Below are 106,301 nucleotides of genomic sequence, written 5' to 3'. Positions count from 1 at the left end.
TGGTGGGGCGTGAGTGACTCGAACACTCGACCTACGGATTAAGAGTCCGCTGCTCTACCAACTGAGCTAACGCCCCGATGCTACCGGGAATAAAAAAGGCTGCACGGCGTAGCAGCCTTTTTCAGAATTCGTTTGGTGGGGCGTGAGTGACTCGAACACTCGACCTACGGATTAAGAGTCCGCTGCTCTACCAACTGAGCTAACGCCCCAACGAGACCGAGATAATATCGGCTCTTCCGTAAGGGGTCAACCCTTAATGGTGAAAATCCGCAAAAACGACTCACGTCAGCAGGGGCGCCAGTTCGAACGCCAGCACGGCGAGCACCGCGCCGACGACAACGAGTAGCGAGCGCCAGCACATGCGAACGGCCCCTTTGCAGGGCATGGCGCCGACAGCGATCGCACCGAATGCCGCGATCGCAAACATGCTCATGAGTTCTGCATTGGAAAGGTGGGGCATGACCATGGTTGATCTCCCTGCCGCTATTGCGCGAGTCGAATCGTGCTTCAAGTATAGAAAACGGCCCCGTCCAAGCAAAGCGGCGCGGCAACCGGGATTTCCCCAGTGGCCGCGCCGCGCGTTGTTGCGTTGCGATCTGTCTGAAACGTTCGATTCACGCGATCCGGACGTCGCAAACGATCATCAACGTTATTCCGGCAGATCGAGAATCAGCACGATCGTCCATGCGTCTTCGCCCTCATGGTGGTACTGACGCTCCACCACGATAAACGGTTGCTTCTTGTCGCCTTGGCCGAGGAACAGCACGTCGCCTTCGGCCGGCATGCATTCGATCGGCGGCAGCGCGAGAGGGGTGCCCTTGGGGACGAGCTTTTCGGCCTTCTTCGCTGCGCGTTCGGTCCACTCGATATCGAATTCGATCTGACTCACCGGATGATCCTGTCTATGCAAAATGAAACGGCTGCATGGTAGCACGCAGCTTGCGCGACTCAAGAAAAAGGCCCGCGCCTTGGACAGGGCGCGGGCGAAGGTCCCATGCGCTCACGGGAGCGCATGGCGACAGGAGAGGCGCCCGTTGGGAAACCGTCGGTGCCCGCCCGACCAGAGGGGAAGTGTTCTGGACGAGCGGGCGTGCCGGTTGCCCGGTCAGGCTCAGGCGCGTGCCTGTCGGCGGGACAATGCGAGGTGACGCAACACAGGCTGGCGATGCCGTCCTGCCTGTGTGCGTCACGTCATGCTGCCGGGGTACGGCAACACGACGAGGGACGGCGCGTGCGGCGCGGCTCGGAGGGGGGGGCTGAGAGCCGCGACCGACGCTGTCGATTGAGCGCTGCGGCGTGCCGCGATGCTCAGCGAGGGCTTAAGGCTTACGGATTCGAGTACTTCATTTCGCCGTTCTGGCGTGCGCGCACGAGATCGTCGTAGACCTGGGCGCGCGTCTTGCCCGGCGCTTGATTGGGCTGCATTGTGGCGAGCACGGGATACTCGTAATCGTTCTGCGGAATCAGGCCCTTCGCGCGTGCATCGACCAGTTCTTGGCGCACCTGCTCGCGCGAGACCTGCGAGGTTTGCGACACCCATGCGAATTGCGAACCCTCGGGATAGGCGTCGCTGCTCTGACCCGCCTGTGCGAAGGCGGCACCTGCGGCGGTGGTCATCACGACCGACATCAAGGCTGAGGCGATGTGCTTGCGATTCATGATGTTGACTCCTGTCTTTCTCAGTTGCGGGGGCGCGCAATGCATCGGTACCGGTGTTCGCTTTCGTAGGCTTCGGTATGCGTTGTGTGCGACCGTTGAAGACAGTCTAAGCGTCTGGCTATCACGGAAAAACGGCAATTGAGGGAATAAATACTTCCGGGAATCGCAACAATGCGCGACGTGCGTCCAAAAAAAACGCCACCCGCAGGTGGCGATGACGACGTAGCGGTGAATGCGGGTGTTGCGTTCAGCGCGTCGCGATGACGACGGCGGCGCCGGCCATCACCGTGCCGGTCGCGCGATTCAGACGTCGCACGGCGCGCGCCGAACTGAGCAGTCGGCGGGCGCGTGCAGCGAGCGCGATGTAACTGCCGAACACGAGCGCGAGAACGCTCAGCGTAACGCCCACGATTTCGAGGTAGCCGAGCGCTGTTACCCGTTGCAGATCGAGCAGGTTGGGCAGCAGGGCGAAGTAGAACACGACGACCTTCGGGTTGCCCATGGTGACCGACAGTCCCCCGAGAAACAGACGCCACGATTTCTCGCGCGGCGCGGCGGCCATCGGTTCCGCGGGCGCGGTGACCGGTGCGTGCCACATCTTCCAGGCGAGGTAGAGCAAGTAGGCGGCGCCGGCGTACTTGATCGCGAGAAACACGCCCGAGAAGGTATGGGCCAGCGCGGCGACGCCCAGCACGGCAAGCGTCAGCCACACGACGTCGCCGATCGCCACGCCTGTGGTGAACGCGATGGCGCCCTGCGTGCCGCGTCCGAGTACGCGCGCCACAATGGCCGCGATGCCCGGCCCGGGCGTGCCGGCACCGACGAACAGGGCGAGGGCGAACGTAAGTAAAGGGGTCCACTCCATCTCAGTGCTTCCTCGCGTTGAAGACGTTCAGCGTTGTCTGGAAAAGTGTCGACCCGCGCGCCTTGACGGGTGCTCCTGTGCGCTCATTCGCACGCAGGAATGCCCACTCAGGCGCCGAGCCAAGGCAGTCCGCGAAAGCACCAGCCGCTCATCGTCTTCCGATGGCCGACATTGTCCTTGTCGCCCTCGAAGCCTTCGAGAATGTCGAACGACTGCGTGTAACCGGCTTCATAGGCGACCTTGGCGGCGGCCTTCGAGCGGGCGGCGCTGCGACACAGAAATAATAGCGGCGTGGTTTTGTCGGGCGTCTGGGAAGCGAGTTGCTCCAGGAAGTGTTCGTTGGGCACGCCTCCCGGATAACGAACCCATTCGACGTTGGCGTATTGACCATCGGGTACCTGCGGGCGGCCGACCCAGTCGAGTTCGGCGCGCGTACGCACGTCGATCAGGCGAACGTTGGCATCGGCGCCAAGCAGTGCCAGGGCTTCGTCCGGCGTCACGGCGCCCGCGTAGGCGAGCTGAGCGCTCGCGCGGCGTTGAGAGGCTTGCTCGAGAATGGCTTTGGCGCTTGTCATAGGGCTGTGATCTCGTTGGACGATGATTGTGCTTTATTCTAGCGTGCCCTTCGCACGCGAGGCGCTTTACGTGTTGCGTGGCATCGAGATCGGCCGGCGCGCAGCCGGTGGTCGGCCGCGCGAGATGGCGGTGCAGCACGACGCACAACTTCGGTTCGCGCCGATCGGCCGCTGGCACCGAAAAAGTGCATAATCCGGAAATGCACCAATGAGGTGATGTTTTGGTGCGCATTGCACCGAAACGGGGAATTTGGGCCCGTGAGCGGGGATTCGAGGCTGGACGCACCAGAATAGAATATTCGCTTAGAAATCAGAGGGCGAGGGTCAGGGAGGGCTGGTTGGTGAATCGTTGGCACGCTTCCTGCTTATTACTGGCGAATCCGAACACGGAGTTCGTTAAGACGGTACGGCGACGCGGGCGATAAGCGCCAGCAGCGCCAGATTGAATCTTTCGGGAGATAGCATGAGCAAATCTGTGGCAGATGTGATGAATCTGGTTAAGGAAGAAGACGTCAAGTTCGTCGACTTCCGCTTTACCGATACGCGCGGCAAGGAACAACACGTCTCGGTGCCGGTGTCGCACTTCGACGCTGACAAGTTCGAGAGCGGCCACGCTTTCGACGGTTCGTCGATTGCTGGCTGGAAGGGCATCGAAGCCTCGGACATGCTGCTCGTGCCGGACGCGAACACTGCCTACATCGACCCGTTCTATGAAGAAAACACGCTGGTGCTGACCTGCGACGTGATCGAGCCGGCCGATGGCAAGGGCTACGACCGCGATCCGCGTTCCATCGCCAAGCGCGCTGAAGCGTACCTGAAGAGCACGGGCCTGGGCGACACCGCCTTCTTCGGTCCGGAGCCGGAATTCTTCATTTTCGACTCGGTGCAGTGGAGCACGGACATGTCGGGCTCGTTCGTCCGCGTGAATTCGGAAGAAGCCCCGTGGTCGTCGGCGAAGGACTTTGAAGGCGGCAACACCGGCCACCGTCCGGGCGTGAAGGGCGGTTACTTCCCGGTTGCACCGGTCGATTCGTTCCAGGACATGCGCTCGGAAATGTGCCTGTTGCTCGAGCAACTGGGCGTGCCAGTCGAAGTGCACCACCACGAAGTGGCGGGTCAGGGCCAGAACGAAATCGGCACGAAGTTCTCGACGCTGGTCGAGCGCGCCGACTGGACGCAGATTCTGAAGTACGTGGTGCACAACGTGGCACACAGCTACGGCAAGACGGCAACGTTCATGCCGAAGCCGATCGTGGGCGACAACGGCTCGGGCATGCACATCCACCAGTCGGTCTGGAAGGATGGTCAGAACCTGTTCGCCGGTAACGGCTACGGCGGTCTGTCGGAGTTCGCGCTGTATTACATCGGCGGCATCATCAAGCACGCACGTGCCCTGAACGCGATCACGAACCCGTCGACCAACTCGTACAAGCGTCTGGTGCCGCACTTCGAAGCGCCGGTGAAGCTGGCCTACTCGGCCCGTAACCGTTCGGCCTCGATCCGCATTCCGTACGTTGCCAACCCGAAGGGCCGCCGCATCGAAGCGCGCTTCCCGGATCCGATGGCCAACCCGTACCTGGCCTTCTCGGCCATGCTGATGGCCGGTCTGGATGGCGTGCAGAACAAGATCCACCCGGGCGAAGCTGCCGACAAGAACCTGTACGACCTGCCGCCGGAAGAAGACGCAAAGATCCCGACCGTGTGCTCGAGCCTCGAACAGGCGCTGGAATACCTGAACGAAGACCGCGAGTTCCTGACCCGTGGTGGCGTGTTCACGGATGGCATGCTCGATTCGTACATCGCATTGAAGACGGACGAAGCGCGTCGTATCGCCATGACCACGCACCCGCTCGAGTTCGAACTGTACTACTCGCTGTAATTGAAGCGCTGCGCAGGGAATGCGCCGGCATGACGGAACGCCAGCGGCCGACCGTCATGCTCGACAGGCAAGGGGGATGGCCGCGGCCGTCCCCCTTTTTTATCCGCAGCGCGCATTCGCTACGTAGCCAGCCATGAACCTCTCGCCTCGATCCTTAATGAACAGTGTCCGTGCCGGTGGAAAAGGGCAGACGAAGCGCGCCGACCACGCCGCTGCCGCGGAAGATCCCCATGCCGCCGATATGACCCCCGACGCTGCCGGCCATACGACTGTGTTGCCGCCGGGCGTCGATGCGTGGGAAGCCAAGCTCGCGGCGACGGGCGTGTTGCCCGGTCTCGAAGCGTTGCCGACCGTCTTGCTGGTGCTTGAGAAGCAATCGCTGCGTGTCGTGTTTGCCAACCCGGCCGCCGAGGCGCTGCTCGCGCTTTCGCGCCGTTCGCTGTCGCAAATGACGTGGAACGACGTCTTCGCGAATGGCGAGGTGCTCGCGTCGACGATGGCCGATCTCATCGCCAACCGCTTTCAGACGACGCGCCTCGATTTGGTGCTCGAGCGCACCGCGCAGGAGCCTCTGCACACGCATGCGATTGTTGCCGCCCCTGAGTCCGCCCCTGATTTCGTGATCGTCGAGCTGATCGAGAACGAACAGAAGATCAAGAACGAGCGTGAAGAACGCATCATCGATCAGGCGCTGATGAACAAACAGCTCATCCGCAATCTGGCCCACGAAATCAAGAACCCGCTGGGCGGGATTCGCGGCGCGGCGCAGTTGCTGGAATTCGAACTGGACCAGCGTGAGCTGCGTGAGTACACGCAGGTCATCATCAAGGAGTCCGACAGACTTCAGACGCTGGTCGACCGCCTGCTCGAGCCGCACCGTCATCCGTTCATTGCCACCGACGTCAACATCCACGAGGTGTGCGAGCGTGTGCGGTCGGTGGTGCTCGCCGAGTTTCCGCAGGGGCTGTCGATCGAGCGCGACTACGATGTGAGCCTGCCCGACTTTCGCGGCGACAAGGAACAACTCATTCAAGCCCTGCTCAACATTGTGCGCAATGGTGCCGAAGCGCTGCGCGGGCAGATTGCGCGGGGCGATGCGCGCATCGTCTTGCGCACGCGCGTGGCGCGAAAGATCACGATTGCCAAACGTTTGCACAAGCTGGCATTGGAATTGCATGTGATCGACAACGGGCCAGGCATTCCCGCCGACATTCGTGACCGCATTTTCTATCCGCTCGTCTCCGGGCGCGAAGGGGGAAGCGGTCTGGGACTCACATTGGCGCAGTCGTTCGTGCAGCGCCACGAGGGTCTGATCGAATGCGAAAGCCGGCCCGGACGGACGGATTTCCGAATCCTGCTGCCCCTGGGCTGAAGCGGCCCTCACGCCGTCGGCCGTAGCACCTGCGGCCGGGCATAGACGTTACACGGTGAACAATGAAGCCGATCTGGATAGTAGACGACGACCAATCGATTCGATGGGTGCTCGAAAAGGCGCTCTCGCGAGCCAATCTGCCGGTGCGCAGCTTTACCGGTCCGCGCGAAGCCAGCGCAGCACTCGAACACGACTCGCCGCAGGTGCTGGTCTCGGACATCCGCATGGCGGGCGGCTCCGGGCTCGAACTGCTGCAGACGGTCAAACAACGATATCCCGGACTGCCGGTCATCATCATGACGGCGTTCTCGGATCTGGACAGCGCCGTCGCGGCCTTTCAGGGCGGCGCGTTCGAATATCTCGCCAAGCCGTTCGACGTCGATCGTGCGGTCGAGCTGATTCTGCGCGCGGTCGAGGAAAGCCTGCGCGAGGCGACGGACGACGAGCGCATTACCGAAGAGCCGGAAATTCTCGGGCAGGCGAGCGCCATGCAAGACGTGTTCCGAGCGATCGGTCGCCTCTCGCATTCGAGCGCCACGGTGCTTATCACCGGCGAATCGGGCTCCGGCAAGGAACTGGTTGCGCGGGCATTGCACCGCCACTCGCCGCGCGCCGGCGGGCCGTTCATCGCGCTCAACACGGCGGCAATTCCAAAGGATCTGCTGGAATCCGAACTGTTTGGTCATGAGCGCGGGGCGTTCACCGGTGCGCAGGCCACGCGACGCGGGCGCTTCGAGCAGGCCGAGAGCGGCACGCTGTTCCTCGACGAAATCGGCGACATGCCACTCGATCTGCAAACGCGTTTGCTGCGTGTGCTGTCAGACGGTAATTACTACCGGGTGGGCGGCCATAGTCCGATCAAGGCGAATGTCCGTGTGATCGCGGCCACGCACCAGAATCTGGAAGATCGTGTACGGCAGGGACTGTTCCGCGAGGATCTGTATCACCGACTGAACGTGATTCGCTTGCGTCTGCCGTCATTGCGCGAGCGCAATGAAGATATCCCGCTGCTGGTGCGTCACTTCTTGCAGAAGAGCGCGCGCGACCTGGGTGTCGAGACGAAACGCATCAGCGAGGCCGCGCTGGCGCACCTGACGCGCTTTCCGTTCCCGGGCAACGTGCGTCAACTGGAAAACCTGAGCAACTGGCTGACGGTCATGGCCCCGGCGCAGACGGTGGAGATCAAGGATCTGCCGCCGGAGTTCCAGACGCTGGCCGCGGCGCCGGGGGCGGGAGTGACCGCGTCGGCAAACCTGCCTGCCTATGCCGCCGCGACGACTCAGGCGGCGACGGGCGCCACCGCCCCGGTGCCGGCCATCGCCGGTTACGGCGGCGTAGACGCGGGGGCGTCGGCTGTCGGCGCGATCGCGGGCGTGGGCGGTGCCGCTGCGGTCGCGGGCAATGTCGGCGCAATGGGAGACGGCACCGGTGCAGACAGCTGGGAGCCCCTTTTGCGTCGCGAGGTGGCGCGGCTGCTTCGTTCGGCGTCGCCCGACGTGATGGATCAATTGACGCGCCGGTTCGAGACGGCGTTGATCAACGAGGCGCTCGACTTCACGCGCGGACGCAAAGTCGAGGCGGCGAGCCGCCTTGGCATTGGCCGGAACACCATCACGCGCAAGATCCAGGAACTCGGACTGGAAACCTGACGCCAATCACGGTAGGCTCCCTGGTTTGACGATTCGGCCACAAGGGAGCTTTACCATGGCAAGACGCATCCTGTTGACGGGGGCCACCGGGCAGGTGGGCTGGGAGCTGGCACGCAGCCTGCAGGGCTTGGGTGACGTGCACGCCCCCGGGCGCAACGAGATGGACCTGCTCGACACCGACAGCGTGGTGCGCACCCTGCGCGACTTTTCGCCCGATCTGATTGTCAATCCGGCGGCCTATACGGCGGTCGATCGTGCCGAGACGGACGAGGCCGCCGCGTATCAGGTGAACGCGGTCGTGCCCGGCATCATGGCCGAAGCGGCCAAGCGCACCGGCGCGCTCGTCGTTCATTTTTCCACCGACTACGTCTTCGACGGTACGTCTTCCACGCCGTATCGCGAGGACGAACCCACCAATCCACAGAACGCGTACGGCCGCACCAAGCTGGCCGGCGAAGCGGCCATCGCCGCGAGCGGTGCGCATCATCTGGTGCTGCGCACGAGCTGGGTGTACGGTGCGCGCGGCGCGAACTTCCTGCTCACCGTTCAACGACTTGCCCGCGAGCGCGACGAATTGCGGATCGTGGCCGACCAGCACGGTGCGCCGACGTGGTGCCGCACGATTGCCGAACTGACGTCGCAGGTGTTGGTGCAAGGGTTTGGCGGCAATGGGGCCGACGCCGACTTCTGGCGCGAGCATGGCGGCTTGTACCACCTGACGGCCGCCGGGCAGACGACCTGGCACGGGTTCACCGAAGCGATTCTCGATCTGAGCGCAGCGGAGAAGCGTCCGAACGTTGTGGCGATTCCGACTTCTGCTTATCCATTGCCGGCCAAGCGTCCGGCGTATTCGGTCCTCGACAACGACAAGCTCGCACGGACTTTCGGCGTTCGCGCGCCCGACTGGCGGGCGGCGCTGTCGCTCTGCCTCGGCTGACGCGACAGTCCTGCCTGACGGTCCTGCGCACCAAATCAGAATTTCCTCGGCGCGCAGGACCACACGCCTTCGGCAACATGGTGCTTTTTTGCGCGCGCCCATGAGTGCGCGCCAAGGAGCGACGCATGAGGCCGGTTCAGAGCGGGATATCGGGCGGGGCCCAAACATCCGTCGTTAGCCGCCCGATCGAGGGCGGAATCGCAGGCGAGCGCGCATTGTCGTCTTCCGAGCTGGCGGCACGCAGTGCCCCGCCGCCCGAGGGGCTGCGCCACGCGGTGTTGCGTGCCAACGCGGACGAGCGTCGCGTGATTTCGCTGCAAGTGGCCTGGCTGGCACACAGGCTCGCCGGGAACATCGATGCCATGGATCGATTCGCGAGCGATGCGGCCCCGCATGGCATGGCGAGCGCCGCGGGCGTCGACTTGCCATTCAACAAGAGTGCGCTGCGGCAGGCATGGCGCACCCGCTTCTCGCATCTGCTCGACGGTACGCGGGTCGGTGCGGTGGCACGCGATCTGGTGAAGTGGTGCGCGGTACCCGATGGTCAGGCGTCGGTCGTCCCCCGATGGCACTGGCTGTCGTCGACCGATGATGCGTCTTCCGATGTGCAGGCCTGCGCACGTTTGCCCATGCATGAATGGCCAGTTGCCGTACTGAGTGTCGCGCTAACGCTGTCGGATCTGCGCAATGCTGTGCTGCCTGATCTGTCGATGCCGAACGGCGACTTGCGCGGGGTGATCGCGCCGGGTGCTCAGTTTGGCGGCGGACAGTTCAGTGGGGCATGGTGGACCGGGGCATCGTTGGCGAACGCGGGGTTTGGGTATTCGAACCAGATCAACGCCGACTTCGAAGGGGCCGATTTGCGAGGGGCCTGCTTTCATGCGGCGGACGTGAGTGGCGCGCGGCTCGTGGCGGCCGATCTTCGATGCGCCAAGTTTCGGCACACGGTGATGCGTGGCACGGACCTGAGCGCAGCGCGATGCCAGGGACAGCACTTTGCGCAGGGGCGTCTCGATGGCGCCTCGTTCCATCGGACCAAATTGCAGGATGCGTGTTTTACCGGGGGCACCGCGCATGGTGCCAAATGGGTTGGCGCCAAGGCCAAACGCTCGCGGTGGACTTCGGTGGCCATGCGCGACGGGCAAGCCATCGGTGCCGATCTGCGGAGCGCCGAATTCCGCCAATGCGAATTCCCGGGGTGGGACGCGCGCGGGGCAAAGCTCAATGGCGCGTCCTTCGAGGCCTGCGATTTGCGCCACGCCCGGTTCTGCGGCGCGAGTCTGAAGCATGTGCGCATCGGGGCCGGCTGCCATCTGGCCGGCACGCAGTGGCAGGGCGCCCGCGTTCGTCTGGACGCTGCGTGGCTGCGTCACCTGACCCCGTCCGAACTCGAAGACGTCGTGCAATCGTTGATCACGTTTCCGCTCGATCAGCCCGCGGCGCGCGCGAGCGTCTTCATGCAATTGCTGGTCGCGCTCGCCCGCCCGCTCGGCCTCCTGGACAAGGGAGGCGAGAGGGCGCCTCGGCTTGAGCGGCTGCCCGAGTTCGTGCAGCGCAGCGACTGGCTCGGCCGTTTGCTGGTGTCGGGCATTGAGGTGGGAGGCATTGGCGAGCATGACGGCTTTGCCGAACTGCGTGCGCAATGGCTCGAGCGCACCGTTCACGAACTGGTGGACGAGCGGTGGTTACGGCCACGGGCGGAATGGGGCACGGCGTCGCTCATGACGGCGTTGCACCGGCGCTGCAGCAACGCGTCGTCGCAGGCCGTATGGCCGCTGGCCGGGGCAATGTGCCAAACCCTCTACTGGGCCGGGGAAGGAGTGGATGGTATTGGCGGCACGCGTGCACAGGCGCTGCGGTCCGCGTGGTTCGAGGCGCTGCCGCCGCAGGTGCACGTGGCGCTTTCGGCGGATGGTGTCGATGCGTTCGATGCGTCGTACGTCGTGCTGATTGGGGCAGACGGTGGGGTCGCGGCGCGTCTGCCAAGACACCTGCTGGCGAGTGTTCTGGGGGCGGGCACGGGTCATCCGGCGACGGAGGGCGAGGGGGGCCGCGCCGTTGACACGCTGCCGGGCTGGCGATGGCTCGGTACGCGGGTCGTCGCGCGCGATGCGGCGTCGCCCGACGATTTTGTCCCAGGCAGCATGGCGCAACTTCAGGGGCTGCTCAGGGCGTTCGGCTTTCTTGCCGGGCTTTGGCCAGTGGAGCGTCCGCTCGACCCCTTCGTCCGGCTTGTCGGACGTTGGTTTGGCATGGGCGGAGCGAGCCGCGCCGATGCGGCATGTCACGGGGCGTGGGATCCGCGGCACTCGGCCGTCAGCACGGCGACAATGCCGGCCGTGCCGGCGCCATTGAGTACGTCCGACCGACTCGACGCCGTGGTCAGTTCGTCAAGCTCACCGAACCATGTACGGTTGCGGCGGGCAGGGCATGCCGATATCGAAGATGTTTTCCGCGAGATTCCCTTCGTCATGCCCACCGGCGAGCCGCCGTTGAGCGTCGGCATGGCGCGGCACGTTCGATGGGTGTCTGTCGTGGCCGGATTGAGTTGGCTGGCGACTCAACCGGAACGGCACCGACCGTGGTCGATCGAGAAAGGCGCCTCGGGGGCGCCGACAAGCGAAGGGGGGCCGGCGGATGAGATGCGGGCTTATCGCGACTATGCGCTCGCGGCCCTGAACGAAACCCTGCGAGGAGACGTCGCGTCGCGTAACTTGCCGCAAGCGCTGGCGCTGTGCGAATGTCTGGCCGGCGAGACGAGTTCGGTGGAACGACTGGCAGAGCGGCTGGCCGACTGGCTGACATGCCCGGACATCGCACAACTGCCGCGGCTGGCGCAGGCGTGCCGTCAAACGCTGCCTTGGTTCTGGGCGATCCGTCTACCGCTCCAGGCGGCAGCGATTCGTCGGTGGACGCTTTCAGGGGAGGGCAATGGCGGTGCGCCCGTCGGGATCGAAGGGGATTAATCAGGAATGAGCCGGTTTTTGCCCGATGTTTCACCGTCAGGGCATGGCGTCTTTCGTGGTAAAACGTGCTTGCACGCCAAACGTCTCCTTTCGCGGTGACGCTTTTCGGACGGCCGGACGAGTCATGTGCCGGCCGTTGGCGACTTTTGTTGGGTGTTGGCTGCGGATGCCATTGCGAAGCGGGAGTGCCCAAACGGCGGCCCCGTGCGCTGGGATGCGGGAAGGTCAACGCCCTGTTTTCAGGCAATCAAGGGTTTCATACTCTCCCAGGCATCATGGACTCGACTGGTATCGCGTCAGGCTATCCGGGGTTCGTGGCAGTGAATCGTCGCGAGCTTGACGCCCACGTTCCGCTCTCCTGGCCATTGTTCGACGCCGATGGCACACCGCTGCTGGCGGCGGGCGAGCGTTTGCCGTCCGAGGCCGATCTCGACTGGCTCTTCACCACGTTCGCGCCGCACCGGCCGCTTCCCGAGGGGGCGACAACGGGCGAGGCGGCGGGGCGCACGGAGGCCGCAAATTCCGCATCGCCGCTGGGCACGGGCGCGTCGGCGGTATACCTGCAGGGGTTGCCGGTGCCGTTGCCGGTCGGCGCGTGGATACAGGTGCGTGTCTCGCCGGACGCCGAGCACCCGCGCGTACGCGCTCGTCTGATCGGCCGCGCCCCCAACGGTATGTTGATCATCACGCCGCCCGCTTCGGGCGACACGCGTCGACCGGTGACGGCGGGCGACCGGCTGGCGCTCTGGACATTTCCGGGCGACAACCTGTACGAATTCAATTGCGATGTACACAGCGTGCATCAGGGGCCGTTCGACTATGTGGTGCTTTCGCGTCCTTCGCAGGTGCGTGAGACGCCCGTGCGTCGTACACCTCGCGTCGATACGCGGTTGGTGGCGCGACTGTCGCCATTGGACGAGACGTCGCGTGTCTCGTTCACCCGCATGCTTGCCGACCCGCAGGACACACCTGAGTGGCTCGTACTGGTGCGCGATATCAGCGCCGATGGCGCGGGAATCGTGGTGAAGGCGCCGCTGCCGGAAGGCTGTCATCTCGTCGCGTTGCAGTTCCGTGTGCCGATCGGTGCCGATGTCGTCGCGATTCTCGGTATGGCAGCGGTTCGCAGCGCGGAAGGTCCGCGGGTCGATGGGACGTGGGCCTATGGCCTGGAGTTCACGCAGATGGATACGCGAAACAAGGCGGCGATTCGCTGTTTTGTCTATGAGTCGCGCCTGACGGATCCGCGCAGCGGCCAATGATCCGCAAAGCCTTCGATGGAAAAAACGGCCCCTTAATCAGGTGCCGTTCGCAGGGTGTGGGCGTAGAGCGCGGAGCGCAGTGCCCAGGACGTGTCAGGACGCGCGTCAGTCCTTGAAGGTGGCAATGACAGGGGTGTGATCCGACGGCTGTTCCCAGGTTCGGGGTACGCGGTCGATCTCACACCCGGTGCAGCGCTCAGCCAATGCGGAAGAGACGAGAATGTGGTCGATGCGTAGCCCCGCGTTGCGTCGGAACGCGCCCATGCGATAGTCCCACCAGCTGAACGTCTTCTCGGGCTGATCGAACATGCGGAACGTATCGCGCAGCCCGAGTCCTTGCAGACGTGCGAACGCCTGGCGCTCCTGCGGCGACACCAGATTCTGACCTTCCCATTTCGCGGGATCGTGTACGTCGCGGTCTTCGGGGGCGATGTTGTAGTCACCTAGCAGCGCGAGTCGCGGGTGGCGCTCCAATTCGTCGGAGAGCCAGTGAGTGAGTGCGTCGAGCCAGTTCAGCTTGTAGACGAACTTGTCCGAATCGACGGCCTGTCCGTTCGGGAAGTAACCGCAGACCACACGCACGCCACCGATGGTCGCGGTAATCAGCCGTTGCTGCTCGTCGGCAAAATTCGGCAGGTTCTTGACCAGATCGGTCGCCTCTCCCACTTTCGCGTGGTTGACGAGCATTGCGACGCCGTTATACGTCTTCTGGCCGGTGAAGTGCGATGTGTAACCGAGCGCAGCGATCTCGGTAATCGGGAAGTTCTCGTCGGTCAGCTTCAGTTCCTGAAGGCACAGAACGTCGACCGGGTTGCTGCGCAGCCAGTCCTGCACATGACCGAGACGAACCTTGAGCGAATTGACGTTCCAGGTGGCGAGTTGCATGAATGTCCTTCAGTGTTGTTCGGCAGGCTCAGGCCTTGGAAGCCGGTTTGTCGCTGGCATCGCCGGCGGGCAACTGCGGCACCGACACGAAATCGTCGAGCGAGAGGCCCTTTTCCTTGAGCAGCGCCTCCAGCACTGGTTGCAGACGGCCGAGACTCTCTTGCACGGCTTCGCGCACCGTGTCGACCACCACCTGCGTGCTCCGCTCGATCTCGATGTTGACGCGTGTGCCGGCGAGCTTGTCTTCGAACGTCGTCATGCGGCGCGTCTCGGGAATCAGCCACACTTCGAACCAGCCTTCCTGTCGATTGACCTCCGAGACCGTCAGGCTCGCGCCGTTGATCGCGATATATCCCTTCGCGAAGACATACTTGCGGAACGCTTCGGGAATCGCAATGCGCAGAACGCGATTCGTGTCAGACGTGCGCACGCTGAGAATGTCAGTCGAGAAGTCGATATGGCCCGAGAGTGGATGACCACCGATTTCGGCGCCATCCTTGGCGGCGCGCTCGACGTTGACCCGTGCGCCCGAGCCGAAGCCGCCGAGCGTCGTGACGTTCAGGCTCTGCAGAATCACGTCGAACGACGCGCTGGTGGGCGAGAGCAATTGCGTGACCGTCAGGCAAACGCCGTCGACCGAGACGCTGGCCCCCAGGGTAAGGTCTTCGCAGAAGCCGTCGGGGAACGCCAGCTCGAGGGTGCGCATGCCGTCGCGATCGTCGATGGACGAGAGCGTCGCCGTGCCTTGAACAATTCCGGTAAACATCGTGATGTCGGTAACTAGAGTCGTGGGTTGCTATGTCGCAGTATTCTACTGCCTTGCGCCGGTATGCCGCACGCCGTGCGACGTGCTACGATGCCGCCTTTTCACGGGATCGACATGAGTTTTGAAGGTTGCCTGCCGGCGGAGGACTTTTACTATTGGGCGGAGACGTCGCCCGCGCCGGACGGGCAATTCCACGGAGTGGTGCATTTCACCGGCTGGCGCGACGTGGACGACGTCATCGAAACGCTGGACCCGCCGCTGACCCACACCACGCCTGACGCCTATCGCTGGGCGAACGACGCGCTCGAAGCCGCTCATGCGATGGCGAAGACGCTGGCCGCCGACGGCAGCCTCGGCATCGATCTCTGAACCCCTGAATTTCACCCGGCCTGCCTGAGGGGCAAGGCCACCACGGACCGCATCATGACACAGACCAAATTTGAAATTCAGAAGCGCAAGGGCCTGAAGATCGACGCCAGCGTGCGTCGCGGCCCGCAAGGCGGCAAGCAGGTCGGCGCGCAAAACAAGCGCAATGCCGCCGGCAGCAAGCTGCTGGGCGCGTTGCTCGGCACCGCTTCGGAAGACGCGACGGCCGTCGACGCCGCCGGCACGACCAGCAACGACGCGACAAAGCAGGGCGCGGACAAGGCCTGAGCGCGTCGAGTGCGCGGCTGACGCGACGACGCCACGTCCACCGCGTCAACCTGCTGGACAATCAAACGTCCCCCCGACGCCCACTTCGGGCGAGCGCTTCGGCCCGTCCGCGGGTCAAGGAACGATCGCCAGGAACAGGAAGGCGGCGAACAGCACCAGATGGACGGCGCCGTGCAGCACGGTTGTGCGTCCGGTGCCGAGCGTGATCACGCCAACGAGCAGCGTCACGGCAAGCAGCACGGTCTCCTTCGGCGCAAGCCCCAATTCGATGTGCTGATCGAGCACGAGCGAGACGGCCGCCACGGTCGGAATCGTCAGCCCGATACTCGCCAGCGCTGAACCGAGCGCCAGATTCAGACTCGTCTGCAGCTTGTTTGCACGTGCGGCGCGCAAGGCCGCCAGTCCTTCCGGCAACAATACCAGCGCGGCAATCACGATACCGACGACCGCTTTCGGCGCGCCGGCGTCGGCGACCGCTTGTTCGACGGCGGGAGAAAGCTTTTTCGCCAGGCCGACCACGGCCAGCAACGCCACGACCAGCAGCCCCAGGCTCAGCACGGCCGTGCGGCTCGACGGCGGCGCCACATGCACTTCCTCACTCGGCGCTTTGGACAGGAAGTAATCGCGATGGCTCACCGTCTGCACGAATACGAACACCATGTACAGCACCAGCGAAATCATGCCCTCGAAGGCCAGTTGCGACGCCGTGAGTCCCGGGCCCAGTACCGAGCTCGTGTAGTTCGGCAGCACCAGTGTGAGCACCGACAGCGCGCACAGCACCGCGAGCGCGGCACTCGCGCCTTCGACATGAAAGCCCTGCGTGTGATGACGCACGCCGCCGAAGAGCAGGCACAGCCCGACGATCCCGGTCGAGACGATCATGATGGCCGCGAAGACCGTGTCGCGTGCCAATCCCGCCTTGTCCGGTCCTCCCGAGAGCATCACCGAGACGATCAGGGCCACTTCGATGATGGTGACGGCCACGGCCAGCACCAGAGTGCCGAACGGCTCGCCGACCTTGTGGGCGACCGTTTCGGCGTGGTGCACGGCGGAGAATACGGCGCCGGCCAGGGCGGCGGCACACACCGCCAGCGAGGCGCCGTAAGGTAGGAGCCCGGCGAGGCCGAGCACGACAAGGGCCACGATCGGCGTGTACATGGTCCAGTGGCTCAGCATGGCGGTCTTTGAGGAGGACATCGTCGGAGACTCCAGAATTCGGGGAACGGATAGGGCGCGAGGGACAACAGATCCAGCGACGGCGGGAACCTTGCCTCGGTGAGAACGTCGGGGCGGCGAGCCATGGTCTCAGAAAAGTGACACCCCGACAACAGACGCCATTGACACGCCACGTTGCGAGCCTCGCCGTCATTGACGCGTTGGGGGCGACCGGCGTAGTGTCTCGTGCATTCGTCTTACCACCAAGCTGTCGACGGGTAACCGTGTTGCTCACTTCTGTCGCGGCACAAGGAGAACTGTTTTGAAACTGCTGCGTTTCGGCCCGAAGGGGCAGGAAAAGCCGGGCCTGCTCGATGGCGACGGCAATGTGCGAGACCTCTCCGGAGTGCTGGCCGACATTACGCCCGAGACGTTGAGTCCGCAGGGGCTGGCGGCATTGCGCGCGCTGGATCCGGCGACGTTGCCGGTGGTGAAATCGCCGGGGCGTTTGGGCGTGCCGTTCTCGGGGTTGGGCAAGTTCCTGGCCGTCGGCCTGAACTACAGCGACCACGCGGCGGAAGCGGGTTTGGACGCGCCGTCCGAGCCGGTGCTCTTCACCAAGTGGGAGAACTGCCTGAACGGCCCGAACGACGCCGTGGTGCTGCCCAAGAACGCCGTCAAGGGCGATTGGGAGGTCGAGCTGGGCTTCGTGATCGGCAAGACGGCACGCTATGTGCCGCTGGAGAACGCGCTCGACTACGTAGCGGGCTATTGCCTCGTGAACGACGTCTCCGAGCGCGAGTTCCAGATCGAGCGCGGCGGTACGTGGGACAAGGGCAAGGGTTTCGACACGTTCGGTCCGGTCGGACCGTGGCTCGTGACGACCGACGAGATTCGCGATCCGCAACAACTGGGCCTGTGGCTCGACGTGAACGGTGTACGCCGTCAGACGGGCCACACGTCGAAGATGATCTTCAGCGTGGCGTATCTCGTGCATTACATGAGCCAGTTCGCCACGCTCAAGCCAGGCGATCTCGTCACGACCGGCACGCCGCCAGGCGTCGGCCTGGGGCAGAAGCCGCCGGTGTTCCTCAAGCCGGGCGACGTGATGCACCTGGGCATCGATGGCCTGGGCGAACAGACGCAGGAAGTGCACGCCTACGACACGCGCTGGCTCGACTGAGCGCGTGGCGGATGGCCTTCCTGTCTATCGCTCAGGGTGACGGATGTCCGGCGTTCGACCCGGAAAATTCTGTCTTGGCATAGTCCGTCGGCGCAAAGTCATGCGTGGCATGGGCTGTGCGGTTCGCTTCGCGCGCGATTGCTGGCACACTTGTCCCATTCGTCTGCACATGTCCGCGCCACTTGCGCGCGGACGCAACTATCGAGAGACCAATGGAACGATGTCCGTGGAGCGATGGCTTCGAGCAGTATCGTCAGTATCACGACGAAGAGTGGGGGGTGCCGCTGCGAGATTCGCGCGCGTTGTTCGAGCTGTTGATGCTCGAAGGCGCGCAGGCGGGACTCTCCTGGTCCACCATCCTTAAGAAGCGCGACAACTACCGACTGGCGTTCGATCGCTTCGATCCGGTGCGGATTGCGGCGTTCGGGCCAGAGGACGAGGCTCGCTTGCTGGCGGATGCCGGGATCGTGCGCAACCGTCTCAAGATCGCCGGCGTGATCAAGGGGGCGAGGGCCTATCTGGCGATGGAGGCCGCGGGTACGCGTTTTAGCGACTTTGTCTGGCAGTTTGTCGGCGGCGAACCGTTGCAGAATCGCTGGACAGCGCTTGGCGAGGTGCCGGCGAGCACCGCCGTCTCCGATGCGATGAGCAAGGCGTTGAAGAAGGCGGGATTTACCTTCGTAGGCTCAACGATCTGCTATTCGTTCATGCAGGCGGCGGGTCTGGTGAACGATCATCTTGTCGCCTGTCCGCGTCACAAGGCAGTGAAAGCGAAGGCGTTGGCGTCGAATCAAAGCGCCATCGTGCAAGTCCGGAAACGCCGTGTGGGCGCGTCGTCGGCTACAATCGCGCCTGACGAATCAGGATCTGCCTAATGTTCAGCTACCGCCACGCCTTTCACGCCGGCAATCACGCCGACGTACTGAAACACTTTATCGCCGTTGAATGCATCGATTACATGCGCCAGAAGGACGTGGCGTTCTGGTACATCGACACGCATGCCGGCGCAGGCGGTTACGCGCTCGATGGCAAATGGGCCGACAAGACCGGTGAGTTCGAGACCGGTATCGGCCGTCTCTGGACGCGTGACGATCTGCCGCCGCCGCTCGCGGACTACGTCACGTTGGTGCGCGAATTCAATCCGGACGGCAAGCTGCGCTATTACCCGGGCTCGCCGTTCTTTGCCCTGCAACTGCTTGGGGATCGCGATCGGCTGCGTTTGTTCGAGATGCATCCGACCGAGCAGGACGTGCTTCGCGAAAACTTCGAGGCGCAGGGTCGGGAAGTGGCGCGTCGTACGATGATTTTTGGTGCCGACGGGTTTGCGGGGCTCAAGACGATTCTGCCGCCGGCGTCGCGCCGGGCGTTCACGCTGATCGATCCGTCGTACGAAGACAAGCGCGATTACACGCGTGCAACGCAGACCGTGCAGGAGGGCCTCGACCGCTTTCCGACGGGCATGTATGCCGTGTGGTATCCGCTGGTGCAGCGTCGTGAGGCAGCGCAGTTGCCGGAGCGCATGAAGCGGCTCACGATCAACGGGCAGCCGATCAAGAACTGGGTGAATGCGTCGCTGACCGTGTGCAATCCGGTGCCGGGCGGTATGGGCCTGCACGGTAGCGGCATGTTCATCGTGAATCCGCCGTACATGCTGCAGGACACCCTCAAGACGACGTTGCCGTATCTCGTCAAGACGCTCGGCCAGGACAAGGGCGCGCAATTCATGCTCGAAGGCCGGCAGAGCTGACACGTCCGACCCGAGAGGGTCGGTTCACCGCTATCGTCGCATCCGACGCCGCCTCCGACGTGGCCGCCAACGTCAACGCGTGGCCCTCATTTGCCGGAGGCGGGCACTTCGTACGGTAGCGACAACAGTTCTTCCGGCGCGAGATAGCGCCATTCGCCCAGTGCGAGATTGCCCATCGGCAGACCGCCGATGGCGATTCTGACCAACCCCTCCACCCGATTGCCTGCGGCGGCGACCATCCGTTTGACCTGATGGTATTTGCCTTGCGTGATCGTCATGGCGATCTCGTGAGACGAGGCACGCATGACATCCGTTGCGGCGAGAGGCTCCGATTCGTCGCGCAGCAATACGCCGTCGCGCAAGGCCTGCAACATGTCATCGGTGACTGGATGCTTGGTCGTGGCCACATACCGCTTGGGCACGTGGCGACGCGGCGACATCATGGCATGCAGGAAAGGGCCGTCGTCGGAGAGCAGCAGCATGCCAGTCGTATCCTGGTCGAGGCGACCGGCCGGCTGCACGCCGCGCACGGCCATCGGCAAGGGGAGTAGCGAATGCACGCCTTCGTGATGCGTCGGACTCGTGGAACACTCATAGCCTTGCGGCTTGTTGAGCAGCACGTAGACGTGTTCGCGATATTCCCACGGCTCGCCGTCGAGCGTGAAATGCAGACCTCGCGGGTCCAGCGACTCGCGCGGATTGTCGTGCACCACGCCGTTGATGGCAAAAGCACCGGTGAAGATGAGCTTGCGGCACATCTTGCGACTGCCGAAGCCCTGCGATTGCAGTAAACGATCTAGCTCGATGATGCGTTCTCCGTCCAGGCATGCATGAAAAAAGCCGATGATCTTTCGATCATCGGCTTTCTTAAAATTTTTGGTGCCCAGAAGAGGACTCGAACCTCCACGGTGTTACCCGCTAGTACCTGAAACTAGTGCGTCTACCAATTCCGCCATCTGGGCTTCGTCAGCTCGCTTACTGCTAGCTCGCTACGAAGAAGCAAGATTATGCCGAGAGGCTCACATGCTGTCAAGCGGTTTGCGGCAAAAATTGATAGGCCACGGTCGCCGGCCTACCCAATCGGGTGCACCGCCACGTTACGCGGCGCGGCCCATATGCTCCGACCGAATCATGTCGATCAAATGGCGCAAACCCGGCAGCGTTTGACGTCGGCTCGGGTAATACATCGACAACGGCGGCCCGTCGACGGCCCAGTCCATCAACACGGCTTCGAGCGTGCCGTTGGACAGTGCCTGCGACACGTTTCGCTCCAACACGTAGGCCAACCCCAGGCCGCCCGTTGCCGCCGCAATCACGCCGTCGCTCTCGTTGATGCTCAGCGCCCCCGGTACATCAAGTTCGATCGCCGTCGGCCCGTTGCCCAGCTCCCACTTATAGAGCGTGTTGTCGCCCAAGCGCATCCGGATGCAATTGTGCGACATCAGATCCTGCGGCACCTTTGGTCGACCCTGTCGCGCGAGGTAGGCGGGCGACCCAACCACGATCCACTTCAGCGTGGGCGTGAGCGGTGTCGCGATCATGTCGCCCGGCACCGTATCGCCATACCGCATGCCGGCATCGAAACCTTCCGCCACGATGTCGAGCATCCGGTCGTCTACTGTGACATCCAATTCGATGTCCGGATACGCCGCCACGAATCGCGGCAGAATCGGATCCAGCAGCAACCGCGCCGCATCGCGCGGCACGTTCAGTCGCAAACGCCCGGCCGGCGACGCGCGGTATCGGTCCAATGCATCAATGGCCGATGCAATCTGCTCGAGGCCCTGTTCCAACTCCTTCGCCAGTGCGGCACCCGCGGCCGTCGGCGACACGGAGCGACTCGTGCGGTTCAGCAACTTCACGCCCAGGCGCGCTTCCAGATTGCGCATCGCGTGACTCAGGGCCGAGGTCGTTACACCCAGTTCGGTGGCGGCCTCCCGAAAACTCTGCCGGCGGCAGATCGTGACAAAGACGTTCAAATCGGCAAGCTCACCGCGAGTGAAGGCAGGCATGTCATTCCCAACAAGTATCAAGCAACCGAAACCGAATACGCGCAGCACGCGCGGCACGCCCAACACGTTAAGTGGTCGTTGAGCAATATTCAATTTTTTATGAGGCAAATTCTACCGATTTCGCTCGGCGTCTGCGCAGAGCATCTGTGGCGTGACGCGCGCGACACCCATTGCGAATCGCGTGCGCGGTCACGGACATCGGGCCCGCTCCCCGGTCGATCGGCGTCGATGGTTGGCAGTGCGCTGTACTGGCGTCGACGGTCGGGGAGGGAGGGGGGGGCGGTGGGCAAGCGCGCATGAAAAAAGCCGATGATCTTTCGATCATCGGCTTTCTTGAATTTTTGGTGCCCAGAAGAGGACTCGAACCTCCACGGTGTTACCCGCTAGTACCTGAAACTAGTGCGTCTACCAATTCCGCCATCTGGGCCTCGACAGCTCGCTGACTGCTTGCTTGCTGCGAAGAAGTGAGATTATGCGTATGCCGTGCGGCACTGTCAACACTTGAGCGGAATAATTTTTCTTTTTTCTCACCCGCCTGCAAGCCCACGCTCAAATTCCGCATAGGTGGCAGTTTTCGCGAGGTTTGCCGTATGATTGTCCCTGACTGTGCGACCCCGCGTTTTCGCGCAACGCACAACACCACGGACCGTCGGGCGCCAGATGCGCCCCTCGGCCGGACTCAACCGGCACAGCAACGCTACCGACCTTTGAGCAAATATCCCTATCCGATTCCGAGCCGCGAAGAAATCCTCGGTGTCCTGCGCACCGCCGATGCCGCGCTGTCCGCCAACGATATCGCCGAAGCCCTGGCGATCAAAAAGCAGGAGCGCGAAGGCTTCTTCAAGCGCCTCGCCGCCATGGAGCGCGATGACCAGATTCGCCTCGACCGCCGCGGCTACTATCAACTGACCCACCCCTCGAACTTCATCGCCGGCCGTGTCATCGGTCACCGCGACGGCTACGGCTTCGCCGTGCGCGACGAGGGCGGCGACGACCTCTTCCTTCCCAGCGAAGAGATGAAGAAGGTCATGCACAACGACCGCGTCCTTCTGCGCGTTGCCGGCTACGATCGCCGAGGCCGTCCGGAAGGGCATATCGTCGAAGTGGTGAGCCGTGCCAACACGCACGTTATCGGTCGCCTGCTCAACGAAAACGGCGTGATGGTCGTCGCCCCGGAAGACAAGCGCATCGGCCATGACATCCTGATCCCGCCGCGCGCCCAGGGCAAGGCCAAGGTCGGCCAGGTCGTGTCCGTCGAACTCACCGATTACCCCAGCCGCTATAGCCAGCCCATCGGCCGCGTCTCGGAAGTCCTTGGCGACATCGACGACCCCGGCATGGAAATCGAAATCGCCGTGCGCAAGTACGGCGTGCCCCACCAGTTCTCCGCCGAAGCGCTCGCCGCCGCCGGGGCGCTGCCCGATGAAGTGCGTGCGCCTGATCTGCGTCACCGCATCGATCTGCGCGACGTGCCGCTCGTCACCATCGACGGAGAAGATGCGCGCGACTTCGACGATGCCGTGTACTGCGAGCCGGCCAAGGTCGGCCGCAGCGATGGCTTCCGCCTGATCGTCGCCATTGCCGACGTCTCGCATTATGTGACTCCCGGCGGCCCCCTCGACGCGGACGCCCTGACGCGCAGCACATCGGTCTACTTCCCGCGACGCGTCATTCCGATGCTGCCGGAAAAGCTCTCAAACGGCTTGTGCTCGCTCAATCCCGACGTGGATCGCTGTGTCCTCGTGTGCGACGCCCTCGTCGCCCCGAACGGCGAAGTCAAGGCCTATCAGTTCTATCCGGCCGTGATCCACTCGGCCGCACGCCTGACCTATACCGAAGTGGCCGCTGTTCTCGGCAACACCAAAGGCCCCGAAGCCCAACGCCGCGCTGCGCTGCTGCCGCATCTGCAGAACCTGTACGAGCTGTACAAAGTGCTCGCGAAAGCGCGCAAGACGCGTGGGGCCATTGAATTCGATTCGACCGAGACGTATATCGTCTGCAACGCGCAAGGCAAGATCGAACAGATCCTGCCGCGCACGCGCAACGATGCTCACCGTCTCATCGAGGAATGCATGCTCACGGCCAACGTGTGCGCCGCCGACCTGCTCAAGCGTCACAAGCAGGCGGGCCTGTACCGGATTCACGCCGGTCCGTCGGGCGAACGACTCCAGGTGCTGCGCACGTTCCTCAAGACGCTTGGGCTGTCGCTCGGCGGTGGCGACGAGCCTGCAACGTCCGATTACGCGGACCTGATGACGCAGATCGAGTCGCGCCCCGACGCACCCATGCTCCAGACGATGCTCCTGCGCTCGATGCAGCAGGCCGTCTACAGTCCGGACAACATCGGCCACTTCGGTCTGGCGTATCCCGCCTACGCGCACTTCACCAGCCCGATTCGCCGCTACCCGGACCTGCTCACGCACCGTGCCATCAAGGCGATTCTGGCGGGCAAGAAGTACGAGCCAGAAGTCCCGCCGGGTGTGGAAATGACGACCGGCCTGTCGCCGCACGCGCGCAAGCTTCAGAAGGCTGACGACTCCGCCGCCGGGAAAGCCAAGAAGGCCGCAGGCACCAAGAAGCACGATGCCATATGGGACGAGCTGGGCCTGCATTGCTCGGCGAATGAGCGGCGCGCCGACGAAGCCTCGCGCGACGTCGAAGCGTGGCTCAAGTGCTACTTCATGCGCGACAAGCTCGGCGAGGAATACGGCGGCACGGTCAGCGCCGTCACCTCGTTCGGCATCTTCGTGCAGCTCGACGATCTCTTTATCGAAGGCCTCGTGCATGTCACGGAGCTGGGAAGCGATTACTTCCAGTTCGACGAAGTGCGACACGAACTGCGCGGCGAACGCACCGGCATCCGCTATCGATTGACCGACCGCGTTCGCGTGCAGGTGAGCCGTGTGGACCTGGACGCGCGCAAGATCGACTTCCGTCTCGTACGCGAGGTCAACGCTCGCACGCTGGCGAAACCGTCGGGTCGCGCCGAGCGCGGCGGCGCACCGGTACCGGCCCCCGCCGCCGGTGCACCCGGACTGGCCGGTTCGGCGGGTTCGCCGGGTTCTGCCGCTGCGCGGCCGGGCATCCGCCAGATGCCCAAGGGCGGCGCGTTGCTCAACGGCGTGCAACTGGCCCCGGCAGGCAAGCATCCCGCCAAGCCGAAGCCCGTGAAAGTGAATGTCGCGAGAGGAGAGCGAGGGGCGACGTCGCCCGCCAAGCCCGGTGGCGGCAAGGCGCCGGCCAAGCGTTCGGGAGGTCCGGCGAAAAAACCGCGTCGTTGATTCGCGCAGCGCGGCGGAGGGTTTGCAGTAAGATGGGCGCCTTGTGCCGGCGGTGACCGGCAACAGGGGTCCGCGATGGATTGCGGCGGCGGTGGCCCATGCGGGCTCCGCCGCCGTCGTGCTTTGTGCGGCGCCCGTTGTCGGCGGCCGTGCCGGCACACGCTATTTTGAGGATGGGAAATGAGTCAATTGAAACTGCTGTTCGGCTTTCATGCCGTGACGGCGCGTCTGCGCCACGATGCCGGTAGCGTCGAAGAGATTTACTACGATCCGAGCCGGCGCGATCGCCGCATGACGGACTTCCTGAAGCACGTGGAGTCGCTCAAGGGCGCCCCGGGCGTGAAGATCAAGGTCATTCAGGCCGACGGCAAGCGCCTGGACGGCATGGCCGGTTCGTCGCGCCATCAAGGCGTGGTCGCGCGTGCTCAGGAAGTGTCGCTGGCGCTGAACCTCGACGAATTGCTCGACGGCATCTCCGGACCACCGCTGCTGCTGGTGCTCGACGGCGTGACCGATCCGCATAACCTCGGCGCGTGCCTGCGTGTCGCCGACGGGGCCGGGGCGCACGCGGTGATCGCACCGAAAGACCGCGCCGTCGGCCTGAATGCGACCGCCGCCAAGGTGGCCAGCGGTGCGGCGGAAACCGTGCCTTACATCATGGTGACGAACCTCTCGCGCACGCTTCGGGAATTGCAGGAGCGTGGTATCTGGGTGGTCGGCACCTCCGACGACGCCCCTGCCGACATCTACCGCACCAAGCTCACCGGGCCGATGGCGATTGTCATGGGTGCGGAAGGCGAGGGCATGCGCCGACTGGTGCGCGAGCACTGCGACGAGCTGATGAGTATTCCGATGGCGGGCGGCTGCGAAAGCCTGAACGTCTCGGTAGCGAGCGCCGTCTGCCTGTACGAAGCGGTACGCCAGCGCGCAGTGGCGGCCAAAGGCGCGAAGTGACAAACGTGAAGTGAGCGACTTCACGCCGAGGGGATGACGTCAAGGACGTGAGGTCAGCGGCGCGAAGCCCAGCCAACGACGCCCGGCGCAAGATTGCCGGGCACGTCGCGGGGTTCGTTTAGCGTGCCGCGTCGATCAGCGCTTCGAGCTTGATCGCATCGGCGGCAAACGCGCGGATCCCTTCCGCGAGTTTTTCGGTCGCCATGGCATCGTCGTTCAGCGCAAAGCGGAACGATGGCTCATCCGTTTTCACGCGATCGATGTTTGCGGCGCGGGCGTCCTTCGCGTCGAGCTGGCGATGGACTTCGCTCTGTGTCGTGCGGAGTTGTTCGAGCAGGGCGGGGCTGATCGTCAGCAGATCGCAGCCTGCCAATGCCAGGATCTGCCCGGTCGAGCGGAAGCTCGCGCCCATGACTTCCGTGTCATGGCCGAAGTGCTTGTAATAGCGATAGATGGCGGCCACCGAGCGCACGCCCGGATCGTTTTCTCCCGCGTTGTCCGCCTCGACCCAGTTCGCACCCGCCGACTTCTTGTACCAATCGTAGATCCGGCCGACAAACGGGGAAATCAGCCGGGCGCCAGCCTCGGCGCAGGCCGCCGCTTGCACCAGCGAAAACAGCAGCGTCATGTTGCAGCGAATTCCGTCGCGCTCGAGAATCTCGGCTGCACGAATGCCTTCCCACGTCGAAGCAATCTTGATGAGCACGCGGTCGCGCTCGATGCCTTGCGCCTCATACATGGCGATGAGCTTGCGCGCACGGACCACCGTGCCGGCCGTGTCGAACGACAGTCGCGCGTCCACTTCCGTCGACACACGGCCCGGCACGATGTCCAGAATTTCCCGCCCGAAGGCAATCAGCAGGCGGTCGATGATCTCCGCGGTGGATTCCGCGCGGTGTTCACTGACGATGCGGGTGAGCATCGGGCGGTAGGCGTCCTTCTGGACGGCACCGAGAATCAGCGACGGGTTGGTCGTGGCGTCTTGCGGCTTGTAGGCGTCCATCGCCTGGAAGTCGCCGGTGTCGGCGACAACGATCGTATGGCGTTTGAGCTGGTCGAGCTGATTCATGAGAGCGGCCTTGCGAGAAATGCACTGCGTGACATGAAGTCCGGGATGCGACCGGGCGATGAAAAACGGCGCGGCCCGCCTGACTCCGGTAAACTTCCGACTTTACCAAACTTTGCCGGAAATCCCCATGACCCAGGACGAACTCAAGCGCTTGGTCGGCCAGGCAGCCGCCGACTATGTGAACCAGCACGTGCCCGAGGGCAGCGTGATCGGCGTGGGCACCGGGTCCACCGCGAACTGCTTCATCGACGCGCTCGCCGCTCACAAGGGCCGCTATCGCGGTGCCGTCTCCAGTTCCGAGGCCAGCACCGAGCGTCTGCGCAAACATGGCATTGAAGTCTTCGACCTCAACCAGATCGACAGCCTGCCCGTTTATGTTGACGGTGCCGACGAGATCAACGCGCTTGGCCACATGATCAAGGGCGGTGGCGGGGCGCTTACGCGCGAGAAGATCGTCGCCTCGGTGGCGAAGGAATTCGTGTGCGTCGTCGACGCGTCCAAGGAAGTTGCCGTGCTTGGCGTCTTTCCGCTGCCGGTCGAAGTGATCCCGATGGCGCAGGCGAGCGTTGCCCGGGCGCTGGCGGCACTGGGTGGCAAGCCGCAGGCGCGGGTGCGTGCCGACGGTAGCCCGTACATGACCGACAACGGGTGTGCGATTCTCGACGTCCACGGTTTGCAGATCCTCGACCCGGTGGCGTTCGAGACGCAGGTCAACCAGATTCCGGGCGTCGTGACCGTAGGGCTCTTCGCACAGCGCGGCGCGGACATCACGCTCATGGGTACGCCGCAAGGCGTGCGCACGCTCGACTACCAAAACTGATCCCGGGAGGGCAGGATGGCTGGATCGCGTCGTCTTCCCGAAACCTGGTTCCGCCGTGGCCTGTGGCTGATCGCCGTATTGTTTGCGGCGTTCCTCATTGGCCTGGGCGGGCTCGTCGTCGACAAATTGCCGGGCGTAGCGCCTGCGCCGACGCTCGACTCGTTCGTTGATCGCGGGCAGGCGGCGAGTGCGGACGCCGCCATCAAGCAGGCGCAGACCCAGCTCGAAGATATCGAGAGCCGGTTGGAGACGGCGCGTTTGCAGCTCAAGGCGCGGAGTACGGCGTATCGCAGTGCGCGAGAGTCGTTCAACGATTGGGTGGCTACGCGCACGGCGACGGCGCAGGCCAGTCAGGATATGGAACTGGTTGCGCGCACGCAGGCGCTCGACGCGTTGAAGGCGGCGCAGCGCGATGTGCAGACGCAAGTCGATGCCCTGGAGGCAAAACAGCTGGATGCTCAGCGCGCGGTGCAGTCGGCGCGCACGGTGCGTTATGCGCTGAACACGGCGGCGGGAGAAAAGCTTGCGGCGATCCAGCGCGCGCAGGATTTGAAGGTGTTTGGCATTCGGCTGGCGCTCACGCTGCCGTTACTGGTGGTGGCGGGATGGTTCTTTGTGCGTCAGCGCAAGAGCACGTGGTGGCCATTCGTGTGGGGCTTCATCTTCTTCGCGCTGTTTGCGTTCTTCGTAGAGTTGGTGCCGTATTTGCCGGACTATGGTGGATACGTACGGTATCTGGTTGGCATCGTGCTCACGGTGATGATTGGTCGTTACGCCATCGTGTCGTTGCAGCGATATCTGGCGAGGCAGAGGGCGGAGGAGCAGTTGCCGGACGAAGAGCGTCGCAAGACGTTGTCGTACGATTTGGCGCAGGCGCGGTTGGCGAAGTCGGTGTGTCCGGGGTGTGAGCGTCCGGTGAAACTGGACGATCCGAATCGCGACTACTGCGTGCACTGTGGCATTTGCCTATTCGACCAATGTAGTGAGTGCGACGCGCGCAAAAACGCGTTCGCGCATTTCTGCCATCACTGCGGAGCGGGTTCGACGGGCAAGAAGGCGGCCGTGGGTGGCACGACGCCTGCCTGACCATCGCATCCAGCAGATTCCAATCGAGACAAAAAGGGCCTACGACCCGAACGCCTGCCTGTTTCCCGCCGCCGGTGGCATGGCGCCATAGGGCGTATGCGGGGACGGATCGGGGCCCCTTTCTGCAGCGAGTTGGGTTTATGTCTGAGCGGCGGAAAGGGGCCCCGATCCGTCGGGGGGGAGGTGTTTACTCAGAGGGCGGCGGCACATAGCCTTGAGCGACATCGGCGCCGTCCCCGAAGAAATACTTTTCGGTTTGCTTGGCGAGGTATTGGCGGGCGCGCGGATCGGCCATATTCAGGCGGTTCTCGTTGATCAGCATGGTTTGTTGCTTGAGCCATCCGGCCCAGGCTTCTTTCGAGACGCTTTCCCAGAGGCGTTTGCCAAGTTCGCCGGGCATGGGGGGGAAATCGAGACCTTCGGCTTCTTTGCCGAGTTTGACGCATTGAATCATGCGAGCCATGGGGAACTCCTTCGTGATCTGATTGGGGCGTGAATGAATGTTGGGCGCATGAGTCGGTCCCCGAGAGGGGAATCGACGTGCGACGAAAAAGAGTGCAGCGGCCGAGAGCGGTAGATGGGGGCAGGGGCGGGAGACACAAGGGGGGGGCTTGGGTGTGCGCTGCCTGCCTGACCTTCGTTACAGCTTCTTGATGAGCACGAGCGAGCGGCGTTGCCAGTTATACAGGCGGCGGCGGTCGGCGGGAAGGTCGTCGACGCCGGCCTTGACGAAGCCGCGCTTGAGGAACCAGTGCTCGGTGCGCGTGGTGAGGACGAACAGGCGATCCAGACCGCGGGCACGGGCGCGTTGCTCGACGTGTTTGAGCAGGCGTTCGCCGTCCCCGGAGCCTTGAGCTTCCGGGTCGACGGTCAGGCAGGCCATCTCGCCGATGCGTTCCATCGGATACGAATAGAGTGCCGCGCAGCCGAACAGGCGCCCATCGTGCTCGATGACCGAGAAATGATCGATGTCACGCTCCAGCTGGTTGCGACCGCGTCGCACCAGCGTGCCGTCTGCCTCCAGCGGTTCGATGAGCTGCAGAATGCCGCCGACGTCGTCGATCGTCGCTTCGCGCAGGCTCTCCAGGTTCTCATACGAGATCATGGTGCCCACGCCATCGTGCGAGAACAGTTCGAGCAGCATGCTGCCGTCGAGCGCGAAGGGCACGATGTGGGCGCGGCCGACACCCGCCCGGCAGGCGCGCGTCGCGTACTTGAGATAGAACGCCGAATCCCGGTCGAGCGTGCCTTGCGACTGCAGGCGCTGGGCGTCTTCGAGTGTCAGTTCGTGCTGCAACTCGTTATACTCGTTGATAACGCCGGGCGTTTCCGTGATGAAAATCAGCTTGTCGGCACGCAGCGCGATGGCCGCCGACGACGCCACATCTTCCATCGTCAGATTGAACGACTGACCGGTCGGCGAGAAGCCCAGCGGGGAAAGCAGCACGATCTTGCCGCTCGCCAACGACAGGCGAATCGACTCGGCATCGACCTTGCGGACCACGCCGGTGTGCTGGAAATCCACGCCGTCCACGATGCCCACCGGGCGCCCCGTGACGAAGTTGCCCGACACGACGCTGATGCGCGCATTGCCCATCGGCGTGTTCGGCAGCCCCTGGCTGATCGACGCTTCGATGTCCAGCCGCAGTTCCCCGGCCGCTTCCTTCACCGCTTCGAGCGCGGCCGCGTCGGTAATGCGCAACTGCTGGGCGAAGTGCGACTCGATATGTCGCAGGCGCATCTGCTCCTCGACCTGCGGTCGCGAGCCGTGCACCAGCACGATATGCATGCCCATCGCGCACAGCAGCGCGACATCCTGAATCAGGGTGTCGAGCCCGCCGGCCGCGACGAGTTCGCCACCGAAGGCGACCACGAAGGTCTTGTCGCGGAACGCATGGATATAAGGGGCGACCGATCGCAACCAGTCCACGAACTGGGCTTGGTGGGCGGTCTCTTCGTCTTGTAGGGCGGGGTCGGGTTCGGTCAGCATGAGTGTACGTGCGCAAACATCCGCAGATTATATAATGCGCGCCCATGGCAAGTGATGAACGAAATCGACAATCTCCGCCCCCGAAGCCGAAAGTGATGGCTCCGGGGCATACGCGCGCCCAACCCACGGTCACCGCGTCGACCCAAAAGCCCGCCAGACCGCCCAAACCCGCGAGCGCGGCACAGGCCGGCAGCCCGAACTCGGCAGGGGGGCGCCGCACCACGCCGGCCGAGCGCGCCGCGCGCGACGCCGAACGCCTCGCGGCGCGCCAGGCCTCCGCCAATCCGCTTCCCGACATCGTCTTTCCCGAGGCGCTGCCCGTCTCCGGCCGTCGCGAAGAAATTGCACGCGCCATCGCCGGCCATCAGGTCGTCATCGTGAGCGGCGAGACCGGCTCGGGCAAGACCACTCAGCTCCCCAAAATCTGCCTCGCGCTCGGGCGCGGGCTCGGCGCGGGCGGCACCGGCCTGATCGGCCACACCCAACCGCGCCGGATCGCCGCGTCGGCCACCGCGCGCCGCATTGCCGACGAACTGAACACCCCGCTTGGCGACATCGTCGGCTTCAAGGTGCGTTTCAACGACACCTTGTCCCATGGCGCGTCCGTCAAACTGATGACCGACGGTATTCTGCTCGCCGAGACGCAGACCGATCCGCTGTTGCGCGCGTACGACACCCTCATCATTGACGAGGCGCACGAGCGCAGCCTGAACATCGACTTTCTGCTCGGCTACCTCAAGCAGTTGCTGCCGCGTCGCCCCGACCTGAAAGTGATCATCACATCGGCCACCATCGACGCCGATCGCTTCGCCCGCCATTTCGGCACGGGCGAGGGCGACCACCTGCGCCCTGCGCCGGTCATCGAAGTGAGCGGGCGCCTGTACCCCGTGGAAGTGCGCTACCGGCCGATTCAGGACGATGCGCGCATCGCGAACGCGCTGGGGCGCGAAGGCAGCCGCGCCACCGCGCGCGACCGCGAGCGGGACCTGATGGACGGGATCGTCGACGCCGTCGACGAACTCTGCCGCGAAGGCGCCGGCGACGTGCTCGTCTTCCTGCCCGGCGAGCGCGAAATCCGCGAGGCGGCCGAGTCGCTGCGCAAGCATCATCCGCCGCACACCGAAATTCTGCCGCTCTTCGCGCGCCTCTCGGGCCCCGAGCAGGAGCGCGTGTTCAAACCGTCCAATGCGCGCCGTATCGTGCTGGCCACCAACGTGGCGGAAACCTCGCTCACGGTGCCCGGTGTTCGCTACGTGGTCGATGCCGGCACCGCGCGCGTCAAGCGATACTCGTACCGCAACAAGGTTGAACAACTGCAGATCGAGCCGATCTCGCAGGCCGCCGCCAACCAGCGCGCCGGTCGCTGCGGTCGCGTGGCCGACGGCGTGTGTATTCGCCTGTACGACGAAGCCGACTTCCAGGCGCGCGTGCGCTTCACGGACCCGGAAATCCTGCGCTCGTCGCTCGCCGCCGTGATTCTGCGCATGCAGTCGCTGCGGCTCGCCAAGGTCGAGGAATTCCCGTTCATCGAACCGCCGCCCGGCCGCGCCGTCGCCGACGGCTATCAACTGTTGGGCGAACTCGGTGCGGTCGACGACACCAACCAGCTCACCCCGCTTGGGCGCGAACTGGCGCGTCTGCCGCTCGATCCCCGCGTGGGCCGCATGATTCTGGCGGCGCGCGACCAGCAGTCGCTGCGCGAAGTCCTCATCATCGCGAGTGCGCTGGCCGTGCAGGATCCGCGTGACCGCCCCCTCGAAGCGCAGGACGCCGCCGACAACGCCCATCGCAAGTTCGCCGACGAACGCTCCGAATTCCTCTCGTGGCTCAAGATCTGGCAGTGGTTCGAAGAGGCCATCGCGCACAAGAAGTCGAACCGTCTGCTCGGACAGGCCTGCCGCGACAACTTCCTGTCGCAATTGCGCCTGCGCGAATGGCGCGACGTGCATAGCCAGTTGCTCACCGTCGTGCGAGAACAGGGATGGCGCATCAACGCGTCGGAGGCGACTTACGAGCAGGTGCATCTTGCCCTGCTCGCGGGCCTGCTCGGCAACATCGGCTGCAAGGCCGACGACGATCCGCATTTCCTCGGCGCGCACGGCATCAAGTTCCACATCTGGCCGGGATCGTCGCTCGTGAAGAAGGCCGGGCGCTGGGTGATGGCCGGCGAACTCGTCGAGACGAGCCGCCTCTATGCACGATGCATCGCCCGGATCGAGCCGGAGTGGATCGAACGCGTCGGCAAGCACCTGGTGAAGACGTCGCTCTCCGACGCGCATTGGGAGAAGAAGGCCGCGCAAGTCGTGGCGTACGAACGCGGCATGCTCTATGGCCTGACGATCTATGCGCGCCGACGGATGAACTTCGGACCGCGCGATCCGCGTCGCGCCCGCGAAATCTTCCTGCGCAGTGCGCTCGTGGAAGGCGAATGGGAGACCAAGCTCCCGTTCTACGCCCACAATCGCAAGCTGATCGCCGACATCGAGCAGCTCGAACACAAGTCGCGCCGCCAGGACGTGCTTGTCGACGACGAACTGATCTACGCGTATTACGATGCCCATGTCCCCGCCGACCTCTACGACGGCGCGAGCTTCGAGCACTGGTATCGCGAAACGGCCAAGGGCTCGCCGAAGCTGCTCTACCTTGTGCGCGACGATCTGATGCGTCACGAGGCAGCGGGCGTCACGACCGACTTGTTCCCGAAGAAGACGGCCATTGCGGGCATCGACATGGTGCTCAGCTATCACTTCGAACCGGGCTCGCCGCGCGATGGCGTAACGCTCGCCGTGCCGCTCTACGCGCTCAATCAGGTCGACGCGCGCCGTTGCGAATGGCTGGTGCCGGGCATGCTCAAAGAGAAGGTGCACCTGCTGATGAAGTCGCTGCCGCAGAAGCTGCGGCGTCACTTCGTACCGTTGCCCGAGTCTGCGGCAGGCTTCGTCGACCGGGCGGCGTTCGGACAGGGGGCGCTGCTCGATGCCCTCATCGCCGACGCGCGCGAACAGACCGGCGTCATGCTCAAGTCGAGCGACTTCAAGCTCGAAATGCTTCCGGCGCACCTGTCGATGAACTTCAAGGTGATCGACGAACACGGGCGTCAACTCGGCATGGGTCGCAACCTCCCGCAACTGCGTGCCGAACTCGGCCAGCAGGCGCAGCGCACATTTCAGCAGCTGGCGGCCAAGAGCGGCGCGACGCCGACCCGTGGTTCCGCCGTCGAGCCCGACGCGCATGGTGCGTCGGCGACGACGTCGCCGGCGGTGCGCGGCGAGGCGCGTGGTGCGGGGCGGGCGGGCACGCAGGCAGCGCCTTCAGCGGCTGCTGTCGAGCCCGGCCGCTACGACAACCTCTCGACGTGGAGCTTCGGCGAACTGCCCGAGATGCTGGAAATCCGTCGCGGCGGTCAGACGTTGTTCGGCTACCCGGCGTTGGTCGACCGCGGCGATCACTGCGATCTCGAAGTGTTCGACGATCCGGACGAAGCGCAACGGCAGCATCGCGCGGGTCTGCGTCGGCTCTTCGCGATTCAACTGCGCGAGCAGGTGAAGTACCTGGAGAAGAACATCCCGGGCCTGCAGCAGATGGCGATGCAGTACATGAACCTGGGGACGCAAGAAGCACTGCGGGAGCAGATCGTCGATCTGGCGCTGGAGCGCGCGTGCCTTCAGTTGCCTTGGCCGAGCGACAACGCGTCGTTCGTCGCGCGCAAGGACGAGGGGCGGGGACGCCTCACGCTGCTCGCGCAAGAGATCGCGCGGCTGGCCGGACAGATCCTCACCGAGTACGCGACCTTGCAAAAGAAGCTGGCCCAGGCCAAGCCGTTCGCGCAGGCGTATGCGGATCTGACGGCGCAGTTGCAGCGGCTGATCGGCAAGCGGTTCCTGATCGACACGCCGTACGCGCAACTGGCGCATTTTCCGCGCTATCTGAAGGCGATGACCGGACGTATCGACAAGCTCAAGGGGGATCCGACGCGGGACGCCCGCGCCATGAGCGAACTGGGGCCATTACTGCAAAACTGGCAGCGGGCGACGTCGCAACGCCGCGATCAGGGCGACGCGCGACTCGAGGAGTTCCGCTGGCTGCTCGAGGAGTTGCGCGTCTCGCTCTTCGCGCAGGAGTTGCGTACGCCCATGCCGGTGTCGGTCAAGCGTCTGCACAAGGTCTGGGAGGCGTTGCAGCGCTGACGCACGGCGTGCGCGGCCGTCGTGCGCAACGATGGCTGCGAGCGCCGCGATCTCGTTGAACCGGGCCAGCGCCGAGGCCTCGGTGACCCAGTCAACGCAGTCGACGTCAATCCGCGCGTCCAAACACGGCGTTCGGCCCCGGCGCCAACCCCGGGGCGCCATTTCGATGGGTCATCCGCTCGCCGGTTTGCGCTACATCAGAAAGTGTGGAAATTGTGTTTCGATACGTAAAAAAAGCGCGCCGAGCGGGCATTGACGGGGCGCTCACCGCCTACAATGGCCAGTCGCTACGACGTATCGAAACACAGCCGCCGGCGCTGCGTTTTCGCCACTTTTCCTCCCCAACCTTCTCGCGAGAGACTCTGCAATGCGCAAACTCCTGATCGCTGCCGGTCTCGCCGCTTCCTTCGGTCTTGCGGCGCTCGCTGCGCCGGCCAAGGCTGCGGCGCCGGCGCCCGACAGTGTCGTGGTCGTGCTCAACTCGGCCGACGCCAGCGTCAGCCTGATCGACAAGGCGACGCAGAAGGTCATCCAGACGTTCCCGGTTGGCAAGGAGCCGCATCACCTGATGGCCACGCCCGACAATCAGTCGCTCATCGTGGCGAATTCGGTCGGCAACAACCTCATCTTCCTCGACCCGAAGACGGGGCAGGTCCAGCGCAAGATCGAGAACATCGAGGACCCATACCAGATCGGTTTCTCGCCGGACAAAAAGTGGTTCGTCGCCAACGCCCTGCGACTGGATCGCGTGGACGTGTATCGCTACGATGGCAAGAACCTGAGCGTGGCGCGGCGCATTCCGCTCAAGAAGATGCCGAGCCACCTGGTCTTCACGCAGGACAGCAAACTCGTCTTCATCTCGTTGCAGCAGTCGAACGAGATCGCCGCCATCGATCTGGCGACCCAGACCGTGCTCTGGACGATGAAGGTGGGCGACAGTCCGGCAGGGGTGTGGCTCACGCCGGGAGATAAATACCTGCTCGTGGGGATGACCGGCGCGGACTATGCTGCCGTGGTCGACTGGCGCAACCAGAAGGTGATCAAGACGATCCCGACGGGCAAGGGCGCGCACAATTTCCGATCGCTCGCCGACGGCAAGCACGTGCTGATTTCGAATCGCGTGTCGAGCACGATCAGTATCGTCGATCAAGAGGCGCTCACGAACGTCGGCAACATCACCGGACTGCTGCCGGGGCCGGACGACATGGAACTCTCGGCCGACCGGAAGACGCTGTGGGTGACGTTCCGCTGGGCCCGCAAGGTCGGCATCATCGATATGACGCAGCGCAAGTTGATCAACACCATTCCGGTCGGACGTTCCCCTCACGGGATCTATTTCTTCGACCGCGCCCCGGTGCTGTAACATCGGGACATCGCGATGAGGGCTACACCGACCGAGCGTCCCCGCCCGGGGCGCACGTTCCTCAACGCGATGGATTCCGATTCTCGTCCTGACGGCACCGACCGTATCGATACTGCATGAATGACATTCTTCGCGCGCTGGGCCGCGCGCTCGTGAGCCTGTTGCATCCGCGCATGCTGTGGCTCACCGCCATGCCCTTTGTGGTCTCCGGCCTGATCTGGGGCGCCGTGATCTGGTTCGGCTGGGTGCCGTTCACCGATTTTCTGCGCGTCTGGCTCGAACAGTGGCAGTTCACGCAATGGATCTACCGCTTCTTCGGCTATTTCGGCATCGACAGCGTGCGCATGGCGCTCGCGCCGTTCATTCTCGTCGCGCTGCTCATCCCGCTGATCGTGGTCACGGCGTTGCTGCTCATCGCGGGGTGGTCGATGCCCGCGGTGTTGCGTCACCTCTCGCGTCGCCACTACATTCATCTGGAAGCGCGGCAGGGTGGCTCGTTCTGGGGCAGTCTCGGTCAGTCGCTGGGCGCCACCGTGGTCTTTCTCGTCGCCGCGCTGCTCACGCTGCCGCTGTGGCTCGTGCCGCCGTTCTTCGCCATCGTGCCGCCGTTGTTATGGGGCTGGCTGACGTATCGCGTAATGACGTACGACGCGCTGGCGTATCACGCGAGCGCCGAGGAGCGTCGCCGGATCGTGCGCGAGCGACGTCTGCCGCTGCTCGTGATCGGCGTGGCAACCGGGCTGCTCGGCTCACTGCCGACGCTGCTGTGGGTGTCGTCGGTCATCATGATCGTGATGTTCCCGGTCATCGCGCTGCTGGCGATCTGGCTGTACGTTGTGATCTTCATATTTTCAGCGTTGTGGTTCGCGCACTATTGCCTGCGGGCATTGTCGCGCTTGCGCACGGCCGAGGCGGCCCGTCACGAGCCGATGCTCGCGGCAACGCTGCTGCCTGTGGCGAGCCCGCTGTCGCGAGAGAGCGAGGACCTGCCGCCTGCGTTGCCGCCGGGACGGGGGTCGTCGAACGGTTCGCCGTGAAAGTGGCACAATCGTGTCACTGCGCGCTGCCGCCGGGCGGCGCCGCGCGCTCCCCCCAGGCCCTGACGACAAGATAAAGGAAGCATCATGGCGGTCGGCATCATCATCATCGGCGACGAGATTCTCTCGGGGCGCCGTCAAGACAAACATCTCCCCAAGATCGTCGAACTGCTCACCGAGCGCGGCATGCAACTCGGCTGGGCCGAGTATGTGGGCGACGACCCTGAGCGCATCACGGCCACGCTGCGACGCACGTTCGCGAGCGAGGACATCGTTTTCGTTACCGGCGGCATCGGGGCGACGCCCGACGATCACACGCGTCAGTGTGCCGCGGCGGCACTCAATGTTCCGCTCGTGCTTACGCCGGAAGCCGAGGCGCTCATCATGGAGCGCATCGCCGACACCAGTCCCGACGGACGTGCGGACATGAGCCAGCCCGATAACCGGCATCGTCTGAAGATGGGCGAGTTCCCGGTCGGTGCACGCGTGCTGCCGAATCCATACAACAAGATTCCGGGGTTCTCGGTCGAGCGGCATCATTTCATGCCGGGATTCCCGGTCATGGCGTGGCCGATGATGGCGTGGGTGCTCGACACGGACTACGCCGAGTTGCATCACCTGACGAAGCACGCCGAGCGATCGGTGCTGGTGTTCGGGCTGGCCGAGTCGACGTTGACGCCGCTCATGGAGGCCATCGAAGCCGAATACGGTGGCGTGAAAGTGTTCAGTCTGCCCAGCGTGGGCGACGCGCAACGCGGCGCGATCTACGCGCGTCGACATATCGACCTGGGTGTAAAGGGCGACCCCGCACTGGTCGGCGCGGCGTTCGAGCGACTGATTGCCGGGGTGAATGCGCTGGGCGGCGAGATCGTGCATCCGACCGAGGCCCTCGCGCTGCCCGAGGGCACGCTGCCGTCGGGCAATTGACGGGCGGGCGTTACTGCCGCGAGAGCGCATAAGAACGGCGCTTGCCTGTGAAGGGCAAGCGCCGTTTTTCGTTACCGGCGCGCACGGCAGGAACCGCGAGCGCCACGAGCGTTGGTCAGAATCCGGCGAGCACGAGCTTGCCGATGGTGCGTCCGCCTTCGAGCTGCGCGTGGGCTCGACGCAGGTTCACCGCGTTGATCGGGCCAAGGACCTCGCCCACGGTCGTGCGTAGCGTGCCCGCGTCGACTCTGCGTGCCACTTCGGTCAGCAACTTGTGCTGCGCGATCATGTCCGGTGTTGCAAACATGGCGCGTGTGAACATGAATTCCCAGACGAACGTGGCGCTCTTGTTTTTGAGCAGACCGATGTCGAGCGGACCCGCGTTCTCCACGATCGAGCAGATCTTGCCTTGTGGGGCGACGACCTGCGCCATGGCGGGGAAATGCGCGTCGGTGTCGTTCAGGCACAGCACGAAATCCACCTGTGGCATCCCTATCGACTGCAATTGCGCCGGAATGTCCTGGGTATGGTCGATCACGTGTTGCGCACCGAGCTGACGACACCAGTCGGCCGATGCCGGGCGCGACGCGGTCGCGACGATGTGCAACTGGGCAAGGCGGCGCGCGAGCTGAATGGCAATCGAGCCGACGCCGCCGGCGCCGCCGACGATGAGGATCGACTTGCCCTCGTCGCCGCCGTCAGGCGCGATGCCGAGACGGTCGAAAAGGGCTTCCCACGCCGTGATCGTCGTGAGTGGCAAGGCGGCGGCGCCGGCGAAGTCGAGCGACGTGGGCATGTGGCCGACGATGCGCTCGTCGACAAGATGGAACTCGCTGTTCGCGCCTGGGCGCGTGATGCTGCCCGCGTAGTACACCGGGTCGCCGACCTTGAAGAGCGTGACGTCCGGGCCGACGGCCGCGACGGTGCCCGCTGCATCCCACCCCAGCACACGCGGCGCGGCTTCGACCTTGTCTTTCGGGGCGCGAACCTTGGTGTCGACCGGGTTCACGGAGATCGCTTCGACCTTGACCAGCAGGTCACGTGCGGCGGGTGTGGGCGTAGGCAGCTCGATGTCTTCGAGCGACTTCGGGTCGTCAATCGGCAGGTAGCGGGTCAATCCGACGGCTTTCATCTGTTTTCTCCTGAATAAGCGAGGCGCGGCCGGTAGTCATCCGGTGACGCCCGCGATGCGATAACGAGAGACTAAGGCTAGTCGATTGCTTTGATAATTCGCATAATGCTGAAAAGATCTTTTGGAAATTCCATCAAATGGCATTGGACCTTGATACCGTGGCGTTGTTCGTGCGCGTGGCGGCGCTCGGAAATGTGTCGGCTGCGGGGCGCGAGCATGGGCTGTCGCCGGCCTCGGCGAGTACGCGCCTGACACAACTCGAAGGCTCGCTCGGGGCGCGGTTGCTGCATCGGACGACGCGCCGGGTGGCGCTCACACAAGAAGGGGAAGCCTTTGTGCGAGAGGCGCAAGCCTTGCTCGCGGCCGAGGCGCAAGCGCTGGCGAGCGTCGGACAGGGGCGCGCGGCGCCCCAGGGGCGTTTGCGGGTGTCGTGCTCTTCGTCGTTCGGGCGTCAGCATGTTTCCCCCGCCTTGTCGGCGTTCCTGGCGCGCTATCCGGGGATTTCGCTGGATTTCCGGCTCACGGATCGCGTCGTCGACCTGATCGAGGTAGGCATGGATCTCGCGATTCGCGTTGGGGCGTTGCGTGACTCGACGCTCGTTGCCCGCAAGCTCGCCCCGAATCGCCGGACATTGTGTGCGTCGCCCGCGTATCTCGGGGCGCGCGGCGCACCGAAACACCCAGGCGACCTTGCCGCGCACGATTGCCTGATCCTGGGGGAGCAGCGCGATTGGCGGTTCGTGACGCCCGGGGGGCCCCTGAGCGTGCGTGTCGGCGGGCGTCTGGCGTCGGATAACGGGGAAGTGCTGCGCGACGCGGTATTGGCGGGCCTCGGCATTGCGCTCAAGTCCACGTGGGACGTCGGCGCGCATCTGCGCAGCGGGGCGCTGGTGCCGGTATTGCCCGCATATCCGCTCGCGGAGGAGGTGGCGATCTGGGCTGTCTACCCGAGCCGGGCGTTCGTGCCGCCGAAAACCCATGCGTTGATCGAATTCCTGCAGGCGCGCTTCGGGCCGGCGCCGTATTGGGATCACGCCGACGCCCCGTCGACTGGCCTACCGACGCCGTAACGGGATGTAGCGTCAGTGCAGGTGATGGGGCCGCGAGCGTTGTGCGCCGGAGTCCTCGTGACCGATCGCCGGGCTGGCGTGGTGCAGCACGAGGCGCCAGCCATCGGCTTCTTTCATATAGATGTTCGTGGCGAGCACGAAGGCGTAACGAGCTTCGGGACGGGTTTCGACCTGCACCTGTTCCAGCACGTTATGGACGGCGCACAGAGGATTGCGCGCTACCTGGAGATGACTGGCGGTGACGTGCAATCCGTCCTTGGCAAGGATCTTCTGCCAACTCTCGCGAACCGCCGCCGGGCCGACGTGGCGGGGTCCCGCCGGGTGAATGCAGACGATTTCCTCGTCTTCCGACCAGACGTCCATCAGCGTATCGGTATCGCCGGCGCGCAGCGCTTCGTAGTAGGCGTTCTCGGCGTCTTCCGGACTTAGAAAAATGGCAGCGGGCATAACGGCAGCCTCCGACGGGGTAGAGCGCCAGGCAATGGGGACGCCTGGAGAACGCGCCGATTATGGAGCGTTTGCCGGGGCTTGTCGAACGTCGGGATGGCGAAATCGCGCAATTGCGCACGACGCTTGATCTGGCGCAACACGACGCTGGCGCGGGGTCGTTAGCGTATCGGTAACGTGTGAGGGAGCGATGGCGGGCGACGGCGCACTGGCGGGATCGGCGGCTGCGGGGACGCTCGCGCGTCCCCGTCGGCGAGCGTCAGCAGGGAACGCCGGCGAGTTCGTGCAGTGCGGCGGCGTCGATGATCTTGACGTGGCGCTGCCGGATTTCGATCATGCCGTTTTGCGCAAAGCGCGAAAACAGGCGGCTGACAGTTTCAAGCTTGAGGCCGAGGAAACTTCCGATTTCCTCGCGGCTCATGCGCAGCACGAATTCATGGGCGGAGTAACCGCGCGCGGACAGCCGCTCGGACAGGTTGAGCAGGAAGACGGCCAGACGTTCCTCTGCGCGCATGGTGCCGAGCGCGAGCAGTTGCTGGTGCTCGTTGCGGATTTCCTGGCTCATCAGCCGGTGCAGTTGACGCTGCAGCGACGGCACCTGACGCGATAGCGTCTCCAGTTCGCCGAAGCGGGCGATGCACAGCTCGCTGTCTTCGAGCGCGATGGCGGAGCTCGGGTGATGGTGGTCAGCGACGGCGTCCAGGCCGATGAGTTCGCCCTGAAGGTGGAAGCCGACGACCTGCTCGCGACCGTCAGGGGCCGTGACGCAGCTTTTGAGCGAGCCGAAGCGAATGCCGTAGACGGCATGCAAATCGTCATTCGCGTGGTAGAGCACTTCGCCTTTTTTGAGGCGCCGGCGCTCGCTGACCAATGCATCGAGTCGCTCGAGTTCGGGTTCCGGGATGCCGACCGGCAAGCAGAATTGCCCGAGCGAACACGTGGAACAGCGGGGCTGAGCGATGGGAGTGCGACCGTTCTCTGTGGTCATGAGGGCCCCTGAAGTTTTTTGGAGAGTCTAGCATGGCGCGTTGACCTATCGTTTTCCCTTTCTGAACATCGGAATGTCGACGAGGCTTTACGGGCGTCGGTGTTTCAGTAATAATTGCGCACATACCGGACGTCCGTCTCGCCGCACTATCGGCCTGGGCGTTTTCCCGGCAGGTCGTTTCGAAGCATTCAGGTCGCGCCGCCGTCACTACGACCGAACACAACTGGGCGCGCGCTTATGCGAAGCGGTTACGACCGTTTCTCGTGTTCCAAGCATCCATTTATTCCTGATACCGGGTCGCCAAGCCCCCGGTCTGCTTAGTCGCACATGAATACCCAAGAGGCGAAACTCGTCCTCGAGACCGCGTTGATTTGCGCGCAGGAGCCGCTCAAGGTCGGCGATCTGCGCAAGCTCTTCAATGACGCCGTGTCTGGCGACACGGTGCGCGCGCTGCTCGAGGAAATCCGCGTGCAATGGGATGGCCGAGGTGTGGAACTGGTGGCGTTGGCCACCGGCTGGCGTTTCCAGAGCCGTCCGCGCATGCGTGAATACCTTGATCGCCTGAATCCAGAGAAGCCGCCGAAGTATTCCCGAGCGGTGATGGAGACGCTGGCGATTATCGCGTACCGTCAACCGGTCACGCGTGGCGATATCGAAGAGATTCGCGGCGTGACGGTCAACACGCAGATCATCAAGCAACTCGAGGATCGTGGCTGGATCGAGGTGATCGGCCATCGAGATGTGCCGGGACGCCCGGGTCTGTACGCAACGACCAAGGACTTTCTCGACGATCTGGGGCTGCGGGCGCTCGATGCGCTGCCGCCGCTCGAAGATCCGGCTGCACAGGCGCAGATCGACTTGCTCGCACAGCAGAACATCGAGTTCGGCGAGCGTGCCGAGGCCGATGCGGGAGATGACGCGACGTTCGACGACGCGCCTGTCGCCGATGCGCAAGCGCTGGCACGTCTGGCGCAAGCGCGTGCCGACGACTTGCCGCTTGCACAAGGGCTGCCCGAAGATCAGCGCCCGCTGCCGATCGTGGGTGACGAGCCGACGGAAGATGCGTTGCTCGACGCCGTGATGGCGGAAGGCGAATGCGAAGATGGGGTGACACGGCCGGTTGAGGCGCCGGCGGAGAGTGCGCCGGCAGACGCCGAGCAGGCATCGCTCGCGGTCGCGCAGGACCAGGAATTTTCCGAAGAATCGGAGTCTGTGGTGTCGGTCGGCGACGATCCGCCGCAAGATGCGCAGGATGTAGCGACGTCGGCGGCAGATCCCGCCGCGTTGGTAGCACAAGAGGTTTCCCCGCACGCTGCCGACTCGGCAGCGAACGAACCCGCCACCGGGCAGCCCATGTCCGGTGAGGGGGATGACGACGAGAGCGACGGGGACGACAAGAGTCTCGTCACGGGCACCTGAGGCGTCGGCGCATTGCGTCGCGCGCACCAGCAGGGCCGTTAGCGATAAGAACGAAGTCGCGGCAAGAATTTGCCGCGCATTCATGGTGCGAACACGGATCAGGGCAGCCATTTACGCCTGCCCGCGACGATCCCGTTTTCCAATGAGGTTGTGTTGAAACAAATCGAAGAATCCCAGGACCTGCACGCCCGCGATGCCGGTGCCGAAGCCCGTGCGCCGGAAGGCGAGGGCGGCGATGAAAAAGCATCGCGCCGCGGCTTGCGCCGTGGTCCGCGCAGTCTGATTGCCCGCCGTCGCGCGGCTCAGCAATCCAAGCGTGACGGCGAGGAAGGCGGCGCAGGTGAAGTGGCCGCGTCGGACGCCCCACGCGGGGAACCGCACGGCGACGCGCCGCAAGCTCAAGCGTTGGGCGCCGACGGTGCGCCGTCGGCCGCTCAGGGGCGAGGCCGCAATGCCGCGCCCCGCAAGCCGCGTAGCGGCAAGCGTGACGGTGCCTCACAGTCTTCGCAGCCAGCGCAGTCGACGCAAGGCGATGGCAGCGCAGCCAACGGTCACGGTACGGCGCCGGCCGGCAGGACGCCGCAGGGTGCCAAGGGCCGTGGCCGCAAGGAGTCGACGGGCGGTCCCCGGGGCGGCGCGAGTGTCGGCGGCGGCAAGGGCGGCAAGGGTGGCAAGGCCGCCAAGGGCGGTGACGACGATCTGTTCGCGTTCGTGACGTCGGGCGGCTTCGACAGCGACGAGTCCGAAAGCGATGCCAAGGCGGCTGCCAAGCGCGGTCGCCGCCCAGCCGACCGTCGCGTCCTGTCGCCGGACGATGAAGCACCCAAGCTACACAAAGTGCTGGCCGAGGCCGGAATGGGGTCGCGTCGCGAGATGGAGGAGCTGATTCTCGCCGGGCGCGTGTCGGTCAACGCCGAGCCCGCGCACATCGGTCAGCGCATTCTGCCGACCGATCAGGTCCGCATCAACGGCAAGCTCGTCAAGCGGCGCATCACGAGCAAACCGCCTCGCGTGCTGCTCTATCACAAGCCGTCGGGCGAGATCGTCAGCCATTCCGATCCGGAAGGCCGCGCGTCGGTATTCGATCGCTTGCCGCCGATGAAGACGGCCAAGTGGCTCGCCGTTGGACGCCTGGACTTCAACACCGAAGGCCTGCTGATCCTCACGACGTCGGGCGATCTGGCGAACCGATTCATGCATCCGCGTTATGGCATCGAGCGTGAATACGCCGTGCGCACCGTGGGGCAGTTGAGCGAGGCGTCGCGTCAGCAACTGCTGCGCGGCATCGAATTGGATGATGGCAAAGCCAATTTCCTGCGGTTGCAGGACGGCGGTGGCGAAGGGTCGAATCACTGGTATCACGTCGCGTTGACCGAAGGCCGCAACCGCGAAGTGCGTCGCATGTTCGATGCGGCGGGCCTGATGGTGAGCCGTCTGATCCGTACGCGTTACGGCCCGCTGACGCTGCCGCGCGGTCTCAAGCGCGGCCGTTACGAAGAGCTGGACGAGGCGCAGGTGCGCTCCCTGTTCGCGACGGTCGGCATGAAGATGCCGGGCGCCAGCTCGGACGACAAGGGCAGTGTTGGCGGTCGTGGCGGCAAAGCCGGCGCCCCGAAGGAGCCGCGCCGTCAACCGGATCCGATGCAGACGGCCTTGGGCGTTTTCAGTCGCGAGCCAGGTCAGTCGCGCCGTCCCCGTCCCAATCCGCTGACGGCCTTCGTTGGCCCGAGCGGCGGCTACCCGGGGCAGGCGCCTTCGCCGCGAGGTGAGGGACGACGCTTCGGCGGTGGGAATTCGACGGCGGGTGGCAGTGGTTTTGGCGGTCAGTCGCGCGGCGGTAGCGGTGGTGGCGGCAATGGTAACGTCAACGGCAATCGCAGCCGTGGCGGCAACCGTGCCGGTGGAAGCGGCGGCGGTGCGGGCGGTGGTGGTGGCGGCGGTGGCGGTGGCAATCAAGGCAGCCGTGGCAATCGCGGCGGCAACCGTTCACGTTGATTTCGTTGGTACGCCCCTAGGGCGGACGGTGGCGGGCAGCGGCGTCTGCGCGTTGCGTCTGAACAATTGGGGGCGGCCGTTCATTGGCTCCATTTTGCATTGCGACAATGCGGCATGGACGCCTGTCCGGCGGGTTTTGGGGGCGCCAAGCGTTGCTAATCGGCCCAAAATCATATAAAATCAATGAATAAGCTGGTCCGCGTGCTGCAACTCCTGTTGCGGCGCGCACCTCATGCGCAATGAGGCTGTAAGAAATGGGCGTTTCGCCCATTTTTTTTTGCCGCGAGCGTTTTGCGCGCGGCCGATGCCGCCGCGTTCGGGAGTGGGTGTGCCGACACGGGTACGCCGGCCCGGACGGTCGAGGGCCGGTATCGTGCGGCGCCCCATGCGGGGCGCGCAGACCTGTCGGGCGCTGCTAATGCGCGCGAGTTTTTCTAGGGTGAGCAAAGTTGCAATTGCCAGAACTGATCGAGACCACGGTCGAAGGCCTGGGTTACGAGCTGGTCGATGTTGAACGCGCCGGCGGTGGTTTGCTGCGCGTGTACATCGACAAGCCGGAAGGCATCGCGATCGATGACTGCGAGACGGTGAGCCGTCAGCTCTCGCATGTCCTGATGGTCGAGAACGTCAATTACGACCGACTCGAAGTGTCGTCACCGGGGCTGGATCGTCCGCTGCGCAAGCTGCGTGACTTCGAGCGTTTTGCCGGTGCGGAAGTGAGTCTTACGTTGCGTGTGCCGCTGGAAGGCCGCAAGCAGTTTCGCGGCATCTTGCAGGCGCCGCAAGGCGAGAACTTGAGCCTGGAGTTCGAAGGCAAGGGCGGCCCGGCGCTGCTCGACTTCACCCTCGCGGATATTGACCGTGCGCGCCTAGTGCCGCAGATTGATTTTAGGAGTCGCAAACGATGAGTCGCGAAGTATTGCTGTTGGTCGATGCGCTCGCGCGCGAAAAGAACGTCGACAAGGACGTCGTGTTCGCCGCGCTTGAAGCAGCATTGGCCTCGGCCACCAAGAAGCGCTATGCCGAGGACGTCGACATTCGCGTACACATCGACCGCGAGTCGGGTGAGCACGAGAGCTTCCGTCGCTGGGTCGTGGTGCCGGACGAGGCGGGCTTGCAAGAGCCCGACAAGCAGGTCCTGGAGTTCGAAGCCAAGGAAGACGACCCGTCGATCGAGATCGGCGAGTTCGTGGAAGAACCCGTGGAATCGGTCGAATTCGGTCGTATCGGCGCGCAGGCGGCCAAGCAGGTCATTCTGCAGCGCATCCGCGATGCCGAGCGCGAACAGATCCTCACGGACTTCCTGGAGCGCGGCGAGAAGATCATGACCGGTGCGGTCAAGCGTCTCGACAAGGGCAATCTGGTCGTCGAGTCGGGGCGTGTCGAAGCGCTGCTGCGTCGCGATCAATTGATCCCGAAGGAAAATCTGCGTATCGGCGACCGCGTCCGCGCGTACATCGCGAAGGTCGACCGCACGGCGCGCGGCCCGCAAATCGAACTCTCGCGCACGGCGCCGGAATTTCTGATCGAACTGTTCGGCATGGAAGTGCCGGAAATCGATCAGGGTCTGCTGGAGATCAAGTCGGCCGCTCGCGATCCGGGCGTGCGCGCCAAGATCGCCGTGGTTGCGTACGACAAGCGTATCGATCCGATCGGCACCTGCGTGGGCATTCGCGGCACGCGCGTGCAGGCGGTGCGTAACGAGCTTGGCGGCGAGAACGTCGACATCGTGCTGTGGTCGGAAGACCCCGCGCAATTCGTGATCGGCGCGCTCGCGCCGGCGGCGGTGCAGTCGATCGTCGTGGACGAAGAAAAGCACAGCATGGATGTCGTCGTCGACGAGAACGAACTGGCGGTGGCGATCGGTCGCAGCGGTCAGAACGTGCGACTCGCATCGGATCTGACCGGTTGGCAGATCAACATCATGACGCCGGACGAGTCGGCCGAAAAGCAGAACGAAGAGCGTGGCACGCTGCGCTCGCTGTTCATGCAGCGTCTCGATGTGGATGAAGAGATGGCGGACATCCTGATCGAGGAAGGTTTCTCGAGCCTGGAAGAGATCGCCTACGTGCCTTTGAACGAAATGCTCGAGATCGAAGCGTTCGACGAGGACACGGTGCATGAACTGCGCAATCGTGCGCGCGACGCCCTGCTGACACAGGCGATTGCCACCGAGGAGAAGGTCGAGGGCGTTGCGCTCGATCTCAAGAGCCTCGACGGCATGTCGTCTGAGTTGCTGGCCCAACTGGCCGAGCACGAAATTCAGACGCGCGATGATCTGGCCGAGCTGGCCGTCGACGAACTGACCGAGATGACCGGCGTCGACGAGGAAGCCGCGAAAGCCCTGATCATGAAAGCGCGAGAGCACTGGTTCCAATGATGACCTGCCCTGGCATGCATATGGAACAGTGAACTTTGAAGTTAACCGCAAGGCGCCTGGCCTTGCTTGAAGAGGTTTGAATGGCGAGCATCAACGTAGCCCAATTTGCTGCAGAACTGAAAATGCCGGCCGGCGTGTTGCTGGAGCAACTCAAAGCCGCCGGCGTGGAAAAACTCAGCGCCGACGATTCCCTGACGGAAGCCGACAAGGCCCGTCTGCTGGAGCACCTGCGCCGTTCGCACGGCGCCGACGACGGCGACAAAAAGAAGATTACTCTGACGCGTCGCCAGACCTCGGAAATCAAGCAAGCCGACGCGACCGGTAAGGCGCGCACGATTCAGGTGGAAGTGCGCAAGAAGCGCACCTTCGTCAAGCGTGATGACGTCGTGGAAGGCGCGGAAAGCGCGGCGGCCGCGGCGGAAGACGAGGCCCTGCGCCAGCGTGAGGAAGACGCCCGCCGCGAAGCGGAGCGTCTGGCGGCGGAAGCGGCTGAACTCAAGCGTCGCCAGGAACAACTGGAGCGCGAGGAAGCTGAACGTCGCGAGCGCGAAGAGAAGGAAGCGGCCGAGCGCCGTGCGCGCGAGGACGCGGAGCGCGCCGCAGCGGCCAAGGTGGCCGACGATCAGAAGGCGAAGGCCGAAGCGAAGGCGGAAGCCCAGGTTGACGTCGAAGCCGAGAAGGCATCCAAGGCCGACGCCGAAAAGGCCGAGCAAGCCGAGAAGGCGGCAGCGGCCAAGGCCGAAGCCGAGCGCGAGCAGGCCCGCAAGGCCAGCGAGGAAGCGCGTGCGGCCGCCGAGAAGGCGAGCGCGGCGGCTGACAAGGCTCGAGCCGAAGAGGAGGCGATTCGCAAGCGCCGTGCGGCGGCAGAAGCCGAAGCGCGCGCAATTCGCGAAATGCTGAACGCGCCGCGTCGCGTGCTCAAGGCACCGGAGCCGGCACCTGCCGCGCCGGTCGCAGCCAAGCCGGAAGCGAAGGGTACCCTGCACAAGCCGGCCAAGCCGGAAGGTGCCGCGTCGGCCAAGCCGGCGGACAAGAAGCCGGCGGCAGCCGCTCCGGCTTCGACGACCGCGGGCGCCGCCGACAAGAAGGACAAGAAGCCGGGCGCCTGGCAGAAGGATGCCGATAACCGCAACAAGCGTGGCGGCATGAAGACGCGCGGCGACGCGAGCGGTGGTTCGGATGGTTGGCGTGGCGGTGGCCGTGGCGGCCGTCGTGGCGACCGTCATTCGCAGGACGATCGTTCGTCGTTCCAGGCACCGACCGAGCCGGTCGTGCGTGATGTTCACGTGCCGGAAACGATCAGCGTGGGCGATCTGGCGCACCGGATGTCGGTGAAGGCCTCGGAAGTCATCAAGCTGATGATGAAGATGGGCCAGATGGTGACCATCAACCAGGTGCTCGATCAGGAAACGGCCATGATCGTGGTGGAGGAGCTTGGCCACCGCGCGATCGCCGCAAAGCTGGACGATCCGGAAACGCTGCTGGCGCTGGGCAACGACGCGACGGAAGGCGAAGCGCTGCCGCGTCCGCCGGTGGTCACGGTGATGGGTCACGTCGACCACGGCAAGACCTCGCTGCTGGACTACATCCGTCGCGCCAAGGTGGCGGCGGGCGAAGCCGGCGGTATTACGCAGCACATCGGTGCGTATCACGTCGATACGCCGCGCGGTACGGTGACGTTCCTCGACACGCCGGGTCACGAAGCCTTTACGGCAATGCGGGCTCGCGGTGCGCAGGCAACGGACATCGTGATTCTCGTAGTCGCGGCGGACGATGGCGTGATGCCGCAGACGAAGGAAGCCATTGCACACGCGAAGGCAGCGGGTGTGCCGATCGTGGTGGCGATCAACAAGATCGACAAGCCGGATGCGAACCTGGATCGCGTGAAGCAGGAACTCGTGGCCGAGGGCGTGGTGCCGGAAGAGTACGGCGGCGAATCGCCGTTCGTGCCGGTGTCGGCGAAGACGGGTGCGGGCATCGACGATCTGCTCGAAAACGTGCTGTTGCAGGCGGAAGTGCTGGAGCTGAAGGCGCCGGCGGAAGCCCCGGCCAAGGGTATCGTGATCGAAGCGAAGCTGGACAAGGGTAAGGGTCCGGTGGCGACGATTCTGGTCCAGTCGGGCACGCTGCGTCGCGGCGACATGGTGTTGGCCGGTCAGGCCTACGGCCGTGTGCGTGCAATGCTCGACGAAACCGGCAAGAACGCGAAGGAAGCGGGTCCGTCGATCCCGGTGGAAATTCAGGGTCTGTCGGAAGTGCCGGGGGCGGGTGAAGAAGTGCTCGTGGTCCAGGACGAACGCAAGGCGCGCGAAATCGCGCTGTTCCGTCAGGGCAAGTTCCGCGACGTGAAGTTGGCCAAGCAGCAGGCCGCGAAGCTCGAGAACATTTTCGAACAGATGGCCGACGGCGAAGTCAAGTCGCTGCCGCTGATCATCAAGGCCGACGTGCAAGGTTCGCAGGAAGCGTTGGCGCAGTCGCTCAACAAGCTCTCGACGCCGGAAGTGCGTGTGCAGATCGTGCACGCCGCTGTGGGTGGCATCAGCGAAAGCGACGTCAACCTGGCGACGGCTTCGAAGGCGGTCATCATCGGCTTCAATACGCGCGCCGATGCGCTGGCACGCAAGCTGGCCGAGTCGAACGGTATCGACATTCGCTACTACAACATCATCTATGATGCTGTGGATGAAGTGAAGGCGGCAATGTCGGGCATGCTGTCGCCGGAGAAGAAGGAAGAGATCACCGGTACGGTCGAAGTGCGTCAAACGTTCCGTGTGCCGAAGATCGGCACGGTGGCCGGCTGTATGGTCCTCGACGGCTTCGTCAAGCGTTCGTCGCATGTGCGTGTGTTGCGCGACAACGTCGTCATCTTCACGGGCGAGCTGGATTCGCTCAAGCGATTCAAGGATGACGTGAAGGAAGTCAAGTCCGGCTTCGAGTGCGGTCTGTCGGTGAAGAACTTCAACGACATCACGGAAGGCGACCAACTGGAAGCGTTCGAAATCACGGAAGTTGCGCGCTCGCTGTAACGCGATTTGCACAATGAATGTGGAATGGCCCACCAGACCGGGAAACCGGTGGCGTGGGCCATTGCATTACTAGCGAGTATGTTATGGCAAAGAAACGTGGCGTTCCGGGTCGAAACCTTCGCATCAACGATCAGATCCAGCGCGATCTGTCGGAGTTGATTCAGCGCGAGGTGAAGGACCCGCGTATTGGTCTGGTGACGCTGCAAAGCGTGGAAGTGACACCCGACTATGCGCATGCAAAGGTATTTTTCACGACGCTCACCGGCGAGCCGAAGGCGACCGGCGAGGCGCTCAACGAGGCAGCGGGTTTCCTGCGCAATCTGCTGTTCAAGCGGTTGCACATCCACACGGTGCCGACGTTGCATTTCCACTTCGACCAGTCGATCGAACATGCGATCGAGATGTCGCGACTGATCGATACGGCTAACGCGACGCGGGCGACAGACGAAGCGAGCGACGGCGTTGCCGACGAAGACGCGGACAGCGACAAGGAAGACGACGGCAAGTCCGTCGATTGACGATGCCCCCTGCCGGGCGGCCCGATGGGCCTGCCCGGCGGTATGGCACGACCTTTGCACTTGCGATGAGTGCCAGGGTTTGAATCCCACAAGACTCTCTCAAGCACTCTGCGCATCATGACGGACCCGCGTTCGCAGGCACCCCGCCAAAAACTTCCCCGTTTCGCGCTCGATGGCGTATTGCTCCTGGACAAGCCACTCGGCCTGTCGTCCAACGACGCGCTGATCAGGGCCAAGCGATTGTTGCAGGCGTTGAAGGCGGGGCATACCGGCACGCTCGATCCGTTGGCGACCGGTTTGCTGCCGCTTTGCTTCGGCGAGGCGACAAAGTTCTCGCAGGACTTGCTCGAAGCCGACAAGACCTATGAGGCGCTTGTGCGTCTTGGCGAGACGACGACCACCGGCGACGCGGAGGGCGAAGTGTTGCAAACGCGTCCTGTGACGGTGGACGAAGCGGCGATTCGCGCGGTACTGCCTCGCTTTAAGGGGCCGATCTCGCAGGTGCCGCCGATGTATTCGGCGCTCAAGCGAGACGGCAAGCCGTTGTACGAATATGCGCGCGCGGGGCAGACCCTCGAGCGCGAAGCGCGCGCGGTCACGATCCACGCGCTGGAGATGACAGCGTGCGCGTTGCCTGACGTCGCCGAGTTCTCGTTTCGCGTGACCTGCAGCAAAGGCACTTACGTGCGGACGTTGGCCGAAGATATCGGTGAGGCGCTGGGTTGCGGGGCGCATTTGCGCGCGCTGCGCCGTACGGCCGTCGGTCCGCTCACACTTGACGGCGCCGTGACGCTGGAAGATTTGGGGGCGCTCGATCACGCGCAACGTGTGGAGAGGCTGGCACCGGTCGATGCGCTGCTCAAGACGCTGCCGACGATCTGGCTCGACGAAACGCTCGCCAAGCGGTTCAGCCACGGACAACGTCTGCGTCTGGACGAGGCGCGCTGTCCTCAGGCGCTGCGCGTGTGCGCCGGGGCGTCCGAGGCGATCGAGGTGAAGGTTTATGCCGAAGCCGATGGCGACGCCGCCGTACGGTTGCTCGGCGTTGCGCGACTCGATGGCGAGGCGCTGCTCACACCGCAACGGCTTTTGAAGACCCAGTAAGCGAAGTCATCGCAGCAAGCGCAGTCTGCGCCGTTCATCCGCGGCCAGCCGATGTTGCGATGAGGCGCATGCTCGCGCACCTCATCGGTTCCCGAGGGTCACCCCTCGCACCTTTTAGCGGTCGAGCGACCGCTGTCACCGTCAGTTGGCGACGTTCTCCGGCTTGAGTTCCACGATGGCGTCCAGCGCTGCCTTGACGTCCATCGCATACTTGGCCAACGCTTTCTGCTCATCCGTTTTCGGTTCGAACGACGGAATGCCGACCGGGTGATTGCTCTCGTCGACGGCGACGAACACCATCAGGCAATCGGTCGTCTGGCGCAACTCGCCCCACTTGGGGTCGCCTGCGTGCACCGAGACATGGATGTGCATGCTGGTGCGCCCGGTGGCCACGATACGCGCACGCAGTTCCACCAGATTACCCACCAGGATCGGACGGCGGAAGCGGATGTTGCCGACACTGACCGTCACGCAGTAGCGACCCGACCAGGTGGCTGCGCAAGCATAGGCCACTTCGTCGATCCACTTCATCAGCGAGCCCCCGTGCACCTTGCCACCGAAATTGACGGCGGCCGGCTCGGCCAGAAAGCGGAAAGTGACTTCTGAGCGTTCGTTTGGGTTCTGCGGGGTCGTCATGATGTTGGTTTTGGCTGGGGGACGTGGCATTCCCGAGCGTCGTGCGGTGTTCCGGCATCGCGTCGGGCAGTGCGCCATCATACTTCGATTGCGTGGTCGTTGCCGACGCGCGTCGCCAATCCGCCCCACTGTTACGCGTTGTGTGGCTCGTCGGCGTTGTCAAAAAAAACCCCGCTAACCTCAGCGGGGTTCGAGAGGTGTCCGGCTGCACAGCGCAGGGCCAGACACTGGGGAAGTCTTCGCTTCAATGCGCGCCAGCCGCGGCGTCGGCACCGCCGCCCCCCTTCATCGGCCGCGTGATCCACACCATCGAGATCATCAGCACGAACAGCATCGCCGAGATCCAGAAAATATCGTTCGCGCCGAGCATCGCCGATTGCTGCGTGACCAGCCGGTCGATGTAACCGTTGGCCTGCGGTGTGCTCATGCCGAGTTGGTTGAGAGTCTGCACGGACGCGTTGTACGTCGGGTTGTAGGGCGTCAAATGCTCCGTCAACTGCGCATGGTGCAGCGTGATCCGGTTCTCCCACACGGTCGTCGCAATCGACGTGCCCACCGCACCGCATGTGATCCGCACGAAGTTGGACAGCCCCGCTGCCGCTGGAATGCGACTCGGCGGCAACCCGGACAGGATGATCGCGGTGAGCGGGATGAAGAACATCGACATCGGCACGCCCTGCAGGAACGTCGGAATCATCAACGTGCGCGTATCGACGAGCGTATTGAAGTGCGAACGCATCAGGAACACCAGCGCGAACAACAGGAACGAGACGGTCACGACCCAGCGGGCATCGAGCTTGGGCAGCGTTTTGCCGATCACCGGCGAGAGCAGGATGGCGAACAGGCCCACCGGCGCCAGCACCAGGCCGGCCTCCGTCGCGGTATAGCCGAGATGGATCTGCAGCCACTGCGGCAGAATCACCAGGTTCCCGAAGAACAGGCCGTAACCGACCGAGATCGCTACTACGCCACCGGTAAAGTTGATCCGCTTGAAGAGCGTCAGGTCGACCACCGGATGCTCCTCGGTAATTTCCCAGATGACGAAGAAGCAGAACGACACCAACGCTACCAGCGCCAGCACGACAATGGTTGACGAATTGAACCAGTCGAGTTCCTTGCCCTTGTCCAGCATCACTTGCAGCGACCCGACCCACAACACGAGCAAGGCCAGCCCGACGGTATCGATCGGCTTGCGTTGCGTGGGCGTTTCACGCTTGGCATAGATCAGCCACGTGGCGTAAGCGGCGCCAATGCCAACCGGGATGTTGATATAGAAGATCCAGGGCCAATGGTAGTTGTCCGAGATCCAGCCGCCGAGAATCGGGCCCATCACAGGGGCGACCAGCGTCGTCATGCCCCATAGCGCGAGCGCCATCGAACTCTTCGCGCTCGGATAGCTGGACAGCAGCAGCGATTGCGAGAGCGGGATCATCGGACCGGCCACCGCACCTTGCAACACACGGGCCGCCAGCAGGAATTCGAGCGTGGGCGCCATGCCGCACAGCCACGACGCCAGCACGAACAGCAGGATCGACGAAATGAACAGCCGCACCGCGCCGAAGCGCTCGGTCAGCCAGCCCGTGAGCGGCACCGAAATGGCGTTGGCCACGGCGAACGACGTAATCACCCACGTCCCCTGGCTCGACGAGACGCCAAGGTCGCCGGAGATGGCGGGAATCGATACGTTGGCAATCGAGGTGTCGAGCACGTTCATGAACGTGGCGAGCGACAGCGCGATGGTGCCGAATACCAACTGGCTTCCCGTCAGGGGGCCAGGAGCGTTTTGAGTTGCCATGAGTTGTCAAAGGGGGTGGGGGGCACCCCCCTCCGCTTTACAGGGGACGTGCGCGAGCCGGCTGGTTGCGCGTGTCGCTAGCGCCGTCTGCGCCTGAGGCAGCCGCGGCACCGGCGTTTTCGGTGATGATCTTGGCGACGATGTCGTCGGCGTCGTGACCGACCTTGTCGTACACGTCGGTGGCGTACACCGGCAGGGCGGGCGCTTCACCCAGTTCCTTGCCGTCCGTATTGCGCACGTCCACCTTGACCTGCATCGACAGCCCGACACGCAGCGGATGCTGTTGCAACTGCTTGGGGTCGAACGCGATCCGCACTGGCAGGCGCTGCACGACTTTGATCCAGTTGCCCGTTGCGTTTTGCGCCGGCAGCAGCGAGAACGCGCTGCCCGTGCCTGCCGAGAAGCCTGCCACCGTGCCCTTGTATTCCACTGACGAGCCGTACACGTCTGCCGTGAGCGTCACCGGTTGGCCGACGCGCATATGCGCGATCTGCACTTCCTTGAAGTTGGCGTCGACCCAGACTTGATTGAGCGGCACCAGCGCCATGAGCGGCGCGCCCGTCGCCACGCGCTGACCCACCTGCACGGAACGCTTGGCCACGTAGCCGTCGACCGGCGCCGGGATCGACGTGCGGGCGTAGTCGAGATACGCGGCGCGTACCTTCGCGGCGGCCTGCTGCACGTTCGGATGAGTGGTCACCGACGTCTTGTCCGTCAGCGCCCGGTTCGACACCCACTGCGCCCGGGCTTGCTCGAGTGCCGCCTGGGCCGTCTTCACGGCGTCCTGGGCGTGGGCGAGTTCTTCGCGCGACACGGCGCCCGTCGCAATCGCCATTTCGCGGCGCTTCACGTCGGCTTGCGTCTTGGCCAATTCGGATTCGCGCATGGCGACGGTGGCGGCATAGGCGTCGTTGTTCACGAAGTACGTGCGCACCTGGCGCACGGTTTGCGCCAGATTGGCCTCGGCTTGCAGCAGGGCGACGCGAGCGTCGGTCGGGTCGAGCGTGACCAGCGGCTGGCCGGCCTTGACCATTTGCGTGTCGTCGACCTTCACGCCGGTCACGGTGCCCGGCACCTGCGGGGTGATTTGCACCACATTGCCTGCGACGTAAGCGTCGTCGGTGTCTTCGTAAAAGCGTGCATACAGCCCGTAATAGGCGCCGTAGGCGATGGCCGCAATCGCGATCACGGCCGTTAGCGTCAGCATCATGCGGCGGCGCTTGCCATTGGGCTGAGCCGGCTGGGCAGGCGTTTGTTGTTGGTTCTCGCTCATCATTCGCTCCGTACTAATCTCTTAATGTGCTTTGACGTTGTCTTGTCTGTTCTGTGTGATGTGCGGCGGCCGCTCAGTGCGTCTGCACCGCGTCGCCTTCGGCCTTGGCGGGGCGTTCCTGCCCCACGACGAGACCCGCCGCCTGGGCGTCGAAGCCACCGCCGAGCGCCTTGATCAAGCCGATCTGCTGGTCGCGGCGTGCACTTTCGATGTTCACGCGCGCCTGTTCCTGCGCCAGCAGCGACGACTCGGCGGCAAGCACGGTCAACTGCGGCGTGAGACCGGCCTTGTAACGGTCGATGGCCAGGTCGTAGGCGCGTTGCGCGGCGTCTTGCGCCACACGTTGCGAGACCATTTGCTTGTCTGCCGAGCGGATCGACGACATGCGATCCGCGATGTCGCCGAGCGCCTTGTTCAGCGTCGAGTCGTAGTTCGCCACCGCGCCTTCATAGGCGGCGTACTGACCCTTCAGGTTGGCGCGCAGGCGCCCGCCATCGAAGATCGGCAGCGAAATGACCGGACCGTACTGGATGTTCTGGCTGCTCGGATCGATCAGCTTGCCCAGCCCGAAGGTGGAAAAGCCAAAGGCGGCGTTCAGGTTCACGTCCGGATAGAAGCGAGCCTTCGCAACGTCGACCCCCTTGAGCTGGGCTTCCACGCCCCAGCGTGCCGAGACAATGTCCGGGCGACGGCCAAGCAGCGTGAGCGGCAGGTTGTCGGGCAGGGCGGGCGTTGCCAGTTGCGCGAGCGTCGGACGCGCAATCGCCAGACCGCGATCTGGCCCCTTGCCGAGCAACACGCCCAGTTGATGGCGGGTGAGCAGGATCTGGCCGTCGAGTTGGGCGATCTGCGTCTGAATGTCGGCGGTGTTGCTCTCGGCCTGCTTCTGCTCGACTTGCGTGTCGAGACCGGCCCGCACGCGGTCTACCGTCAGTTGCCCGAGGCGTTGGCGTTGCTTGCCGATGCGATCGAGCACGTCGTGCTGTGCATACTGTTGGGCGAGCTGGTTATACGAGCGCGCCACGGCGGTGGCCAGCGCGAGCCGAACTTCCTGGTCTTCGGCTTCTTCGGCGCGTTCGGCCGACGTGGCTTGTGCCCGTGCCGAGCGGTTCTTGCCCCACAGGTCGAGTTCCCACGACAACGAGGCCGTCAAGTCGCCCTGCGTGAACCACGTGCCGCCATAGCCCGGCGGGTAGATGGTGTTTTCGGTGAATTTCTCGCGGTAGACACTGGCCGAGGCGTTGACCGCCGGAAGCAGCGCGGCCGCAGCGCCTTCGGTCTGCGCCTGCGCACCCTTCAGACGAGCGACCGCCATGGCCAGATCGGGGTTGCCGGCAAGGGCTTCGTCGATCAGCGAGACGAGCTGCGGATCGCCGAACCGCTGTGCCCAATCCGTGCCCGGCCACTGGCCGCCCTCGGCGGGCAGGCTGCGCTGGGTCTGATACTGGTCGGGGGTACTGATCTGCTTGTCGCTGTGGATGCCGGCAAAATTCGCGCAACCGGCAAACCCCAGTGTCATCGCCGCCAGACAGACGGCGGAAATGAGGGAGCGGGCCCGCAGATGCGGGAGGAACGGTGAGGCCACTTTCATCGCAAAGCCTTTACGAGTGACGTTAGGCACCGACAATAATCGGAAACCGGGTGATGGCGAGTACCAGGAATAATGGACTCGACATGCTTTTTTTGGGGATCTGGGGGGACGTCGTTGTCATCCGGTTTCGCCGTTGGCGATCACGCGGCGCAACAGGCTCTTCAGGAAACCCACTTCCTCTACGGAGAACCCACGCATCAGATGATCGGCGGCACGCACGAAGATGTCCGGCATCCGGTCGGCCATGGCGTATCCGGCTTCGGTCGCGCTCAGGTTCACCGTGCGGCGATCCATCTTGCTGCGCTCGCGCACGAGCAAGCCTTGCGCTTCAAGCCGGTCGAGAAGACGCGTCACCGCACTCGCATCGATACAGTAGTCGCGAGCCAGATCGGCCGCCGTCTTGCTCTTGCCCGTGGCCACCTTGTAAAGCATGGTCGCCTGGGTGCTCGTCAAGCCGTATTGCGACGTTTCGTTGGTCAGCTCAGCCAGGATCAACTGGCGCACGCGGGAGACAAGATACCCCAGGGAATTGTCGATGTCGTAGGCGCAGCGCGGGGGATCGCTCTGGGGGGCATCCGGCGGCGACGTCGGCGCGGCATCGGAAGGGGAAGCGGACGGATCGATCATTTTCGTGCTGCTGCAATAGTTGACTTGTCACGATTATAGCGGGTACTTAATAAATTTCAAGGCCATGCAATAGTTGACTAGGCAAATATTTCGACAAAAATTGGAGCTAACGTTCTAAATGGATGTGTGGCGGGGAGGACTGAGGGGGTATGGCAGGGGAGGATGGCATCTCGGTGAATGCGACGCCGTCGACGTTCCTGGGGAGGGGGGCGTTGCTGCATTGCAGAAAGACCATGACGTGAGACACGCGCAAGTGGTAGAATCGCGGATTCTCCAAAGGCTTTTTTCGAGCACCTCTTCATGACCCGCGCTCTCCGTAATATCGCCATCATCGCGCACGTCGACCACGGCAAAACCACGCTCGTCGACCAACTGCTGCGCCAGTCGGGCACCTTCCGCGAAAACCAGCAAGTCGCTGAACGCGTGATGGACTCGAACGACATTGAAAAAGAGCGCGGCATCACGATCCTCGCCAAAAACTGCGCCGTCGAATACGAAGGCACGCACATCAACATCGTCGACACGCCGGGACACGCGGACTTCGGCGGTGAAGTGGAGCGTGTGCTCTCGATGGTCGACAGTGTGCTGTTGCTCGTCGACGCCGTCGAAGGCCCGATGCCGCAAACGCGCTTCGTGACCCGCAAGGCCCTCGGCCTCGGTCTGAAGCCGATCGTCGTGGTCAACAAGATCGACCGTCCGGGCGCGCGTCCGGATTGGGTGATCAACCAGACGTTCGACCTGATGGACAAGCTTGGCGCGACCGACGAACAGCTCGACTTCCCGGTCGTCTACGCGTCGGCCCTGAACGGGTTCGCGAGCCTCGATTCCGACGTACGCGAAGGCACGATGCGCCCGCTGTTCGACGCGATTCTCGAACACGTGCCGGTCCGCGAGGCCGATGTCGATGCCCCGCTGCAACTGCAGATCAGCTCGCTCGACTACTCGACGTTCGTTGGCCGTATCGGTATCGGCCGTATCACGCGTGGCCGCATCAAGCCGGGTCAGCAAGTGGTGATGCGCTTCGGTCCGGAAGGCGAAGTGCTCAAGCGCAAGATCAATCAGGTGCTGACGTTCCGCGGCCTGGAGCGTGTGATGTCTGACGGCGCGGAAGCCGGCGACATCGTGCTGATCAACGGGATTGAAGACGTGGGTATCGGCGCAACGATTTGCGACGTCGACACGCCGGAAGCCTTGCCGCTGCTGACGGTGGACGAGCCGACGCTGACCATGAACTTCTGCGTGAACACGTCGCCGCTGGCCGGCCGTGAAGGCAAGTTCGTGACGAGCCGTCAAATTCGCGACCGTCTGCACAAGGAACTCAACCACAACGTGGCGCTGCGCGTGAAAGACACGGCCGAAGATTCCGTCTTCGAAGTGTCGGGCCGTGGCGAACTGCACCTGACGATTCTCATCGAGAACATGCGTCGCGAAGGCTACGAACTGGCCGTGTCGCGTCCGCGCGTGGTGCTCAAGGAAATCGACGGCGTGAAGCATGAGCCGTACGAAATGCTGACCATCGACCTGGAAGACGATCACCAGGGCGCGGTCATGGAAGAAATCGGCCGCCGCAAGGGCGAAATGCTGGACATGGTGTCGGACGGCCGTGGCCGTACGCGTCTTGAGTACCGCATTCCGGCGCGTGGCTTGATCGGCTTCCAGGGCGACTTCCTGTCGATGACCCGCGGCACGGGCCTGATGAGCCACATTTTCGATGCTTATGCACCGCTCAAGGATGGCACGCTGGGCGAGCGTCGCAACGGCGTTCTGATCTCTCAGGACGACGGCGCTGCCGTGGCCTACGCGCTGTGGAAGCTGCAGGATCGCGGCCGCATGTTCGTGTCGCCGGGCGACGCCCTGTACGAAGGCATGATCATCGGTATCCATAGCCGTGACAACGACCTCGTGGTCAACCCGATCAAGGGTAAGCAGCTCACGAACGTGCGTGCGTCGGGCACCGACGAAGCCGTGCGTCTGGTGCCGCCGATCTCGATGAGCCTCGAGTACGCCGTGGAATTCATCGACGACGACGAACTGGTCGAAGTCACGCCGCAGACGATTCGCCTGCGCAAGCGCTACCTCAAGGAACACGAGCGCAAGCGCGCATCGCGTGACGAGAAGTAAAGCCGGCGAGGGTGTCGTGGCGTAGCAGAGAGACTTCTGTTACGCGCCGATGCCAGTCTGTTGGAACGAAAGCCGGTGCCTCGCACCGGCTTTTTTGTTATCCCTTTCGTTGACGTCACTGAAGCCATTGCCAGACATGACCGACTTTGTGAGTACCGACATCCGCGGCCGTATCGGCTTTATCACCCTGACCCGCCCGAGGGCGCTCAACGCGCTCTCGCACGACATGATTCGTGCCATGGTCGCGGCCCTCGATGCATGGCGCGACGATCCGCGCGTGCTTGCCGTCGTCCTGCAGGGCGAGGGGGAGAAGGGCTTGTGCGCGGGCGGTGATATTCGCTATTTCCATGAGGCTGTGAGCGCGGGGCGCACCGACATCATGGATTTCTTCACTGACGAGTACACGCTGAACTACACGATCGCCACCTACCCGAAGCCCTATATCGCGCTGATGGACGGCGTGGTGATGGGCGGCGGCATGGGTATCTCGCAGGGGGCGGCGTTGCGACTGGTCACGGAAGCCACGCGCATGGCGATGCCCGAGACGGCCATCGGACTGTTTCCCGATGTGGGCGGCGGACGCTTTCTCGCGAATCTTGCCGGTCATCTTGGCGAGTACCTTGGCATGACGGGCGTGGTGTTCGGTGCCGTTGACGCATGCGAAATCGGTCTGGCCGACGCGGTGGTGCCGCGTACCGAATTACCGGTGCTCTGTGAACGGCTGGCGAGCGGCGATTGGCCGGACAGTGGCGCCGTACTTGACGCGGCGCGCGCGTTCGCCCGGCAAAGCGTGCCGCCTGCCGGACTGGCTCCGGGCAAGCTTGCGCCGCTGCGCGATGTGATCGACCATCACTTCGGCCTGCCGGATCTACCGGCCATTCTGGCGTCGCTCAAGCGTGAAGCCCGCTGCGAGTTCGCCGGCTGGGCGCAGGAGACGGAAGGTCTGTTGCGCGCCAAGCGCTCGCCGCTGATGGTTTGCGTCACGCTGGAACAGGTGCGTCGCGCACGCAAGCTTTCACTCGCCGACGAGTTGCGCGAGGAGTGGCTGATGATGCGCTGCGTCTTCAATCTTGACGGCCGTACCGGGGCGGAGGGCGTTGAAGGCATTCGCGCGATGGTCGTCGACAAGGATCATGCGCCGCGCTGGCAGCACGGCAGCATCGAAGCGGTTTCGCCCGCCGACATCGCGCGATTCTTCGATGGCGATCGGCATGGCGCGGACCATCCACTGCGCGAACTCGGGCGATAAGCCCGTCGCGCCATGGAGGGTAGCGCTGGTCCGAGGGCTTATACCGCGGCCTGACAGAACTGATCGCCGACGGCCAGATCGAGTTTGCGGCAGATGTCGGCGATGCTGCCGACCATCACGATGTGCGACATGTCGCGATAGACGCGCACCTCGTGCCCACCTTGCATGTCGCGTTGCTGAACGTCTCGCACGCTGCGCGATGCTTTGACGGCTTTTCCGGTAGGGCACGCGCGGCGCGTGGCCGACGCCATGGCGGCGAGTGTGCGGGGCAGGGTCGTGGAGCGCGAGCGCGCAGGCACGGTGTACGAGCGGGCGATGGCCGGGGCGGCGGCAAACGGGCCGGACAGAGCCGACAGACCGTACACCGCAGACAGCCGCGCCTGCGACGGCACGCGGACGCGCGGTTGACCAAAAGACGTACGCAGCAAACCAAAGAGTCGAGCCATGATGCGATCCTTCCTCCAATGTGGGTCTGAGGGGCGCGTCCTGCCACGACCTTCACGAATCGCGGGCGCAGCAGGGCACGGGCGCCGGACCCAGCCCGGCGCAGTCGGAAATGCGAAACTTCAGTGAGTGGGCCGCTGCGTGATCGAGACGCGGCGCAGTACCCCGGTTTGCCTCTAGAGGTCGTTGTTGCGGATCAGGCCGACCGCAATCCCTTCCAGCGCAAAGTCACCGCTGCCTTCGTTGACATCGATGTTCTCGAATTCGGGGTTTTCGGCGATCAACTCGACGCCGCCGGGCACACGGTGAAAACGTTTGACGGTCACATCGTCGCCAATGCGGGCCACGACAATCTGGCCTTCGCGCGCGTCGGACGATTTTTGTACCGCCAACAGATCGCCGTCGAGAATGCCCGCGTCGCGCATGGACATACCGCGCACCTTCAGCAGGTAATCGGGCTGGCGCGCGAACATGTTCGGGTCGCACTGAAAGTTGCGTTCGATATGTTCCTGCGCCAGGATCGGGCTACCTGCGGCAACGCGCCCGACGAGCGGCAGCGACAGTTGCATCAGGCCCATATGCGGCAACGTGAACTGATACGTGCCGCCCGCTTCGTCGAGCCGCTTGAGGCGAATGCCGCGCGATTGGCCCGCGGCCAGTTCGATGACCCCTTTGCGCGCCAGCGCCCGCAGGTGCTCCTCCGCGGCGTTGGCGGAAGAGAAGCCGAGTTCGGCGGCGATCTCGGCGCGCGTTGGCGGAAAGCCGGTGCGCTCGATCGCTTGTCGGACCAGTTCGTAGACCTGCTGTTGACGAGCAGTAAGTTTGATCATGGCATCACTGTATGGAAGCACAGGTGGCTGTATTTTTGTACAGTGTTTGCAAAAACGCAAGGGAAAACTTCATCGCCTGCATGACGTTTCTGTCCCAAACCGCCATCGGGCGACTTCCGCAGGGTCAAATCGATGTCGACATGAACGAACTAATCCATGATTTGATATAAACAATCGCCTAAATATTATTTTTAAGTATTTAGCCGTCCCCATAGACTGGCCTCCTACACACGAAAACGACGAGGGAGTGCAAGTCATGGGCCAAGTCATGCGGGGAGGGAAGGCCAGGGCGCTGGCGATCGCACTGGGAGGGCTGGCACTGACCGCGGGCCTGTCGCTTCAGGCGCGCGCCGCGAGTCTATCCCTGCTCAATGTGTCGTACGACCCGACGCGCGAGCTATATGCCGACTACAACAAGGCATTCGAGGCGCACTACAAGCAGGCCACTGGCGACACGGTGACGCTCAAGGCTTCACACGGCGGCTCGGGCAAGCAGGCCCGTACGGTGCTCGACGGCGCACCGGCCGACGTCGTGACGCTCGGCATCTCCGCCGACATCGACGAACTGGCGCGGGCCGGACTCGTGAACAAGGATTGGCAGAAGCGTCTGCCCGATAACGCCACGCCGTACACGTCGACCATCGTCTTGCTCGTGCGCAAGGGCAACCCCAAGCGGATCAAGGACTGGAACGATCTCACCAGACCGGGCATCAGCGTGGTCACGCCGAACCCGAAGACGTCGGCCGGCGCCCGCTGGAATTACCTTGCCGCCTGGCTCTATGCGCTCAAGCAGCCGGGCGGCAACGAGCAGACCGCGCAGGCCTTTGTCGCGGCGCTCTACCGCAACGTGGGAGTACTCGATTCCGGCGCGCGCGGTGCCACCACGACCTTCGTCGAGCGCGGCATCGGCGACGTGCTGATCGCCTGGGAAAACGAGGCACTGCTCTCGGTGAAGGATCTCGGTCCGGACAAGTTCGACATCGTCGTGCCGTCGTCGTCGATTCTCACGGAGCCGCCGGTTGCCGTGGTCGACAAGAACGTCGACAAGCACGGAACCCGCAAAGCCGCTGAAGCCTATCTGCAATGGCTGTATTCGCCGCAAGGGCAGGAGATCGCCGCGAAGCACTTCTATCGTCCACGCTCGCCGGACATCGCCAGGAAGTATGCCTCGCAGTATCCGAAGCTCAAGCTCTACACGGTCGACGCCGATCTGGGCGGGTGGACGAAGACGCAGGCCAAGCACTTTGCCGACGGTGGCATCTTCGACCAGATCTACACGAAGAAGTGACCCCCAGGGCCTGAGAAGACAAAGGGATGCAAGCATGAGTACCGCACTGTTTCCGCGCTGGCGCAAGCCGAGTGCCTTGCCGGGCTTTGGCCTGACGATGGGCTACACCGTTGGCTATCTGAGCCTCGTGGTGCTGGTGCCGTTGCTGATGGTGTTCATTAAGGCCAGCTCGCTCGATTGGGCGAGTTTTATCGCCGCCGTGAGTTCGCCGCGCGTGCTGGCCTCATACCGCCTCACGTTCGGCCTGTCGCTCGCGGCGGCCATGCTCAACGCTGTGTTCGGTGTCGTGCTGGCGTGGGTGCTGGTGCGCTACTCATTCCCCGGCAAGCGTTTCGTCGATGCGCTGATCGACCTGCCATTTGCCTTGCCGACGTCGGTCGCGGGGATCGTGCTGGCCTCGATCTACGCGCCGAACGGCTGGGTCGGACACTGGTTCGCCCCGTTCGATACCAAGATCGCCTTTACGCCGTTAGGCATCTTCGTGGCGCTGACTTTTATCGGACTACCGTTCGTTGTGCGTACGCTTCAACCGGTGCTCGGGGAATTTGAACGCGAACAGGAAGAGGCCGCCGCGTGCTTGGGCGCAACACGTTGGCAGACGTTGCGTCACGTGATTCTCCCCGCGGTGCTGCCCGCGCTGCTGACCGGATTTGCGCTGGCCTTTGCGCGCGCGGTGGGGGAATACGGCTCGGTCATCTTCATTGCCGGCAACATTCCGATGGTCTCGGAAATCACGTCGCTGCTGATCGTCACCAAGCTCGAGCAGTACGACTATGCGGGCGCCGCGGCGCTGGCCGTGGTCATGCTTGTGATCTCGTTTGTGTTGCTGCTGCTGATCAATACCCTGCAATGGTGGCTGCAACGCCGCCATACGGGTCGACGCGCCAGTGGCGCTTGATTCAAGATAAAGAGAACGTCTCGCTCATGTCCGATTCACTTGCACTGCCGCGCGTCTTGCTGCAACCGATCCACGCCCGCCAGGCCAATCCGACCGACGAGCCGGCGTTCGCCAAGGGCGCACTCATTGCCGTGGCGCTGTTGTTCTTCGCATTGTTTCTGCTCTTGCCGCTCGCGTCGGTCTTCGTCACCGCGCTGGGCAAAGGCTTCTCCGCGTATTGGGACGGGTTGACGAACGACGACGCGCTGGCAGCCCTTCGTCTCACGCTGCTGATCGCCGTCATTGCCGTACCGCTGAACCTGGTGTTCGGTGTAGCGGCGTCGTGGGCGATTGCGCGTTTCGACTTCAAGGGCAAGAGCGTGCTGACGACGCTCATCGACTTGCCGTTCTCGGTCTCGCCGGTGATCGCGGGCATCACGTTCCTACTGATCTTCGGCCGTCAGGGACCGCTATGGGACTTTCTCGACGCGCACAACCTGAAGGTCGTGTTCGCGCTGCCTGGACTGATACTCGCGACGGTGTTCGTCACGTTCCCATTCGTCGCGCGCGAATTGATCCCGCTCATGCAGGCGCAGGGCAGCGAAGAGGAGGAGGCGGCGCGCGTGCTGGGGGCCAGCGGCTGGCAGGTATTCACGCGCGTGACGCTGCCGAAAATCAAATGGGGCCTGCTGTACGGCGTGATCCTTTGCAATGCCCGGGCGATGGGCGAGTTCGGTGCCGTGTCGGTCGTCTCCGGCCATATTCGCGGCGAGACGAACACGCTGCCGCTGCACGTGGAAATTGAATACAACGACTACCACACGGTGGGCGCGTTTGCGGCGGCGTCGATTCTCGCGTTGCTCGCGCTCGCCACGCTGGCGCTGAAGCTGTGGGCTGAGCGCAAGCTGGTACAGGACAAGGCCGCGCGTCGCGAAGACGCCGTGCAGGCCTGAACCGGTATCGCTTCGAGGAGCAAGACCATGAGCATTCAGGTACAACAGGTGTCGAAGCGCTTCGGCGATTTTGCGGCGCTCGATGACGTCACGCTCGAATTCCCGACGGGCGAACTGGTCGCGCTGCTGGGGCCGTCCGGCTGCGGAAAGACCACACTGCTGCGTATCGTCGCGGGCCTGGAGTTTGCCGACGCCGGTCGCGTCGAACTCAACGGCGAGGACGTGGCGACGGTCGGCACGCGCGAGCGTCAGGTCGGCTTCGTGTTTCAGCACTATGCGCTCTTCCGTCACATGACCGTGTTCGAGAATGTGGCGTTCGGGCTGCGTGTGAAGTCGCGCCGCGAGCGGCGCTCGGACGCGCAGATCCGCACCAAGGTGCATGAACTGCTTGGCCTGGTGCAACTCGACTGGCTGGCCGATCACTATCCTGCGGAACTCTCGGGCGGTCAGCGCCAGCGCATTGCATTGGCGCGTGCGCTGGCTGTCGAGCCGAAAGTACTGCTGCTCGACGAACCGTTCGGTGCGCTCGACGCCAAGGTGCGCAAGGAGTTGCGCAGTTGGCTGCGCCGATTGCACGACGAGTTGCACATCACCACGATCTTCGTCACGCACGATCAGGAGGAGGCGCTCGAAGTGGCCGACCGTATCGTGCTGATGAATGGAGGCCAGGTCGAACAGATCGGCGCGCCGCAGGACGTGTACGACACGCCGCGCAGCCCGTTCGTCTACGAGTTTCTCGGGGCCGTGAACCGGCTGCCGGGGGAGTTGCGCACGCACGACTTCATTGCCGATGTCGGGACCGGTGCCGATGCCGGCGCGTTTCGCGTGACGGTGCACAAGGACGATTTGCCCGCCACGCCTCAGGACGGGCGCGCGATGGCGTATGTCCGTCCGCACGATCTCGCGCTGTTGCCTTTGCACGACGGCGGGCCTGGGATCGGCGTGACCGTGCGCCGCGCGATTTCGCTGGGCGGCACGGTGCGCGTGGAACTTGCCGCGCCGGGAGGGGCGGTGTGGGAGGCGGAGCTGACCCGCTCGGGTTGGCAGGCGCTCGGTGCACAAAGTGGTGCGCCGCTGCGGGCGGTGCCGCGTCAGTTGCGGGTGTTTGCCGCGCCGGCGTGAGCCGCACGGCAAAACGGCGGCGCTAGTCCACGCGACCTGGGGGGCGTCACGCCTAACGACTTGACAGACGATCTAACCGACGAGCGGACAAGGCGTAGCGAACAAGGCGTAGCAAACACGACATAGCAAACACGGCGTCACGAACAGGACCTCACGAACAGGACGTCGCGAACAAGACGTCGCGGACCGACAAGCAACAGGGTGGAGTTCCCTCATGAATTTTCAGCAATTGCGCTACGTGCGCGAAGCCGTTCGGCAGAACCTCAACCTGACGGAAGCCGCCAGTGCGCTATACACGTCGCAGTCGGGGGTGAGCAAGCAGATCAAGGATCTCGAAGACGAACTGGGCGTGAATGTCTTCGTGCGTCGCGGCAAGCGGCTCACGGGGCTCACCGAGCCCGGCAAGGCCGTGCTGCAACTGATCGAGCGCATGTTGCTCGACGCCGACAACCTGCGCCGTGTGGCGCGTCAGTTCGCGGATCAGGACAGCGGCCATCTCGTGCTGGCGACGACCCACACGCAGGCGCGCTATGCGCTGCCGCAGGTCGTCAAGCAATTCACGAGCGTGTTCCCAAAGGTGCAACTGGCGTTGCGGCAGGGCAGCCCGCGTCAGATCGCACAGATGGTGATCGACGGCGAGGCCGACATCGGCATCACGACCGAGGCGCTTGATCGCTTTCCCGATATCGTCACGTTCCCGTGCTATTCGTGGCATCACGTCGCCGTCGTGCCGAAGGATCATCCGCTCGTCGGGCGAGCGGGCGTCACGCTGGCGGAGATAGCCGACTATCCGATCATCACCTATGACGGCGACTTTACGGGGCGCTCGCACGTGGACAAGGCGTTCTCGGACCAGGGCCTGGTGCCGGACATTGTGCTCACTGCGCTCGATACGGACGTGATCAAGACTTACGTCGAGCTGGGATTGGGCGTGGGGATCGTGGCGGCGATGGCCGTCGATCCGCGCAAGGACCAGGAACTGGTGGTGCTGGAACTCGACAACGCGTTCGAGCCGAGCACGACGCGCATCGGCTTGCGTCGCGGTGCGTTCCTGCGCTCGTATGCGTACCGCTTCATCGAAATGCTCGCCCCGGCGCTCAAGGAGCAGGACATTTCGACGCAGCTGCGCGGAGCACTCGACTTCGCGGCCTGATGTGTCGTCGCGCCGGACCGCATGGGGGGCATGCTCAAGCGGCGCCGGGCGTTGCCTGGTGTCGTCCGGTGTTGTCAGGCGCGCCGCTGCCCGTCGGCCGTGACCCGGCCGCGATCCCGTTCAACGCGGCGGGATCCATATTTTCAGCGATTGGGAAGCCGGGCAGTATTGGATACAATTACTGCCATGACTTCGACCTCATTCAATCCGATTCCCCACTACACGGTGTCATCGGGCGATCTGCCGCGCATTGCGTTGCTCGCCACGGGCGGCACGATCGCGGGCAGCGCGTCGGACGCTACGCGTACCGCCGCTTATCAAGCCGGGGCGCTTGGTGTCCAGGACTTGCTCGCGGCGGTTCCGGCGCTGGGCAGCGTTGCGCATATCCACGCGGAGCAGGTCGCGCAGATCGATAGCAAGGACATGAGCGTGGCGCTGTGGCAGAAGCTGGCCGCGCGCGTGAACGCGTTGCTTTCGCAGCCCGATGTGTCCGGTGCGGTGATTACCCATGGCACCGATACGCTTGAAGAAACAGCGTACTACCTGCATCTGACGGTCAACAGTCGCAAGCCGGTGGTGCTGACCGCGGCGATGCGGCCCGCGACGGCGCTCTCGGCTGACGGCCCGCTCAACCTGCTCAACGCCGTGCGCGTGGCCACCGACCCGATTTCGGCCGGGCGCGGCGTGATGGTCGCCATCAACAACCAGATTCATTGCGCGCGCGACGTCATCAAGACGAGCACCTACAAGGTCGATGCGTTTCACTCGCCGGAGATCGGCGTGCTTGGCTGGGTGCAGGACGAGCGCGTGGCGTATCAACGCGCGGCGTTGCAGTACCACACCGTCGAAAGCGAGTTCGTTGGACTTTCGGGCGAATTGCCGGCGGTGGAAGTGGTGTCGAGTTATGCGGGGGTGTCGCGGATCGCCGTCGACGCGCTGGTGGAAGCCGGCGTGCAGGGCATCGTGGTCGCGGGCACGGGCAACGGCTCTCTGCATTCATTGCTGCAACAGGCGCTGGCCGAGGCGGTGCAGCGCGGCGTGACGGTCGTGCGCGCCGCGCGGGTAGGTAGCGGACATGTCATGCACAACGGCGCGGCGCCCGACGATCAGTATGGCTTCGTGAGCGCGGGCAACCTGCATCCGTTCAAGGCGCGTGTCTTGCTGATGCTGGCGTTGCAGGCGGGCGTGCCGCGCGAGCGCATGCAGAGCCTGTTCGACGAGTATTGACGTCCAGACGTCAGGAAACGCTGATTTCTTGGCACAGCGGTGACCGGAGACGTGTCCGAAGCGGTTGTCGCGATGGTTTACAGCAGGGGCCCACGACGATGGCGCGACAAATCGGCGATTTGGAAGCGGGCGGTGCAGACAATAAGCGAATGACTCGGCATCAGCGTTTCCTTGACGAGATGGAGTAGCTCGTGCCGTGGTCGCGATTGTTCACGGCAATTGAGCCGTACTATCCGAAGGGGGGGGCGTCGGACCCGAAGTCCGAAAATCAGGAAACGCCGAAATATCTTGGCCGTGCATTGGAGCCTTGGTGAAGATATGCGCCTGCCGAACATGCTCCAGGTGTTCCCACAGAAATTGCGAGCGCCATTCGTATCGAGCGGTCCGCTTGAACCGTTCGATATACGCGTTATGCATGGGGCATGCCCGGCTCGACGTATTTCAGCCTTATGCCTTGCTTCTGCGTCCACCTCACAATGGCCGCACTCAGGTATTCCGGGCGTTGTCACAACGAATCCCCTTCGGCTTGCCGCGCCATTAGACGTGCTGCTTCAGCGTGCGAATCACCCGCTCGGACGGCAGCGATAAATCCACCTCAATGCCCAGCGCCTCGCGGGTGAAATCATCAATCAAATTCAGCGCCAGAATGCTGCGCCCGTCAACGAGCTGATCATGCATGAAGTCCATCGACCACACTTCGGTGATGACGTGCGGCACCGACAGCGGCTGTGGTGTTTCGCGCACCAAGCGGTGGACAACTGACCGCACACACACCAATCGTAGATACATCGTTAAATGCCACGCGTGCGCTTCCGCTTTCCACAAACTTCCGTGTGGGCGCGATCCCAACCGACTGCGCGCAAGAAGAACTCGGCCGCATGCGACGAGATCTGCTCTGCGCTGTACTGTCCCGCCTCCTGATACCAACCTGACATGCCTTCCGCCATGCTGAAAAGTTGCAGGCACGCGAGCTTGACGTCTTGCGGCGGAATCAACTTTTCACGAACCGCATCGGCAAGCGTCCCTCGCACAATCTTCTCCACGGCGTCGCGCCGAGCAATCACTCGCGTTCGATTTTCGGGCTTCAACGACCGGAGCATCTCGGCCATCAATCGCCACGACTCTCGGCGAATGATGGCCTGAGCCGTTACATACTTGACGACGCTGACAAGTCGGCCTTTGACATCCTCCCGAAGCTCTCGATCAATGGCCTCAAGTTCACTGAGCATCTGTGACATCTCTCTGTCCTCGATTGCAAGGATAACGGCCTCTTTCGACGGGAAGTAGTTGTAGATCGCTGAAGGGACGATGCCTAGATCGGCACAGAGTTCTCGCGTGGATGTCGCCACGTATCCATAGCGTGAGAAACGCTTCAAGGCCGCCTCCAGAAATTCTTCCCGTCGTGGCATTCCAGTTTTTGACATCTGTGTTCTGCTTCCTGTGAGTGTTTAGCGCCGTTTTGCGCCATGCGGATTGTCTTGGCCCCATCGGGACATACCCTAACCAGGACCCTGCCGTCGTTCCGGCAAATGGTCGCGATGCCCCATAGGTCAAGGCTTACCAACCTGTGCCGTCATCGACATTATAGAGCGCTCGCTCTTAAAAAATTGTTTGCAGAGCGAGCGCTCTGTCATATTATCGCTTCTATGTTTCCCATCACGAGGCGTCTAATGAGTGAAGTTCGCACCCGATCCTACGGCAGCGCAGCCGTGATCACAGTCTCCAATCCACCTCACGGATACATGACGCATGAACTTGTCGGCGAGCTTCTGCGCGCGTTTCGTGCTGCTGAGCGCGATCCGCTTGTGCGAACGGTCATCTTCACCGGCGCGGATGCCGGTGTGTTTATCCAGCATTACGAGTTAGCAGAACTTGAGGCCTTGAGCCGCAAACTGACCCGACGTGGCGATCGGTATACCGAACACGCGCACACACCCGAGCGCGAGATGGATGTCCTTTTCCGGCGCATTGAGGACTCTGCAAAGCCGGTGATCGCAGCGATCAATGGCAACGCAATGGGGTTCGGTTGCGAGCTTGCGCTCGCCTGTGACTTTCGAATAGCCGAGAGCGGCAATTACCTGCTGGGGCAGCCTGAGATTCTTGTCGGACTTGTGCCGGGCGCTGGCGGGACGCAACGACTTGCACGAACTGTGGGCGCGGCCCGCGCGCTCGAGCTAGTGTTGTTCGGAAGGCGCCTGTCGCCCGCGGAAGCGCTCGCAGTCGGGCTGGTGCATGAGGTGAGCTCGGGCCCGGTACTCGACTTGACACTGGAATGGGCGAAGAGGTTCGACAAGCTTTCGCCAACCGCGATCGCACACGGCAAGAGACTCATTCATCAGGCAAGTGAAACCTCGCTCCAAGAAGGCCTTCAGAAAGAACGCGCCCTTTTTGTCGACACGCTTGCAACGCCCGAGGCAAATGAGCGTCTCTACCAGGCGGTGCGAGAAGGGCGTGATTTCCGCACAGTCTGACAGGTTGAGCTACCGGACTATCCATCATGTTGTTAATCGATTATTTCGAGCGCACCGCCCAAAGTGCCCCCGACCGTCCTTTCCTGCACTTTGTTGCCGAAGTGGACCGCTCCGACATTCATCTGACCTATGCGCAAGCAAATCAATTTGCTAGCGCTCGCGCACGGGAACTGAAGGAATTGGGCGTCGGTAGGAAATCCATCCTCGCGCTATTGATGCACAACTCGCCAGACTGGGTCGTGACGTACCTGGCGTGCCAAAAGATCGGAGCGGTTTGCGTCGGCTTGCATCCGGCACTGACGCTGTCGGAGCTCGTGAGCATGCTGGAGAGCGTTGGCGCGAATTACCTCATTCACGGTGAAGACTTCGCCACGATGGCCCGTGAGTTTCACGAAGCGACTTCTGGAGTCTCTGTTGCTGGCGTGACCGATATGACGAACGATACGCTCGTCCCGATCGGCCCCTCCCTGCCGCGGCACGCGGACATCGACGAGCACGATGGCCTGGCGGCGACATTCACTTCCGGCACGACGGGCGGCGCACACAAAGCCGGTTTGCAGACTCACGGCGCGGTGGTGCGTGCCATCTCCGGATATGTGGAGTGCCTCAAGACTTGGGAACGCGACCGGATCATGCTGGTTACGCCACTTAGTCATAGCGCCGCACTCAACTGGGGCATGTCCCTGACCTTGATGTCGGCGGGCACGCTGATACTGGCACGTCGCTTCAGCGCGTCCCGTTTCTGGGAGCAGGCCGCCCGCAGCCGACCTACGGTGCTCTGGACGATGGCGACGATTCTCTACATTTTGCAACAGCAGGCGGTTAGCGCAGACGAACGACTTGCGCTCGGAGGATTGCGATTTGTGTTTGGCGCCGGCTCCTCACCGCGCCGCGGCGCGCTCCAGGCGCGCTGGGGCTGTCCAGTCATCGACGGCTACGGCATGACCGAAACCTTCGGAACGCTGACGAACTTCATCGCGGAAGACAATCCCTTCTCATACGCCTGCATGGGGGCGCCAGTACCGGGGATCGACCTGCAGGTTGTCGACATCACGACGCGCCGCGAATGTGAGCCTGAAGAGGTGGGAGAAATCGTCGCCCGGTTTGGCCAGGGCTTCGCTGGTTACCTCAATAACGCTGCCGAGACGCAGGACGCCGTACACGACGGCTGGTTTCACACGGGCGATCTGGCATTTCGCGACAGGGCCGGACGCTTTTACTTCGTGGACCGACTCAAGTCGATTATTCGGCGCGGTGGGGAGAACATTTCGAGCCTCGAGGTTGAGGAGTGCCTCGCGACGCATCCCGAGGTACGAGAGGCCATTGCATTGGCACAGCCGCATGACGTCCTCGGCGAGATCGTGCTCGCGGTGCTAGTTCCACGTCAGGATGGACGCGAGTTCGATCTCACGGAGATTCAGACGTTCTGCGACGGCAAGCTCTCGAAGTTCAAGTGGCCGGAAGCCGTCCGCACCTTATCTCATGACCAGATTCCGAGAACCGGCGCGGGGAAGGTCAAGAAGCCCATCCTTCGGCGGAGCCTGTTCAATGCAAACTGATATGAGCGCGTTCGATATTGCAGCACGCTGGCGTGCGCTGTCGCGCGCGAGAGTTGGAGTGGCGCGTTTCATGAGTCTTCCGGAAGCGGTTGCCGCTCACGTTCGTGAGAAGGACACCCTCTACTTCGGCGGCTCGATGGCACGTCCAAATGCGGCGATGTTCGAGGTAATTCGGCAGTTTTGGAACATGGATCCGGAGTTTACGCTGGTAGCGCCCGCAGTGGCCAACCAACATGCCCCGATGATTGCGGGGGGGCTTGTCAAGCACGTGATCACGTCCATTCACGCAATGACTTATCCGACTCCGGCGCCACACCCCCTTTATGTCGAGGCGGCGAAAAGCGGTCGCGTGACCTTTGAGAATTGGTCATTGTTGACCCTGTCGCATCGGCTGATGGCCGCCGCCTTGGGCTTGCCGTTCATGCCGACGCGCTCGCTTGTCGGTAGTGACATGGGTAAGCGCCTCGCGGCGATCAATGCGACGTCGCCCGTCAAGAATCCCTTCGAGGAGGGGGACGCACAGGTGGTTGCACCGTTATCGCCTGATGTGACCTTCATTCACGGATTGGCCGCCGACGACGACGGCAACATCCTGATCTGTCCTCCCCTTTATGACGGCGTATGGGCCGCCTTCTGCGCTGGACGGGCGGTCATTGCAACGGTCGATCACATCGTCAGTGGCGAATTTCTGCGGCGCTACCCCGAACATGTGCGAGTACCCGCCTATGCGGTTTCGGCAGTGTGTCATGTGCCACTCGGCGGCCACCCGAATTCCCTGCCGAGCGCACCGATTCCTGAGCTCTCCGGGTACACGGACGATTACGAGATGCTCACCGATCTGCGCCGCGCGGGCAGGACATTGGACACGCTGCTTGAATGGACGAAGGGGTGGATCCTCGATTGCCGTGACCATAACGACTACCTCGAAAAACTGGGCAATCGGCGCATTCAGGCGCTGCAGGGGCGCACGTCGAATGACGGATGGCAAGTCGAGCGGGTGTCGGAGCGCGCTCGCTCATACGGCAGCGTGGCCACCGAAGCGGAAAAGCATGTGGTTCTTGCGGCCCGAGTGCTTCGTGATCGCTTGACCGGCAGCGAGCCGTCCGCACTTCTTGCTGGGCTTGGCATTTCGTCGCTTGCCGCCTGGATGGCCGCCATTCAGCTTGGCCAATCGGGTAAGCACTTACCGCTCATGGTCGAATCGGGAATGTTCGGATACGTTCCGTCGCCCGGGGATCCGTTCCTTTTCAACTATCGGAATATGGCGGGCAGCTCGATGCTAAGCGATACCCAGTTGACGCTCGGTCTGCTGACGGGCGGTGCGCAGAACCGAGCATTCGGCGTACTGGGTGCTGCAGAGGTAGACGCGCGGGGGAATCTGAACAGTAGCGAACTGCCCGGGATGTTGCTTACGGGGTCTGGTGGCGCAAACGATATCGGGAGTGGCGCACGCGAGATTCTCGTCACAATTGCTCACTCGTCAAAACGCCTGGTCCAATCAGCCAGCTTCATTACAACGCCCGGACGTGCTGTCTTGACAGTCGTGACGCCATGGGCAGTCTTCGAACGCCCGCACAGTGCCGCCGATTTCGTCTTGACTCGGGTTCAGGCACGCAACGGCCTAGACATTGAAGCGCTCGTTAGCGAGGCGTTACACGAGTGTACATGGGCCGTAAAGCCGTGCTCCGCGCCGATCCTGGAGCCAGAACCCACCGACGAAGAATTGGATCTGGCGCGCCATCTCGATCCTGACCGATTGTTTCTGAACTAAAGCGCGATGGCCCGCAAACGTCACTCGAGCAAAACCAATTAACCGGAAGGATGCCATTGATGACTGAAATCGCATATGAAAATGTTCTTTACACCGTCGAGGCGGGAGTTGCAAGAATTTCACACAACCGCCCGCAAGCCCGAAACGCCGAGAGCCAAGCATTGCTCGACGAACTCGATTCCGCTGTACGCCGTGCCACCGACGACACCACGGTCAAGGTAATTGTTCTTGCCGGCGAAGGGGAGCACTTCTCCGCCGGCCATGATCTAAAGGAAGCCGCGCTCAAACGTGCAGACTTTACGGTCGAACAACGATGGGCTTACGAGACGCGTTATTACTTCGATTACGCATTGAGAATTCTCGACTGTCCCAAGCCGACAATCGCTGAGGTTCAGGGCGCCTGTGTCGCCGGTGGCTTCATGGTGGCGAACATGTGCGATCTGGTTATCGCGTCCAGTGACGCGTTCTTTTCCGACCCGGTCTGCCAAAGCCTCGGCACCGCAGGCGTTGAGGTGATGATCCATCCGTGGGTGATGGGGGCTCGCAAGGCCAAAGAATTTCTCTTCACCGGCGCAAAGATGTGCGCGGATGACGCCGCCCAAGTCGGCATGGTCAATCGCGTCGTACCGCGCGACGCACTTCGCGGCGTAACGATGGAACTCGCACAGAAAATTGCAGCCGGCGACGCGTTCGCGATCATGCTCGTGAAGCGCTCCATCAATCGCGGACTCGACATGCAGGGCTTGAAGGCTGCCATGACGGCCCATTTTGACGCCCACCAACTGAGCCATCTCTCCGAATCGTTCCAGCAACGACGCAAGGAGGGATTGGCGAAATCGATCTCGCGCGGAAAGTCCGTATAAACGCTAGCAACCTGTAGCCCCCCAATAGCAGTACAACCGGTCGGCGGCCTTGGGGCCGTGCAGCCCAGGAGGAGACACATTATGGATAGTCCCGACGTCACTGAACGTATTAGTCAGCACATGCTTTTTAAGGAGCTCGTAACGCGACGGGCGAAGGTCGTGCGCTTGCTGATGTCAGTCGGCCTCATTGCAAATTTCGTCTTGATCGCGTTGGTCGCTTTCTTCCCTCAAATCCTGCGCATGCCGGTAGAACCAGGCGAGGCCACAACCATCGGCGTGGTTCTGGCCGTCGGGATTATCGTTCTGGGCTGGGCCATTACCTGGATTTACGTGTACATGGCAAATGGCACGTTTGATCGGCTGAGCGCCGTTCTCGTCAATGAGGTGGCGCGATGATTCTTAGCCATCCGAAGTCCCGCACGGTACCGGCAACCGCTCTGGGATTCATGTTGCTCTCGCGCCAAGCTGTCGCTTCGCAACAGGGCGGCGGGAAGCCGTTGGATCTTGCAGCCATCGGCATATTTCTTGTATTCATCTGCATCACTTTCGCTATCACGTGGTGGGCCGCCAGACGCACAGCTACTGCGAAGGACTTCTTTTCTGCAGGGGGAGGGATCAGCGGGCTGCAAAACGGACTGGCTGTAGCGGGCGACTATCTATCCGCAGCCACGATGCTAGGCGTGGTCAGTCTCGTCTATGCGCGCGGCTATGATGGATTTTTGTATTGCATCGGTTTCTTCATCGGGTGGCCCGTGATGCTGTTGCTAATGGCTGAGCGAGGTAGAAATCTTGGGCGATACACGCTTGTCGACATCATTGCTTATCGTCTCGATCACGTTGGCGTGCGATGGATGGCTGCGATCGGCTCTCTTACGGTGGTCTTCTTCTACCTTATCGTCCAAATGGTCGGCGCGGGCGAGCTCGTTCAGTTGATGTTCGGCCTGAGGTACAACTACGCCGTCATTTCAGTCGGCATATTGATGATTATCTACGTGACATTCGGAGGGATGATAGCGACGACCTGGGTGCAGCTGATCAAAGCCATCCTTATCATCTTTGGCGCGACGCTTTTGATGGTCCTTGCACTCGCACACTTCAATTTTGACTTTGAGCGTCTCGCGGAGAGCGCGGTTAGCGTCCATGCTAATGGTGCTGCGATCATGGGGCCCGGCACGCTGTTCTCCGATCCGATTTCATCGATTTCCTTGTCGTTGGCTACCGTATTCGGATTGTGCGGGATGCCCCACATTCTGATGCGCTTCTTTACGGTACCGAATGCACGTGAAGCGCGTAAAAGTGTTCTTGTGGCGGCGAGTTGCATCGGCTACATGTTTGTCGCCATGTTCGTGATCGGACTGGCCAGCATAGTCATTGTGAGCACAGACGGACGCTTCTTCGAGGGCGGGAAAGTCGGTGGGAAATTGCTTGGCGGAGGCAACATGGTGGCCCTGCATCTCGCCACGGCTTTGGGAGGCGATCCGTTGCTCGGATTCCTCGCTGCCGTCATGTTTGCGACGATTCTGGCTGTTGTGTCGGGCCTGGCGCTCGCGGGTGCTTCGTCGATCTCTCATGACATCTACGTTAACGTGTTGCGCAGGAACTCGCACGTTACCGGCGAAGCAGAAGTTCGCTTGACGCGGAAAGTGACCATTGTCATCGGCATTGTTGCAGTGCTACTGGGTATCACTTTTCGTGGCCAGAACGTGGCATTTCTCGTTTCATTGGCGTTCAACGTGGCGGCTTCAGCCAACTTCCCACCATTGGTCACCTCCATGTACTGGCGAGGCGCTACGAGTCGCGGGGTCATGTGGGGCGGCTTCGTGGGACTCTTCTCGTCAGTGGGGATGGTGATTCTGTCGCCCGCGGTGTGGAAGTCGGTGCTTGGGCATCCTCACGCAATCTTTCCTTACGACCATTCGGCGCTGTTCTCAATGCCGCTTGCGTTTCTCGTGATTTATGTCGTTTCGAAACTGGACCACAGCGCGGCGGCCGTTCATGCGAGACAAGCCTTCGATCTGCAGACCGTTCGCGCTGAGACCGGGCTCGGGGCGGAAGCCGTGAGCCAACACTGAAGCGTTCGTCGCGACCTGACCATCCCCAGACAACTCAGGGGATGGCCGCCTGCTCAACAAAATCATTCGAGGGTCGGAACAATGGAGCCCATCAGGCTTGCGGTTACCGTAGACGATCTCTTCCTCTGGAAGCAAACCCGATGGGCTCCGGGGTTTAGTCCGGCAGTGGTAACGCGAGCCCTGATCGAAGCATTTCGTCGTCATGACATTAGCGGCGTATATGCATTCTCGTGCACTTCGCCCTGCGTTGGAAATCCCGCGCTATTCAAGCTTCTGGACGCGTGGATCGAGGCGGGGCACTTCATTGCCAATCATACGCACTATCACGCCAGTCTTAACTGGATCCCCGCAGAGCAGTATATCGGCGATATCGAGCAAACCGAGGCGTTTGCCGGGCCATGGCTGTCCTGTTCGCCGGCGAAGTACTTTCGATACGCAATGGACAATTGGGGCGATTCGCAGCAGAAGCACGACGCCGTGCATCGTTATCTGGTCAAGCGCGGATATCAGACCGTACCGATTACGTCGTGGTTCTATGACACTGAGTTTCTTGCACCACATTACCGCGCGTCGATGCACGGTGATCGGGTGGCGGTCGAACTCATCAAGAAGCAGTTCGTGCAGACGGCCCTAACGCAGTTGGCGAACCACGCCTCTGCCGCAAGGCGGGTGTTCTCAAGAGACTTTCCTCACATCTGGTTGATTCACGGAACCCCCCTCGCCGCCGAATGTTTGCCAGAGATACTCGATCGGTTTGCCGAATCTGGCGTCACCTTCGTTTCTCTTTCCGAAGCGATGCGCGATCCCGTCAACAATGCACCGGCTGGCATTGTGACACCGCGGTTTCTGAATCAAATTCAGAAGTGGGCACATATCGATGGATTCGCCTTGCCGGACTGCCCACCGGCCATTCTCACCGAGCTGGAGGCACTCCATCCGATGGCTGGATTGTCGACTCGCGAAATGATGGGAACGATTTTTGGAAGCATTGCGGAAGAAGTCAGTGGCACGTATCTGCCCAAGACCTACTGATCTGACAGCTCGAATCGAGACCACAAACATCATGAAGACTGTTGTCGTTGCGCAGTATGGCGATCCGCAGAGGTACGTCCACTGCATCGAGGCTCCGGATATCGCTCGCCCCGGCGAAGACGAAGTCCTATTCGATGTGCTGGCGTTCCCTATCAACCCCGCAGACATATCGTTCTGCTGGGGACGATACAGATTGAAGCCGGAATTGCCCGCGGTTCCAGGCGCGGAATGCGTAGGGGAAGTCGTCGCGGTCGGGAGTTCGGTCCGGCACATTTCCGTGGGTGACCTCGTCATCAATCTCGATCGAGAAAACTGGACGCAACGTCGTCTTGTCAAGGCTAACCGGATAATTGTGCTTCCAAGGGAAATTGACATCGCGCAGGCGGCGATGATGCGTATCAATCCGCCCACTGCCCATCTGCTCCTTTCTGAAGTGGTGAAGCTCGACCGTGGGGATTGGATTATTCAGAATGCAGCCAATTCCGCAGTTGGCCGGATGATCATCACTTTCGCTAAGGAGAGGGGGATCAACACCGTGAATGTTGTTCGGCGCGACGAGGTGCGCGAGCAACTACTCGGTCTTGGCGTCAATGTCTGCCTGACGGACAGCGAGGATCTGGCGTCCTCAGTCAAGGAACTGACGAACAACGCCTCAATTGCCTTGGGAATCGATGCTGTGGCCGGATCGGCAACAAATCGTATCGCGTCGTGCGTCGCTGACGGAGGTGCCGTATGCATTTACGGCTCAGTGTCGAGGGAGAGTATTGTGCTGTCGCCTGCACAGTTGGTCTATCGGGGCTTGACATTCACCGGCTTTCTGCTCGGGAGATTTCTCGATAGGAAACGTGAGGATGATGTCGCGGCAATTTACCAGGAGCTCTCCCGACGAATCATGCACGGACTGCGAGTTGATATTGAACGCGTGTATTCGATCGAGAACATCAACGAAGCCCTTGCGCACGCCGATCGTGTGCGAGATGGGGGGAAAATACTTGTCGCGCCCCATGGAGTGGAACGTATAAATCTCGCAGGGGCGACATCCGTTCCCTAGTTGTCGCCGAGCCAAGTTCAATTTCAGTGGGACGGTTGTAAGCGCCCGAACTGCGTTTCACCGCGCTGGGAATCGCTCGCAGCAAGATTTCACATTGATCGCCGCGCCGCAGGACTTGTTTCCTATTCGGCATATTCACGTCGTGTGGGATTTTATCCGTGCAAATGTCGAACGATTGCCGGATAAGTTTTGGCGATAACCATGGGCCAGTCCCTGAGCGCGCCGCTTGAGCGGCTCAACATAGTTCTGAGCCCTCACGCCTTTATTTATAGCCTTTCCAGGCGACGTCGGGGTGGCCGCTGCATCCGCTAATAAAGCGCGCCATGCTGCGGGCACCCAAATATTTGGCGCTCAGAGATCGACGTCTTTTGTCTCAGGCCCCAGAAGTGCGCCGATGCAGGCAATCACGCCGCCAATGCAGAGCAATGCAACCGGTGTGTACCGTGACGGCATGAATGTCCCCAGCCAGTTCATGTAGAACGCGTAGAACGAGGGAATGATGACCGAGAGGCTGTATCCGATGCCAAAGCCGGTCGCTCGGATACCCGTGGAAAATCGCTCGTTGATGTATGTGACGATTACAGCCCATGCGGAACTGACGACAAGGGCCAATGCGCAAACCACCAGCACGATGATCGAGTGAGCAACGTCGGCGGCGCCGATCAGGAAATAGAGCAGACCGGCGCCCACTGTCGACGTCAACGCACCGATGATCGACAACATCTTGCGGCGGCCAAATCGCTGCCCCAGTATGCCAGCGCCCACATATCCGAAGCAGAGCACCGAGTAGGCCATCATCAACGTCGCGGTCATCTGGAGCGGCGTGAGGTGCAGCCGCTTTAGCAGAACTCCCGTAGGGAGGAACAGTCCGACGATGTTCTGCGTGAGCCAAAATCCGGTCATCATCAGCAGCACTTGCACGAGATTGCGGCGCGCCTGGCCCGTGACGAGTCGATCCTCCGATGTGTTCTGCGCCTTCCCGAACGCCTTGCCTTGCCATACCTGAGACTCGGATACTTTGCGGATATAGTAGACGGCCAACAATGCCGCCATGATCGACCCGAAAAGGAACGGGATGCGCCATCCCCACTGCGCATATGGGGAGTGGGGGCCGTTCATCGGGAAGACCGCGAACATGATCATGGCGAGCAAGTTGATCGCCACGTAGGCGGCGGGGAAGCCCGCCAGAATCAAGCCCCCGACCAAACCGCGCTGGTCTTTCCGGGAGTATTCGATGGCAAGCGGCAATGCCCCGGTGTAGCCGCCACCCAGGAATACGCCGTCGACGAATCTCAGCAGCACCAGAATCCAATACGACGCGATGCCGATCGTCTCATACCCTGGGATCAGGGCGATCAGAAAGGTTGCAACCGCAAACCCGCTCACCGACGCGATCGAGGCGGCGCGCCGTCCGACACGGTCGGCAATTCGCCCGAACAGGAGTGCACCCAGGGGGCGGCCGAGGAGCGTCGTGATGAACACGAGCGATTCCAGGATCACCTGATATCCGCCCGACACGCTTCTCGGAAGGAAGTATGTCTGGATGGGAGCCAGAATGATCACCGGCAAGTAGATGTCGAACATGTCGACGAATTCCGAAAAGACCGCACCCTTGATCGCGCTCTTGCGGCGCGTCTCCAGGCGTCCTTCCCGTGCCGCTTCGCTGACGTCGTCAACGCTTACTGCTTCCATAACCGTCTCCAGTTTCCCGAGTTCTCCGACACATGTCCCCGGGCGCGACGATGTCGTCGCGCCGAGGTGCCTCATGACGTTTTTACTTTTTGACAAGCGGGCAGTCGCTGTCGGCCAGCGGCTCGAAAGCCTCCGCTTTCGGAATGACGGAGACGATCTTCAGCAGATCCCACTCCCCTTTCGATTCCGACGGCTTCTTCGCCTCTGCCAGATACATGTCGTGCAACATCAGACCGTTCGCTTCGATGCGACCGTCCTTGGCGAAGAAGTCATTGATCGGCATGGCGCGCATCTTCTCCATCACCTTGTCGCTATCGAGCGTGCCTGCCGCCTTTATCGCGTTCAGATAATGGGTCGTTGCCGAGTACATCCCCGCCTGAACCATGGTCGGCATCTTGTTTGTCGCCGCGAAGAATTTCTTCGCGAACGCGCGTGTCTGGTCGTTCTGGTCCCAGTAGAATGCCGTCGTGAAACGCAGGCCTTGCGCCGCATTCAAGCCCATGCCCTTCAGATCGCTGTCGAAAATCAGCAGCGGCGCAACGATCACGTTGTTGCGCGACAGGCCGAACTCGGCCGCCTGCTTGACGGCGCTTTGCGTATCGCGCCCGGCGTTGGCCAGCGCGACGACCTGGGGCTTGGCCGACTGCGCTTGCAACAGATACGAAGCGAAATCCGAGGCCGACAGCGGATGCTTCACGGCGCCTACCACCTCGCCCCCCATCTCCTTGATGACCCGGGTCGCCTGCGCTTGGAGTGAGCTGCCGAACGCGTAGTCCGCGGTGATGAAGAACCAGCGCTTGTAGCCGGCTTTTGCCAGGGCGCGAGCGGTGCCGTTCGCAAGCGAATAGGTATCGTAGACGTAGTGGACGCCATACGGCGAGCATTGCTTGTCCGTCAGATCTGTGGTGGCCGAGCCCGCGAAGATTGTGATTTTTTTTCGCTCGGCACCGAGCCTCTGCAAGGCCAGCGCAGAAGCAGAGTCGGTGGATTCGATGACGGCCTGGACGTTATCGTTGTCGTACCACGTACGAACCTTCGTTGCGGTAACGTCAACCTTGTTCTGATAGTCCGCCGACAGCACTTCGATAGGGCGGCCGAGTACCTTGCCGCCGAAATCCTGTACGGCCAGCTTGACCGCCGTCACGCCTGCCGGGCCTCCGATCCCGGAGTAGACGCCGCTCATGTCCACGATGACCCCGATGCGAACCGGCCCTCCAGCCTGGGCATCGGCCGCGTGGCTCACGTGCATCATCGACGCAAGCGCGCACACGAGCGCACAGCGCGCGCCTCTGCGCACTGCGTGAATACGTTGAGATTTCATACTGTGTCTCCTTGATGTTTTCTCATGAGTGTTCCCAGTGGATCGATTCGTCCATTCCCTGGGAGGGGTATTCGATGGGCCGGCAGCGAAACGTATATGTTTGATTCGTATACCTAATCATCTGAATTTTAGTATCCGTGATAGCTCGATGAAACCTAGTATCAATCGAAGCCGAGAACGGCTCTGCCAATGACGGCGCGACGATCTATCGCGTCGAGTGCCTCGCCGACTTTATCCAACGGCAACTTGAGCGCGATGCGCGGGTGGATCTGGCCGCTCGCGTAAAGCTCATGTAGTTTGCGTTGGACGTCGTTGACACGCCGCGAGTCGCGTTCGCGGTAGTCGCTCCACTGCAGGCCGGAGACTTCGATGTTCTTCAGCAGTAGGTAGTTGGCCTTGATGTGCGGAATGCCGCCCGCGGCAAAGCCGATCACGACCGCCCGCCCGCACCAGGCCAACGTACGAAGCGCGGCGTTGAACACGTCGCCACCGAGCGCGTCGAGCACGATGTCGACACCGCGCCCATCTGTCACATCTAACACCTGCTGCCGAAGGCTTTCGCGAACGTCGGGCAAGGACAGATCGACGACGTGCGACGCGCCATCGGCCAGCGCTTGCGACGCCTGCTCCGGACGGTTGATGGCGGCGATTGCCGTCCCGCCCAGCGCGCGCACGAGTTGCAGGGCCGCGGCGCCCACGCCGCCGCTAGCGCCGGTTACTAGAACTGTTTCGCCCTGTGTGAAGCGCGCGCGTTCGCCCAGCGCGAAGTAGGCCGTCTGGAAGGGCAATCCCATCGCGACAGCGTCGTCGAACGACATCGCGTCCGGCAGCGCTTCGCAATAGCGCCCGGGAAGGGCCACACGTGACGCATAGGCACCGTATTCCATATGCGCGACGACCCGATCTCCCGGCCTGAACCGGCGAACCGACGCACCCACTTGAAGGACCACCCCGGCCGCGTCTTTCCCCGGCACGAAAGGCAGCCGGGGCAGGTTCTGATAGCGCCCGCGGATCACCAGCAGGTCGGGGTAATTGATGGCCGCGGCACGTATCTCGATCAGAACGTCGTGATCCCGCACCGCCGGATCCGGCAGTTGACCGATGACGACGTCGCCGGGCTCGCCGAAGTTGCGAACGATGGCGGCTTTCATGCGTTGCCTCCGCGCTGCATGTCAGGGTTGAACGACGCGACGTCTGCGCCGAGCCTGGGTGCGTCAAGCACCTCGTCGTCGGCCCCGAATTGCCGGTCCACGGGAAGCGGCAGAGCGGATATCGTGGCGCCACCTGAGAGTCGCACACGTTGTGCGAAGACACCTCGCTCATGGAAATGCGGATCGGAGGCCGCTTCGCTCAGGTCGACCACGAGGGCGACGCATGTGTCGATACCGGCAAATTTCTCGAGCCAGTAAGCGGCCGGGCGTTCGCGAAGGGTTGAGGCGATCTTGTCCCGAATCCCTGCCTCGGTGCCGTCGGCGCCGGCCAGCTCGGTCAATCCCAGGGCGCTGACGAAGTTGTGCCAGAACTTGTCTTCCAGCGGCGCCGCAGCAAGATATTGACCGTCGCTGGTGCCGTAGATCTGGTATCGCGCCGTGCCGCCTGTCACGAGTTCACCGCCCGGGCGAGGCCAGCCATGACCTGTGAGGCCCTGGCCCAGCCCCCAGTACGCGAACGTGAGCAGGTTGTCTGACATCGACACGTCGAGATAGCGCCCCTGCCCATCGGCATCGCGCTGACGCAACGCCAACAGGATATTCATCATCGCCGGATACGCGCCGCCTGCGATGTCGGCGAGCAACGCGGGCGGGAGCACGGGCGCCCCATCGCTTCCGCGCGAGAGCCCGAGCAATCCGCTCTGCGCCATATAGTTCAGATCGTGTGCGGCCTGATGGGCTTTGGGCCCTGTCTGTCCATAGCCGGTGATCGAGCAGTAGATGAGCGTGGGGTTGAGCTGCGCCAGCGCCTCATAGCCGAGTCCCAGGCGCTGCATCACGCCAGGGCGGAACTGCTCGACCAGCACGTCGGCCTCGGCGATCAGCGGCAGGATCGACCGACGGCCTTCCTCGGACTTCAGGTCGACCACGATCGATCGCTTTCCGCGATTGAGCATGCCGAAGTTGACGCTGTCGTCGCCAGACCTGGGGTGGTATGTGCGCATGTCGTCGCCGACGCCCGGCTTCTCGACCTTGATGACTGCAGCGCCCGACTGGGCGAGCAGAAGCGTACAAAGCGGACCTGGCAGAAGCGTGCTGAAATCCAGCACCTTCACACCAGCGAGCGGCTGACGTGTCATTGTTCGGCTCCGGAATCGGCAGCGCCGGCGCCGTCCATGGCGCGCCGGTATGCCACCTGTGCGCGCCGAGCCGGCGCGTAGGCCGCGTCGCCGAGCGCTTCACTGAGCTGCCTGGTGACTTCGTAGTGATGACGCAGTCCTGTGCGGTGGAGGAGGGCGATCGGGCCTTCCGGATAGCCGAGACCGAGGCGCAGCGTCTTGTCCATGTCCTCAGCGGTGGCGAGCTTGTCGTCAAGACGACGCAGCGCCGCGTTGTAGTACGGTCGGATCAGCCGATCGATGATGCGCCCCGGGAAGTCGCCGCAAACAGCCACGCGCAATCCCGCGCCTTCGAAGGCGGCCTTGGCCAGCGCGAGTGTGTGCGGCTGGGTGGCGGGCTGACGTACCAGCTCAATGAGGTCGCTGGGCTCGGCGTCGCCCAGCCGGAACCGTGCAAACCCGACGACATTCGATCCCTCCTTGCCGGCATCCTCGCCAGTATGCTGGCCGAGGCACTCCGTACCCAGTTCGATGGCGACGAACGGCGCATCGACCAAACTAGCCTGCGACTCGGCAAACGCTTTGCCCGCGTGGGCGCCGATAAATACGACTGATGTTCCAGTACCCGCGGTCTCGATGAACGCGTGGGCAGACGGAAACGAGCGGCTGTCGCCCGATTGAATCACTCTGTAGCTCATGGTCAAGCTCCGAACATCTTGGTGTCGCCGTAGGCGTGGAAGCCGCGGCCCGCTTTCTTGCCGAGCCAGCCTGCGGCGATCATGCGGCGCACCAGCGGCGGACAGGCGGCGCGCGGTTCATTGGTCACCGCGTATAGCGCGGCGCAAAGCAGCTTCTGGGTATCCATGCCGACGAGGTCGAGCAGTTCCAGCGGTCCCATCGGGTAGCCCAGCGCCGTCTTGATCGCGAGATCTATGTCCGCAGGTTCAGCGACACCCGCTTCGACCAGTCGTATCGCATCGTTGTTGAACGGGACGAGAAAGTAATTGAGGATGAACCCAGGCGTGTCCTGCGTGCGCACGGGCGTCTGGCCGAGCGCCAGCGCAAACTGCCATGCCTGCTCGAACGTTTCGTCGCTGGTATTGAGGCTAGGAGACATTTCAATGAGCTTCATCAACTGAGCGGGAAGGCAGAAGTGCATGCCGACGAATCGATCGGGCCTGCCTGAGCCGCCTGCAATCTCGGTGATCGAGAGCGTCGACGTGTTGGACGCAAACATCGTGTGCGGCGCACACACCTTGTCGAGGCGCGAGAAGAGGTCGTGCTTGACGCCAAGATCCTCGAATACCGCTTCGATGACGATGTCGCAGTCCGCGAGGTCTTCGAGTCGGGTAGTGCCGTGCCAGCGCGACAGGATTTCCGGCACTGCGTCTTCGGGAATCTTGCCGCGCTGCGCGGATTTCTCAAGAAATGCAGCGGTTTGGGTGCGAGCCACGGCTAGCCCTTCGTTCCGCGTGTCATAGACTCGCGTCACGAAGCCGGCGCGTGCGGCGACGATGGCAATGCCCGCGCCCATCGTGCCAGCGCCTGCGATACCGACGGTTCTTATCGATGTCATGTTCGTCTCCTATTTTTCGATGAAGCTGCGACCGATGAGCTGGCGATGGATCTGATTCGTCCCCTCCCAGATCTGCGTGATCTTGGCGTCGCGCATGAGTCGCTCGACCCGGTAGTCCGAGCAGTATCCGTAGCCGCCGAGCAACTGAACCGCGTCGGTCGAGATGCGCATCGCGGCGTCCGTCGCGCGCATTTTGAGGATCGAAGCCTCGATGCCGAAGTCCGATACCCCGCTGTCCACCCGGCTCGCGACCTGCCACAGCAGCGATTCGCAAAGCACGAGCTCAGAGGCCATATCGGCCAGCATGAATTGAATGCCCTGGAAGTCGATGATCCTGCGCCCGGACTGCTTGCGTTCGTTGATGTACGCTGTGGCGTCTTCGAAGGCCGCCCGCGCAATGCCCAGTGCATGGGCCGCGACGCTAGGGCGCGACCGGTTCAGCGATGCAAACAGAATGCGAAGCCCGTCGCCCGGCTGGCCGATGAGATTGGCACGCGGCACGCGACAGTTGTCGAACGACAGGGACGCCGTGCTCGACGCGCGGGTGCCCATCTTGTGTTCGAGGCCATTAACGGACAGTCCCTGCGTGCCCTTTTCGAGAACGAGTACCGAAATGGCATCCCTGGCGTTGTCGATTTCAGACCATTTGCCAAACAGCAGATACAGATCGGCGACGTCGCCGTTGGTGATGAAGACCTTGCTGCCGTTGATGACGATATCGTCGCCATCGGGTGTGAAGGTCGTGCGCATGACAGTGGCGTCAGAACCGGCGCCGCTTTCGGTGATGGCGAGTGACGCGAGGCCGCCTTCTGCAATGCGCGGAAGGACCCGTGCCTTCTGCTCCTCGCTGCCGAATTCCACGACCGGCTTGATGGCGTGGAAGTTTGTCGCCCAGATGATGCCCGTCGAGGCACATGCGGCGGAGATCTCGCGCACGCACGCGGCATAGCAGGTAAAGGAGAGTCGCGCGCCGCCGTATTCTTCCGGGATGAAGATTGCGTTCAGACCGAGTTCGTTGATGGCCTTGACGTTGTCCCACGGAAACGCCGACGTGCGGTCGTATTCCGCGGCGCGGGGTGCAATCCGGTCGCGCGCCAGCGACTTCACGCTGTCGACGATCATCCGCTCTTCTTCCGACAGCGGAAGGCTCGCGTCCAGTTTTTCGAGTACGTTCATGGTTGAGTGCCTAATCCGTGTGTTCCGATTCGTTGGCGCTCAGAGCGCCATCCCCTGACCGCCGTCGAGATAGATCGTCTCGCCGGTCATGAAGCCGGTCGTAACGGTGAACAGCAGTCGCACCAGTTGCGCCACGTCTTCGGATGCGCCGGGTGCGCCAGTCGGGATCCGCTTTGCGAGGAATCGGCTGAGCGACCCGCTCGACAACGATGCCTTGTTCAAGTCGGTGGCGATGTAGCCAGGCGCCACGTTATGCACGCGGATGCCGTCGCTCGCCCACTCGACGGCGAGGCAGCGCGAGATGGCGCCGACCGCCGCCTTCGAGGCGCAATATGCCGAGTTGCGGCGCACGCCGAGCTTGTCGAAGAACGAACCTATGTTGACGATCGTTGCGCCACCGGCCTCGCGCAGGTACGGATAGGCGATCTGACTCGCCATGAACACCGACGTCGTGTTCATGCTCATGACCTGCTCGAATTCCGCGATCGACTGGGATGCGGCGTCGTCTTCCAGATGCAGGCCCGCGTTGTTGACCAAACCCACGAGTGGCAGGCCGACGCGGCGCATCGTGTCCTCGACGGCCTGCTTGACCGAGTCATGGCGCGTGACGTCGCACTCGGTCGTCACAAAGCGTGCGCGCACGTCGGGATCTGAAATGTCTCGTGCCGGCAGCGCGCCGGACCGCGACAGACACGCCACGGTGAAGCCGTCGAGCGCTAGCGCTTCGGCGATCGCCGCGCCGATGCCTCGACTCGCGCCGGTCACCAGAATGCAGCCTTTGTCCATGTCATTCATCCTTGAAAGCGGGCTTGCGTTTCTCGACGAAGGCGGTCATCCCTTCGACCGCATCGGCCGTCTGGTAGGCCAGCGTCGAGAGGTCTGCTTCGATCTTCAGGCCGTCGCCCAGGCTGACTTCGGCTGCGCGCAGAACCGCTTCTCGTGCGAACAGCGAGGCGCACCTGCTGTAACGCGTAAACTGGTCGGCAAATTCGCAGCCGAGCGCAATCGGGTCGTCGCCTTCGACAATTCGGTTGACGAGCCCGATGCGTTCCGCTTCTGTCGCATCGATCGTTTTGCCCGAGAGAACCAGTTCGAGCGCGCGTGCCTGCCCGACCAGCCGCGGCAGCCGTTGGGTTCCGCCGTAGCCGGGAATGAGTCCTAGCTTGATTTCGGGCAGGCCCATCTTGGCGTCGGGTGTGGCGATTCGGAACGTACATGCCATCGCCAACTCGAGCCCACCGCCGAACGCATAGCCGCTGATGACGGCGATCGACGGCACAGGCAGCGCGTCTAGCTTCGCGAACGTGGCCTGTCCCAGCGCAGCGCCATCTCGCTGGGCGATGAGGCTGCGGCCCAACAACTCCTTGATGTCGGCGCCCGCGCAAAATGCCTTGCTGCCGCTTCCCGTTATGACCAATGCCCTCGCATCGGAGCGTGCCACTTCGTCGAACGCGGCGCACAGTTCGCTGAGTACGGAAAAGCTCAGCGCATTGAGCGCTTCCGGACGGTTCAAGCCCACCTGCGCGATGCCGTCAATGATCTTGAGCGTGACTGACACTTCAGACTCCTGGATTGGCTTTCGCGCGATAGCGGACCGCCTCGGGGGTGAGACCGCCGTTGCGCACAAGTTCGACGAGCTCGCGCTTGAGAATCTTGCCGCTCGCTGTGAGCGGAAACGTCTCTAGCGACGTAAAGTACTCCGGCATGTCGTACTTCGACAGGCCCGCAGCGGCGAGATGTTCGAGCATCGATTCGGCACTGACCGACGCGCCGGACTTAACCAGAATGGCAAGGCATACCTTCTCGCCGAGACGCTCATCGGGCACCGGAAATGCGGCGGCCCGGTCGACGTCGCTATGGCGCATCGCGAGCTCTTCGATGCCCGCGGGGAAGATGTTGTGTCCGCCGCGAATGATCAGATCCTTCTTACGCCCGACGATCTGCAGACAACCGTCTTCGGTGAGCATGCCCAGGTCGCCGCTCATAAACCAGCCGTGCCGGTTGAACGACGACTCCGTAGCGCCCTGATTGTCGAAGTAGCCCAGCATGAGCACGGCACCGCGTCCGCCGATTTCTCCGATTTCACCGGGTTCGGCTTCTTCGTCGATGTTGTCTCGCTTCCAGAGCTTGATTTCGTAGCCTTCGCATGGACGTCCGCACGTTGAGACAATGGTGTCGGCGCCGTCGCTCGGCCGCGTATAGTTGTGCGAGCCGTTTTCTGTCATGCCGTAGACGTTCTGCGGCGTTACGCCGAGGCTCATGAAGCGTTGGGCGACGTCGCGCGGGATGGCCGAGCCGGCCATGTAGAAGGTCTTCACGTGACCCAGACGATCGAGGTCGCGGCGTTCGACCTCCGCGAGGACGTCCATGGCGTGCGTCGGCACCCCCATCACATAATCGGCCTCGGTCTTCACGATCCAGTCGAGACCGGAGGCGCCGGCAGAGGGGTCGCTCATGCACAGTTCGAGGCCAGTGACGAGCATCTGTTCGATCGCCACTGTCGCGATGTGATGGCTCATCGGGCTGAGCGTCAGTAGTCGTGTCTGGCTAGTGTGGCCCCAGTCGGTGGCGAGGGCACGCCCGTTGGCGAGCAGGGTGTTGTCGCTGTGCATCACCCCCTTTGGCGCACCCGTCGTGCCGGAAGTGAAGGCGAGATAGACGATCTTGTCGGCATCGAGGTCCGGTGCGTGCAGTACCGCCGGCGGTGCGGCGTCGGGAAACGCCAGTTTGTCGACGTTATCCTGTGCTGCCTCGCAGTCGTAGATCATCATCAATCCGGGAATGGATCGTGCGCGATCGAAGATGGACGCCGCTCGCCCGTTCGCCCCGTAACCGGGTTGCGTGAACAGTGCCTTGCACTGGATACGTTCGAGCAGGACAGCAATTTCCTCGACCGTGTAGTTCTGATGCAGCGACGGTGCGCAGACGTAGCCGTTGCGCGAGCACGCAAGGAAGATGATGACGGTTTCAAGGACGCTGGGCAGCCAGATTCCCACTCGGTCGCCCGGGCGCAGGCCGCCGCGATGCAGCGATTCCGCGACGCTGTCGGTCCACTCGGTGACTTCGCGCCAAGTGAGGCGTCGGGTCGCATCCCGCAGAGCGTGGGCCGAGGGCCGCTCGCGCGCATGGCGACGGGCGAGTGAGTACAGCGTCTCCTGCTGCCATACGCCGGCCAGGTAGTATTCGCGCGCCCGCTGGGGATTGTGAAGCGTCAGTATGTTTTGCATGACGTCGGTTCGTATATGGATGAGCGGGCGAGGTCAGTGACCGAACTTCGAGGCGTCCGGATCGCGACGCTCGGCGAACGCCGATGCCAGCTCCGCGTGCTCGTCCGACTCGAGATAGCCGCGCAACAGAATGTCGTGCGACATGCGCGACAGACCGCTCACTCCGCCATGGCGTGCGTTGAATGCCGACTTGATCGATGCCAGCGCCAGCGCGCCGCGTTGCGAGATCTCGAGCGCGTACTTGCGGGTCGCGTCCTTCAGTTCGTTGTCGGGCACGACCATGTTGATCAGGCCCCATTCGAGCGCTTCGTGTGCGCTGATCTTCGGGTTGCGATACCAGATGTCCTTCGCGCGCTTTTTGCCGACGAGATCTTCCAGATACCACGTGCCGTAGCCGGCGTCGAAGCTGCCGACCATCGGACCGACTTGACGAAAGATGGCGCTTTCTTTAGCGATGGTGACGTCGCACACGACTTGCAGCACGTTCCCGCCGCCCACGGCAAAGCCGTTGACCGAGGCGATCACGGGCTTCTGCAGGCGATCGATACTCTCGTACATCTCTAGCGTTGGCAGCACCCCAGCGTAGAGCAGCGAGTCTTCCATACCGTCTTTCCGGCCACCAGTGCAAAAGAATTTGTCGCCCGCGCCGGTAATCACGATCACGCGGGTACGCGTCTCGCGACGGATGTTCTCGATGCAGTCGCGAATCTCGTGACACATCGTCTCGGTGAACATGTTGCCATCGTGCGGACGGTTGAGCGTGATGGTGCCGATGGGGCCATCTTCGTGATACAGGATTTCCTCGAATTTCATCGTTGTCTCCTTATTGATGTTCAGATGACCTGTCGTTCCTTGAGGCTGGCGATGAGTGCTTCCGACAGGCCAAGACGTTCGCGCAACACGCGTTCCGTATCCGCGCCCAGGAGCGGCGGCGCGCTGCGATGGACCGCGCTCTTGCCGTCGAAGCGAATGCCCAGACCGACCTGGGGCACCTTGCGGGCCGATCCTTCAACCGAATAAAACAGTCCTTCCGCGAGCAGATGCCGGTCCTGCACGACCTGATCGACCCGATAGATCGGACCCGCCGGAATTCGGTGATCGTTGAACACTGTCAACCAGTGTTCGCGCTCGCGCGTGACCAGCAGCGCCTGAATCGCCTCGACGATACTGGCGCGCTGCGCCCGGCGACTTGTGTTCGTTGCGAGCGCTTGAGTGGCGCCATATTCCGGCTGGCCGACGGCCATCCAGAATCGCTGCCAGATGGCGTCGTTGCCCAGCCCGAGCGTAATCGGCTCGTCGGCGGTCTCGAAGACCTGGTAGATCGCAATGACGGAATCGCGTCCGCCTGAGCGAGTGATGCGCTCGCCCGACCCAAGGTACGGGACGATGCGCGGCGCCATGAAGCGGACCATGCTCGCGACCATCGACACATCGATGCTTTTGCCGCGCCCGGTGCGCTGTCTCTCGTACAGCGCGGCGACGGTGGCGAGAGCGACGTCTTGGCCAGCGAGCAGGTCGGCTGCCGGCGTGCCGACTTTCTGTGGGCCGTATTCCATTTCGCCCGTCAGGTCCATCACGCCTGAATAGCCTTCCGCAATGAGGTCATAACATGGCAAGTTGGCGCGCGGGCCATTTGAGCCGAAGCCCGTGAGCGCCACGTGGATCAACGATGGATACCGGGCCGTCAGCGATGCGAAGTCCAACCCGAGGCGGCGTTGCACACTTTGAACCGTGTTTAGGACGAGCACGTCGGTCGACGCGAGCAGGTTGTCGAGGATTTCCCGGCCCTCGGGCTGCTTGATGTCGAGTGTCAGGCTTTCCTTGTTGCGGTTGATGCTTAGGTACCAGAGCGATTCGCCATCGAGGAAAGGAGGGCCCCACGCCCGGGTGTCGTCACCGGTGCCAACCCGCTCGATCTTCGTCACTTCGGCGCCGAGGTCGCCGAGCAACTGCGTGCCGTAGGGGCCTGCGATGGAGGTCGTGAGATCCAGGACCCGGACGCCCTTGAGCAGTTCGAGCCCGGTGGTCGTGGTCGCGATGGGAAGCGTGTCGAGTGGATTCATTGCAGTGTCTCGGTCGTATGCCTTCCCTATGCGACAACCGTGCCAGCACGGAAAATGTTGCGCCGCACTCGATCCAAAGTTCGCAGGAATAAACCGGTTGCGTTACCTCCTCAATCGAAAATGATGCATGTGCGCGTTGGCCCAGAGTTGGCAAATGTGTCCACGTTTGAGGACACTGGGCATCTCACTGTGTATTTCGACTACACTTCGAATACACAAAAATACACTCGCTGGAGGAGATATGGGCCAGCCGACCAACGGCGTTTTGGTGCTCGACATGGCAGGACAGGTACGCTTTGCGGCGGGCTTGGGAAGCGACACCTCCGTGATCGACCACATCACGGCGGTGTGGCGCCGCCGGCATATCGTGCCGCTCAAGCGTCTGTTCACGTTGGACGAGGCTGAGCAGCCGCTCATCGTGGCGACGTTCACCACATCGCAGGGTGCATGCTTCCTCCTGTTTGTCGGCGCACACGGCGACGAGCTCTCCGAATTCATTGCCAGCGTCGATTTTTCAGATGAGATCCTGCGCCACTTCGTGACCAATCCCTATGAGGCGATTACGGTCGTCGACAAAGAGGGCATGCTGCGCTACATCAGCCCGATTCATGAGCGCTTCTTCGGGTTGCGTCACGGCGAGGGAACGGGACGTCCGGTGACCGAGGTCATTGAGAACACCCGTCTACCGGAGGTGGCGACGTCCGGTAAGCGAGAGATAGGGCAGGTGCAGGAGATGAACGGCATCACGCGCGTGGTCACTCGCACGCCGATCTTTGATCGCAAGCGAAACTGCGTCGGCGCGATCGGTCAGGTGATGTTCAAGGGACCGGAGGCGATCGAGAAGCTGAGCGTGGAACTGGCGCGCGTGCGTCAGGAGCTCGCGTTCTACAAGCGGGAGCTGTCGGGCATGCGCAACCGTTCGCATGGTCTTGAGCAGATCGTCGGCAACAGCGAGTCGGTGCGACGCCTGAAGGACGATATCGTGCGCGTTGCGCCGCTGGACGTGCCGGTGCTGCTCGTCGGCGAGAGTGGCACGGGCAAGGAGTTGGTTGCGCATGCCATCCATTTACTCGGCGGGCGCAATGATAAGCCACTCGTGCTCGTCAATGCGGCGGCCATGCCGGGCAATCTGGTCGAGAGCGAACTTTTCGGTTACGAGGGGGGGGCGTTCACCGGGGCGGACAAGAAGGGACGCAAGGGTAAGTTCGAGCTGGCGCATACCGGAAGCCTGTTCCTCGATGAGATCGGCGACATGCCGCTCGAGATGCAGGTCAAACTGTTGCGTGTGCTTCAGGACGGGACGTTCGAGCGTCTTGGCGGGGACCGGCAGAAGCACTCGGATTTCAGGTTGATTTCCGCCAGCAATCGCGATTTCGACGCCATGATTAAAGAGAGCCGATTTCGGCTCGATCTGTTCTATCGGATTAGCGCGGTGACGCTGCGTCTGCCACCATTGCGAGAGCGACTCGACGACATCCCTCTGCTTGTCGAAAAATTTCTCAACGATTTCGCGGCTCGCCATCGGATGTCTCCGAAGTCGTTGAAGCCAGAAGTCGTTAGTTATCTTCAGGAACGTTCATGGCCGGGCAACGTCCGGCAGTTACAGCACGCCATCGAGCGAGCCGCCATTTTTTCTGACGATGATTTCCTGGGCATCGAGAACTTCGAGCAATCTTCGGCGGATGCCGACACTGAGTCCGCCGTCTTCCCCGGTCTTGCTGGGACGGTATCGTTGAGCAAGACCGGCATCCGTTTGGCCAAGGAGAAGGTGGAACTTGATCTGATCCGCGAGGCGCTTGAAAGGCACAACGGAAATAAAAAGCGCGTTGCCGAAGCCCTCGGAATGTCTCGCTCTTACCTCTACAAACGACTCAAGGATCTTGAGTCCGAGTGAGCAGTGCTCAGGCTCATCCTCGCTCCGTTCAAATGACGCTTCGACGCCTCTGATTGTGCATCTGCGCACAATCAGCTGCGTGGTTTGTCTTTGTGTGGAGACACCGGAAAACCCATGATTTTTCTACGCAGCCGAAATCCCTCGAAGCGTCATGCACCAATGGTGATCAACTTCCGAACGCTTGAACGGCTGCCTCGTTGATCGGATGCGGATATGGCACTGATTCAACATGTATCGGCGACCTAGCATCCGCACGAGCGCAATCGCCACGTTCCAGCCACGTGATCGCGCATTGTCCCCTACCAGGATCAGAAAGTTCTTCGCTGCTCGGTAGCGGGTTGGGGTGGAACGTGCGCTGACTTCGTTCTGCTGACTGGGGGGCGCAGGAGCGGGTAATTTGGCGCGACTTGGAGCGACGTCGTGCTCGGAATACATATTGCGATGATGCTCAGATGCTGGAAAGTTGGTTCCTGTCGCTGGTGACTGCTGCTGCATAGCACCCGTTCAACCGACAGTAATGCTCCCACTTTCCACGGCCACGAGAAGTAGAAACTAAGTGGCCATGGCCAGCCGCTGTTTAGGGGTAAATCCGCCCGACGCCCTACTTGGGCGCTCGTGATTGTAAGTCCGCATCCAGTCGGCCGCTGCCTGCCGAACATGTTCCATGTCTTCCCACAGAAATTGCGAGCGCCATTCGTATCGAGCGGTCCGATTGAACCGTTCGATATACGCGTTATGCTGGGGCATACCCGGCTCGACGTATTTCAGCCTTATGCCTTGCTTCTGCGTCCACGTCACAATGGCCGCGCTCAGGTATTCCGGGCCGTTGTCACAACGAATCACCTTCGGCTTGCCGCGCCATTCCATTAGCGGGTCGAGCGGCGCGCTACGCCTCAGCTTAGACACCAGCCTCTCTCTGAAGGCATTGATCGGGCGTCGGACCTTACGGCCCGGCGCCCGTCGTCATCCACAGCATCTCCCTGATGGCCTGACGCTCCCTACGTGGTCAATGCCTCACGCCACGGTATGGTTGGCCAGCATTTCCAGCGCGCGCACCATGCCCGAGTGATCCCACGCGGCGCCGCCGTTCGCGGCACAGGCGTTGAACAGCTCCTGGCACGTGGCCGTGTTCGGCAACGATACGCCGAGGGCCTTGGCGCTTTGCAGCGCCAGATTCAGATCCTTCTGGTGCAGGGCAATGCGGAAGCCCGGTTCGAAGTTGCGCTTGACCATGCGCTCGCCGTGCACTTCGAGAATGCGCGACGACGCGAAGCCACCCATCAGCGCCTCACGCACCTTCGCGGGATCGGCACCGGCCTTCGACGCGAACAGCAGTGCTTCGCCCACGGCTTCGATCGTCAGCGCGACCACGATCTGGTTGGCGACCTTGCAGGTCTGGCCGGCACCGCTCTCGCCCACGAGCGTGATGTTCTTGCCCATCAGCTCGAAGAACGGCTTCACATCGTCGAACGCCGCTTGCGAGCCGCCGACCATGATCGACAGCGTGGCGCCCTTTGCGCCGACTTCGCCGCCCGAGACCGGGGCGTCGAGGTATTCGCAGCCCAGTGCCTTGACCTTCTTGGCGTATTCCTTCGTTTCGATTGGCGAGATGGAGCTCATGTCCACGACGATCTTGCCTGCCGACAGGCCTTCGGCCAGACCGTCCTGACCGAACAGGACGGCACCCACGTCAGGGGTATCCGGCACCATCACGAAGACGATGTCGGCGCGTTTGGCGACTTCCTTGGCCGACGTGCAGACCGTGGCCTGACCGTCGATCAGGTCTTGCGGGGGCGTGCGGCGCTCATACAGGAACAGCTTGTGACCGGCATTTTGCAGATGCTTCGCCATCGGCGCGCCCATGATGCCCAGACCAATGAAACCGAGTTGTGCCATTTCGTGACTCCTTGTTGCCAAAGTGTGATGTGGTGTCGCTGACGCTCAGACGAGCGGGGCGGTGACGCCTTATCGCGGCGCCCCCGTGCTCCGGCCGCATGCCCCCTGCATGCGGCCGGCGGGGCCCTTCCTCGTCGAAACCCGGTCAGCCGGCGCACCGCCTCGGGCGGATACGCCTTCGTTTCTTCCGCATGCCACCGGGGGAGGTGCCGTGCGGTGGGTATGGGGGAGCGTAGGAATTACGCCGCTTCGCGCAGGCCCGCTGCCTTGAACCAGCCGAGGCCCTCGGTCGTGGTGGTGGCCGGTTTGTACTCGCAACCGATCCAGCCCTGGTAGCCAATGCGGTCGAGGAACGCGAACAGGTAGGCGTAGTTGATCTCGCCCGTGCCCGGCTCGTTGCGGCCCGGGTTGTCCGCCAGTTGCACGTGAGCGATGCGCGCCAGATTCGTCTCGATGGTCTTGGCGAGTTCGCCTTCCATGCGCTGCATGTGATAGATGTCGTACTGCAGGAACAGGTTGTCCGAACCCACGGCGTCGAAGATCTCCAGCGCCTGCTTCGTGCGGTTCACGAAGAAGCCGGGAATGTCGTACGTGTTGATCGGCTCGACCAGCAGTCGGATGCCTTCGGCCTTGAGCGCATCGGCGGCGAAGCGCAGGTTACCCACGAGCGTGTCTTGCGCGACTTGCGTCGACAGGTCCGCGCCTTGCTTGCCCACGAGGCAGTTCAGTTGCTTTACACCCAGCGCCTTGGCGTAGGTGATGGCTTCGCCCACGCCGTCGCGGAATTCGGGCACGCGCTCGGGGAAGATCGCGATGCCGCGCTCGCCCGCATCCCAGTTGCCGGCGGGCAGGTTGTGCAGCACGAGATCGAGTTGGTACTGGTTCAGCTTGTCAGCGATCTGGTCGCGATGAAACGCGTACGGGAACAGGAACTCCACGCCGCGAAAGCCCGCTGCGGCGGCCGCCTTGAAGCGGTCGAGGAACGGCACCTCGTTGAACAGCATGGTCAGATTGGCGGCAAATTTCGGCATTGCGCTGACTCCTCTTTCTCTCTTTTAGGGGGTGGTTTCGACGATTTCGATGCCAGGGTGTTGCAAGGTTGCGGGGCGCCTGCTTTTTTCGTTCAAGGGGTCTAGCCGAGAGCGCAGGGGACGCACGCGCCCCGCAAACCGTTTTACAGCGTTGACTTACGCCGACACTGCGTTGTCTTCTTCCACCACGTCGATGATGTCTTCGAACTCGTTGACGTTGTTGATCTCGGTGCCCATCGCAATGTTGGTCACACGCTCGAGAATCACTTCCACGATCACCGGCACAGAGAACTCGGCCATCAGCTTGCGGGCCTGGGCGAACGCCGGCTGGATGTCGTTCGGCTGGAACACACGGATCGCCTTCACGCCGAGGCCTTCGGCCACCTTCACGTGATCGACGCCGTAACCGTTGACTTCCGGCGAGTTCACGTTCTCGAACGCGAGCTGCACGCAGTAGTCCATGTCGAAGTTGCGCTGCGCCTGACGGATCAGGCCCAGGTACGAGTTGTTCACGACCACGTGGATGTACGGCACCTTGAACTGCGCGGCCACGGCCAGCTCTTCGATCATGAACTGGAAGTCATAGTCGCCCGAGATCGCCACCACGTCCGACGACGGTGAGGCAACCTTCGCCCCGATGGCGGCCGGCACCGTCCAGCCCAGCGGGCCTGCCTGGCCGCAGTTGATCCAGTGGCGCGGCTTGTTCACGTGCAGGAACTGCGCGGCGGCGATCTGCGACAGACCGATGGTCGAGACATAGCGCACATCGCGACCGAAGAATGCATTCATCTCCTGGTACACGCGCTGCGGCTTGATCGGCACCTGATCGAAGTCCGTGCGGCGCAGCATGGTGCGCTTGCGCTTCTGGCAATCGGCCACCCATTGCGCACGATCCGGCAGACGGCCGGCGGCCTTCAGTTCCTTGGCGACTTCCACGAACAACGTGAGCGCGGCCTTGGCGTCGGAGACGATGCCGTAGTCCGGACCGAACACCCGACCGATTTGCGTCGGCTCGATGTCGACGTGCACGAACTTGCGGCCCTTGGTGAACACGTCGACGCTGCCCGTGTGGCGGTTGGCCCAGCGATTGCCGATGCCCATCACGAAGTCCGAGGCGAGCATCGTCGCATTGCCGAAGCGATGCGAGGTCTGCAGTCCGACCATGCCCGCCATGAGCGGATGGTCGTCGGCGATGGTGCCCCAGCCCATGAGCGTGGGCACGACCGGCACGTTCACCGTCTCGGCGAACTCAACGAGCAGGTCGGCGGCGTCGGCATTGATCACACCACCGCCCGAGACGATGAGCGGGCGCTCCGATGCCACCAGCATCTGAATGGCCTTCTCGATCTGGGCGCGCGTGGCCGCGGGCTTGTACACCGGCAGCGGTTCGTAGGTGTCCGGATCGAATTCGATCTCGGCAACCTGCACGTCGAACGGCAGATCGATGAGCACCGGACCCGGACGGCCCGAGCGCATCAGGTGGAATGCCTGTTGGAACACGCGCGGCACGAGCGCGGGTTCGCGCACCGTCACGGCCCACTTGGTGACCGGCTTGGCGATCGTCTCGATGTCGACGGCCTGGAAATCTTCCTTGTACAGACGGGCGCGCGGCGCCTGACCCGTGATGCACAGGATAGGAATCGAATCGGCCCAGGCGGAGTACAGGCCGGTAATCATGTCGGTGCCCGCCGGACCCGAGGTGCCGATGCACAGGCCGATATTGCCGGCTTCGGCGCGGGTGTAACCTTCGGCCATGTGGGACGCGCCCTCGACGTGGCGTGCGAGCACGTGCTCCACGCTGCCGGCCTTGCGCATTGCCGAATAGAACGGGTTGATGGCAGCACCGGGCACACCGAATGCGGTGGTGACACCTTCTTTCTCGAGCACTCGAATTGCGGCCTCTACGGCGGTCATCTTGGCCATGTGACGTCTCCAATGGGTAATGAGTCAATGTGTTGGAAGCCACTTTAAGCCGGTACGATTTGTTTGATAAGATCACAAAAGATCGTTTTTTTAAGAACAAAAAGTATCGAATGGAGGGGGCATGGACCGTTTCAAACAGATCGAAACCTTCGTCCAGGTGGCCGAAGCGGGCAGTCTGGCCGCCGCGGCCTTAAAGGAAGGGGTCTCGCCGGTGATCCTCGGGCGGCGTATCGACGCGCTCGAAAAGCGCCTGGGCATCAAGCTGATGTACCGCTCGACGCGTCGGCTTGCGTTGTCGGAAGAGGGCGGCGCTTTCCTGGAGCGCTGCAAACAGTTGCTCGGCGACTGGGAGATGGCCGAGAACGAAATCAGCGCGGGGCGTCATGCCGTTTCGGGGCACCTGATCGTGTCGGCCCCGGCGGCGTTCGGGCGCAAGCATGTCGCGCCGCATGCGCCGGCGTTCCTGCGCCTGCACCCCGAGGTGCAGATTTCGTTCAACCTGACCGACCGCGTGGTCGACCTCGTGCGCGAGGGGTACGACATGGGCATTCGCATCGGCGGCTCGGTCGATCCGAATTTCGTGGCCGTCAAACTCGCCCAGAACCGGCGTGTGGTGTGCGGCACCCCGGCATATTTCGCCCGCTACGGCCGTCCGAAGACGCTCGAAGACCTGGCCAGGCACAACTGCCTCGCGTTCAACCTGCAAGGCGGCCAGCAGCGCGGTTGGTACTTCAAGCGCCAGGGCAAGCTCGTGACGATTCGTGTGGCGGGCAGTCTGGACTGCAACGACGGGGAGTTGCTGCACCGCTGGTCGCTGGAGGGCATCGGGCTGGGCTGGCGCTCGACGTGGGAAATCCAGCGCGAACTGCTCTCCGGCGAACTGGAGACCGTGCTCGACGAGTACGCGCTACCCGACTACGACATCCTCGCCGTGTATCCCCAACAGCGCTTCCAGCCCGCGCGGGTGCGCCTGTTCATCGATCAACTGCGGCAGATCTACGCCCGTCCGAACTATTGGCTGGAAAACACTTGACCGGTCCTGATGAGACGGCAGTTGATGATCGACGTGAAATCCGCTAGAATCGCGGGTTCTGCAACCTTGCTGCACTGGTTTTGACGCCCGGGCGGCTTTGTCCATAAGGAGCTTATATATGCGTCATTATGAAATCGTATTTATCGTTCACCCCGATCAGAGCGAGCAAGTGCCTGCGATGATCGAGCGCTACAAGAGCATGGTGACGGCCAAGGCCGGTCAGATCCATCGCATCGAAGACTGGGGCCGCCGTCAACTGGCGTACATGATCGAGAAGCTGGCGAAGGCTCACTACGTCTGCATGAACATCGAATGCGACCAGGAAACCCTGGACGAGCTGGAACACGCATTCAAGTTCAACGACGCCGTGCTGCGCCACCTCGTGGTTCGCATGAAGAAGGCCGAGACCGCACCGTCGCCGATGATGAAGGAAGTGGCCCGCGAAGAAGCCAAGAAGGCTGCCGCGACGCCCGCGACCGAAGCCGCCGCATCGTAATTAGCGCACCGGAACGCATCAGGGAATCCACGGAAACGTCGACCGCGTGAATCGCTTACGGCTTGAAGCCAGCATCGTCGAAATCGGCACGCTGCGCTATACCCCAGCCGGGCTTCCCGTGATCGAGGTCACGCTGGCCCATGCGGGAACTGTTGAAGAGTCGGGCGTGGCCCGACAGGTCGAGTTCTCGATGCCAGCCGTTGCGATCGGTCCCCTCAGTGCCAAAGTCATGGCGTTGGGACTGGAGAAACCGGCCCAGTGGGCAGGGTTTCTGGCCAAGAAGCATCGCAATAGCCGCACCCTGGTGTTTCACATCACAGCATTGCAAGTATTTGAAAAGGATTGTTGAACATGCCGCGTCCTAACGGTAAAAACAAGAAGTTTGATCGCCGCCGCCAACAGCAAAACCCGCTGTTCAAGCGCAAGAAGTTCTGCCGCTTCACCGTCGCTGGTGTTGACCAGATCGATTACAAGGATATCGAGACGCTGAAGGACTTCATCGGCGACAACGGCAAGATCACCCCGGCTCGCCTGACGGGCACCAAGGCGCACTACCAGCGCCAGCTCGACACGGCCATCAAGCGTGCGCGTTTCCTCGCGCTGATGCCGTACACCGATCTGCACGGTGCTTAATCGCCAGTCGACGAAGGAGAATAGATAATGCAAGTGATTCTGCTGGAAAAAGTCGTCAACCTGGGTAACCTGGGCGACATCGTGAAGGTCAAGGATGGTTTCGCACGTAACTTCCTGATCCCGACCAAGAAGGCGCGTCGCGCCACCAAGGACGCGATCGCCGAGTTCGAAGTTCGCCGTGCCGACCTGGAAAAGGCTGCCACCGAGAAGCTGGCCGCCGCACAAGCCGAAGGCGAAAAGCTGTCGGGCCTGACCGTGCAAATCTCGCAGAAGGCCGGCGTTGACGGTCGTCTGTTCGGTTCGGTCACCAACTTCGACATCGCTGAAGCCCTGGGCACCCAAGGTTTCAAGGTCGAGAAGATGCAAGTGCGCCTGCCGAACGGCCCGCTCAAGACTGTGGGTGACTTCCCGGTCCAAGTGGCGCTGCACACGGACGTCGTCGTTGACGTGAACGTGTCGGTGCTGGGCGAGCACGCCTAAGCCGTATCCGCGTCAGCTTCCCGACGCGAGCAAAAAACGGAAGTCGGTCCGCCGGCTTCCGTTTTTTTATGCCTGTTCCTTCTGTCGTGTCGGTTGCCGGGTTTTCCGATGGCCGTGCCGTCAGGTCTATGCCGACCGCAGCCCGGTTGCGCACTCCCTTCCACGTTCCTCACGTTCGATAGCTCCGCCTTATGCTGCCTCCCGGTAAACTGCTGAACAAAACACGTTCGGATAAATCGTCGCGCAAGCGGGATTTCGCCGGAACCGACCGTGAGCGCGGGGACGGTATAATGCCCGGCATGAACGCTCCCGATCCCCAGCTCGATTCTCTCAAAGTGCCGCCGCACTCTATCGAGGCGGAGCAATCCGTGCTCGGCGGGCTGCTGCTCGACAACGGTGCCTGGGATCGAATCGGCGACTTTCTGGCCGAATCGGACTTCTACCGCTACGACCACCGGCTGATCTACCAGCACATCGGTCGGTTGATCTCCAGCGACCGTCCTGCCGACGTGATCACCGTTTTCGAATCGCTCACCTCCGCCGGCAAAGCCGAGGACGTGGGCGGGCTCGCCTACCTGAACGCCCTGGCGCAGAACACGCCGAGTGCCGCGAACATCCGTCGTTACGCGGAAATCGTGCGTGACCGCGCGGTGCTGCGCAAGCTCGTGACGGTGGCCGACGAGATTGCCTCCGACGCCTTCAATCCGCAGGGTAGGGAAGTGCGTCAGATGCTCGATGAGGCCGAAGCGAAGGTGTTTGCCATCGCGGAAGAAGGCTCGCGCAGCACGAACGGCTTCCTTGAACTGCAACCGCTGCTCACGCAGGTGGTCGAGCGCATCGACGAGCTGTACCACCGCGAAGGCGGGAGCGACATCACCGGTATTCCGACGGGCTTCGTCGACCTTGATCGCATGACGTCGGGTTTCAACGGCGGTGATCTGATCATCGTGGCTGGCCGCCCGTCGATGGGTAAAACGACGCTGTCGATGAACATCGGCGAGCATATTGCCGTGGAAGAAGGGCTGCCGGTCGCCGTGTTCTCGATGGAAATGCCGGGCACGCAACTGGCCATGCGTATGCTGGGGTCGGTGGGGCGTCTCGATCAACATCGGCTGCGTACCGGCAAGCTGGTCGACGAAGACTGGCCGAAGCTCACGCACGCCATGCAGAAGATGAACGAGACGCAGCTTTTCGTCGACGAGACCCCGGCGCTCAATCCGATGGAACTGCGCGCGCGAGCACGTCGTCTGGCGCGTCAGTGCGGCAAGCTGGGGCTGATCATCATCGATTATCTTCAGTTGATGAGTGGTTCGGGCCACGGCGAGAACCGTGCGACCGAAATCTCCGAGATTTCGCGTTCGCTCAAGGGGCTCGCCAAGGAGCTGAACGTGCCGGTGATTGCGCTCTCGCAGCTCAACCGTAGTCTTGAACAACGCCCGAACAAGCGTCCGGTCATGTCGGACTTGCGTGAATCGGGCGCTATCGAACAGGATGCCGACATCATCCTGTTCATCTATCGCGACGAAGTGTACAACCCGGATACGCCCGACAAGGGCACCGCCGAGATCATCATCGCGAAACAGCGTAATGGTCCTATCGGTCAGGTGCGTCTGGCGTTCATTGGGGCGTATACGAAGTTCGACAATCTGGCCGGTCCCCAATACTGACGCATTGATTTCCACCCATTCGTACGGGGGTGCGGTAACGTACGCCCGCAACGAGGTAGAATGTGACGTTTTTGTGTCAGCCCGTCCCCTATCAATATCCGGAGTTTTCCAATAATGTTCGGTCGCTTCATGCCCACCGAGGGCAAGTTCTTTGAGCTGTTCAACCAGCACGCGGCGTGTATGGTTGCCGGCAGCCGCGAGCTGTCTGCCATGCTCAACGATCTGCCCAATGCCGAGGCACGCACCGTTGCCGTGCAGAACAACGAGAAGAAAGCGGATCGCATCACGCACGAGACCATCGACCTGATGCACAAGACGTTCATCACGCCGTTCGATCGCGATGAGATCCACAAGCTGATCAGCACGATGGACGACATCCTGGATCTGATGGAAGACGTGGCGACGGCCGTGTGGATGTACGACATCAAGAGCGTGCCGTCCGAGGCACGTACGCTGGGCGAGATCTGTGTGAAGTGCTGCGAACGGGTGCAAAGCACCGTGGCGCTGCTCAGCGACATGGATCGTGCGCGCGAGATCCTGAAGCTCTGCGAGGAAATCGACGGGCTCGAATCGGAAGCCGACCGCTTGTTGCGTGCATCGCTCTCGAAGTTGTTTCGCGAAGAATCCGACGTGAAGGAGCTGATCAAGCAAAAGGCCGTGTCCGAATTGCTCGAATCGGTGACCGATAAGTGCGAGGACGTTGCCAACATCATCGAAGGCATTGTGCTGGAAAACGCCTGAGCGGAGACTTTCGATGGCAACGCTGCACATCAGCCTTTGGCTGATCGGACTGTTGGTCGCACTTGCGCTCCTGTTCGACTTCATGAATGGCTTTCACGACGCCGCCAACTCGATCGCCACGGTGGTCTCGACGGGCGTGCTCAAGCCGCATCAGGCGGTGGCTTTCGCCGCCATGTTCAACGTGATCGCGCTGTTCGTCTTTCATCTGAAAGTCGCGGCGACGGTGGGCAAGGGAACGGTTCATCCCGAAATCGTCGATCACTACGTGATCTTCGGCGCCCTCGTCGGGGCGATCGCGTGGAACGTGATTACCTGGTACTACGGCATTCCGTCGAGTTCGTCGCACGCGCTGATCGGTGGGTTGGTCGGCGCTGCGGTGGCCAAGGCGGGCACGGGCTCGCTCGTCACGAGTGGCCTGCTGCAAACGGTCGCGTTCATTTTCATCTCGCCGCTGCTCGGTTTCGTGCTCGGTTCGTTCTTCATGCTGCTGGTGTCCTGGCTGTTCTTCCGCACGCCACCCGCGCGCGTGGACCGCTGGTTCCGCCGCTTGCAACTGATCTCAGCCGGTATGTACAGCCTGGGGCACGGCGGTAACGACGCTCAGAAGACCATCGGTATCATCTGGATGCTGCTGATCGCCGCGGGCATGTGGCCGCAGGAAGCCGCGGAACCGCCGCTGTGGGTGATCGTGGGCTGCTATCTGGCGATTGGTCTGGGCACCATGTTCGGTGGCTGGCGTATCGTGCGCACGATGGGGCAGAAGATCACCAAGCTCAAGCCGGTCGGCGGCTTCTGTGCCGAAACCGGCGGGGCGTTCACGCT

General features: G+C 62.8%; 92 protein-coding genes, 4 tRNA genes and 2 pseudogenes (1 of these 98 only partly in view). 53 read left to right on the top strand and 45 right to left on the bottom strand.

Going from position 1 to position 106,301, the window contains the following annotated elements; genetic code table 11:
• From PSO31014_RS17445 to PSO31014_RS17415, 7 genes are all read right to left on the bottom strand, one after another.
• A tRNA-Lys gene (locus tag PSO31014_RS17445) sits at positions 1-76 on the bottom strand.
• Positions 77-133: 57 nt separating this feature from the next.
• Positions 134-209, bottom strand: a tRNA-Lys gene (locus PSO31014_RS17440).
• 71 nt (positions 210-280) lie between these two features.
• Positions 281-466 (bottom strand): hypothetical protein, encoded by a 186-nt coding sequence (locus PSO31014_RS17435; protein WP_150552773.1) that lies wholly within the window; start codon positions 464-466, stop codon positions 281-283.
• A gap of 183 nt (positions 467-649) precedes the next feature.
• Positions 650-889: a hypothetical protein gene (locus tag PSO31014_RS17430; RefSeq protein ID WP_010804600.1), complete on the bottom strand. Its 240-nt coding sequence runs from the start codon at positions 887-889 to the stop codon at positions 650-652.
• 437 nt (positions 890-1,326) lie between these two features.
• Entirely contained in the window at positions 1,327-1,659 is a 333-nt protein-coding gene (locus PSO31014_RS17425; RefSeq protein WP_174976556.1) for a DUF4148 domain-containing protein, read from the bottom strand.
• Positions 1,660-1,906: 247 nt separating this feature from the next.
• Complete coding sequence (locus PSO31014_RS17420; protein WP_150552771.1) at positions 1,907-2,524, bottom strand: LysE family translocator; 618 nt, start codon at positions 2,522-2,524, stop codon at positions 1,907-1,909.
• Between the two features lie 107 nt (positions 2,525-2,631).
• Positions 2,632-3,099 (bottom strand): rhodanese-like domain-containing protein, encoded by a 468-nt coding sequence (locus PSO31014_RS17415; RefSeq protein ID WP_150552770.1) that lies wholly within the window; start codon positions 3,097-3,099, stop codon positions 2,632-2,634.
• A gap of 463 nt (positions 3,100-3,562) precedes the next feature.
• On the opposite strand from PSO31014_RS17415, the gene glnA reads away from it, so the two are divergent.
• The 6 genes from glnA to PSO31014_RS17385 all read left to right on the top strand — a co-directional run bounded on the left by glnA (position 3,563) and on the right by PSO31014_RS17385 (position 13,161).
• Positions 3,563-4,978 carry a type I glutamate--ammonia ligase gene (glnA, locus tag PSO31014_RS17410; RefSeq protein ID WP_017233517.1) on the top strand — a complete coding sequence of 472 codons (1,416 nt, stop codon included), beginning with the start codon at positions 3,563-3,565 and terminating at the stop codon, positions 4,976-4,978.
• A 241-nt stretch (positions 4,979-5,219) separates the two neighbouring features.
• Complete coding sequence (gene glnL, locus PSO31014_RS17405; protein ID WP_150552780.1) at positions 5,220-6,350, top strand: nitrogen regulation protein NR(II); 1,131 nt, start codon at positions 5,220-5,222, stop codon at positions 6,348-6,350.
• Between the two features lie 62 nt (positions 6,351-6,412).
• Complete coding sequence (ntrC, locus tag PSO31014_RS17400; protein WP_150552769.1) at positions 6,413-7,999, top strand: nitrogen regulation protein NR(I); 1,587 nt, start codon at positions 6,413-6,415, stop codon at positions 7,997-7,999.
• Between the two features lie 55 nt (positions 8,000-8,054).
• The gene (gene rfbD / locus PSO31014_RS17395) at positions 8,055-8,936 is read left to right on the top strand and encodes a dTDP-4-dehydrorhamnose reductase (protein ID WP_150552768.1); all 882 of its coding nucleotides are present in this window, start codon (positions 8,055-8,057) and stop codon (positions 8,934-8,936) included.
• A 215-nt stretch (positions 8,937-9,151) separates the two neighbouring features.
• Positions 9,152-11,902: a pentapeptide repeat-containing protein gene (locus PSO31014_RS17390; protein ID WP_174976555.1), complete on the top strand. Its 2,751-nt coding sequence runs from the start codon at positions 9,152-9,154 to the stop codon at positions 11,900-11,902.
• Between the two features lie 275 nt (positions 11,903-12,177).
• Positions 12,178-13,161: a flagellar brake protein gene (locus tag PSO31014_RS17385; protein ID WP_150552766.1), complete on the top strand. Its 984-nt coding sequence runs from the start codon at positions 12,178-12,180 to the stop codon at positions 13,159-13,161.
• Between the two features lie 105 nt (positions 13,162-13,266).
• On the opposite strand, the gene xth is transcribed toward PSO31014_RS17385, so the two are convergent.
• The gene (xth, locus tag PSO31014_RS17380) at positions 13,267-14,046 is read right to left on the bottom strand and encodes an exodeoxyribonuclease III (RefSeq protein WP_017233523.1); all 780 of its coding nucleotides are present in this window, start codon (positions 14,044-14,046) and stop codon (positions 13,267-13,269) included.
• A 28-nt stretch (positions 14,047-14,074) separates the two neighbouring features.
• Complete coding sequence (locus tag PSO31014_RS17375; RefSeq protein ID WP_150552765.1) at positions 14,075-14,812, bottom strand: riboflavin synthase subunit alpha; 738 nt, start codon at positions 14,810-14,812, stop codon at positions 14,075-14,077.
• Between the two features lie 114 nt (positions 14,813-14,926).
• Between PSO31014_RS17375 and PSO31014_RS17370 the strand changes: the two genes are divergently transcribed.
• Together PSO31014_RS17370 and PSO31014_RS17365 are read left to right on the top strand one after the other, a co-directional pair.
• On the top strand, positions 14,927-15,181 hold the full coding sequence (locus PSO31014_RS17370) for a hypothetical protein (protein ID WP_150552764.1): 255 nt from the start codon (positions 14,927-14,929) through the stop codon (positions 15,179-15,181).
• 54 nt (positions 15,182-15,235) lie between these two features.
• Positions 15,236-15,466: a hypothetical protein gene (locus PSO31014_RS17365; protein WP_150552763.1), complete on the top strand. Its 231-nt coding sequence runs from the start codon at positions 15,236-15,238 to the stop codon at positions 15,464-15,466.
• A 114-nt stretch (positions 15,467-15,580) separates the two neighbouring features.
• Here the strand turns inward: PSO31014_RS17365 and PSO31014_RS17360 are convergent, their stop codons facing one another.
• On the bottom strand, positions 15,581-16,663 hold the full coding sequence (locus PSO31014_RS17360) for a calcium:cation antiporter (RefSeq protein ID WP_150552762.1): 1,083 nt from the start codon (positions 16,661-16,663) through the stop codon (positions 15,581-15,583).
• Between the two features lie 280 nt (positions 16,664-16,943).
• Between PSO31014_RS17360 and PSO31014_RS17355 the strand changes: the two genes are divergently transcribed.
• The 3 genes from PSO31014_RS17355 to PSO31014_RS17345 all read left to right on the top strand — a co-directional run bounded on the left by PSO31014_RS17355 (position 16,944) and on the right by PSO31014_RS17345 (position 19,551).
• The gene (locus PSO31014_RS17355) at positions 16,944-17,804 is read left to right on the top strand and encodes a fumarylacetoacetate hydrolase family protein (RefSeq protein ID WP_150552761.1); all 861 of its coding nucleotides are present in this window, start codon (positions 16,944-16,946) and stop codon (positions 17,802-17,804) included.
• Positions 17,805-18,016: 212 nt separating this feature from the next.
• The gene (locus PSO31014_RS17350) at positions 18,017-18,679 is read left to right on the top strand and encodes a DNA-3-methyladenine glycosylase I (protein ID WP_150552760.1); all 663 of its coding nucleotides are present in this window, start codon (positions 18,017-18,019) and stop codon (positions 18,677-18,679) included.
• Positions 18,679-19,551, top strand: a complete 873-nt coding sequence (locus PSO31014_RS17345; protein WP_150552759.1) for a 23S rRNA (adenine(2030)-N(6))-methyltransferase RlmJ — start codon at positions 18,679-18,681, stop codon at positions 19,549-19,551. The genes PSO31014_RS17350 and PSO31014_RS17345 overlap by 1 nt, the downstream gene beginning before the upstream one ends.
• Before the next feature lie 86 nt (positions 19,552-19,637).
• Here the strand turns inward: PSO31014_RS17345 and PSO31014_RS17340 are convergent, their stop codons facing one another.
• The 4 genes from PSO31014_RS17340 to PSO31014_RS17325 form a co-directional block, all read right to left on the bottom strand.
• Positions 19,638-20,309, bottom strand: coding sequence for a 16S rRNA pseudouridine(516) synthase (locus PSO31014_RS17340; RefSeq protein ID WP_246176757.1), 672 nt, complete (start codon positions 20,307-20,309; stop codon positions 19,638-19,640).
• Between the two features lie 119 nt (positions 20,310-20,428).
• Positions 20,429-20,513: transfer RNA gene (locus tag PSO31014_RS17335), tRNA-Leu, on the bottom strand.
• A 135-nt stretch (positions 20,514-20,648) separates the two neighbouring features.
• On the bottom strand, positions 20,649-21,563 hold the full coding sequence (locus tag PSO31014_RS17330) for a LysR family transcriptional regulator (protein WP_150552757.1): 915 nt from the start codon (positions 21,561-21,563) through the stop codon (positions 20,649-20,651).
• A gap of 342 nt (positions 21,564-21,905) precedes the next feature.
• Positions 21,906-21,990 (bottom strand) — tRNA-Leu (locus PSO31014_RS17325).
• A gap of 280 nt (positions 21,991-22,270) precedes the next feature.
• Here PSO31014_RS17325 and rnr point away from each other — a divergent pair.
• Together rnr and rlmB are read left to right on the top strand one after the other, a co-directional pair.
• The gene (gene rnr, locus PSO31014_RS17320) at positions 22,271-24,844 is read left to right on the top strand and encodes a ribonuclease R (RefSeq protein ID WP_174976554.1); all 2,574 of its coding nucleotides are present in this window, start codon (positions 22,271-22,273) and stop codon (positions 24,842-24,844) included.
• A 180-nt stretch (positions 24,845-25,024) separates the two neighbouring features.
• A complete protein-coding gene (gene rlmB / locus PSO31014_RS17315) occupies positions 25,025-25,798 on the top strand; it encodes a 23S rRNA (guanosine(2251)-2'-O)-methyltransferase RlmB (protein ID WP_150552755.1) in 774 nt (257 codons plus the stop codon).
• A 118-nt stretch (positions 25,799-25,916) separates the two neighbouring features.
• Here the strand turns inward: rlmB and tal are convergent, their stop codons facing one another.
• Positions 25,917-26,867 carry a transaldolase gene (tal, locus tag PSO31014_RS17310; RefSeq protein ID WP_150552754.1) on the bottom strand — a complete coding sequence of 317 codons (951 nt, stop codon included), beginning with the start codon at positions 26,865-26,867 and terminating at the stop codon, positions 25,917-25,919.
• A 127-nt stretch (positions 26,868-26,994) separates the two neighbouring features.
• Between tal and rpiA the strand changes: the two genes are divergently transcribed.
• Together rpiA and PSO31014_RS17300 are read left to right on the top strand one after the other, a co-directional pair.
• Entirely contained in the window at positions 26,995-27,687 is a 693-nt protein-coding gene (rpiA, locus tag PSO31014_RS17305; protein ID WP_150552753.1) for a ribose-5-phosphate isomerase RpiA, read from the top strand.
• 15 nt (positions 27,688-27,702) lie between these two features.
• Entirely contained in the window at positions 27,703-28,773 is a 1,071-nt protein-coding gene (locus PSO31014_RS17300; protein ID WP_150552752.1) for a serine endopeptidase, read from the top strand.
• A gap of 187 nt (positions 28,774-28,960) precedes the next feature.
• Here PSO31014_RS17300 and PSO31014_RS17295 read toward each other — a convergent pair whose 3' ends face one another.
• Positions 28,961-29,236 carry an oxidative damage protection protein gene (locus tag PSO31014_RS17295; RefSeq protein ID WP_150552751.1) on the bottom strand — a complete coding sequence of 92 codons (276 nt, stop codon included), beginning with the start codon at positions 29,234-29,236 and terminating at the stop codon, positions 28,961-28,963.
• Positions 29,237-29,413: 177 nt separating this feature from the next.
• The gene (gene argA / locus PSO31014_RS17290) at positions 29,414-30,763 is read right to left on the bottom strand and encodes an amino-acid N-acetyltransferase (protein ID WP_150552750.1); all 1,350 of its coding nucleotides are present in this window, start codon (positions 30,761-30,763) and stop codon (positions 29,414-29,416) included.
• 95 nt (positions 30,764-30,858) lie between these two features.
• Here argA and hrpA point away from each other — a divergent pair, with 95 nt between their 5' ends.
• The 4 genes from hrpA to PSO31014_RS17270 all read left to right on the top strand — a co-directional run bounded on the left by hrpA (position 30,859) and on the right by PSO31014_RS17270 (position 38,277).
• On the top strand, positions 30,859-34,950 hold the full coding sequence (gene hrpA / locus PSO31014_RS17285) for an ATP-dependent RNA helicase HrpA (RefSeq protein ID WP_150552749.1): 4,092 nt from the start codon (positions 30,859-30,861) through the stop codon (positions 34,948-34,950).
• A gap of 367 nt (positions 34,951-35,317) precedes the next feature.
• Positions 35,318-36,313: a YVTN family beta-propeller repeat protein gene (locus PSO31014_RS17280; protein WP_150552748.1), complete on the top strand. Its 996-nt coding sequence runs from the start codon at positions 35,318-35,320 to the stop codon at positions 36,311-36,313.
• A 116-nt stretch (positions 36,314-36,429) separates the two neighbouring features.
• Complete coding sequence (locus PSO31014_RS17275; RefSeq protein WP_150552747.1) at positions 36,430-37,350, top strand: EI24 domain-containing protein; 921 nt, start codon at positions 36,430-36,432, stop codon at positions 37,348-37,350.
• Between the two features lie 87 nt (positions 37,351-37,437).
• Entirely contained in the window at positions 37,438-38,277 is an 840-nt protein-coding gene (locus PSO31014_RS17270) for a competence/damage-inducible protein A (protein ID WP_017231389.1), read from the top strand.
• A 115-nt stretch (positions 38,278-38,392) separates the two neighbouring features.
• On the opposite strand, the gene PSO31014_RS17265 is transcribed toward PSO31014_RS17270, so the two are convergent.
• Entirely contained in the window at positions 38,393-39,409 is a 1,017-nt protein-coding gene (locus PSO31014_RS17265; RefSeq protein ID WP_150552746.1) for a zinc-binding alcohol dehydrogenase family protein, read from the bottom strand.
• A 137-nt stretch (positions 39,410-39,546) separates the two neighbouring features.
• On the opposite strand from PSO31014_RS17265, the gene PSO31014_RS17260 reads away from it, so the two are divergent.
• Positions 39,547-40,479 carry a LysR family transcriptional regulator gene (locus PSO31014_RS17260; RefSeq protein WP_150552745.1) on the top strand — a complete coding sequence of 311 codons (933 nt, stop codon included), beginning with the start codon at positions 39,547-39,549 and terminating at the stop codon, positions 40,477-40,479.
• Between the two features lie 12 nt (positions 40,480-40,491).
• Here the strand turns inward: PSO31014_RS17260 and PSO31014_RS17255 are convergent, their stop codons facing one another.
• Positions 40,492-40,914: a YybH family protein gene (locus PSO31014_RS17255; RefSeq protein ID WP_174976562.1), complete on the bottom strand. Its 423-nt coding sequence runs from the start codon at positions 40,912-40,914 to the stop codon at positions 40,492-40,494.
• A gap of 271 nt (positions 40,915-41,185) precedes the next feature.
• Positions 41,186-41,914 carry a fumarate/nitrate reduction transcriptional regulator Fnr gene (gene fnr / locus PSO31014_RS17250; protein WP_150552743.1) on the bottom strand — a complete coding sequence of 243 codons (729 nt, stop codon included), beginning with the start codon at positions 41,912-41,914 and terminating at the stop codon, positions 41,186-41,188.
• Between the two features lie 327 nt (positions 41,915-42,241).
• On the opposite strand from fnr, the gene scpB reads away from it, so the two are divergent.
• The 7 genes from scpB (at position 42,242) to truB (ending at position 52,356) form a co-directional block, all read left to right on the top strand.
• Entirely contained in the window at positions 42,242-43,333 is a 1,092-nt protein-coding gene (gene scpB / locus PSO31014_RS17245) for an SMC-Scp complex subunit ScpB (RefSeq protein ID WP_150552742.1), read from the top strand.
• A gap of 153 nt (positions 43,334-43,486) precedes the next feature.
• Entirely contained in the window at positions 43,487-45,328 is a 1,842-nt protein-coding gene (locus PSO31014_RS17240; protein WP_425494887.1) for a pseudouridine synthase, read from the top strand.
• 449 nt (positions 45,329-45,777) lie between these two features.
• Positions 45,778-46,236 (top strand): ribosome maturation factor RimP, encoded by a 459-nt coding sequence (rimP, locus tag PSO31014_RS17235; protein WP_150552740.1) that lies wholly within the window; start codon positions 45,778-45,780, stop codon positions 46,234-46,236.
• On the top strand, positions 46,233-47,708 hold the full coding sequence (gene nusA, locus PSO31014_RS17230; RefSeq protein ID WP_150552739.1) for a transcription termination factor NusA: 1,476 nt from the start codon (positions 46,233-46,235) through the stop codon (positions 47,706-47,708). The genes rimP and nusA overlap by 4 nt, the downstream gene beginning before the upstream one ends.
• Positions 47,709-47,788: 80 nt before the next feature.
• A complete protein-coding gene (gene infB, locus PSO31014_RS17225; protein ID WP_150552738.1) occupies positions 47,789-50,734 on the top strand; it encodes a translation initiation factor IF-2 in 2,946 nt (981 codons plus the stop codon).
• An 83-nt stretch (positions 50,735-50,817) separates the two neighbouring features.
• A complete protein-coding gene (rbfA, locus tag PSO31014_RS17220; protein ID WP_150552737.1) occupies positions 50,818-51,252 on the top strand; it encodes a 30S ribosome-binding factor RbfA in 435 nt (144 codons plus the stop codon).
• Positions 51,253-51,369: 117 nt separating this feature from the next.
• Positions 51,370-52,356 (top strand): tRNA pseudouridine(55) synthase TruB, encoded by a 987-nt coding sequence (gene truB / locus PSO31014_RS17215; RefSeq protein ID WP_150552736.1) that lies wholly within the window; start codon positions 51,370-51,372, stop codon positions 52,354-52,356.
• Between the two features lie 141 nt (positions 52,357-52,497).
• On the opposite strand, the gene PSO31014_RS17210 is transcribed toward truB, so the two are convergent.
• From PSO31014_RS17210 to PSO31014_RS17190, 5 genes are all read right to left on the bottom strand, one after another.
• Positions 52,498-52,992 (bottom strand): acyl-CoA thioesterase, encoded by a 495-nt coding sequence (locus tag PSO31014_RS17210; RefSeq protein WP_150552735.1) that lies wholly within the window; start codon positions 52,990-52,992, stop codon positions 52,498-52,500.
• A gap of 244 nt (positions 52,993-53,236) precedes the next feature.
• Positions 53,237-54,787 carry a DHA2 family efflux MFS transporter permease subunit gene (locus PSO31014_RS17205; RefSeq protein ID WP_150552734.1) on the bottom strand — a complete coding sequence of 517 codons (1,551 nt, stop codon included), beginning with the start codon at positions 54,785-54,787 and terminating at the stop codon, positions 53,237-53,239.
• 37 nt (positions 54,788-54,824) lie between these two features.
• On the bottom strand, positions 54,825-56,060 hold the full coding sequence (locus PSO31014_RS17200) for an HlyD/EmrA/EmrK family protein (protein ID WP_150552733.1): 1,236 nt from the start codon (positions 56,058-56,060) through the stop codon (positions 54,825-54,827).
• A gap of 73 nt (positions 56,061-56,133) precedes the next feature.
• A complete protein-coding gene (locus PSO31014_RS17195) occupies positions 56,134-57,651 on the bottom strand; it encodes an efflux transporter outer membrane subunit (protein WP_150552732.1) in 1,518 nt (505 codons plus the stop codon).
• A gap of 117 nt (positions 57,652-57,768) precedes the next feature.
• Positions 57,769-58,278: a MarR family winged helix-turn-helix transcriptional regulator gene (locus tag PSO31014_RS17190; protein WP_150552731.1), complete on the bottom strand. Its 510-nt coding sequence runs from the start codon at positions 58,276-58,278 to the stop codon at positions 57,769-57,771.
• A 300-nt stretch (positions 58,279-58,578) separates the two neighbouring features.
• On the opposite strand from PSO31014_RS17190, the gene typA reads away from it, so the two are divergent.
• Positions 58,579-60,399, top strand: a complete 1,821-nt coding sequence (typA, locus tag PSO31014_RS17185) for a translational GTPase TypA (RefSeq protein WP_150552730.1) — start codon at positions 58,579-58,581, stop codon at positions 60,397-60,399.
• Between the two features lie 136 nt (positions 60,400-60,535).
• The gene (locus PSO31014_RS17180) at positions 60,536-61,648 is read left to right on the top strand and encodes an enoyl-CoA hydratase/isomerase family protein (RefSeq protein ID WP_150552729.1); all 1,113 of its coding nucleotides are present in this window, start codon (positions 60,536-60,538) and stop codon (positions 61,646-61,648) included.
• Between the two features lie 38 nt (positions 61,649-61,686).
• Here PSO31014_RS17180 and PSO31014_RS17175 read toward each other — a convergent pair whose 3' ends face one another.
• The gene (locus PSO31014_RS17175; protein WP_174976553.1) at positions 61,687-62,094 is read right to left on the bottom strand and encodes a hypothetical protein; all 408 of its coding nucleotides are present in this window, start codon (positions 62,092-62,094) and stop codon (positions 61,687-61,689) included.
• 174 nt (positions 62,095-62,268) lie between these two features.
• Positions 62,269-62,922, bottom strand: a complete 654-nt coding sequence (lexA, locus tag PSO31014_RS17170) for a transcriptional repressor LexA (RefSeq protein ID WP_150552727.1) — start codon at positions 62,920-62,922, stop codon at positions 62,269-62,271.
• 256 nt (positions 62,923-63,178) lie between these two features.
• On the opposite strand from lexA, the gene PSO31014_RS17165 reads away from it, so the two are divergent.
• The 7 genes and pseudogenes from PSO31014_RS17165 to PSO31014_RS22970 form a co-directional block, all read left to right on the top strand.
• A complete protein-coding gene (locus PSO31014_RS17165) occupies positions 63,179-64,210 on the top strand; it encodes a sulfate ABC transporter substrate-binding protein (protein ID WP_425494886.1) in 1,032 nt (343 codons plus the stop codon).
• 34 nt (positions 64,211-64,244) lie between these two features.
• Complete coding sequence (gene cysT, locus PSO31014_RS17160; protein WP_150552726.1) at positions 64,245-65,108, top strand: sulfate ABC transporter permease subunit CysT; 864 nt, start codon at positions 64,245-64,247, stop codon at positions 65,106-65,108.
• Between the two features lie 26 nt (positions 65,109-65,134).
• Positions 65,135-66,040: a sulfate ABC transporter permease subunit CysW gene (cysW, locus tag PSO31014_RS17155; protein ID WP_246176755.1), complete on the top strand. Its 906-nt coding sequence runs from the start codon at positions 65,135-65,137 to the stop codon at positions 66,038-66,040.
• 27 nt (positions 66,041-66,067) lie between these two features.
• Complete coding sequence (locus PSO31014_RS17150) at positions 66,068-67,162, top strand: sulfate/molybdate ABC transporter ATP-binding protein (protein WP_150552724.1); 1,095 nt, start codon at positions 66,068-66,070, stop codon at positions 67,160-67,162.
• A gap of 214 nt (positions 67,163-67,376) precedes the next feature.
• A complete protein-coding gene (locus tag PSO31014_RS17145; RefSeq protein WP_150552723.1) occupies positions 67,377-68,315 on the top strand; it encodes a CysB family HTH-type transcriptional regulator in 939 nt (312 codons plus the stop codon).
• 186 nt (positions 68,316-68,501) lie between these two features.
• Positions 68,502-69,542, top strand: a complete 1,041-nt coding sequence (locus PSO31014_RS17140; protein WP_150552722.1) for an asparaginase — start codon at positions 68,502-68,504, stop codon at positions 69,540-69,542.
• A 98-nt stretch (positions 69,543-69,640) separates the two neighbouring features.
• Positions 69,641-69,799 (top strand): annotated as a pseudogene (locus PSO31014_RS22970) (IS5/IS1182 family transposase); the annotation flags it as partial.
• 70 nt (positions 69,800-69,869) lie between these two features.
• Here the strand turns inward: PSO31014_RS22970 and PSO31014_RS22725 are convergent.
• A pseudogene (locus PSO31014_RS22725) lies at positions 69,870-70,292 on the bottom strand (DDE-type integrase/transposase/recombinase); the annotation flags it as partial.
• Positions 70,293-70,333: 41 nt separating this feature from the next.
• A complete protein-coding gene (locus PSO31014_RS17120) occupies positions 70,334-70,966 on the bottom strand; it encodes a TetR/AcrR family transcriptional regulator (RefSeq protein WP_150552719.1) in 633 nt (210 codons plus the stop codon).
• A 246-nt stretch (positions 70,967-71,212) separates the two neighbouring features.
• On the opposite strand from PSO31014_RS17120, the gene PSO31014_RS17115 reads away from it, so the two are divergent.
• From PSO31014_RS17115 to PSO31014_RS17080, 8 genes are all read left to right on the top strand, one after another.
• Positions 71,213-72,013 (top strand): enoyl-CoA hydratase/isomerase family protein, encoded by an 801-nt coding sequence (locus PSO31014_RS17115; protein ID WP_174976551.1) that lies wholly within the window; start codon positions 71,213-71,215, stop codon positions 72,011-72,013.
• 26 nt (positions 72,014-72,039) lie between these two features.
• A complete protein-coding gene (locus PSO31014_RS17110; RefSeq protein WP_150552717.1) occupies positions 72,040-73,572 on the top strand; it encodes a class I adenylate-forming enzyme family protein in 1,533 nt (510 codons plus the stop codon).
• Entirely contained in the window at positions 73,562-75,343 is a 1,782-nt protein-coding gene (locus PSO31014_RS17105) for a CoA-transferase (protein WP_174976550.1), read from the top strand. Before PSO31014_RS17110 ends, PSO31014_RS17105 begins: the two co-directional genes overlap by 11 nt.
• 59 nt (positions 75,344-75,402) lie before the next feature.
• On the top strand, positions 75,403-76,206 hold the full coding sequence (locus PSO31014_RS17100; protein ID WP_150552715.1) for an enoyl-CoA hydratase: 804 nt from the start codon (positions 75,403-75,405) through the stop codon (positions 76,204-76,206).
• Between the two features lie 81 nt (positions 76,207-76,287).
• Positions 76,288-76,602: a DUF485 domain-containing protein gene (locus PSO31014_RS17095; RefSeq protein ID WP_150552714.1), complete on the top strand. Its 315-nt coding sequence runs from the start codon at positions 76,288-76,290 to the stop codon at positions 76,600-76,602.
• Between the two features lie 50 nt (positions 76,603-76,652).
• Positions 76,653-78,278 (top strand): cation/acetate symporter ActP, encoded by a 1,626-nt coding sequence (gene actP / locus PSO31014_RS17090; RefSeq protein ID WP_150552778.1) that lies wholly within the window; start codon positions 76,653-76,655, stop codon positions 78,276-78,278.
• 81 nt (positions 78,279-78,359) lie between these two features.
• Positions 78,360-79,310, top strand: a complete 951-nt coding sequence (locus PSO31014_RS17085) for a polysaccharide deacetylase family protein (protein WP_150552713.1) — start codon at positions 78,360-78,362, stop codon at positions 79,308-79,310.
• Between the two features lie 31 nt (positions 79,311-79,341).
• Complete coding sequence (locus PSO31014_RS17080) at positions 79,342-80,361, top strand: zinc-dependent alcohol dehydrogenase family protein (RefSeq protein ID WP_150552712.1); 1,020 nt, start codon at positions 79,342-79,344, stop codon at positions 80,359-80,361.
• A 351-nt stretch (positions 80,362-80,712) separates the two neighbouring features.
• Here the strand turns inward: PSO31014_RS17080 and PSO31014_RS17075 are convergent, their stop codons facing one another.
• The 12 genes from PSO31014_RS17075 to PSO31014_RS17020 all read right to left on the bottom strand — a co-directional run bounded on the left by PSO31014_RS17075 (position 80,713) and on the right by PSO31014_RS17020 (position 93,685).
• Positions 80,713-82,053 carry an MFS transporter gene (locus PSO31014_RS17075; RefSeq protein WP_150552711.1) on the bottom strand — a complete coding sequence of 447 codons (1,341 nt, stop codon included), beginning with the start codon at positions 82,051-82,053 and terminating at the stop codon, positions 80,713-80,715.
• A gap of 82 nt (positions 82,054-82,135) precedes the next feature.
• Positions 82,136-83,374 (bottom strand): ABC transporter substrate-binding protein, encoded by a 1,239-nt coding sequence (locus PSO31014_RS17070; protein WP_246176753.1) that lies wholly within the window; start codon positions 83,372-83,374, stop codon positions 82,136-82,138.
• 161 nt (positions 83,375-83,535) lie between these two features.
• Complete coding sequence (locus PSO31014_RS17065; protein WP_150552710.1) at positions 83,536-84,525, bottom strand: NADPH:quinone oxidoreductase family protein; 990 nt, start codon at positions 84,523-84,525, stop codon at positions 83,536-83,538.
• Positions 84,522-85,664: a CaiB/BaiF CoA transferase family protein gene (locus tag PSO31014_RS17060; protein WP_150552709.1), complete on the bottom strand. Its 1,143-nt coding sequence runs from the start codon at positions 85,662-85,664 to the stop codon at positions 84,522-84,524. Before PSO31014_RS17060 ends, PSO31014_RS17065 begins: the two co-directional genes overlap by 4 nt.
• Complete coding sequence (locus PSO31014_RS17055) at positions 85,661-86,341, bottom strand: 3-hydroxyacyl-CoA dehydrogenase family protein (RefSeq protein WP_150552776.1); 681 nt, start codon at positions 86,339-86,341, stop codon at positions 85,661-85,663. The genes PSO31014_RS17060 and PSO31014_RS17055 overlap by 4 nt, the downstream gene beginning before the upstream one ends.
• A gap of 2 nt (positions 86,342-86,343) precedes the next feature.
• Positions 86,344-87,219: a 3-hydroxyacyl-CoA dehydrogenase family protein gene (locus PSO31014_RS17050; RefSeq protein WP_150552708.1), complete on the bottom strand. Its 876-nt coding sequence runs from the start codon at positions 87,217-87,219 to the stop codon at positions 86,344-86,346.
• Positions 87,220-87,228: 9 nt separating this feature from the next.
• Positions 87,229-88,395 (bottom strand): acyl-CoA dehydrogenase family protein, encoded by a 1,167-nt coding sequence (locus PSO31014_RS17045; RefSeq protein ID WP_150552707.1) that lies wholly within the window; start codon positions 88,393-88,395, stop codon positions 87,229-87,231.
• 39 nt (positions 88,396-88,434) lie between these two features.
• Entirely contained in the window at positions 88,435-89,181 is a 747-nt protein-coding gene (locus PSO31014_RS17040; protein WP_150552706.1) for an SDR family NAD(P)-dependent oxidoreductase, read from the bottom strand.
• 1 nt (position 89,182) lies between these two features.
• Positions 89,183-89,953 carry an enoyl-CoA hydratase/isomerase family protein gene (locus PSO31014_RS17035; RefSeq protein ID WP_150552705.1) on the bottom strand — a complete coding sequence of 257 codons (771 nt, stop codon included), beginning with the start codon at positions 89,951-89,953 and terminating at the stop codon, positions 89,183-89,185.
• A gap of 1 nt (position 89,954) precedes the next feature.
• Entirely contained in the window at positions 89,955-91,622 is a 1,668-nt protein-coding gene (locus tag PSO31014_RS17030; protein ID WP_150552704.1) for a class I adenylate-forming enzyme family protein, read from the bottom strand.
• Between the two features lie 33 nt (positions 91,623-91,655).
• Complete coding sequence (locus tag PSO31014_RS17025; protein ID WP_150552703.1) at positions 91,656-92,435, bottom strand: enoyl-CoA hydratase-related protein; 780 nt, start codon at positions 92,433-92,435, stop codon at positions 91,656-91,658.
• A 20-nt stretch (positions 92,436-92,455) separates the two neighbouring features.
• The gene (locus PSO31014_RS17020; protein WP_150552702.1) at positions 92,456-93,685 is read right to left on the bottom strand and encodes a CaiB/BaiF CoA transferase family protein; all 1,230 of its coding nucleotides are present in this window, start codon (positions 93,683-93,685) and stop codon (positions 92,456-92,458) included.
• 241 nt (positions 93,686-93,926) lie between these two features.
• Here PSO31014_RS17020 and PSO31014_RS17015 point away from each other — a divergent pair, with 241 nt between their 5' ends.
• Positions 93,927-95,579 carry a sigma-54 interaction domain-containing protein gene (locus tag PSO31014_RS17015; RefSeq protein WP_150552701.1) on the top strand — a complete coding sequence of 551 codons (1,653 nt, stop codon included), beginning with the start codon at positions 93,927-93,929 and terminating at the stop codon, positions 95,577-95,579.
• A 552-nt stretch (positions 95,580-96,131) separates the two neighbouring features.
• On the opposite strand, the gene PSO31014_RS22965 is transcribed toward PSO31014_RS17015, so the two are convergent.
• The 4 genes from PSO31014_RS22965 to gcl form a co-directional block, all read right to left on the bottom strand.
• Positions 96,132-96,446: an integrase core domain-containing protein gene (locus PSO31014_RS22965; RefSeq protein ID WP_150552700.1), complete on the bottom strand. Its 315-nt coding sequence runs from the start codon at positions 96,444-96,446 to the stop codon at positions 96,132-96,134.
• A gap of 147 nt (positions 96,447-96,593) precedes the next feature.
• A complete protein-coding gene (gene glxR / locus PSO31014_RS17005) occupies positions 96,594-97,496 on the bottom strand; it encodes a 2-hydroxy-3-oxopropionate reductase (RefSeq protein WP_281349129.1) in 903 nt (300 codons plus the stop codon).
• 218 nt (positions 97,497-97,714) lie between these two features.
• Positions 97,715-98,506 (bottom strand): hydroxypyruvate isomerase, encoded by a 792-nt coding sequence (hyi, locus tag PSO31014_RS17000; RefSeq protein WP_150552699.1) that lies wholly within the window; start codon positions 98,504-98,506, stop codon positions 97,715-97,717.
• Between the two features lie 156 nt (positions 98,507-98,662).
• Entirely contained in the window at positions 98,663-100,429 is a 1,767-nt protein-coding gene (gene gcl / locus PSO31014_RS16995) for a glyoxylate carboligase (RefSeq protein WP_017232292.1), read from the bottom strand.
• A gap of 121 nt (positions 100,430-100,550) precedes the next feature.
• Here gcl and PSO31014_RS16990 point away from each other — a divergent pair, with 121 nt between their 5' ends.
• The 8 genes from PSO31014_RS16990 to PSO31014_RS16955 form a co-directional block, all read left to right on the top strand.
• The gene (locus PSO31014_RS16990) at positions 100,551-101,462 is read left to right on the top strand and encodes a LysR family transcriptional regulator (RefSeq protein ID WP_150552698.1); all 912 of its coding nucleotides are present in this window, start codon (positions 100,551-100,553) and stop codon (positions 101,460-101,462) included.
• A 118-nt stretch (positions 101,463-101,580) separates the two neighbouring features.
• The gene (rpsF, locus tag PSO31014_RS16985) at positions 101,581-101,958 is read left to right on the top strand and encodes a 30S ribosomal protein S6 (protein WP_017232290.1); all 378 of its coding nucleotides are present in this window, start codon (positions 101,581-101,583) and stop codon (positions 101,956-101,958) included.
• A gap of 46 nt (positions 101,959-102,004) precedes the next feature.
• Positions 102,005-102,307 carry a primosomal replication protein N gene (priB, locus tag PSO31014_RS16980; protein WP_150552697.1) on the top strand — a complete coding sequence of 101 codons (303 nt, stop codon included), beginning with the start codon at positions 102,005-102,007 and terminating at the stop codon, positions 102,305-102,307.
• A gap of 2 nt (positions 102,308-102,309) precedes the next feature.
• Positions 102,310-102,591 carry a 30S ribosomal protein S18 gene (gene rpsR / locus PSO31014_RS16975; protein ID WP_017232288.1) on the top strand — a complete coding sequence of 94 codons (282 nt, stop codon included), beginning with the start codon at positions 102,310-102,312 and terminating at the stop codon, positions 102,589-102,591.
• A 27-nt stretch (positions 102,592-102,618) separates the two neighbouring features.
• On the top strand, positions 102,619-103,071 hold the full coding sequence (gene rplI, locus PSO31014_RS16970; protein ID WP_150552696.1) for a 50S ribosomal protein L9: 453 nt from the start codon (positions 102,619-102,621) through the stop codon (positions 103,069-103,071).
• 299 nt (positions 103,072-103,370) lie between these two features.
• Positions 103,371-104,738 (top strand): replicative DNA helicase, encoded by a 1,368-nt coding sequence (locus tag PSO31014_RS16965; protein ID WP_150552695.1) that lies wholly within the window; start codon positions 103,371-103,373, stop codon positions 104,736-104,738.
• A gap of 114 nt (positions 104,739-104,852) precedes the next feature.
• Complete coding sequence (locus tag PSO31014_RS16960; RefSeq protein ID WP_150552694.1) at positions 104,853-105,479, top strand: DUF47 domain-containing protein; 627 nt, start codon at positions 104,853-104,855, stop codon at positions 105,477-105,479.
• A 13-nt stretch (positions 105,480-105,492) separates the two neighbouring features.
• On the top strand, positions 105,493-106,301 hold the 5' portion of the coding sequence (locus tag PSO31014_RS16955) for an inorganic phosphate transporter (protein ID WP_017232284.1). It continues 202 nt past the right edge of the window; only the first 809 of its 1,011 coding nucleotides appear in the window; it begins with the start codon at positions 105,493-105,495; the stop codon falls past the right edge of the window.

Origin of the sequence: Pandoraea soli (assembly GCF_902459595.1) — a bacterium.
Classification (GTDB): Bacteria; Pseudomonadota; Gammaproteobacteria; order Burkholderiales; family Burkholderiaceae; genus Pandoraea; species Pandoraea cepalis.
The sequence above is the reverse complement of the archived record's forward strand: the minus strand, read 5'-3'. Positions and strand labels throughout refer to the sequence as shown.

What these genes read in the sequence shown, in the direction of transcription:
- PSO31014_RS17435 (WP_150552773.1), bottom strand. Translation starts at nt 466, where the DNA reads ATGGTCATGCCCCACCTTTCCAATGCAGAACTCATGAGCATGTTTGCG.
- PSO31014_RS17425 (WP_174976556.1), bottom strand. Translation starts at nt 1,659, where the DNA reads ATGAATCGCAAGCACATCGCCTCAGCCTTGATGTCGGTCGTGATGACC.
- PSO31014_RS17420 (WP_150552771.1), bottom strand. Translation starts at nt 2,524, where the DNA reads ATGGAGTGGACCCCTTTACTTACGTTCGCCCTCGCCCTGTTCGTCGGT.
- PSO31014_RS17415 (WP_150552770.1), bottom strand. Translation starts at nt 3,099, where the DNA reads ATGACAAGCGCCAAAGCCATTCTCGAGCAAGCCTCTCAACGCCGCGCG.
- glnA (WP_017233517.1), top strand. Translation starts at nt 3,563, where the DNA reads ATGAGCAAATCTGTGGCAGATGTGATGAATCTGGTTAAGGAAGAAGAC.
- glnL (WP_150552780.1), top strand. Translation starts at nt 5,220, where the DNA reads ATGACCCCCGACGCTGCCGGCCATACGACTGTGTTGCCGCCGGGCGTC.
- ntrC (WP_150552769.1), top strand. Translation starts at nt 6,413, where the DNA reads ATGAAGCCGATCTGGATAGTAGACGACGACCAATCGATTCGATGGGTG.
- rfbD (WP_150552768.1), top strand. Translation starts at nt 8,055, where the DNA reads ATGGCAAGACGCATCCTGTTGACGGGGGCCACCGGGCAGGTGGGCTGG.
- PSO31014_RS17385 (WP_150552766.1), top strand. Translation starts at nt 12,178, where the DNA reads ATGGACTCGACTGGTATCGCGTCAGGCTATCCGGGGTTCGTGGCAGTG.
- xth (WP_017233523.1), bottom strand. Translation starts at nt 14,046, where the DNA reads ATGCAACTCGCCACCTGGAACGTCAATTCGCTCAAGGTTCGTCTCGGT.
- PSO31014_RS17375 (WP_150552765.1), bottom strand. Translation starts at nt 14,812, where the DNA reads ATGTTTACCGGAATTGTTCAAGGCACGGCGACGCTCTCGTCCATCGAC.
- PSO31014_RS17370 (WP_150552764.1), top strand. Translation starts at nt 14,927, where the DNA reads ATGAGTTTTGAAGGTTGCCTGCCGGCGGAGGACTTTTACTATTGGGCG.
- PSO31014_RS17365 (WP_150552763.1), top strand. Translation starts at nt 15,236, where the DNA reads ATGACACAGACCAAATTTGAAATTCAGAAGCGCAAGGGCCTGAAGATC.
- PSO31014_RS17360 (WP_150552762.1), bottom strand. Translation starts at nt 16,663, where the DNA reads ATGTCCTCCTCAAAGACCGCCATGCTGAGCCACTGGACCATGTACACG.
- PSO31014_RS17350 (WP_150552760.1), top strand. Translation starts at nt 18,017, where the DNA reads ATGGAACGATGTCCGTGGAGCGATGGCTTCGAGCAGTATCGTCAGTAT.
- PSO31014_RS17345 (WP_150552759.1), top strand. Translation starts at nt 18,679, where the DNA reads ATGTTCAGCTACCGCCACGCCTTTCACGCCGGCAATCACGCCGACGTA.
- PSO31014_RS17340 (WP_246176757.1), bottom strand. Translation starts at nt 20,309, where the DNA reads ATGTGCCGCAAGCTCATCTTCACCGGTGCTTTTGCCATCAACGGCGTG.
- PSO31014_RS17330 (WP_150552757.1), bottom strand. Translation starts at nt 21,563, where the DNA reads ATGCCTGCCTTCACTCGCGGTGAGCTTGCCGATTTGAACGTCTTTGTC.
- rlmB (WP_150552755.1), top strand. Translation starts at nt 25,025, where the DNA reads ATGAGTCAATTGAAACTGCTGTTCGGCTTTCATGCCGTGACGGCGCGT.
- tal (WP_150552754.1), bottom strand. Translation starts at nt 26,867, where the DNA reads ATGAATCAGCTCGACCAGCTCAAACGCCATACGATCGTTGTCGCCGAC.
- rpiA (WP_150552753.1), top strand. Translation starts at nt 26,995, where the DNA reads ATGACCCAGGACGAACTCAAGCGCTTGGTCGGCCAGGCAGCCGCCGAC.
- PSO31014_RS17300 (WP_150552752.1), top strand. Translation starts at nt 27,703, where the DNA reads ATGGCTGGATCGCGTCGTCTTCCCGAAACCTGGTTCCGCCGTGGCCTG.
- PSO31014_RS17295 (WP_150552751.1), bottom strand. Translation starts at nt 29,236, where the DNA reads ATGGCTCGCATGATTCAATGCGTCAAACTCGGCAAAGAAGCCGAAGGT.
- argA (WP_150552750.1), bottom strand. Translation starts at nt 30,763, where the DNA reads ATGCTGACCGAACCCGACCCCGCCCTACAAGACGAAGAGACCGCCCAC.
- hrpA (WP_150552749.1), top strand. Translation starts at nt 30,859, where the DNA reads ATGGCTCCGGGGCATACGCGCGCCCAACCCACGGTCACCGCGTCGACC.
- PSO31014_RS17280 (WP_150552748.1), top strand. Translation starts at nt 35,318, where the DNA reads ATGCGCAAACTCCTGATCGCTGCCGGTCTCGCCGCTTCCTTCGGTCTT.
- PSO31014_RS17275 (WP_150552747.1), top strand. Translation starts at nt 36,430, where the DNA reads ATGAATGACATTCTTCGCGCGCTGGGCCGCGCGCTCGTGAGCCTGTTG.
- PSO31014_RS17270 (WP_017231389.1), top strand. Translation starts at nt 37,438, where the DNA reads ATGGCGGTCGGCATCATCATCATCGGCGACGAGATTCTCTCGGGGCGC.
- PSO31014_RS17265 (WP_150552746.1), bottom strand. Translation starts at nt 39,409, where the DNA reads ATGAAAGCCGTCGGATTGACCCGCTACCTGCCGATTGACGACCCGAAG.
- PSO31014_RS17260 (WP_150552745.1), top strand. Translation starts at nt 39,547, where the DNA reads ATGGCATTGGACCTTGATACCGTGGCGTTGTTCGTGCGCGTGGCGGCG.
- fnr (WP_150552743.1), bottom strand. Translation starts at nt 41,914, where the DNA reads ATGACCACAGAGAACGGTCGCACTCCCATCGCTCAGCCCCGCTGTTCC.
- scpB (WP_150552742.1), top strand. Translation starts at nt 42,242, where the DNA reads ATGAATACCCAAGAGGCGAAACTCGTCCTCGAGACCGCGTTGATTTGC.
- nusA (WP_150552739.1), top strand. Translation starts at nt 46,233, where the DNA reads ATGAGTCGCGAAGTATTGCTGTTGGTCGATGCGCTCGCGCGCGAAAAG.
- infB (WP_150552738.1), top strand. Translation starts at nt 47,789, where the DNA reads ATGGCGAGCATCAACGTAGCCCAATTTGCTGCAGAACTGAAAATGCCG.
- rbfA (WP_150552737.1), top strand. Translation starts at nt 50,818, where the DNA reads ATGGCAAAGAAACGTGGCGTTCCGGGTCGAAACCTTCGCATCAACGAT.
- truB (WP_150552736.1), top strand. Translation starts at nt 51,370, where the DNA reads ATGACGGACCCGCGTTCGCAGGCACCCCGCCAAAAACTTCCCCGTTTC.
- PSO31014_RS17210 (WP_150552735.1), bottom strand. Translation starts at nt 52,992, where the DNA reads ATGACGACCCCGCAGAACCCAAACGAACGCTCAGAAGTCACTTTCCGC.
- PSO31014_RS17205 (WP_150552734.1), bottom strand. Translation starts at nt 54,787, where the DNA reads ATGGCAACTCAAAACGCTCCTGGCCCCCTGACGGGAAGCCAGTTGGTA.
- PSO31014_RS17200 (WP_150552733.1), bottom strand. Translation starts at nt 56,060, where the DNA reads ATGAGCGAGAACCAACAACAAACGCCTGCCCAGCCGGCTCAGCCCAAT.
- PSO31014_RS17195 (WP_150552732.1), bottom strand. Translation starts at nt 57,651, where the DNA reads ATGAAAGTGGCCTCACCGTTCCTCCCGCATCTGCGGGCCCGCTCCCTC.
- PSO31014_RS17190 (WP_150552731.1), bottom strand. Translation starts at nt 58,278, where the DNA reads ATGATCGATCCGTCCGCTTCCCCTTCCGATGCCGCGCCGACGTCGCCG.
- typA (WP_150552730.1), top strand. Translation starts at nt 58,579, where the DNA reads ATGACCCGCGCTCTCCGTAATATCGCCATCATCGCGCACGTCGACCAC.
- PSO31014_RS17180 (WP_150552729.1), top strand. Translation starts at nt 60,536, where the DNA reads ATGACCGACTTTGTGAGTACCGACATCCGCGGCCGTATCGGCTTTATC.
- PSO31014_RS17175 (WP_174976553.1), bottom strand. Translation starts at nt 62,094, where the DNA reads ATGGCTCGACTCTTTGGTTTGCTGCGTACGTCTTTTGGTCAACCGCGC.
- lexA (WP_150552727.1), bottom strand. Translation starts at nt 62,922, where the DNA reads ATGATCAAACTTACTGCTCGTCAACAGCAGGTCTACGAACTGGTCCGA.
- PSO31014_RS17165 (WP_425494886.1), top strand. Translation starts at nt 63,179, where the DNA reads ATGGGCCAAGTCATGCGGGGAGGGAAGGCCAGGGCGCTGGCGATCGCA.
- cysT (WP_150552726.1), top strand. Translation starts at nt 64,245, where the DNA reads ATGAGTACCGCACTGTTTCCGCGCTGGCGCAAGCCGAGTGCCTTGCCG.
- cysW (WP_246176755.1), top strand. Translation starts at nt 65,135, where the DNA reads ATGTCCGATTCACTTGCACTGCCGCGCGTCTTGCTGCAACCGATCCAC.
- PSO31014_RS17150 (WP_150552724.1), top strand. Translation starts at nt 66,068, where the DNA reads ATGAGCATTCAGGTACAACAGGTGTCGAAGCGCTTCGGCGATTTTGCG.
- PSO31014_RS17145 (WP_150552723.1), top strand. Translation starts at nt 67,377, where the DNA reads ATGAATTTTCAGCAATTGCGCTACGTGCGCGAAGCCGTTCGGCAGAAC.
- PSO31014_RS17140 (WP_150552722.1), top strand. Translation starts at nt 68,502, where the DNA reads ATGACTTCGACCTCATTCAATCCGATTCCCCACTACACGGTGTCATCG.
- PSO31014_RS17120 (WP_150552719.1), bottom strand. Translation starts at nt 70,966, where the DNA reads ATGTCAAAAACTGGAATGCCACGACGGGAAGAATTTCTGGAGGCGGCC.
- PSO31014_RS17115 (WP_174976551.1), top strand. Translation starts at nt 71,213, where the DNA reads ATGAGTGAAGTTCGCACCCGATCCTACGGCAGCGCAGCCGTGATCACA.
- PSO31014_RS17110 (WP_150552717.1), top strand. Translation starts at nt 72,040, where the DNA reads ATGTTGTTAATCGATTATTTCGAGCGCACCGCCCAAAGTGCCCCCGAC.
- PSO31014_RS17105 (WP_174976550.1), top strand. Translation starts at nt 73,562, where the DNA reads ATGCAAACTGATATGAGCGCGTTCGATATTGCAGCACGCTGGCGTGCG.
- PSO31014_RS17100 (WP_150552715.1), top strand. Translation starts at nt 75,403, where the DNA reads ATGACTGAAATCGCATATGAAAATGTTCTTTACACCGTCGAGGCGGGA.
- PSO31014_RS17095 (WP_150552714.1), top strand. Translation starts at nt 76,288, where the DNA reads ATGGATAGTCCCGACGTCACTGAACGTATTAGTCAGCACATGCTTTTT.
- actP (WP_150552778.1), top strand. Translation starts at nt 76,653, where the DNA reads ATGTTGCTCTCGCGCCAAGCTGTCGCTTCGCAACAGGGCGGCGGGAAG.
- PSO31014_RS17085 (WP_150552713.1), top strand. Translation starts at nt 78,360, where the DNA reads ATGGAGCCCATCAGGCTTGCGGTTACCGTAGACGATCTCTTCCTCTGG.
- PSO31014_RS17080 (WP_150552712.1), top strand. Translation starts at nt 79,342, where the DNA reads ATGAAGACTGTTGTCGTTGCGCAGTATGGCGATCCGCAGAGGTACGTC.
- PSO31014_RS17075 (WP_150552711.1), bottom strand. Translation starts at nt 82,053, where the DNA reads ATGGAAGCAGTAAGCGTTGACGACGTCAGCGAAGCGGCACGGGAAGGA.
- PSO31014_RS17070 (WP_246176753.1), bottom strand. Translation starts at nt 83,374, where the DNA reads ATGAAATCTCAACGTATTCACGCAGTGCGCAGAGGCGCGCGCTGTGCG.
- PSO31014_RS17065 (WP_150552710.1), bottom strand. Translation starts at nt 84,525, where the DNA reads ATGAAAGCCGCCATCGTTCGCAACTTCGGCGAGCCCGGCGACGTCGTC.
- PSO31014_RS17060 (WP_150552709.1), bottom strand. Translation starts at nt 85,664, where the DNA reads ATGACACGTCAGCCGCTCGCTGGTGTGAAGGTGCTGGATTTCAGCACG.
- PSO31014_RS17055 (WP_150552776.1), bottom strand. Translation starts at nt 86,341, where the DNA reads ATGAGCTACAGAGTGATTCAATCGGGCGACAGCCGCTCGTTTCCGTCT.
- PSO31014_RS17050 (WP_150552708.1), bottom strand. Translation starts at nt 87,219, where the DNA reads ATGACATCGATAAGAACCGTCGGTATCGCAGGCGCTGGCACGATGGGC.
- PSO31014_RS17045 (WP_150552707.1), bottom strand. Translation starts at nt 88,395, where the DNA reads ATGAACGTACTCGAAAAACTGGACGCGAGCCTTCCGCTGTCGGAAGAA.
- PSO31014_RS17040 (WP_150552706.1), bottom strand. Translation starts at nt 89,181, where the DNA reads ATGGACAAAGGCTGCATTCTGGTGACCGGCGCGAGTCGAGGCATCGGC.
- PSO31014_RS17030 (WP_150552704.1), bottom strand. Translation starts at nt 91,622, where the DNA reads ATGCAAAACATACTGACGCTTCACAATCCCCAGCGGGCGCGCGAATAC.
- PSO31014_RS17025 (WP_150552703.1), bottom strand. Translation starts at nt 92,435, where the DNA reads ATGAAATTCGAGGAAATCCTGTATCACGAAGATGGCCCCATCGGCACC.
- PSO31014_RS17020 (WP_150552702.1), bottom strand. Translation starts at nt 93,685, where the DNA reads ATGAATCCACTCGACACGCTTCCCATCGCGACCACGACCACCGGGCTC.
- PSO31014_RS17015 (WP_150552701.1), top strand. Translation starts at nt 93,927, where the DNA reads ATGGGCCAGCCGACCAACGGCGTTTTGGTGCTCGACATGGCAGGACAG.
- PSO31014_RS22965 (WP_150552700.1), bottom strand. Translation starts at nt 96,446, where the DNA reads ATGGAATGGCGCGGCAAGCCGAAGGTGATTCGTTGTGACAACGGCCCG.
- hyi (WP_150552699.1), bottom strand. Translation starts at nt 98,506, where the DNA reads ATGCCGAAATTTGCCGCCAATCTGACCATGCTGTTCAACGAGGTGCCG.
- gcl (WP_017232292.1), bottom strand. Translation starts at nt 100,429, where the DNA reads ATGGCCAAGATGACCGCCGTAGAGGCCGCAATTCGAGTGCTCGAGAAA.
- PSO31014_RS16990 (WP_150552698.1), top strand. Translation starts at nt 100,551, where the DNA reads ATGGACCGTTTCAAACAGATCGAAACCTTCGTCCAGGTGGCCGAAGCG.
- rpsF (WP_017232290.1), top strand. Translation starts at nt 101,581, where the DNA reads ATGCGTCATTATGAAATCGTATTTATCGTTCACCCCGATCAGAGCGAG.
- rpsR (WP_017232288.1), top strand. Translation starts at nt 102,310, where the DNA reads ATGCCGCGTCCTAACGGTAAAAACAAGAAGTTTGATCGCCGCCGCCAA.
- rplI (WP_150552696.1), top strand. Translation starts at nt 102,619, where the DNA reads ATGCAAGTGATTCTGCTGGAAAAAGTCGTCAACCTGGGTAACCTGGGC.
- PSO31014_RS16965 (WP_150552695.1), top strand. Translation starts at nt 103,371, where the DNA reads ATGAACGCTCCCGATCCCCAGCTCGATTCTCTCAAAGTGCCGCCGCAC.
- PSO31014_RS16960 (WP_150552694.1), top strand. Translation starts at nt 104,853, where the DNA reads ATGTTCGGTCGCTTCATGCCCACCGAGGGCAAGTTCTTTGAGCTGTTC.